Source organism: Marvinbryantia formatexigens DSM 14469 (assembly GCF_025148285.1).
Classification (GTDB): Bacteria; Bacillota; Clostridia; order Lachnospirales; family Lachnospiraceae; genus Marvinbryantia; species Marvinbryantia formatexigens.
Map to the genome: position 1 here is coordinate 3,408,610 of NZ_CP102268.1, position 115,343 is coordinate 3,523,952.

The 115,343-nt window shown below is 50.3% G+C and carries 101 protein-coding genes (2 of these 101 only partly in view); 91 read left to right on the forward strand and 10 right to left on the reverse strand.

The window, feature by feature from the left end; all coding sequences use genetic code 11:
* The 15 genes from rplE to NQ534_RS15920 all read left to right on the forward strand — a co-directional run.
* On the forward strand, positions 1-326 hold the 3' portion of the coding sequence (gene rplE, locus NQ534_RS15850) for a 50S ribosomal protein L5 (protein ID WP_040783892.1). Its footprint begins 217 nt before the window's first position; 326 of the gene's 543 nt are visible here — the last part of the coding sequence; its start codon lies off the left edge, out of view; it ends in the stop codon at positions 324-326.
* A 46-nt stretch (positions 327-372) separates the two neighbouring features.
* A complete protein-coding gene (locus tag NQ534_RS15855) occupies positions 373-558 on the forward strand; it encodes a type Z 30S ribosomal protein S14 (RefSeq protein WP_006862754.1) in 186 nt (61 codons plus the stop codon).
* A gap of 195 nt (positions 559-753) precedes the next feature.
* Positions 754-1,155, forward strand: a complete 402-nt coding sequence (gene rpsH, locus NQ534_RS15860; RefSeq protein WP_006862755.1) for a 30S ribosomal protein S8 — start codon at positions 754-756, stop codon at positions 1,153-1,155.
* A gap of 269 nt (positions 1,156-1,424) precedes the next feature.
* Positions 1,425-1,964: a 50S ribosomal protein L6 gene (gene rplF / locus NQ534_RS15865; protein ID WP_040783897.1), complete on the forward strand. Its 540-nt coding sequence runs from the start codon at positions 1,425-1,427 to the stop codon at positions 1,962-1,964.
* 17 nt (positions 1,965-1,981) lie between these two features.
* Positions 1,982-2,350: a 50S ribosomal protein L18 gene (gene rplR, locus NQ534_RS15870; RefSeq protein ID WP_040783899.1), complete on the forward strand. Its 369-nt coding sequence runs from the start codon at positions 1,982-1,984 to the stop codon at positions 2,348-2,350.
* A gap of 11 nt (positions 2,351-2,361) precedes the next feature.
* The gene (gene rpsE, locus NQ534_RS15875; RefSeq protein WP_006862758.1) at positions 2,362-2,871 is read left to right on the forward strand and encodes a 30S ribosomal protein S5; all 510 of its coding nucleotides are present in this window, start codon (positions 2,362-2,364) and stop codon (positions 2,869-2,871) included.
* A gap of 12 nt (positions 2,872-2,883) precedes the next feature.
* A complete protein-coding gene (rpmD, locus tag NQ534_RS15880; protein WP_006862759.1) occupies positions 2,884-3,066 on the forward strand; it encodes a 50S ribosomal protein L30 in 183 nt (60 codons plus the stop codon).
* A 20-nt stretch (positions 3,067-3,086) separates the two neighbouring features.
* A complete protein-coding gene (gene rplO / locus NQ534_RS15885) occupies positions 3,087-3,527 on the forward strand; it encodes a 50S ribosomal protein L15 (protein WP_040783904.1) in 441 nt (146 codons plus the stop codon).
* Complete coding sequence (secY, locus tag NQ534_RS15890; protein WP_006862761.1) at positions 3,527-4,840, forward strand: preprotein translocase subunit SecY; 1,314 nt, start codon at positions 3,527-3,529, stop codon at positions 4,838-4,840. The genes rplO and secY overlap by 1 nt, the downstream gene beginning before the upstream one ends.
* Before the next feature lie 66 nt (positions 4,841-4,906).
* Complete coding sequence (locus NQ534_RS15895; RefSeq protein WP_006862762.1) at positions 4,907-5,551, forward strand: adenylate kinase; 645 nt, start codon at positions 4,907-4,909, stop codon at positions 5,549-5,551.
* Positions 5,552-5,553: 2 nt separating this feature from the next.
* Positions 5,554-6,312, forward strand: coding sequence for a type I methionyl aminopeptidase (gene map / locus NQ534_RS15900; protein ID WP_006862763.1), 759 nt, complete (start codon positions 5,554-5,556; stop codon positions 6,310-6,312).
* A gap of 106 nt (positions 6,313-6,418) precedes the next feature.
* Positions 6,419-6,694 (forward strand): KOW domain-containing RNA-binding protein, encoded by a 276-nt coding sequence (locus tag NQ534_RS15905; protein ID WP_040783906.1) that lies wholly within the window; start codon positions 6,419-6,421, stop codon positions 6,692-6,694.
* Positions 6,672-6,890: a translation initiation factor IF-1 gene (gene infA / locus NQ534_RS15910; protein WP_005428560.1), complete on the forward strand. Its 219-nt coding sequence runs from the start codon at positions 6,672-6,674 to the stop codon at positions 6,888-6,890. The genes NQ534_RS15905 and infA overlap by 23 nt, the downstream gene beginning before the upstream one ends.
* Positions 6,891-7,284: 394 nt before the next feature.
* Positions 7,285-8,577, forward strand: coding sequence for an AAA family ATPase (locus NQ534_RS15915; RefSeq protein ID WP_242655377.1), 1,293 nt, complete (start codon positions 7,285-7,287; stop codon positions 8,575-8,577).
* Positions 8,570-9,157, forward strand: a complete 588-nt coding sequence (locus tag NQ534_RS15920; RefSeq protein WP_006862766.1) for a hypothetical protein — start codon at positions 8,570-8,572, stop codon at positions 9,155-9,157. The genes NQ534_RS15915 and NQ534_RS15920 overlap by 8 nt, the downstream gene beginning before the upstream one ends.
* A 43-nt stretch (positions 9,158-9,200) precedes the next feature.
* Here the strand turns inward: NQ534_RS15920 and NQ534_RS21765 are convergent, their stop codons facing one another.
* Positions 9,201-9,809: a sugar O-acetyltransferase gene (locus NQ534_RS21765; protein WP_040783911.1), complete on the reverse strand. Its 609-nt coding sequence runs from the start codon at positions 9,807-9,809 to the stop codon at positions 9,201-9,203.
* 109 nt (positions 9,810-9,918) lie between these two features.
* On the opposite strand from NQ534_RS21765, the gene NQ534_RS15930 reads away from it, so the two are divergent.
* The 12 genes from NQ534_RS15930 to NQ534_RS15985 all read left to right on the forward strand — a co-directional run bounded on the left by NQ534_RS15930 (position 9,919) and on the right by NQ534_RS15985 (position 30,947).
* Positions 9,919-10,803 carry an AraC family transcriptional regulator gene (locus tag NQ534_RS15930; RefSeq protein ID WP_006862768.1) on the forward strand — a complete coding sequence of 295 codons (885 nt, stop codon included), beginning with the start codon at positions 9,919-9,921 and terminating at the stop codon, positions 10,801-10,803.
* A gap of 775 nt (positions 10,804-11,578) precedes the next feature.
* On the forward strand, positions 11,579-14,230 hold the full coding sequence (locus NQ534_RS15935) for a valine--tRNA ligase (RefSeq protein ID WP_040783917.1): 2,652 nt from the start codon (positions 11,579-11,581) through the stop codon (positions 14,228-14,230).
* A gap of 127 nt (positions 14,231-14,357) precedes the next feature.
* Positions 14,358-17,846 carry a PD-(D/E)XK nuclease family protein gene (locus NQ534_RS15940; protein ID WP_006862772.1) on the forward strand — a complete coding sequence of 1,163 codons (3,489 nt, stop codon included), beginning with the start codon at positions 14,358-14,360 and terminating at the stop codon, positions 17,844-17,846.
* A 295-nt stretch (positions 17,847-18,141) separates the two neighbouring features.
* Positions 18,142-21,855, forward strand: a complete 3,714-nt coding sequence (gene addA, locus NQ534_RS15945) for a helicase-exonuclease AddAB subunit AddA (RefSeq protein ID WP_006862773.1) — start codon at positions 18,142-18,144, stop codon at positions 21,853-21,855.
* Entirely contained in the window at positions 21,824-22,045 is a 222-nt protein-coding gene (locus NQ534_RS15950) for a hypothetical protein (protein ID WP_006862774.1), read from the forward strand. Before addA ends, NQ534_RS15950 begins: the two co-directional genes overlap by 32 nt.
* A 2-nt stretch (positions 22,046-22,047) precedes the next feature.
* Positions 22,048-25,023 (forward strand): GtrA family protein, encoded by a 2,976-nt coding sequence (locus NQ534_RS15955; protein ID WP_006862775.1) that lies wholly within the window; start codon positions 22,048-22,050, stop codon positions 25,021-25,023.
* 14 nt (positions 25,024-25,037) lie between these two features.
* Positions 25,038-25,940, forward strand: a complete 903-nt coding sequence (gene murB / locus NQ534_RS15960) for a UDP-N-acetylmuramate dehydrogenase (RefSeq protein WP_006862776.1) — start codon at positions 25,038-25,040, stop codon at positions 25,938-25,940.
* Between the two features lie 151 nt (positions 25,941-26,091).
* Complete coding sequence (rapZ, locus tag NQ534_RS15965; protein ID WP_006862777.1) at positions 26,092-26,949, forward strand: RNase adapter RapZ; 858 nt, start codon at positions 26,092-26,094, stop codon at positions 26,947-26,949.
* 23 nt (positions 26,950-26,972) lie between these two features.
* Positions 26,973-27,953, forward strand: a complete 981-nt coding sequence (gene whiA / locus NQ534_RS15970) for a DNA-binding protein WhiA (protein WP_006862778.1) — start codon at positions 26,973-26,975, stop codon at positions 27,951-27,953.
* On the forward strand, positions 27,946-28,200 hold the full coding sequence (locus tag NQ534_RS15975; protein WP_006862779.1) for an HPr family phosphocarrier protein: 255 nt from the start codon (positions 27,946-27,948) through the stop codon (positions 28,198-28,200). Before whiA ends, NQ534_RS15975 begins: the two co-directional genes overlap by 8 nt.
* A 561-nt stretch (positions 28,201-28,761) precedes the next feature.
* Positions 28,762-30,045, forward strand: coding sequence for a group II intron reverse transcriptase/maturase (ltrA, locus tag NQ534_RS15980; protein WP_157200741.1), 1,284 nt, complete (start codon positions 28,762-28,764; stop codon positions 30,043-30,045).
* 221 nt (positions 30,046-30,266) lie between these two features.
* Positions 30,267-30,947 carry a class I SAM-dependent methyltransferase gene (locus tag NQ534_RS15985; RefSeq protein WP_040785712.1) on the forward strand — a complete coding sequence of 227 codons (681 nt, stop codon included), beginning with the start codon at positions 30,267-30,269 and terminating at the stop codon, positions 30,945-30,947.
* A 141-nt stretch (positions 30,948-31,088) separates the two neighbouring features.
* Here the strand turns inward: NQ534_RS15985 and NQ534_RS15990 are convergent, their stop codons facing one another.
* From NQ534_RS15990 to NQ534_RS16000, 3 genes are all read right to left on the reverse strand, one after another.
* Positions 31,089-32,462 (reverse strand): aminomethyltransferase family protein, encoded by a 1,374-nt coding sequence (locus NQ534_RS15990; protein WP_006864655.1) that lies wholly within the window; start codon positions 32,460-32,462, stop codon positions 31,089-31,091.
* Positions 32,463-32,496: 34 nt separating this feature from the next.
* Positions 32,497-32,967, reverse strand: a complete 471-nt coding sequence (locus NQ534_RS15995; protein ID WP_006864656.1) for a hypothetical protein — start codon at positions 32,965-32,967, stop codon at positions 32,497-32,499.
* A gap of 214 nt (positions 32,968-33,181) precedes the next feature.
* Positions 33,182-34,417, reverse strand: a complete 1,236-nt coding sequence (locus NQ534_RS16000; protein ID WP_006864657.1) for an AraC family transcriptional regulator — start codon at positions 34,415-34,417, stop codon at positions 33,182-33,184.
* 142 nt (positions 34,418-34,559) lie between these two features.
* On the opposite strand from NQ534_RS16000, the gene NQ534_RS16005 reads away from it, so the two are divergent.
* The 17 genes from NQ534_RS16005 (at position 34,560) to NQ534_RS16080 (ending at position 54,113) form a co-directional block, all read left to right on the forward strand.
* Positions 34,560-35,885, forward strand: a complete 1,326-nt coding sequence (locus NQ534_RS16005; RefSeq protein WP_006864658.1) for a glycoside hydrolase family 30 protein — start codon at positions 34,560-34,562, stop codon at positions 35,883-35,885.
* A gap of 143 nt (positions 35,886-36,028) precedes the next feature.
* Complete coding sequence (locus NQ534_RS16010) at positions 36,029-37,105, forward strand: DnaJ C-terminal domain-containing protein (protein ID WP_006864660.1); 1,077 nt, start codon at positions 36,029-36,031, stop codon at positions 37,103-37,105.
* Between the two features lie 134 nt (positions 37,106-37,239).
* Complete coding sequence (locus tag NQ534_RS21770; RefSeq protein ID WP_334303839.1) at positions 37,240-37,350, forward strand: hypothetical protein; 111 nt, start codon at positions 37,240-37,242, stop codon at positions 37,348-37,350.
* Positions 37,351-37,352: 2 nt separating this feature from the next.
* Positions 37,353-37,580, forward strand: a complete 228-nt coding sequence (locus NQ534_RS16015) for a type II toxin-antitoxin system MqsA family antitoxin (protein ID WP_040785708.1) — start codon at positions 37,353-37,355, stop codon at positions 37,578-37,580.
* Positions 37,581-38,696: 1,116 nt separating this feature from the next.
* Positions 38,697-39,482 carry a winged helix-turn-helix domain-containing protein gene (locus NQ534_RS16020; RefSeq protein WP_260042778.1) on the forward strand — a complete coding sequence of 262 codons (786 nt, stop codon included), beginning with the start codon at positions 38,697-38,699 and terminating at the stop codon, positions 39,480-39,482.
* Positions 39,483-39,509: 27 nt separating this feature from the next.
* A complete protein-coding gene (locus NQ534_RS16025) occupies positions 39,510-41,072 on the forward strand; it encodes a helix-turn-helix transcriptional regulator (RefSeq protein ID WP_006863032.1) in 1,563 nt (520 codons plus the stop codon).
* Positions 41,073-41,165: 93 nt separating this feature from the next.
* Positions 41,166-46,415 (forward strand): ribonuclease E domain-containing protein, encoded by a 5,250-nt coding sequence (locus tag NQ534_RS16030; RefSeq protein WP_006863031.1) that lies wholly within the window; start codon positions 41,166-41,168, stop codon positions 46,413-46,415.
* Positions 46,412-46,936 (forward strand): hypothetical protein, encoded by a 525-nt coding sequence (locus tag NQ534_RS16035; RefSeq protein WP_006863030.1) that lies wholly within the window; start codon positions 46,412-46,414, stop codon positions 46,934-46,936. Before NQ534_RS16030 ends, NQ534_RS16035 begins: the two co-directional genes overlap by 4 nt.
* A 12-nt stretch (positions 46,937-46,948) precedes the next feature.
* Positions 46,949-47,458 (forward strand): hypothetical protein, encoded by a 510-nt coding sequence (locus tag NQ534_RS16040; protein WP_006863029.1) that lies wholly within the window; start codon positions 46,949-46,951, stop codon positions 47,456-47,458.
* Positions 47,459-47,479: 21 nt separating this feature from the next.
* Complete coding sequence (locus NQ534_RS16045) at positions 47,480-47,971, forward strand: hypothetical protein (RefSeq protein ID WP_006863028.1); 492 nt, start codon at positions 47,480-47,482, stop codon at positions 47,969-47,971.
* A gap of 30 nt (positions 47,972-48,001) precedes the next feature.
* Positions 48,002-48,730 (forward strand): hypothetical protein, encoded by a 729-nt coding sequence (locus tag NQ534_RS16050; protein ID WP_006863027.1) that lies wholly within the window; start codon positions 48,002-48,004, stop codon positions 48,728-48,730.
* A gap of 110 nt (positions 48,731-48,840) precedes the next feature.
* On the forward strand, positions 48,841-49,470 hold the full coding sequence (locus NQ534_RS16055; protein WP_040784185.1) for a hypothetical protein: 630 nt from the start codon (positions 48,841-48,843) through the stop codon (positions 49,468-49,470).
* Positions 49,471-49,649: 179 nt separating this feature from the next.
* Entirely contained in the window at positions 49,650-50,912 is a 1,263-nt protein-coding gene (locus NQ534_RS16060; protein WP_006863025.1) for an AAA family ATPase, read from the forward strand.
* 6 nt (positions 50,913-50,918) lie between these two features.
* Positions 50,919-51,572 carry an RloB family protein gene (locus NQ534_RS16065; protein ID WP_006863024.1) on the forward strand — a complete coding sequence of 218 codons (654 nt, stop codon included), beginning with the start codon at positions 50,919-50,921 and terminating at the stop codon, positions 51,570-51,572.
* Positions 51,573-51,780: 208 nt separating this feature from the next.
* Entirely contained in the window at positions 51,781-52,098 is a 318-nt protein-coding gene (locus tag NQ534_RS16070) for a helix-turn-helix domain-containing protein (protein WP_006863022.1), read from the forward strand.
* Positions 52,099-52,456: 358 nt separating this feature from the next.
* Complete coding sequence (locus tag NQ534_RS16075) at positions 52,457-53,410, forward strand: hypothetical protein (RefSeq protein WP_006863020.1); 954 nt, start codon at positions 52,457-52,459, stop codon at positions 53,408-53,410.
* 37 nt (positions 53,411-53,447) lie between these two features.
* Positions 53,448-54,113: a hypothetical protein gene (locus tag NQ534_RS16080; protein WP_006863019.1), complete on the forward strand. Its 666-nt coding sequence runs from the start codon at positions 53,448-53,450 to the stop codon at positions 54,111-54,113.
* Between the two features lie 240 nt (positions 54,114-54,353).
* Here the strand turns inward: NQ534_RS16080 and NQ534_RS16085 are convergent, their stop codons facing one another.
* Positions 54,354-55,553, reverse strand: coding sequence for a helix-turn-helix domain-containing protein (locus tag NQ534_RS16085; RefSeq protein WP_006863018.1), 1,200 nt, complete (start codon positions 55,551-55,553; stop codon positions 54,354-54,356).
* A 227-nt stretch (positions 55,554-55,780) separates the two neighbouring features.
* On the opposite strand from NQ534_RS16085, the gene NQ534_RS16090 reads away from it, so the two are divergent.
* The 6 genes from NQ534_RS16090 (at position 55,781) to NQ534_RS16115 (ending at position 67,673) form a co-directional block, all read left to right on the forward strand.
* Positions 55,781-57,466, forward strand: coding sequence for an MFS transporter (locus NQ534_RS16090; RefSeq protein ID WP_050778341.1), 1,686 nt, complete (start codon positions 55,781-55,783; stop codon positions 57,464-57,466).
* A 74-nt stretch (positions 57,467-57,540) separates the two neighbouring features.
* The gene (locus tag NQ534_RS16095; RefSeq protein ID WP_040784222.1) at positions 57,541-59,880 is read left to right on the forward strand and encodes a glycoside hydrolase family 3 C-terminal domain-containing protein; all 2,340 of its coding nucleotides are present in this window, start codon (positions 57,541-57,543) and stop codon (positions 59,878-59,880) included.
* Positions 59,881-59,900: 20 nt separating this feature from the next.
* A complete protein-coding gene (locus NQ534_RS16100; protein WP_006863015.1) occupies positions 59,901-61,451 on the forward strand; it encodes a GH39 family glycosyl hydrolase in 1,551 nt (516 codons plus the stop codon).
* Positions 61,452-61,471: 20 nt separating this feature from the next.
* A complete protein-coding gene (locus NQ534_RS16105; RefSeq protein WP_006863014.1) occupies positions 61,472-63,844 on the forward strand; it encodes a glycoside hydrolase family 2 TIM barrel-domain containing protein in 2,373 nt (790 codons plus the stop codon).
* Positions 63,845-63,889: 45 nt separating this feature from the next.
* Positions 63,890-66,613 (forward strand): family 78 glycoside hydrolase catalytic domain, encoded by a 2,724-nt coding sequence (locus tag NQ534_RS16110; RefSeq protein WP_006863013.1) that lies wholly within the window; start codon positions 63,890-63,892, stop codon positions 66,611-66,613.
* The gene (locus tag NQ534_RS16115; protein WP_006863012.1) at positions 66,600-67,673 is read left to right on the forward strand and encodes a family 43 glycosylhydrolase; all 1,074 of its coding nucleotides are present in this window, start codon (positions 66,600-66,602) and stop codon (positions 67,671-67,673) included. Before NQ534_RS16110 ends, NQ534_RS16115 begins: the two co-directional genes overlap by 14 nt.
* Before the next feature lie 26 nt (positions 67,674-67,699).
* Here NQ534_RS16115 and NQ534_RS16120 read toward each other — a convergent pair whose 3' ends face one another.
* Both NQ534_RS16120 and NQ534_RS21915 read right to left on the reverse strand, forming a co-directional pair.
* Positions 67,700-69,376, reverse strand: coding sequence for an AAA family ATPase (locus tag NQ534_RS16120; protein WP_006863010.1), 1,677 nt, complete (start codon positions 69,374-69,376; stop codon positions 67,700-67,702).
* Positions 69,377-69,674: 298 nt separating this feature from the next.
* Positions 69,675-70,169, reverse strand: a complete 495-nt coding sequence (locus NQ534_RS21915) for a pentapeptide repeat-containing protein (protein ID WP_416389153.1) — start codon at positions 70,167-70,169, stop codon at positions 69,675-69,677.
* A gap of 1,149 nt (positions 70,170-71,318) precedes the next feature.
* Between NQ534_RS21915 and NQ534_RS21920 the strand changes: the two genes are divergently transcribed.
* The 5 genes from NQ534_RS21920 (at position 71,319) to NQ534_RS16145 (ending at position 75,970) form a co-directional block, all read left to right on the forward strand.
* Positions 71,319-71,651 (forward strand): C40 family peptidase, encoded by a 333-nt coding sequence (locus NQ534_RS21920; protein WP_416389154.1) that lies wholly within the window; start codon positions 71,319-71,321, stop codon positions 71,649-71,651.
* 172 nt (positions 71,652-71,823) lie between these two features.
* The gene (glnA, locus tag NQ534_RS16130) at positions 71,824-73,152 is read left to right on the forward strand and encodes a type I glutamate--ammonia ligase (protein WP_040784146.1); all 1,329 of its coding nucleotides are present in this window, start codon (positions 71,824-71,826) and stop codon (positions 73,150-73,152) included.
* Between the two features lie 41 nt (positions 73,153-73,193).
* Entirely contained in the window at positions 73,194-73,742 is a 549-nt protein-coding gene (locus tag NQ534_RS16135; protein ID WP_040784142.1) for an ANTAR domain-containing response regulator, read from the forward strand.
* 77 nt (positions 73,743-73,819) lie between these two features.
* On the forward strand, positions 73,820-74,653 hold the full coding sequence (dapF, locus tag NQ534_RS16140) for a diaminopimelate epimerase (RefSeq protein WP_006863006.1): 834 nt from the start codon (positions 73,820-73,822) through the stop codon (positions 74,651-74,653).
* A gap of 102 nt (positions 74,654-74,755) precedes the next feature.
* A complete protein-coding gene (locus NQ534_RS16145; protein WP_006863005.1) occupies positions 74,756-75,970 on the forward strand; it encodes an LL-diaminopimelate aminotransferase in 1,215 nt (404 codons plus the stop codon).
* 99 nt (positions 75,971-76,069) lie between these two features.
* Here NQ534_RS16145 and NQ534_RS16150 read toward each other — a convergent pair whose 3' ends face one another.
* On the reverse strand, positions 76,070-76,432 hold the full coding sequence (locus NQ534_RS16150; protein ID WP_040784139.1) for a DUF4180 domain-containing protein: 363 nt from the start codon (positions 76,430-76,432) through the stop codon (positions 76,070-76,072).
* A 546-nt stretch (positions 76,433-76,978) separates the two neighbouring features.
* Here NQ534_RS16150 and NQ534_RS16155 point away from each other — a divergent pair.
* The 12 genes from NQ534_RS16155 to NQ534_RS21445 all read left to right on the forward strand — a co-directional run bounded on the left by NQ534_RS16155 (position 76,979) and on the right by NQ534_RS21445 (position 88,690).
* The gene (locus tag NQ534_RS16155) at positions 76,979-77,671 is read left to right on the forward strand and encodes a DUF3990 domain-containing protein (RefSeq protein WP_050778340.1); all 693 of its coding nucleotides are present in this window, start codon (positions 76,979-76,981) and stop codon (positions 77,669-77,671) included.
* Positions 77,637-78,275, forward strand: coding sequence for a helix-turn-helix domain-containing protein (locus NQ534_RS16160; protein WP_006863002.1), 639 nt, complete (start codon positions 77,637-77,639; stop codon positions 78,273-78,275). The genes NQ534_RS16155 and NQ534_RS16160 overlap by 35 nt, the downstream gene beginning before the upstream one ends.
* Positions 78,265-78,522: a hypothetical protein gene (locus NQ534_RS16165; RefSeq protein ID WP_006863001.1), complete on the forward strand. Its 258-nt coding sequence runs from the start codon at positions 78,265-78,267 to the stop codon at positions 78,520-78,522. Before NQ534_RS16160 ends, NQ534_RS16165 begins: the two co-directional genes overlap by 11 nt.
* A 217-nt stretch (positions 78,523-78,739) precedes the next feature.
* Positions 78,740-79,633 (forward strand): Fic family protein, encoded by an 894-nt coding sequence (locus NQ534_RS16170; protein ID WP_006863000.1) that lies wholly within the window; start codon positions 78,740-78,742, stop codon positions 79,631-79,633.
* 21 nt (positions 79,634-79,654) lie between these two features.
* Positions 79,655-81,049 (forward strand): DUF8370 family protein, encoded by a 1,395-nt coding sequence (locus NQ534_RS16175; protein WP_006862999.1) that lies wholly within the window; start codon positions 79,655-79,657, stop codon positions 81,047-81,049.
* A gap of 525 nt (positions 81,050-81,574) precedes the next feature.
* A complete protein-coding gene (locus NQ534_RS16180) occupies positions 81,575-81,829 on the forward strand; it encodes a hypothetical protein (protein ID WP_040784137.1) in 255 nt (84 codons plus the stop codon).
* Positions 81,830-81,886: 57 nt separating this feature from the next.
* On the forward strand, positions 81,887-82,600 hold the full coding sequence (locus NQ534_RS16185; protein ID WP_040784135.1) for an ABC transporter permease: 714 nt from the start codon (positions 81,887-81,889) through the stop codon (positions 82,598-82,600).
* A 140-nt stretch (positions 82,601-82,740) separates the two neighbouring features.
* A complete protein-coding gene (locus NQ534_RS16190) occupies positions 82,741-83,160 on the forward strand; it encodes a MarR family winged helix-turn-helix transcriptional regulator (RefSeq protein ID WP_006862996.1) in 420 nt (139 codons plus the stop codon).
* A 118-nt stretch (positions 83,161-83,278) separates the two neighbouring features.
* Complete coding sequence (locus tag NQ534_RS16195) at positions 83,279-85,036, forward strand: ABC transporter ATP-binding protein (protein ID WP_260042784.1); 1,758 nt, start codon at positions 83,279-83,281, stop codon at positions 85,034-85,036.
* The gene (locus NQ534_RS16200; RefSeq protein WP_260042785.1) at positions 85,029-86,849 is read left to right on the forward strand and encodes an ABC transporter ATP-binding protein; all 1,821 of its coding nucleotides are present in this window, start codon (positions 85,029-85,031) and stop codon (positions 86,847-86,849) included. The genes NQ534_RS16195 and NQ534_RS16200 overlap by 8 nt, the downstream gene beginning before the upstream one ends.
* A gap of 38 nt (positions 86,850-86,887) precedes the next feature.
* Positions 86,888-87,784, forward strand: coding sequence for an aldo/keto reductase (locus tag NQ534_RS16205; protein ID WP_006864561.1), 897 nt, complete (start codon positions 86,888-86,890; stop codon positions 87,782-87,784).
* Positions 87,785-87,862: 78 nt separating this feature from the next.
* Entirely contained in the window at positions 87,863-88,690 is an 828-nt protein-coding gene (locus tag NQ534_RS21445; RefSeq protein WP_006864560.1) for an ATP-dependent metallopeptidase FtsH/Yme1/Tma family protein, read from the forward strand.
* On the opposite strand, the gene NQ534_RS16220 is transcribed toward NQ534_RS21445, so the two are convergent.
* A complete protein-coding gene (locus NQ534_RS16220) occupies positions 88,627-88,911 on the reverse strand; it encodes a hypothetical protein (RefSeq protein WP_040785588.1) in 285 nt (94 codons plus the stop codon). The genes NQ534_RS21445 and NQ534_RS16220 overlap by 64 nt on opposite strands.
* A 124-nt stretch (positions 88,912-89,035) precedes the next feature.
* Here NQ534_RS16220 and NQ534_RS16225 point away from each other — a divergent pair, with 124 nt between their 5' ends.
* From NQ534_RS16225 to NQ534_RS16330, 22 genes are all read left to right on the forward strand, one after another.
* A complete protein-coding gene (locus NQ534_RS16225) occupies positions 89,036-89,263 on the forward strand; it encodes an excisionase (protein ID WP_006864559.1) in 228 nt (75 codons plus the stop codon).
* A gap of 100 nt (positions 89,264-89,363) precedes the next feature.
* Positions 89,364-89,609 (forward strand): excisionase, encoded by a 246-nt coding sequence (locus NQ534_RS16230; protein ID WP_006864558.1) that lies wholly within the window; start codon positions 89,364-89,366, stop codon positions 89,607-89,609.
* On the forward strand, positions 89,606-89,815 hold the full coding sequence (locus tag NQ534_RS16235; protein WP_006864557.1) for a helix-turn-helix domain-containing protein: 210 nt from the start codon (positions 89,606-89,608) through the stop codon (positions 89,813-89,815). The genes NQ534_RS16230 and NQ534_RS16235 overlap by 4 nt, the downstream gene beginning before the upstream one ends.
* Positions 89,816-91,090: a site-specific integrase gene (locus NQ534_RS16240; RefSeq protein ID WP_006864556.1), complete on the forward strand. Its 1,275-nt coding sequence runs from the start codon at positions 89,816-89,818 to the stop codon at positions 91,088-91,090. It abuts the gene before it with no gap.
* A gap of 147 nt (positions 91,091-91,237) precedes the next feature.
* A complete protein-coding gene (locus NQ534_RS16245) occupies positions 91,238-91,606 on the forward strand; it encodes a DUF4145 domain-containing protein (RefSeq protein ID WP_050778394.1) in 369 nt (122 codons plus the stop codon).
* A 24-nt stretch (positions 91,607-91,630) separates the two neighbouring features.
* A complete protein-coding gene (locus NQ534_RS16250) occupies positions 91,631-92,170 on the forward strand; it encodes a hypothetical protein (RefSeq protein WP_006864554.1) in 540 nt (179 codons plus the stop codon).
* A 559-nt stretch (positions 92,171-92,729) separates the two neighbouring features.
* A complete protein-coding gene (locus NQ534_RS16255; protein ID WP_006864551.1) occupies positions 92,730-93,509 on the forward strand; it encodes an EFR1 family ferrodoxin in 780 nt (259 codons plus the stop codon).
* Positions 93,510-93,626: 117 nt separating this feature from the next.
* Positions 93,627-94,682: a flavodoxin-dependent (E)-4-hydroxy-3-methylbut-2-enyl-diphosphate synthase gene (ispG, locus tag NQ534_RS16260; protein ID WP_006864550.1), complete on the forward strand. Its 1,056-nt coding sequence runs from the start codon at positions 93,627-93,629 to the stop codon at positions 94,680-94,682.
* 2 nt (positions 94,683-94,684) lie between these two features.
* On the forward strand, positions 94,685-99,277 hold the full coding sequence (locus tag NQ534_RS16265; RefSeq protein WP_006864549.1) for a PolC-type DNA polymerase III: 4,593 nt from the start codon (positions 94,685-94,687) through the stop codon (positions 99,275-99,277).
* Between the two features lie 115 nt (positions 99,278-99,392).
* Positions 99,393-99,899, forward strand: a complete 507-nt coding sequence (locus tag NQ534_RS16270) for a YqeG family HAD IIIA-type phosphatase (protein ID WP_006864548.1) — start codon at positions 99,393-99,395, stop codon at positions 99,897-99,899.
* Positions 99,896-100,402 carry a shikimate kinase gene (locus tag NQ534_RS16275; protein WP_006864547.1) on the forward strand — a complete coding sequence of 169 codons (507 nt, stop codon included), beginning with the start codon at positions 99,896-99,898 and terminating at the stop codon, positions 100,400-100,402. The genes NQ534_RS16270 and NQ534_RS16275 overlap by 4 nt, the downstream gene beginning before the upstream one ends.
* A complete protein-coding gene (locus tag NQ534_RS16280; protein WP_006864546.1) occupies positions 100,392-101,459 on the forward strand; it encodes a M24 family metallopeptidase in 1,068 nt (355 codons plus the stop codon). Before NQ534_RS16275 ends, NQ534_RS16280 begins: the two co-directional genes overlap by 11 nt.
* Before the next feature lie 95 nt (positions 101,460-101,554).
* Positions 101,555-102,112: an elongation factor P gene (efp, locus tag NQ534_RS16285; RefSeq protein ID WP_006864545.1), complete on the forward strand. Its 558-nt coding sequence runs from the start codon at positions 101,555-101,557 to the stop codon at positions 102,110-102,112.
* A gap of 130 nt (positions 102,113-102,242) precedes the next feature.
* Positions 102,243-103,589: a phosphoglucosamine mutase gene (gene glmM, locus NQ534_RS16290; RefSeq protein WP_074680266.1), complete on the forward strand. Its 1,347-nt coding sequence runs from the start codon at positions 102,243-102,245 to the stop codon at positions 103,587-103,589.
* 6 nt (positions 103,590-103,595) lie between these two features.
* A complete protein-coding gene (locus tag NQ534_RS16295) occupies positions 103,596-105,338 on the forward strand; it encodes an ABC transporter ATP-binding protein (RefSeq protein ID WP_006864543.1) in 1,743 nt (580 codons plus the stop codon).
* A gap of 78 nt (positions 105,339-105,416) precedes the next feature.
* Entirely contained in the window at positions 105,417-106,316 is a 900-nt protein-coding gene (locus tag NQ534_RS16300; RefSeq protein WP_006864542.1) for a DUF2156 domain-containing protein, read from the forward strand.
* Positions 106,317-106,320: 4 nt separating this feature from the next.
* Positions 106,321-107,508: a pyridoxal phosphate-dependent aminotransferase gene (locus NQ534_RS16305; RefSeq protein ID WP_006864541.1), complete on the forward strand. Its 1,188-nt coding sequence runs from the start codon at positions 106,321-106,323 to the stop codon at positions 107,506-107,508.
* Positions 107,509-107,754: 246 nt separating this feature from the next.
* A complete protein-coding gene (gene hisC / locus NQ534_RS16310; RefSeq protein WP_006864540.1) occupies positions 107,755-108,810 on the forward strand; it encodes a histidinol-phosphate transaminase in 1,056 nt (351 codons plus the stop codon).
* 74 nt (positions 108,811-108,884) lie between these two features.
* Positions 108,885-109,382, forward strand: a complete 498-nt coding sequence (locus tag NQ534_RS16315) for a COG2426 family protein (protein WP_050778393.1) — start codon at positions 108,885-108,887, stop codon at positions 109,380-109,382.
* 210 nt (positions 109,383-109,592) lie between these two features.
* A complete protein-coding gene (locus NQ534_RS16320) occupies positions 109,593-110,345 on the forward strand; it encodes a class I SAM-dependent DNA methyltransferase (protein ID WP_040785579.1) in 753 nt (250 codons plus the stop codon).
* Positions 110,342-111,226 (forward strand): Hsp33 family molecular chaperone HslO, encoded by an 885-nt coding sequence (hslO, locus tag NQ534_RS16325; protein WP_006864536.1) that lies wholly within the window; start codon positions 110,342-110,344, stop codon positions 111,224-111,226. Before NQ534_RS16320 ends, hslO begins: the two co-directional genes overlap by 4 nt.
* A gap of 97 nt (positions 111,227-111,323) precedes the next feature.
* The gene (locus NQ534_RS16330; RefSeq protein ID WP_006864535.1) at positions 111,324-113,249 is read left to right on the forward strand and encodes an NAD(+) synthase; all 1,926 of its coding nucleotides are present in this window, start codon (positions 111,324-111,326) and stop codon (positions 113,247-113,249) included.
* A gap of 88 nt (positions 113,250-113,337) precedes the next feature.
* Here NQ534_RS16330 and NQ534_RS16335 read toward each other — a convergent pair whose 3' ends face one another.
* The gene (locus tag NQ534_RS16335; RefSeq protein WP_006864534.1) at positions 113,338-113,772 is read right to left on the reverse strand and encodes a hypothetical protein; all 435 of its coding nucleotides are present in this window, start codon (positions 113,770-113,772) and stop codon (positions 113,338-113,340) included.
* 95 nt (positions 113,773-113,867) lie between these two features.
* Between NQ534_RS16335 and NQ534_RS16340 the strand changes: the two genes are divergently transcribed.
* Together NQ534_RS16340 and NQ534_RS16345 are read left to right on the forward strand one after the other, a co-directional pair.
* Positions 113,868-114,740 (forward strand): DegV family protein, encoded by an 873-nt coding sequence (locus NQ534_RS16340; protein ID WP_006864533.1) that lies wholly within the window; start codon positions 113,868-113,870, stop codon positions 114,738-114,740.
* A gap of 129 nt (positions 114,741-114,869) precedes the next feature.
* On the forward strand, positions 114,870-115,343 hold the beginning of the coding sequence (locus NQ534_RS16345; protein WP_040785576.1) for a spore germination protein. The gene runs 930 nt beyond the window's last position; 474 of the gene's 1,404 nt are visible here — the first part of the coding sequence; the start codon lies at positions 114,870-114,872; its stop codon lies beyond the right edge, outside the window.

Genomic DNA, 115,343 nt, shown 5'->3' on the forward strand with positions numbered 1-115,343 from the left:
CCGTGGCAAACTTTAAAATCAGAGAAGGTATGGCAATCGGATGCAAGGTTACTCTCCGCGGCGAGAGAATGTATGAGTTCGTAGACCGTCTCATCAACCTGGCGCTTCCGCGAGTGCGTGACTTCCGTGGTGTAAACCCGAACGCATTCGACGGCAGAGGAAACTATGCTCTTGGTATTAAAGAACAGTTGATTTTCCCGGAAATCGAGTATGACAAAATCGACAAAGTCAGAGGTATGGACGTTATTTTTGTAACGACAGCACAGACTGATGAAGAAGCCCGCGAGCTGCTTACACAGTTCAACATGCCATTTGCAAAGGCTTAATCCGTTAACAGGTCAATTTGTTTGAAGAAGTATAGGAGGAAAATTCATGGCTAAAACAGCAATGAAGGTAAAACAGCAGCGCAAACAGAAATTCTCTACAAGAGAGTACAACCGCTGCAGAATCTGTGGCCGCCCGCATGCATATCTGAGAAAATACGGAATCTGCAGAATCTGCTTCCGTGAGCTGGCATACAAAGGTCAGATTCCTGGCGTGAAAAAAGCCAGCTGGTAGGCCCTGAAGCACTTAGTGAAAGCAAGCCGAAGGCGCAGCTTGAAGTTAGTGCGGGGCCGTTCCCGAACCTTAGCGACGCCGAAAGCAACTTAGTGAAAACGAGCTGAAAGCGAAGTTTGAACTTAGTGCGGGGCGGAGGTTAGTTGAGGGAACATCCCGAAAGCATAACAATGTTTATATAAGGAGGACATATCGATGACTATGAGCGATCCGATTGCAGATATGCTTACAAGAATCCGTAATGCGAACACTGCAAAGCATGATACAGTAGACGTACCGTCATCCAAGATGAAGCTTGCAATCGCAAACATTCTCTTAGATGAAGGATATATCAGCAAATATGATATCGTAGAAGAGGGTGGTTTCCCAATCATCCGCATCACGCTGAAATACGGCGCAGACAAGAACGAAAAAATTATTACAGGACTTAAGAGAATTTCCAAACCGGGTCTTCGCGTTTACGCAGGCAAGAACGAAATCCCGCGTGTACTTGGCGGACTTGGCGTGGCGATTCTTTCCACAAACCAGGGTGTAATCACAGACAAAGAAGCGCGCAAACTCCAGGTGGGTGGCGAAGTGCTTGCATTTGTTTGGTGACCCTGAAGCACTTAATGAAAGCAAGCCGCAGGCGCAGCTTGAATTTAGTGCAGGGGTCGTTCCCGAACCTTAGCGAGTGCAAGCGTAAGCGCAGCACGAGGTTAGTTGAGGGAACATACCCGTTTCTTCACGTTAATTGAGGGAACATACCCGTTTTCTCATGTTAATTGAGAATTAGTTGAGAAAACAAACCCACATTTATACAGAAGTTACTGAAAACAGAAAGAGCACAGGCTCTTTCCGAAAATCTAAGTAAGGAGGACATAGTAATGTCACGTATCGGTAGAATGCCGGTTGCGATTCCGGCAGGCGTTACGGTAGAGGTTGCAGAGGGCAACAAGGTTACCGTAAAGGGCAGCAAGGGTACTCTGGTAAGAGTGCTCCCGACAGAAATGGATATTAAAGTAGAAGACGGTCATGTACTCGTTTCAAGACCGAATGACTTAAAGAAAATGAAATCCCTTCATGGTCTTACAAGAACCTTGATCCACAACATGGTGGTTGGCGTAAGCGAGGGCTACACCAAGGTTCTGGAAGTAAACGGTGTAGGTTACAAGGCAGCAAAGCAGGGCAAGAAACTGACATTGAGTCTGGGTTACTCTCATCCGGTTGAGATGATAGACCCGGAGGGGCTGGAAACTGTAGTGGAAGGAAACAAAATTACAGTAAAAGGCATTGACAAAGAAAAAGTTGGCCAGTACGCAGCGGAAATCAGAGAAAAGAGAGCTCCGGAACCTTACAAGGGCAAGGGTATTAAGTATGCTGATGAAGTTATCAGACGTAAAGTTGGTAAGACTGGTAAGAAATAAGTAAGGAGAGTGTAAAAATGGTTAGAAAAGAATCCAGAACTAAAGTTCGTGTAAAAAAACACAGAAGACTTCGTAATCGTTTTGCAGGAACTGCAGAAAGACCGCGTCTGGCAGTGTTTAGAAGTAATAATCATATGTATGCTCAAATTATTGACGATTCAGTCGGAAACACTCTTGTATCTGCGAGCACGCTTCAGAAAGAAGTAAAGGCAGAGCTGGAGAAGACCAACAACGTTGATGCAGCAGCATACCTGGGAAAAGTAATTGCCGAGAGAGCTCTTGAAAAAGGTATTAAGACCGTTGTCTTTGACAGAGGCGGCTTCATATATCAGGGCAAAATTCAGGCATTAGCAGATGCAGCAAGAGAAGCTGGTCTGGAATTTTAGGAGGTAGACACATGAAACGTGAAATTATTGATGCTAATTCGTTAGAATTAAATGAAAAAGTAGTGTCTATTAAGCGTGTTACCAAGGTTGTTAAGGGCGGTAAGAACATGAAGTTCACAGCTCTTGTAGTTGTAGGCGATGGAAATGGCCATGTTGGTGCAGGTTTAGGAAAGGCAAAAGAAATTCCGGAAGCAATCCGCAAGGGAAAAGAAGACGCTGCTAAAAATCTGATTAATGTTGCGCTGGATGACAATGCAAGTATCCCGCATGATTTTGAAGGAAAATTCGGCGGCTCCCACGTAGTTCTTAAGAGAGCTCCGGAAGGTACCGGTGTTATCGCAGGCGGTCCGGCACGTAACGTACTGGAAATGGCAGGCATCCGCAATATCCGTACAAAATCCCTCGGCTCCAGAAACAAGCAGAACGTTGTTCTTGCTACACTGGAAGGCTTAAAACAGCTCAAATCCCCGGAGGAAGTTGCGAGACTGCGCGGAAAAGCGGTAGAAGAAGTACGCGCATAGGAGGATTAGAAAATGGCAGATAAAGTAAGAGTAACCTTAGTAAAATCTACAATCGGTGCAATCCCGAAACATCGTGCAACAGTAGCAGCGCTGGGTCTCAGGAAACTGAACAAATCTGTTGAGCTTCCGAACAACGCGGCTACACAGGGTATGGTAAAGCAGGTACAGCATCTGGTAAAAGTAGAAGAAATCTAATCAAATAAGGAGGTGCCATGATGGATTTATCAAACTTAAAACCGGCAGAGGGTTCCAGACAGAGCGGTAACTTCAGAAGAGGCCGTGGACACGGTTCAGGAAACGGAAAAACAGCCGGCAAAGGACATAAAGGTCAGAAGGCCCGTTCCGGCGCTCCGAGACCGGGATTTGAAGGCGGTCAGATGCCGTTATACAGACGTATTCCGAAGAGAGGCTTCACAAACAGAAATACAAAGGACATCGAAGCAATCAACGTGAGTGCGCTGGAGAGATTTGATAACGATACCGAAGTAACGATCGAAACTCTGATTGAAGCAGGCGTTATCAAGAGTGCAAAAGACGGCGTAAAGGTACTTGGAAACGGGGAACTTACTAAGAAGCTTAACGTTAAGGTAAATGCTTTCAGTGAAAGCGCAAAGGCGAAGATAGAAGCACTTGGTGGAAAAGCAGAGGTGATCTGATGTTAGAAACACTTCGTAACATGTTTCGGGTGAAGGACATCCGTAAACGTCTGTTATATACGTTTGGTATGCTGGTAGTCATCCGGCTCGGTTCACAGCTTCCGGTGCCGGGTGTAAACCGTGAGTATATCTCACAGTTTTTCGCACAGCAGACTGATGGTGCCTTTAATTTCTTCAGTGCTTTCACGGGCGGCTCCTTTGAGCGTATGTCTATTTTTGCGCTGAATATCACACCGTACATTACATCGTCAATTATCATGCAGCTTTTGACGATAGCAATTCCCCAGCTTGAGGAAATGCATAAGGACGGAGAAGAAGGAAGAAAGAAAATCACGGCGATTACCCGCTATGTTACGGTAGCCCTGGCATTAATCGAAGCTACTGCAATGACGGTTGCTTTCGGCAGAAACGGCATGATTCCCGATATGAATATTCTGAAGGGAATCACCGTAGTCGCTGCCTGGACAGCCGGTTCCGCATTCCTGATGTGGGTTGGTGAGCGGATTACGGAAAAAGGTGTTGGAAATGGTATTTCCATCGTCCTCGTGATTAACATTCTTTCACGTATACCGAGCGATATCGGTACACTTTACGAAACCTTCATACAGGGTAAATCACTTGCGCGCGGCGCGCTGGCTGCAGTGATTATTCTGGCGGTTATCGCAATTACCATCGTCTTTGTTATCATACTGAGCGATGCGGTGAGACGTATCCCGGTACAGTACGCAAAGAAGATGCAGGGAAGAAAGATGATGGGCGGACAGTCCACCTACATTCCTCTGAAAGTAAATACAGCCGGCGTTATCCCGGTTATCTTTGCACAGTCACTGTTCAGTATGCCGAGCATGATTGCATCCGTACTGGGCGTGTCCACAGACGGTGTCGGCGGTCAGATTATCGCGGCTCTGAACCAGAACAACTGGTTTAATCCGGACCAGCCGGTGTATTCCCTCGGACTGATTCTTTACATTGCGTTGATTATCGCTTTTGCTTATTTCTACACCTCCATCACCTTCAATCCGATTGAGGTGGCGGACAATATGAAAAAGCAGGGTGGTTTCATTCCGGGCATCCGTCCGGGTAAGCCGACCAGCGATTATCTGAATAAGATTCTGAATTACATCGTATTCATCGGTGCAGTTGGTTTGACGATCGTCGTACTGATTCCGATTTTCTTCAACGGTGTGTTCAAGGCTTATGTATCCTTCGGCGGAACATCTATCATCATTATCGTAGGTGTTATCCTTGAAACGATTAAACAGATTGAATCGCAGATGGTGGTCCGCAATTACAAAGGCTTTTTAAGCGAATAGAGAAGTGTACCGTTTGTTTTCGGACAGGCGGTACACTAACTGTGTTTATGCCAGAAAGGAAAGACTATGAAAATTGTGATGTTGGGCGCACCGGGCGCAGGAAAGGGTACGCAGGCGAAGCGGATCGCAGAGAAATATGAGATACCGCACGTTTCCACCGGCGATATCCTGCGCGCAAACGTAAAAGGTGCAACAGAATTAGGAAAAAAGGCAAAGGAATTTATGGACCAGGGGCTGCTGGTGCCGGATGAGCTGGTAATCGACATGCTGATGGACCGCATCGCACAGCCGGATTGCACAAAGGGCTACATCCTCGATGGTTTCCCGCGCACGATTCCGCAGGCGGAGAGCCTTGACGCGGCGCTGGAAAAACAGGGAGATAAGCTGGACTATGCTATCGATGTGGATGTGCCGGACGAAAATATTGTAAAGCGCATGGGCGGAAGAAGAGCGTGCCTTGGCTGCGGCGCTACTTACCATGTGGTATTCAACCCGACGAAGGAAGAGGGCGTCTGCGACGTCTGCGGCGAAAAACTGATTCTGAGGGATGATGATAAGCCGGAGACCGTGCAGAAGCGTCTGGATGTATATCACGACCAGACACAGCCGCTGATTGATTTTTATAAGAACGCCGGTATTTTGAAAACAGTGGACGGTACTATGGAAATGGACCGTGTATTTGAAGAAATTGTGCAGATATTAGGAGCGTAAATATGGCAGTAACAATTAAATCTCCAAAAGAAATAGACCTCATGAGAGAAGCAGGAAGACGTCTGGAGATTGTTCATAACAAGCTTGGTGAGTTTGTGAAACCGGGAATTTCCACAAAGGACATCGACCGCTATGGAGAAGAACTGATCAGAGGTCTTGACTGCATTCCAAACTTTCTGAATTATAACGGGTATCCGGCATCTATCTGTGTGTCCGTAAATGACGAGGTGGTACACGGAATCCCGAACAAAAAACATATTATAAAAGAAGGGGATATCGTAAGTCTGGACGCCGGTCTGATTTACAAGGGCTTTCATTCCGATGCCGCGCGCACACATGCCGTCGGCGAGGTCAGCCCGGAGGCGGCGAAGCTGATAAAGGTTACGGAAGAGTGCTTCTTCAAAGGCATTGAGTTTGCCAGAGCCGGCAATCATCTGTATGAGATTTCCGGGGCAATCGGTGCTTATGCGGAGAGCTTCGGCTACGGCGTTGTGCGTGACCTGGTCGGACATGGCATCGGCAGGGCGCTCCACGAGGACCCGCAGATTCCGAACTTTGCCCAGAAGCGGCGGGGACTGAAGCTTATGGCGGGTATGACGCTTGCCATCGAGCCGATGATCAATGCCGGACGCTACGATGTATGCTGGCTGGATGACGACTGGACCGTTGTCACCGAGGATGGCTCCCTGTCTGCCCATTATGAGAATACGATTCTGATTACAGACGGTGCGCCGGAGATTCTCACCCTGCATGCGGATTAACGCGTGCAGGAGGAGCTGCGCTTCTGGCGGATTTGTCTGCCGGCGCAGATGTGTCACTCGGAAAGCCCGGAACTGAGCCGCAAAAGAGCGCGGCATGGAGGTAAGAATGGACCGATTTGAGGCAGGAATGCTGGCATGGTCGCGCGCCGGGCATGACAGCGGCACGCTTTATGTCATAATGAGGACAGACGAAGAATATGTTTATCTGACGGACGGACGGCTGAAGCCGGTGGATAAGCCGAAAAAGAAGAAAAAAAAGCATGTCCAGGTAATGCGGACAATCCCGCAGGAGCTTGCGGATATGCCGGAAAAAGAGATAAAAAACGAAGATATCAGACGAGTAATCAGGAGGTTTGCAAATGTCGAAAGCAGATGTAATTGAAGTAGAAGGAACTGTATTGGAGAAGCTGCCGAACGCAATGTTTAAGGTAGAACTGGAAAATAAGCACGTTGTGCTTGCACATATCAGCGGAAAGCTGCGCATGAACTTCATCCGCATCCTTCCGGGAGATAAAGTAACGATTGAGCTCTCCCCGTACGATCTGTCCAAGGGACGCATCATCTGGAGAGACAAATAATGTTACAATCAAATATCCCGCTGCAGAGCAGCGGGGTATTTGATCCTCGCGGCAGTCGCCAAATATCCGCACAAGTGCGGCTACTTGGCTCGTTGCTCGCGGGAATAAAACACGGATAACAGACAGGGAGCCGGAGAGCCCGCTAACAGCGGATTCTCCGGCTCCTGGCATATGCATCCCTCATCCCTTTCATCGCGCAGAAGACGGGCATATATATTCCCTCCGTCGTGCCGGGTTAGGAGAACATCCGCTTTTTGCTTAATAAAAGCAATGAATAATTGCGTTTCTAGAATAGAATAAATATTTTTTAATAAAAATATAAATAAAATGAAATTAAATATTGCGATTTATGCGAAGCGGTGCTATGATAAGAATACAGAGAAAGAAGGGATGCATGGATATGAAAATACAGGCAGTTTTAATTGATGGGTTTAAGAACCTGTCAAATGTTAAAATTAGTTTTGATAAGATTACGGCGCTGGTGGCACTGAATAATTTTGGAAAATCGAATGTACTTGCAGCCATTGATTTTGGTCTGGCTTTTATGAAAGCCGCGATAGAGGACAAAGCGGACATGATGGCGAATGCGAATCTGATACCAATTAACTGCTGCATGTTTGGCAGAAATTATAAATTTGAAATGGAAATTCTGACAGAACTGGATAATATGGAATATCGTGTTTTGTACGGATATGAATTTGCATGGAAGTGCCGGGAAAGCGCGGAGCCTCATATTGTGTCTGAATATTTAAGAATAAGACCGGAAAACAGAGGATTAAAATATACGCAGCTTATCAACAGGGAAGGTCAGAGAGCATTATACAAAAGTTCGGAAACCGGCAGATGCTCTTCCAGAATCAATGTTGAATTAACAGAGCTTGTTATAAATAAACTGCGGGCTTACGACGAAATATTTTATGCTGAAATTATAAAGAAATTGAACAGCATGAGATTTTATATGGAGAATAATCTGGACGCAAGAAGCTTTTATCAGCCGGATCCGATTATCCGGAAAGGCCTGGAGGATATGGCGGTAGATGCAGAAAGTCTTCCGCGTGTAATATATCAGTTGCAGGAGAAAAATCCGGATAAATTTATGCTGCTAAAAGAAGTATATAAGGAGTTGTTCCCGGATGTTGAGGATATTATTGTAAAGCAGTATAAATTCGAACGCGAAGGCGATGATAAATTACCGGCGGATGTTCCATTTATGATAGCAAATGCGATATATGTTTTATTTGTCAAAGATAAAAATTTAACACATCCGATAAACTTTGCAATGATGTCAGATGGAGCAAAAAGAGTATTTATGATTCTGGCGAGGGTTATTCTGGCAAACGAAAGAAATGTTTCTCTGATTGCTATTGAAGAACCGGAAAATTCAGTGCATCCCAGTCTGTTTCAGTCTTATATGCAGATAATCAGCCAGCTGCTGGATGACTGCAAGGTAATCATTACCAGTCACTCCCCTTATGTTGTGAGCTATTTAGAACCTTCGTGGATACATGTAGGCGTAAACAGAAAACCGGGGATTGCCGGATTTTATTCATTTAAAAAATCCGGACAGCGGTTATTGCAGCAGGATGCCGCTGCATTTAAGATGAGCACAGGAGACTATCTGTTTTCAATGTTAGCTGATGAGGACAGCAACTGGGAAGAGTATCTGGAGTGTGATATACATGAGTAAATGCCTTGTATTATTTGTCGAGGGCGATACGGAGGTCGAGTTTTATAAACGTGTAATATCGAATGCCAGACAGAAAAGAGCAGATGGAAGATTTGATATTTATATTGAATGCAAAAATGTTCGGGGTGTCGGAGGATTTAAAAATATTGCACTTCGTAAGTTTATAAAAGAAATAAAGCCTAAATATGGGAAAAAATGTGAATTTAGTGTCGCATTATGCAGAGACACTGATGTTTTTGAGCTATCCTCCAAGCCACCGGTAGAATGGGATGAAGTAGAGGCTGTTTTTAAGGAGAATGGAGCTCAGCAGGTTATCCATATAAAGGCAAAGCATTCCATTGAAGACTGGTTTCTGATTGATTTGGATGGAATAATATCATTTCTCCATTTACCTAAGAAAACGAAGGTATCCGGAGGAAATGGATATGATAAACTGAAAAAACTTTTTAAACAGGCAAACAGAATATATTATAAAGGAATGAAAAGCAATGGTATGATTGAACGACTGGACATTGATAAAATCGCACAGAATGTTCAGACCGAACTGGAGCCGCTGTATAAGGTGCTGGGAATATATTGATATTCCCGGTACCTTATATAAAAGCCGGGGCAGCCGCCGCTATCTATTCCCATACATCCAGCTTTCTGTCCTTATAGTAATATGTTTCATCCTTTTTGCCGATGCTGCGTATGACGCGGCAGGGCACTCCGTAGGCGACGGTATTTGCAGGAATATCGCCAGTCACCACACTTCCGGCTCCGATTACGGAATTATCCCCGATTGTAATTCCGGGCATAATCTGGGCGCCGGAACCGATCCAGACATTCCTTCCTACATGAATCGGAAGGTTATAAACATAGTGATGCTCGCGAAGAACCGGCAGAACAGGATGACCTGAAGTACAAAATACAACATTGGGGGCAATAAGGCAGTTATCGCCGATGTAAATATGTTCATCATCCACAAATGTAACATTGGAGTTGAGATAAACGCCGTTTCCCAGATGAACATGCCTGCAGCCCCAATTTGCGTTTAAAGGGGTTTCCACTGTGCAGTCCTGCCCGATTTCCGCAAAAATCAGCGGCAGAAGCTGCCGTCTCTTTTCTGTCTCTGTCGGCAAAGTCCGGTTGTATTCCACCATTTTGTCCTGATAAATATGCTGGTCGCCTAGTAATGACGGGTCATCATAACAGTATACAAGTCCCTTTTCTTTCCGTTCCCTGTTTGTCATAGCCGTATTCCTCCCTGGATTTATATTAATATTGTACATCAGCTCTCTTGAAAAATCTTGTAAAATCCACTAGAATAATATAAAAATCGTATTTTTACAGGAGCATTGTATGAATTCACCTTTAGAGGTATCCGCCGATTTTTCAGAGCGTTTACATTACAATTTAGCCGGTTTTCCACTTTATATAAAGAAAGATAAGCTTTCCCGTTATGGCTACGAGGCGCTGTGCCACTGGCACCCGGATTTGGAATTTATCTACATCATTGATGGCGCAATGGACTATTTCATTAACGGGAACAGGATTCCTATCCGGCAGGGGCAGGTAATTTTTGTGAACAGCCGCAGACTGCATTATGGTTTTTCCAGGCAGAAAGAGGAATGTACATTTATTGCGCTTGTTGTGCATCCTTCCCTGTTTACGAATTCCTTTGATAAAGCGTGGATTTTCGCGGAACAGAAATTTGGTTTTGCAAATGTGGATTACATATTGCTGGATTCCCATATTTCCTGGCAAAAGAAGATGATAGAGGGGATTGACCGGATATACCGGGAGATAAACGCGGCTTCCTTCAATCCGCTCAGACTGCTGGCGGAAGCGATTTCTATATGTGCAGATGCAGGAGAGCATATTGAAACAATGGAAAGCAGTGGGAAACATAATGTTACACAAATGGCTTTTCTGAATATGACAGAATATATTCAGAACAATTACAGAGAAAAGCTTACCCTTGATAAAATAGCCGGTGCCGGCGCCGTCTGCCGGAGCAAAAGCTGCCAGTTATTCCGGCAGTATGTCCGGATGTCGCCGGTTGCGTATCTGACAAAATACCGGCTGTCGAAAAGCGCGGAACTGTTGCGGGATACGGAGCTTTCTGTTTCAGAGATTGCGTCGCTGTGCGGATTTCAGAGCCCAAGCTATTACATTAATCTTTTTAAGAAGGAAACGGGGCAGACACCGCTGAACTACCGGAAAGCGTCCGAGATAAAAGTATGATATTGTTATCAATAAAAGACTTTAGAAAAGATGCAAAAATTGCAAAAATCTAAAATGTGACCGGATGTGTTTTCTTCTTGACAAAATTTCAACTGTCCGCTATGATAAAGGCATTGGAAAAGGTTTTGAGAAAGAGGAGTACATCCGCGGCGCCATCAGAGAGGATATTCCACCGGCTGAAAGAATATCCGGGAGAGTGCGGATGGAAGGTAGCTTTTGAACTGGAATCCGGAAGCCGCAGAGTGGAGATTCTGTGTGCGGTGGCGAAAACGGGTGCAGCCCAGGCTTCGCATACTGTATGACAGAAGCAGTGCAGAGACGCTGTGTGGTGCGTAAGGATTCACGTCTGCTCCGCGTTAAGGAGAATGAGTAATAAATGAAGGTGGTACCGCGTATATACGCCCTTCGCACGAAAGCCGTGCGGAGGGCTTTCGTTGTCTCCTGGAAGTTATTATTTTCAGAACGGATTTGGGGACAAAGCATTTCCATTAGAAGGATTTGCGGGAAAACGCAGCGAAGAATCCGGCGTTACAGTTCCGTAAGCAGACGATAGGCAGATTTTGCAGGCTTTGCGAGCATAGCGGCAGAAATTTTGTCCGACCGGTTTTTATGGAGGCAAAATTTCTGCCAATAGGCGGCGCAGCAAAGGCAAAAAATCAACGTGTCTGCTTACGGAACTGTGACAGACGGATTCGGGCTGGGATTTTCATACAATCTTTCCCCAAATGCTGTGAGACAAAATGCTCCGCCAAACCGTATGAAAAGGAGAATCATCATGAGCAAAGAGCTTGCAAAAACCTACGACCCGAAGGGGCTGGAGGAGAGACTGTATCAGAAGTGGATGGACAACGGCTACTTCCACGCAAAGGTAAACCCGGACAAGAAACCGTTCACCATCGTAATGCCGCCGCCCAACGTTACCGGGCAGCTTCACATGGGGCATGCCCTGGACAACACCATGCAGGATATCATCATCCGCTTTAAGCGGATGCAGGGCTATGAGGCGCTGTGGCAGCCGGGAACCGACCACGCGGCGATCGCAACCGAGGTAAAGGTAATCGAAAAGCTTAAAGAGCAGGGCATCGACAAGGACGAGATCGGGCGCGAAGAATTTTTAAAGCATGCCTGGGCGTGGAAGGAAGAGTACGGCTCCCGTATCATCAACCAGCTCAAAAAGCTTGGTTCCTCCGCAGACTGGGAGCGCGAGCGCTTTACGATGGACGAGGGCTGCTCGAAAGCCGTAGAAGAAGTTTTTGTCAAGCTGTACGAGAAGGGTTACATCTACAAGGGTTCCCGCATCATCAACTGGTGTCCGGTATGCCAGACCTCGATTTCCGATGCCGAAGTGCTGCATGAGGACCAGGAGGGACACTTCTGGCACATCAACTATCCGGTAGTGGGCGAGGAAGGAAAATATGTGGAAATCGCGACCACCCGTCCGGAAACGCTGCTGGGCGATACGGCGGTTGCTGTAAACCCGGAGGATGAGCGCTACACGGATCTGATAGGGAAAATGCTGGAGCTGCCGCTGACCGGCAGGCAGATTCCGGTGATTGCCGATGCCTATGTAGACAAGGAATTTGGAACCGGCTGCGTGAAGATTACGCCGGCGCATGACCCGAACGACTTTGAGGTGGGCAAACGCCACAATCTGGAAGAAATCTGCATCATGAACGACGACGCCACCATCAATGAGCTGGGCGGAAAGTATGCCGGCATGGACCGCTACGAGGCGCGCAAAGCCATTGTAAAAGACCTCGACGACCTGGGGCTTTTGGTGAAGGTAGTTCCGCATATGCACGCAGTCGGCACGCATGACCGCTGCAAGACGACGGTGGAGCCGATGGTAAAGCAGCAGTGGTTCGTGCGCATGGACGAAATGGCGAAAGAGGCAATCAGGGCGCTGGAGGACGGCGAGCTGACCTTTGTGCCGGAGCGTTTTGACAAGACGTACCTGCACTGGCTGGAAAATATCCGCGACTGGTGCATTTCCCGCCAGCTCTGGTGGGGACACCGCATCCCGGCGTACTACTGCGACGAGTGCGGGGAGGTTGTGGTGCGCAGAGGCGGCGCGCCGGAAAAATGCCCGAAATGCGGCTGCACACACTTTACGCAGGATGAGGATACGCTGGATACCTGGTTCTCCTCAGCGCTCTGGCCGTTTTCCACGCTGGGCTGGCCGGATAAAACGCCGGAGCTGGAATATTTCTATCCGACCGACGTGCTGGTGACCGGTTATGATATCATCTTCTTCTGGGTAATCCGCATGGTATTCTCCGGGCTTGAGCAGACCGGGAAAGCGCCGTTCCATCATGTGCTGATCCACGGTCTGGTGCGCGATTCCCAGGGGCGCAAGATGAGCAAATCCCTCGGAAACGGCATCGACCCGCTGGAGGTAATCGACAAATACGGCGCGGACGCACTCCGTCTGACGCTGATGACCGGCAATGCGCCCGGCAACGATATGCGCTTCTACTGGGAGCGCGTGGAGGCGAGCAGAAACTTCGCAAACAAAATCTGGAACGCTTCCCGTTTCATCATGATGAATCTGGAAAAAGCGGAAATTCCGGAGCAGATGCCCAAAGAGAGCCTGACGCAGGCGGATAAGTGGATTCTTTCCAAAGTAAACGCGCTGGCGAAGGACGTCACGGACAACATGGAAAAATTCGAGCTGGGCATCGCGGTGCAGAAGGTATACGACTTCATCTGGGAGGAATTCTGCGACTGGTATATCGAAATGGTGAAGCCGCGTCTGTACAGCGACACGGATACCACGAAGGCGGCGGCGCTGTGGACCCTGAAGGCGGTTCTCGGAAACGCGCTGAAGCTGCTGCATCCGTACATGCCGTTTATCACGGAGGAAATCTACTGCACCCTGAATCCGCAGGAGGAATCCATCATGATTGCTTCCTGGCCGGAGTGGACGGCAGAATGGGATTTTGCGGCGGAAGAGACGGCGGTAGAGGTAATCAAGGAGGCGGTGCGCGCCATCCGCAACGTGCGCAGCTCCATGAACGTTCCGCCCAGCAGAAAGGCAAAGGTATTCGTGGTTTCGGAAAAAGAAGAAGTGCGCAGCATTTTTGAAGACGGAAAAGTATTCTTTGCGACCCTCGGCTATGCGAGCGAGGTCGTTATCCAGGCGGATAAGGCGGGCATCGGCGAGGACGCCGTATCGGCAGTGATTCATGAGGCGGTGCTTTACATGCCGTTTGCCGAGCTGGTGGATATTGAGAAGGAAATAGAGCGTTTGAAAAAAGAAGAAGAGCGCCTGACGAAGGAGCTTGCGCGTGTAAACGGTATGCTCGGCAACGAGAAATTTGTAAGCCGGGCTCCGGAGGCAAAAATTGCCGAGGAAAAGGCGAAGCTTGCAAAATACACCGATATGATGAACCAGGTGCAGGAGCGCCTGGCACATCTGACAAAGTAAAGGTATTGCGGCGCAGGAACGAAACAGCCTGCGCAGAGGGGAAGGAAAGGTATCGCGGTGCGCGCCCCGGCAGAATCGGGACAGCCGGCAAAAAAGTGCGGCGCATCACGGCAGGAAAGGAGAAGCTATGTCACTGCGTCTGATACTGGGAAGCTCCGGGAGCGGGAAATCCCATTACATTTACAGCAGCATTATTGAGGCTGCGGTGCAGTCGCCGGAAAAGAAATTTCTGGTAATCGTGCCGGAGCAGTTTACCATGCAGACGCAGCGCGAGCTGGTGCGCCTGCATCCGGACGGGGGCTTGCTGAATATTGATATTTTAAGCTTCCAGCGTCTTGCCCACCGCATTTTCGAGGAGGTGGGGGCGGATAAACGCACCGTGCTGGAGGAGCTGGGAAAAACGCTGCTTCTGCGGCGTGCCGCCTCCAGGGTGCAGGATGAACTAAAGGTTTTAAAGGGCAATCTGAAAAAAATGGGATATCTGCAGCAGATGAAATCCATGATTTCAGAGTTGACGCAGTATGATATCGATTCGGAAAAGATGGAGCGGCTTTTGCAGCAGGCGGAGCAAAAGCCGTCCCTCTTTTATAAGCTGAAAGATATCCGGCTTCTCTATGAAAGCTTCCAGGAGGAGCTGGAGGGAAAATATATTACGGCGGAGGAAACATTGGAGGCGCTCTGCCAGGTGGCGCGCCAGTCCGCCATTTTAAAGGGCTGCGTGGTGGCAATCGACGGGTTTACCGGTTTCACGCCTGTGCAGAATAAGCTGCTGCGCGAGCTTTTTTCCCTGGCGGAGCAGGTGTATGTGACCGTGACTATCCGCGCGCAGGAGGAATTCTACCGTATCCGCGGGGAGCACGAGCTGTTTTATCTGAGCAAAAAGACCATCCGTTCTCTGGCGCACACCGCGCAGGAGGCGGGCTGTGAGATTCTGCCGCCGGTGGTGATGGAGTGGAAAACGCTGCCGCGCTTTACAAAAAGCCCGGAGCTTGGCTTTCTGGAAGCGTACCTGTTCGGCGGCGGAAAAGCGCAGTGGACAGAACCGGCAGAAGAACCGGTCCGGAGCGCAAATCCGCATACGGCAGAGGAAACGGCCCGGAGCGGGGAGGCAGAACCGGAGTGCGCTTCTTCCGGCTGTGCAATTTCCCTGCACACGGCGGCGAACCCGGTGCAGGAGGCGCATTTTGCCGCCCGCACCATCCGCGCGCTTCTGCGGCAGGGCTACCGCTATCAGGATATCGCGGTCATCGTGGGAGATTTGCCCTCCTACAGCAGCTACATCCCGCAGGTGTTCGGAGAATACAAAATCGCATACTTTATGGACAGCACGCGGACAGTCTTTTCCAATCCGCTGGTCGAATTTCTGCGCGCTGTGCTGGACATGATACAGCAGGACTTTACCTGCGCGTCAGTATTCCGCTACCTGCGGACAGGGCTCTGCCGGATAGACGCACAGAAGCTCGATATGCTGGAAAATTACGTGCTGGCGGCGGGCGTGCGCGGATTTTCCCGGTGGCGGGAGCCGTTTACCAGAGCTGTGGATTTTCTGGACGAAGAGCAGCTTGCGCTCTGTGAGGAGCTGCGCAGCCTTATCATGGAGCCGCTGCTGCCGCTGGTGTCCTGTATGCGGCAGGCGCGGACAACGGCGCGGGAAAAAACAGAAGGCCTGCACACGCTTCTCTGTCATTACAATATCCAGCAGCAGCTCGCCGATATGGAAAAACAGTTCCGCGCAGACGGACAGGCGGAGCTGGAAAAGGAATTTGCCGGAATTTACGCGATGGTAATTGGCATTTTTGATAAGCTGGCAGAGCTTCTGAGGGAGGAGGCGCTGACGCTGCAGGAATACACAGAGCTTCTGGAGGCGGGCTTTGAGGAGGCGCGTGTGCGTCTCATCCCGCCGTCCGCCGACCGGGTGCAGGTGGGCGATCTGGAGCGTTCGCGTCTGACGGACATCAAGGTGCTGATTTTCCTTGGCTTAAACGACGGCTGGGTTCCGGCGACGGGCGCAGGCGGCGGACTGCTCTCCGATATGGAGCGGGAGACACTGATGGAGAGCCGGGTCGAGCTTGCCCCGACAACGCGTCAGAACAGCTATATCCAGCGGTTTTACCTGTATCTGAATCTGACAAAGCCCAGAGAGAGGCTGTACCTCTCCTGCAGCAAGGCGACGGCGGACGGCAGTCTTTTGCGCCCCTCCTATGTGATGCGCACCATCGGCAGGCTGTTTCCGGGGCTGTCCGTGCACGACGAGGACGTCTGCGAATCCTTCAGCAGCCGGGTGGAGACGCCGCAGAATGCGCTCGCTTATCTGCTGGAGGGCTTCTGGAGCATCCGGGAGCGGCAGCCCTCCGGCGAGTGGCTGGAGCTGTATAACTGGTACCGGCGCAAAGAGGATACAAAAAAGCAGGTGCAGCGGCTGGTGGAAGCAGCGTTCCTTACCTTCGACGAGAGCGGAATCGGACGGAAGGCGGCGCGCGAGCTGTACGGCGAGGTGCTGGTAAACAGCGTCAGCCGTCTGGAAAAATTCGCGTCCTGCGCGTTTGCACATTTCCTGCAGTATGGGCTTCGTCTGCAGGAGCGCGAGGAATATGTATTCCGCCCGGTGGACATGGGCAGAGTGTTTCACAGCGCCATCGAGCTGTACTCCCGCAAGGTGGAGGAGAGCGGCTACGACTGGTTCCGGATACCGGAGGAGGTGCGTGACCGCTTTATAGAAGAAGCCGTCAATGAGGTGTCCGCGGCATACGGACAGCAGATCCTGCACGACAGCGCCCGCAACGAGGCAATGATCGGGCGCATGAAGCGGATTATGCGCCGGACCGTGTGGGCGCTGCACCGCCAGATTCAGTCCGGACATTTTTATCCGGCAAACTTTGAAGTCTCTTTCTCACAGGCGGAGGAGCTGGAGGCGGTGAACATTGCGTTGTCTCCGGAGGAAAAGATGCGGCTGCAGGGGCGCATCGACCGCATAGACGTCTGCGAAAAAGAGGAGCAGGTCTATGTCAAGGTGATTGATTACAAATCGGGAAACACCTCCTTTGACCTGGTGGCGCTGTATTATGGGCTCCAGCTTCAGCTTGTGGTATACCTTAACGCCGCTATGGAGCTGGAGAAAAAAGTACATCCGGAAAAAGAGATTGTTCCCGCGGGTATTTTTTATTATCATATGCAGGACCCGCTGGTGGAGACGGACGAAGAGCTGACGCCGGAGGAAATCAATAAGAAGCTTTTGCGCCAGCTCCGCCCGGACGGTCTGGTAAATGAAGACCCGGCGGTATTCGGGGAAATGGATGTGCGGCTGGAAAAATCCTCCGACGTCATTCCGGTGAGCATCAATAAAGACGGGCGGCCGTCGAAGCTTTCTAAAACGGCGACAGGCGAACAGTTTGCGGCGCTCTCCGGCTTTGTCCACAAAAAGCTGCAGGAGCTCGGCAGCGCCATGATGGAGGGCGAGATTTCCCCGGTGCCGTACCAGCGGAAGCAGCAGACAGCGTGCGATTACTGTATTTATCGTCCGGTGTGCTGCCTGGATGGAAAAATTCCCGGCACGCATACAAAGCGGCTGAAAGAATACAGTGCGGAGGATATCTGGAAAAAATTGGCGGAAACATAAGCGGCATCTGCAGTTTGTGCAGAATTTTTTGCCGGGAATCTGCCCGCCATCTGTCCGGTCGCAGACACGTTGATTTTTTGATTTTGCTGCGCCGCTTATTGGCAGCAATTTTGCCTCCATAAAAGCGGGTCGGACAAAATTGCTGCCGCTATGCTCGCAAAATCTGCAAAATCTGCCTATCGTCTGCGCCCCGGACAGATGGCGGCAGATTCCATGCACATTTTCCGCATAAAATACAGATGCGTGCATAGTTTCAGAAAATGAATTTGGGGAACAGATAGCAGGAGGTGGAAGAATGGGTGTAAAGTGGACTGAGGACCAGCGGCAGGTGATTGATGCGCGCGGCTGCGACCTGCTGGTGTCGGCGGCGGCGGGCTCCGGAAAGACGGCGGTCCTGGTGGAGCGCATTTTGTCAATGCTGACAGATAAAGAGCATCCGCGGGATATCGACCGTCTTCTGATTGTAACCTTTACCAACGCGGCGGCGGGTGAGATGAAGGACCGCATCCGCGTGGCGATTGAGCAGAAGATAGAAGACTGCCGGGCGGACGGCGGGGAGGAGGAGCGGCTGCTGGAGCATCTGCAGCGGCAGGTCTCCCTGCTTTCCAACGCGCAGATCACCACCATCCACAGCTTCTGCCAGTATGTGATCCGCAACCATTTCCATACGATTGACCTGGACCCCGGACTGCATGTGGCGGACGAGGGAGAGCAGAAGCTGCTGCAGAGCGACGTGATGGATAAGCTGGTGGAGGAAGCCTACGCGGAGAATACGGAGGAATTCCGCTACATGGCGGAGTGTCTGGCGCCGGGGAGGGACGACGCGGCGCTTGCGGAGACGGCGCTCTCGCTCTATCATTTTTCCAGAAGCTTTCCGTTTCCGGAGGAATGGCTGCAGGAATGCAGAGACGCTTACGACCTGTCGGCAGAGGAGTTTGACGAAACAGCGTGGGTGCGGCAGCTTCAGCAGCTCTCCACACAGATTCTGGAGGAGGTGCGGGCGCAGATAGAGGAGGCGCTTGCCATAGCGGAGAGCCCGGACGGTCCTTATCCTTACTGCGATGCACTGGAGGCGGATCTGCAGCTTGCAGACGCGCTTCTGGCAGAAAAAACCTATACGGGACGGTGCGCCGCCATGCAGCAGATAAGCTGGACGCGCCTGTCCGCCAAAAAGGACGCTTCTGTTTCGGAGGAAAAAAAGCAGCAGGTGAAGAATCTGCGGGAGAGCTACAAAAAAGCGGTCGAGGATTTGCGGACGGAATTTTACAGCTCCCCGGCAGAGACGGCGGCAGCCGCAATGCGGGACTGCGCGCCGGTCGTCGCCGGCATCACGGAATTTGTATCCCGGTTTGCCGCGCGTTACGCTGCGGAAAAAGTAAAGAAAAATATGATGGATTTTGATGACCTGGAGCATTTTGCGCTGCAGATTCTGGTGACGCGCAGGGACGGGAAGCTCTGCCCGACGCCGGTGGCGGAGGAATTTGCCGCGCATTACGAGGAAATCCTGATTGATGAATACCAGGACAGCAACCTGGTGCAGGAACTGATTCTGACCAGCATTTCCAAAAAACACAGCGGCGGCCACAACCTGTTTATGGTGGGCGATGTCAAGCAGAGCATCTACCGCTTCCGTCTGGCGCGCCCGGAGCTTTTCACGGAAAAATACGACAGCTACCGCACCGGGGAGCCGCAGGCGGCGCAGAGACGCATTGACCTGCACCGGAATTTCCGCAGCCGCAGCCAGGTGCTGACCTTTGTCAATTTCCTGTTTGAACAGATTATGGAAAAGCATCTGGGAAATGTGGAATACGACGATGCGGCGGCGCTCTATCCGGGGGCGGAGTTTGCGCCCGGCGACGATGACGCCTTCCGCGACACCGAGGTGCTGCTGATTGACGCGGAGGCGGAGGAGGAAAAAGAAAAGCCGGAGGAATCTGCGCGGGAGCTGGAGGCATATGCAGTCGCGCAGAGGATTGCCGGAATTGTCGGAAAGGAGCTGGTGTGGGATAATGCACTGGGCGCTTACCGGAGGGCAGAGTACCGGGATATCGTGATTCTGCTGCGCACCATCCAGGGCTGGGCGGAGCCGTTTGCAAAGGTGCTGACGGAGCAGGATATCCCGGCGCACACCGGCTCGCGCACCGGCTATTTTTCCACCACGGAGGTGCAGACGGTGCTGTCGCTTCTGCGCGTCATTGATAATCCCAGGCAGGACATTCCGCTGACGGCGGTGCTGCACTCCCCGATTGTGTGGCTTTCCGCCGGGGAGCTTGCCGCCATCCGCAGCGCTCACCCGCAGATGCCCTTTTACGAGGCGTGTATGCAGGAACCGTCGCTGGCGGATTTCTTTGCGATGCTGGCAGAATTCCGCCGCATGGCGGCTTACACGCCGATACACGAGCTGCTCTGGTATATTTTTGAGCGCACAGGCTATGCGGCATATGCGGCGGCAATGCCGGGCGGCAGCCAGAGGAAGGCGAATCTGGACATGCTGGTGGAAAAGGCAATCGCCTATGAGCAGGGAAGCTACCGGGGATTGTATAATTTTGTCCGCTATATAGAGAATCTCCATAAATACGATGTGGATTTCGGGGAGGCGGCGTCCGGGGAGCAGGAAAATGCCGTGCGGATTTTAAGTATCCACAAGAGCAAGGGACTGGAATTTCCCATCGTGTTCGTCTGCGGCATGGGTAAGCAGATGAACCAGTCGGACGCCCGCAAAAGCGTGGTGCTGCACGCGGACCTCGGCATTGGCTGCGACCGGACGGACCCTAAGCTTCGCATACGCAGCGCCACGCTGCTGAAGCGCTTTATGAAACGATATACGGTGCAGGAAAATCTTGGCGAGGAGCTGCGCGTCCTCTACGTGGCGCTGACGCGCGCGAAGGAAAAGCTGATTCTGACGGGAACAGTCACAAAGCTGGCGGATAAGCTGCAGAAATGGGGGCAGGTATGCCGCAGAGAGGGGACGGTGCTTCCCTTTACGCTGCGCGCGCACGCCTCCACATACTGGGACTGGCTGATTCCGTCCCTGCTGCGCAACCGGTGCTTTGCGCCCCTGGCGGAGGAATACGGCGTGTACCAGGACCACAGCCACCCGCTGTTTTCGCGGGAAATTTTCTGCCGGGTAACGTATCTGCCGGTGCGGGAGCTGACCGGCGCGGAAAAACAGCGTCAGAAGAAGCTTTATATGACCAGGGAAAAGCTGCTGTCGCTCTCGCCGGAGGCGGTATTTGACGCAAAAGCGGCGCAGCAGCTTGCAGAAAACCTTTCTTTCTGTTATGCTTACGGGGGAGAGGAGAAGATTCCGGCAAAGGTGAGCGTGTCCGAGCTGAAAAAGTATGCGCAGTTTGATGAGCTGGAGGACGGGGAGCTTCTGTTTGAGGAGCCTGCCCCGGTGCCGCTGATTCCGGAATTTCTGCAGGAGAAGAGCGAGGTGTCCGGCGCGGCGCGCGGTACCATTTATCATAAGCTGATGGAATGCCTTGATTTTACGTTGTTTGCGGATACCTCCGTGCAGAAGGATACAGCAGAAATGCGGCGGTTTCTGGAGGCGGAGACCGGGCGGCTGCAGCGGGCGGGTCATCTGAAGGCGGAGGAGGCGGAGCTGATTTCGGAGAAGAAATTGCTGGCGTTTCTGAAGCATCCGCTGGCGCAGCGGATGGCGCAGGCGGCGGTGCGCGGGCAGCTTTTCCGCGAGCAGCAGTTTGTGCTCTCCGTTCCGGCGGGCGATATCCGCCGGGAGTGGCAGGCAGGCGGTCCGGTGCTTATCCAGGGAATCATCGATGCATATTTTATCGAGGACGGACAGATCGTTCTGGTCGATTACAAGACGGATTTTGTGAAATTTGAAGAAGCATCTTCCCTCTATCGCAAATATGCGGTACAATTAGACTATTATGAAATTGCGCTTACGCGCCTTGCGCATCTTCCGGTCAGCGAGAAGCTGATTTATTCTTTCTGTCTGGACTGCACGCTTGACGGGCGGAGCGACGGCGCCGGACGATGAATTACTGCGGGGCGGGACGGCGCCGGACGATGAGTTACTGCGGGGCGGAGCGACGGCGCCGGACGATGAGTTACTGCGGGGCGGGACGGCGGCACCGGACGATGAGTTACTGCGGGGCAGAATGACGGCACCGGACGGTGAGTTACTGCGGGGCAGTAACGGCGTTGAGGAGATAAAGTTGAGGAGATAAAAATGTCAGAATTTATCAGAAAGCTATATCATAACAGAATCGTGCGCTACATCTTTTTTGGCGGCTGTACCACGATGGTAAACTTTGTCAGCTACTTTATTCTGCGGACAGTTCTGTCCGTGGACGTCACAAGGGCGAACTTTTTTTCCATCCTGCTTTCGATTTTCTTTGCCTATGTGGTAAATAAGATTTTTGTATTCGAGAGCAAAACACAGGGTCTGCGCGAGCTGCTGTCAGAAATGGCGGGCTTTGTCGGGATGCGCGGCATCACCATGTTTATCGAGATTTTCGGCACGGTGCTGCTCAGCAGCGTCTGGGGCATGAACGATATGCTGGCGAAGCTGCTCATCCAGTTTGTTGTGCTGGTGCTGAACTTTGTGTTCAGCAAGATATTTGTGTTCAGCGGAAAAAAGAAGGAGTACACCATGCATGAGAAGCGCGCCGCCATCCGCAAGAAGCGCTGCATCTGGATTTCGTTCGCCATTCCGGCGGTGACGATGCTGGTCGCCTATATTGTCAATGGGGTGTATCCGTTTGGCGACCACGGCGTGCTGATTATCGATTCCCTGCACCAGTATCTGCCGTTTTTCACAGATTTCCAGCAGAAGCTCTCCGGCAGCGAGTCGCTTCTGTATTCCTTCGGCGGCGGTCTGGGCTACAATATGTGGGCGACGCTTGCCTATTATCTGGCGAGCCCCTTCAATTTCCTGCTGACGGCGGTCTCGATGGAGCACGTCATGGACTTTATGGCGTATCTGATTCTGCTGAAGATCGCGCTGTCCGGGGCGGCGTTCGCCTGGTATCTGTCTGAGCGGGGAGAAGGAAAGGACTATCTGCCGGTGCCGTTTGCCTGTATGTACGCGCTCAGCGCCTTTATGATTGGCTACTATTTCAATATCATGTGGCTGGACAGCGTGATGGTGCTTCCGCTCGTGATGATGGGAATTGAGCGCATCTGTGAGGGCAAAAGCGGAAAACTGTTTACCGGCGCCCTGTTTTACGGGATATACTGCAACTACTATATCGGATTTATGCTGTGCCTGTTCTCCTGCCTGTATTTTCTGGCAAACTGGGTGGCGGCGCGGAAATTTACATTTAAAAAATTCGTCACCTCCGGGCTGCGCTTTGCCTGGCATGCGCTCCTTGGCGGCGGTATGGCGGCGCTGGTGCTGGTTCCGGCGTACCTGGCGCTGGGAATGACGGAATCGGCGGGCAGCAGCTTTCCGTCGAAAATCAAATTTTATACGGACGGCATCACGCAGCTCACCGGGCATTTTGCGCTGGTCGAGCCGATTAACATCTACGACGACCAGTCCGGCGTAAATATTTACTGCGGCGTCATCATTTTAATTCTGGTCATCTTATATATTTTAGATAAGGAGCTCAGCTTTAAGGAACGTCTGTCAAAGGTCGTGCTGATGGGCATTCTGCTGCTCAGTATGAATTTCAACATGCTGAATTATATCTGGCACGGCTTCCATACACAGAACGGTCTGCCGAACCGCTTCGCGTTTATTTATATCGGCGTGATTCTGGTGATGGGATTCGACGCCCTGCGGCATATCCGCAGGCTGGACGTCTGGCGGCTGGCAATCTCCTGGATTCTTCCGGTGGCCTTTGCCGCATACTGCATGTACGCCAATGTCGGAGAGCGGGAGTGGTACGTCTATGTGGTTACGCTGTCCCTGCTGGCGGTGTACGGCATTCTGCTATTGTTTTTGCAGGGAATGGCAAAGGGCTTTGCCGTGGTAAAGACCATCCTCATTTCCCTGATGTCGGTGGAAATGGTGGCGACCGGTATTTACGGCGTCTGCATGAACGGCACGGTCGGCAGAAGTACCTATGTTAATGAGCAGAAGGCGTACCAGACCCTGATGGCGCGGCAGGAGGACGGAAGCGGATTTTACCGCAGCGAGATTGACAGCCAGCGGATGCGCAACGAAAATATGTTTATGGGCGCAAACGGTGTGGTGCTGTTTTCCTCGACTATGCCGGAGGCGACGGTCAATCTCTGCCGCAGCATCGGCATGGAGGCGCGCACGAACAAGACCGGCTACAACGGTATGTCGAAGCTGTTTAACGATGTCTTCGGCGTCCGCTATGTGGTTTCCAAATCGGGCGGCGATACGCTGTACCAGATGCAGAAGGTGGATTACGAGGAGCCGCTCACGCTGTATAAGAATGAGGATGCGCTGTCGGTCGGCTTTATGGTATCATCGGATATCAAAAACTGGGATATCAACGATAAGCTGCCGATGAAGGTGCAGGATGATTTTGCCACGCTTGCGACCGGGGTGGATTTCTTCTACACGCTGCGCGAAGCGTACTCCCTGGAGGAGGGACCGACGTACATCATCCGCCTGCATCCGGGCGAGCAGACCTACATCGAGTTTACCGAGAATGTGGAGAGCATTACCATTAAAACGCCGCAGTACGAAAAGACTATCAATAATTATACGAAAAATGTCTTTAATCTGGGCACCGTCACGGAAGAGGGCGAGGCCAGCAAGGCGAATATTACGATTAAATATAAGGAAGGAAAGGATACGCCGGTTCCGGTGCGCGTTTACACCTGCACGGACGAGGAGTATCAGGCGGTTTATGATAAGCTTGCCGCCAACCAGATGGAGAATGTACAGGAATCGGGCAATAAGCTGTCCGGCACCATTCATGTGGACGAGGCGGGCACGCTGCTGCTGACGATTCCCTACGACGAGGGCTGGAAGGTGCTCGTGGACGGTGTGGAAACAGAAACTTACCGCGTGGGCGAGGCGCTGACGGGACTGGATCTGGAACCGGGCGACCACGAAATTTCCATGACCTTCACTCCGGAGGGACTGTGGCTGGGCAGCTTTCTGTCACTGCTCTGCGTGGTGCTGTTTCTTGCGACCTGCTATGCGGAGCGCAGGCTGCAGGGACGCACTGTCCGGCCAGGACGCGGCAGAAGGACGGAGCAGATGGCGGAAGCGGAAGCATAAAAAGGGAGGTTTTCATGATTTATCAGAGACTATGTGAGATAGCGGGAGCGGAAAATGTGTGCAGGCAGGAGCCGATGAGCAGACATACGACGTTCCGCATCGGCGGACCGGCGGATTATTTTGTGCTGCCGCACAGCAGCGGCGAGCTTGCCGCTGTGATTGCCCTCTGCCGGGAGAGCGCTGTGCCGTGGTACGTTATCGGCAACGGCAGCAATCTCCTGGTGGGCGATAAGGGCGTGCGCGGCGTTGTCATACAGCTTTTTAAGAATTTCCAGAAAATCGTTATTGAAGAGGAAACGGCGGTGCTGCAGGCGGGCGTGATCAATTCTCTGGCGGCAAAGCGTCTTCTCGATGCGGAGCTTACCGGATTTGAATTTGCCGCCGGGATTCCGGGAACCATCGGCGGAGCCGTCGTGATGAACGCCGGCGCCTACGGCGGGGAAATGAAGGACATCGTTTCCAGTGTGACGGTACTGGACGAAAACGGAGCGCTGCAGACGCTTCCGGCAGATGAGCTGGAATTTGGCTACCGCACGAGCATCGTTGCCCGCAGGGGCTATGTGGTGACGGAGGTAACGCTTGCCCTTCAGCGGGGGTGCCGGGAGGAAATCGCGGCGCGCATGGAGGAGCTGAAGGAGCGGCGCATCACGAAGCAGCCTCTGGAATACCCCAGTGCCGGCAGCACCTTCAAGCGCCCGGAAGGGTACTTTGCGGGCAAGCTGATTATGGATGCCGGTCTGCGCGGATTTTCCGTCGGCGGGGCGCAGGTTTCCGAAAAGCACTGCGGCTTTGTCATTAATACCGGCGGGGCGACGGCGGCGGACGTTGTGGCGCTGATGGAGGCGGTGCAGGATACCGTGGAGAAAAAATTCGGCGTGCGTCTGGAGCCGGAGGTAAAGCGGCTGGGAGAATTCTGATGAGAAGAATTGCGCAGGCGTATGAGGACTGCGGACAGCAGGTGTGAGCAAATCTCATTCGCGAAGCGAATTTTAAATGGATTTGCGAAGGTTGCTGTGAACGGATGGAACAGTAACCGGATAAAGAGCTGCGAAGAGAGGGAGACAGAAGATGAGACTTGTGATTGTGACCGGCATGTCGGGTGCCGGGAAGGTAAGCGCACTGAAAATATTGGAGGACATGGGCTATTATTGTGTGGATAATCTTCCGATTCCGCTGCTGCCGACGTTTGTGGACCTGGTGTACACGCAGAGTGCAGAGATTACGAAGGCGGCGATCGGCATCGATATCCGCAATGGAAACGGGCTGCAGGATATCGGCGGCTATCTGGAGCAGATAGAGAAATCCGGCTGCGCCTACGAGATCCTGTTTATGGACGCCTCGGACGCCACGCTGATAAGGCGCTACAAGGAGACGCGGCGCGTCCATCCGATGACGGGCGACCGCAGGATAGACCACGGAATCGAGGAGGAGCGGCGGCAGCTTGCGTTTCTGAAAAAGAAAGCGGATTATATTATCGATACCAGCAATCTGCTGATCCGCGAGCTGGTGCGCAGCTTAAACCAGATTTTTGTGGAGAATCAGGAATTTAAAAATATGGTGGTGACGATTGTGTCGTTCGGCTTTAAATACGGCATACCGACGGACGCGGATCTGGTGTTTGATGTTCGCTTCCTGCCGAATCCGTATTATGTGGAGGAGCTGAAGACGCAGACGGGCAACGACCTGCCGGTGCAGGAATATGTGATGAACTGCAGCCAGGCGGGAACGTTTCTCGCAAAGCTCACCGACATGGTAAATTTTCTGATTCCCAATTATGTGCTGGAGGGAAAAAACAGCCTGGTAATCGGAATCGGCTGCACGGGCGGAAAGCATCGCTCGGTGACGATTGCAAATAAGCTTTTTGAACAGCTTGCGGGCGAGACAGAATACAGCGTGAGGATAGAACACAGGGATATCAACCGGTGACAGCTCCGGGAGGAGGAGAGCGGATGTCTTTTTCCGGGAATATAAAAGAGGAGCTTTCCAGGCAGATACCGGCGGCCAGACACTGCCGGATCGCCGAGATCGCGGCGATCATCAGTCTGTGCGGCGGCGTGTCGGTGTCGGCAAATGAGCGCTTCTGCTTAAAGGTGCAGACGGAAAATCTTTCTGTCGCAAGAAAATACTTTACATTATTGAAAAAAACATTTAATATAGTAGTTGAGCTTTCTATAAAACAAAGCAGAGGGCGCAGCAGGAACCGTGTGTACATGGTATATGTGAAAAGGCACGGGGATACAGTGCGTATTCTGCAGGCAGTGAAGCTGCTGAAGGGAGACGGACTGGATTATATGGGCGCAGAGGATGCGCAGGATATCACAGACAGTCTGATTATACAGCAGACCTGCTGCAAGCGGGCGTTTTTGCGCGGCGCGTTTCTGGTGGCGGGTTCCGTCAGCGACCCCCGTAAATTTTACCACCTGGAGTTTACGTGCACGAGCGAGTACCGTGCCCGGCAGATACAGTCGGTGCTGAAGTCATTTGAACTGGAGGCGAGAGTCATCCCCCGCAAGAAATACTTTGTGGTATATCTGAAGGAGGGGGACCAGATTGTGGATGCGCTGAATGTAATGGAGGCTCACCAGGCACTCATGGAACTGGAAAATATCCGTATTTTAAAGGATATGCGAAACACGGTGAACCGCAAGGTGAACTGTGAGACTGCCAATATTCACAAGACAGTGAATGCGGCGGTAAAGCAGATTGAGGACATCAGGTATATCCGGGACACCAAAGGATTCGGCGATTTATCGGAAGGTCTGGCGCAGATGGCAGAAATCCGGTTGGCCCATCCGGACGCGACATTAAAGGAATTAGGTATGCTTTTGACTCCTCAGGTAGGAAAATCCGGCGTGAATCACCGGCTGAGAAAGCTCAGTGAGATAGCCAGTGAACTGAGAGATAATAAGGAGGAGAAACATTATGATTAAAAAACCTATTACAATTCAGATTGCCAACGGCCTGGAAGCAAGACCGGTTGCACTTCTGGTACAGGTGGCGAGTCAGTATGACAGCCAGATTCATGTAGAAGTAGAAGGCAAACGTGTAAATGCGAAGAGCATTATGGGCATGATGACGCTTGGACTTGAGACCGGAGAGAAAATTGTTGTCGAGGCAGAAGGCTCCGACGAAGAAGAAGCAATGAACAACATCGAAAAATACCTCAGTACACATTGACATACATAGAGCACAAAAGGCGAAATTGGAAGAGCAAAAGGAGACACCGGGACTGCCGGCGTCTCTTTTTTGTTTGCGCGTCATGGGCGCGCTCTAACGGGTGCAAGTCCCGAACATGCCCGGATAGTGGAAAATGTATAGCTGAACAGCAAGGGTGTCCATCGTGAGGTGGAATCTGAAGGAAGCTGTAGGCAAATCTCTGGTCCGACGGACAGAAATCGCATATAAGGCTAGGCTACGAGAGATAAGCTGGCAGAAAGCAACGAAGTCTAATAACTATCACGTTAGTAGTAGCAGAGTAAATGCGGCGGATATATGGAGAGAAAGAGCGTGCACCTTAAGCGTGGAGGTCTCACAGAGGTTCCATCAGCCTAGTAACAACGAACTGTGAGAAGTCAGCAGAGTCCATAGTAGTGAGGAAGTCTCAGTAATGGAGATGGAGCGAAGGGGCGAACAATCAATCAGTTTGAGTAGGTCTCGTGTTGCAGAAGAGACAGACATCCGCCGTAACCAATCGGGGAAAAGATGGTCAAATCAAGCGAGACGGAAAGGAAAGAACGCATGGACACAAGTAGTCTAATGGAGCAGATATTATCCAGAGATAATCTCAACAGAGCGTACCTGCAAGTCGTACGAAACAAAGGTGCAGAGGGAGTGGACGGAATGAAGTACACGGAACTTAAGGAGCACCTTGCAAAGAACGGCGAAATCATCAAGGAACAGCTGAGGACAAGGAAATATAAGCCTCAGCCAGTACGAAGAGTGGAGATACCAAAGACGGATGGCGGTGTCAGAAATCTGGGAGTACCAACAGTAACAGACAGATTTGTACAACAAGCCATAGCACAAGTGTTAACACCAATCTATGAAGAACAGTTTCATGACCACAGTTATGGATTTAGACCAAACAGATGTGCACAGCAGGCAATCCTTGCGGCACTCGACATGATGAATGACGGAAATGACTGGATTGTAGATATTGACCTGGAAAAGTTCTTTGACACAGTAAACCATGACAAGTTAATGACTTTAATTGGCAGAACAATCAAAGATGGAGATGTTATCTCTATTGTAAGGAAATATCTTGTAAGCGGAATCATGATAGATGATGAGTACAGGGAATCAGTTGTGGGAACACCACAAGGAGGAAATCTTTCTCCGCTGTTAGCAAACATCATGCTCAATGAACTCGATAAGGAAATGGAAAAGCGAGGGTTGAACTTTGTAAGATATGCGGATGACTGCATTATCATGGTAGGAAGCGAAATGTCTGCAAAGCGGGTGATGAGAAATATATCACGTTTCATCGAAGAGAAACTGGGACTCAAGGTCAACATGACCAAGAGCAAAGCAGACAGACCACAAGGGTTAAAATACCTTGGATTCGGATTCTACTATGACCCAATGGCACACCAATACAAGGCTAAACCACATGCAAAATCAGCTGAGAAATTTAAGAAGAAGATGAAAGAACTCACCTGCCGTAGCTGGGGCGTTAGCAACAGCTATAAGGTGGAGAAACTCAACCAACTCATCAGAGGATGGATAAACTACTTCAGGATAGGAAGCATGAAAACGCTCTGTAGAGAACTGGACGGAAACATCAGATATAGATTGCGCATGTGTATATGGAAACACTGGAAAACTCCCCAGAACAGAGCAAAGAATCTGATGAAACTTGATGTACCAAGATGGGCGGCATACAATATCGCTTATTGTGGCGATAAATACGCTCGTCTCGCACACAATGGCTGGATACAGAAAGCTATAAGTACAAAGAGACTAACCTCATTTGGATTAGTCTCAATGCTGGATTACTACACCGAGAGGTGTGTCACTTGTTAAGTTGATTGAACCGCCGTGTACCGAACGGTACGCACGGTGGTGTGAGAGGTCGGAATTTCTCATTTAAGAGAAATTCCTCCTACTCGATTGCTATGACAATTATTGCGCTTTCGTCATTGATGATGCCGTTTTTTCACTTCACTTTCCGGGAAATGGGGATTAATATAAATCTGAGGGAATGCACAGGCAGTGTATTCCCGGAAAACACGGGAGAGAAAAAAATGAAGAACGACCAGCGCGGAAAAGATATGTGGAATACCATTTACGCGGAAAGCCAGCCGGTGGATTTGCGGGAGAAGACGCTGAGTGTGGAACCGCTTTTTGACACCTGCCTGATGATGTTTGCAGGAAAAACAAACCAGGTACTGGATTTTGGCTGCGGGACAGGCGATATCCTGTTCCAGTACGCACAGTACAAAAGACACCCCAAAGGCGCGGGAATCGATTCTGCGAAGACGGGCGTTTCCTTTGCCAGGGAAACCGCCAGAATGAGCGGATACAGCAACCTCCATTTCTTTGAGGGGGATGAATCCTTTCTGGACGTCTTTGAAGCGGGAAGGTTTGACGGCATTATCCTGTCCAATGTGCTGGATGTGATGCCGGAGAGCATCGGATATCAGACTGCGGTAAAGCTGAACCGTGTTCTGAAGGAGGGAGGATACTGGTTTATCAAGCTGAATCCCTTCTATACCACACAGGAATTAAAGGATATGGAGTATGAGGAAATGGGACCTCATATGTACGGAGAGGGCGGTATTCTGCGGCTGAAGCAGGAGCCTACGCCGTACTGGATGGAGATTTTTCAGAAAATCGGAAGCCTGGAGCGGTATGTGGAGTTTCCCTATGAATGGCAGCCGGGAATGAACAGGCTCTTCTTAATCAGAAAAACCTCCGCCTCTTAAAAATTGCCTTACAGCACCTCTTTTTTCATATATAGTATAACACGCAGCTTCCCCCTCCTCTGTATCTGCAGAGGAGGGGGAAGCTGCGTATCAATGATTATTTATAAAATAAAGAGAAAGGCGATAATTGTATATGCAGGATTATTTGTTATATCTCGGAATCGTTTCTACATCCAGTTTGTTGTTGGGGTTCTCGTTATAGTACGGGAAGCGGGCAACTGTTGCACGGATTTTAATCTGGTTGGTTCCCGGCTCGCCCCACAGTACATAAACCTCTGTACCCTCTTCGCAGAATGCCAGGTCAAGCTGACACTGGGATATCATTTCATGATAGTAAAGGCTCATCATACGGCCGCTGTTGACGCCAATCATATTTCCGTCTGCATCCAGAACCTTGTCCTGATGAATCGCCACACGGTAATCCTTCGCCAGGTCGTTCGGCTCATCGATAGGAGCATACGGGTTGTCGGTAAACTGGGAGGCATAAACCTTCAGAATATCGTCGTGGTTCCATACAAGGGAAACCATTTTGCGCTTGCGGTTGGCTTTCATCTTTTCCAGCGCTTCTCTGCCGACAAAATCATGGTCGAATTTTACGCAGAAGCCCCATCCCAGAGAATACGGGTCTGTATATCCGGCAGTTTCCCTGCCGACGCTGCCGCTGACATTTCCGGTGTTGTCCGGAAATCCCGGAATATCGCAGGCAAAATGATAGGAGGTCTGGGGATAACCGCAGATAGTATGCTCCATCATATAAGAATGCCATCCGAGACGGCGGATACCAAATTCTTCGCCCGCACGGTAAATCAGGTCATACAGCTCATAGGAGTCTTCCGTATCGCCGTGAAGCTCATACGCAAGCGTGCCCGCCATACCCATTCTGGCGATACGCACCGTCTTTCCGTTGATGGAGGTATTGCGGAAGGTCATGAATTTGACGTCATGCAGATCCTCCTTCGTCACTTTTTCCAGAAGCTCCAGACTTCTCGGTCCGCCTATCTGGAACAGGAATTTCTTTCCGGTCAGGTCGGTCATTTCCATATCATAGTCGGCAGCCTCTTCCTTATAGTAAGCGGCAAGAGAAAGCATAAAGTAGGTATCATACGTATTTTCATCCAGACGGAACAGCATACCGTGGCTGGTGATGATGCCCTCCTCATTGCAGGTGATAGCGTGCTTTCCGGTGCCGACCGGGAAATTCTCGAAGGTGCAGGTGCAGTGCTTCATCATGAATTTTGTTGCGTCCGGCCCCTGGAAGCGGTAATACGGAGAGCAGCTCAGTCCTGCATGGAGATAGACGGTCTTTTCCCAGGAAAGCTGCTCGTCGCGCCATCCGGTGTATTCATACGGCTGTACATACGGTATGAAGAAATTGTAAAAAAGGTGCTTTACATCAGAGTAAGGCGGCTCAAACGGTGAGTAGAAGGTTTTTGCCTCCTTGGGGGCGGGAGCGATTACACATTTGTTTTTGTACTCCTCGTCATTGATTTCTTTAAAAACATAATTTGCTGCCATAATTATCCTCCTTGCAATTTTTGTTTTATGGCTGTCAGATGTGGACGGATTCACTCCAGTCATCATCGTCATAAGAAATATCGTATTTCATGGAGCCTGGTTCCATACTGCCGCTGAGCATTTCGTGATACTGCTCTGTCAGCGACAGCTCTTCCTCTTTGTCCTCCGGCATGGGACTTTCTGTCAGGATACTGCCAAGCTTTTTGACCGGCGCCCACCAGTCGGTTGTGGTGCGTTCCTCTTCCGGGACATCCTTTCTGCGCTTCTTTACCAGAAGGGAATCGATTTCGGGATATGCAGCGATAGCGTTCATATCCTCCCGGAAATTGCCGCCCACATATTCAAACGTCATCATGATAAATTCATTCAGCTTGAAATAGTATTGATTCCGGATACCGTGAACCCAGAGGATCTGCTGCATCTCTGTATCGGGATTCAGCCATTTCTGAAGATATTCTTCACGTTTTTCCGGAACAATGTAGATGATTTCCGCTACCCGTTTCATGTTGCCTCCTTTCCATGAGCTTTCGGAATGGTGTTTTCTATTCTGAAAGTGTATGTGTTCTTGATTTGATGATACAAGTATAGCAGGACTGCGGGGCGGTTTCATCGGACAGACGTCAAAAAAACGCCGCCCCGTTTTGGGAAATTTTCCAAAACGGGACGGATGCGGGCAGGAGAGGAGATTTCCGCCGGAGGCAAAACATTCCGGATTAAGATTACCGGGCTTCGCCGGATTTTTCCGTAAATTCCTTTACGCCGTATTTTTCACGGTACTGGTGCAGCGTCAGCCCGGTCGCCTGCTTAAATCTTTTGCCGAGATAGCTCTGGGAGGTAAAGCCCAGATAATTTGCAATCGCGCTGTAGGAATACCGGGAGTAGGTCAGCATATTTTTAACCAGCCGGATTTTTTCCTGCAGAATGTATTCGCTGATGGTGATGCCCTCCTCCTTTTTAAATAAATCGGACAGATAGCTTGCATTCATATATAATTCCTTTGCGACGTCCGAGGTGGACAGCTTTCCGTGTAGATGGGAGCAGATATAATCCTTGCATCTGCTGATTCTGGAATCCGGCGGATGCTCTGAGCTGCGCGCTTCCCGCTGTTCCTTCAGCTCCTTTACCAGGACCGTGTACTGGTATTCCGCCTTTCTGCCGAGAGAGAAAGCGGCCTCCGGGTTTTTCGCCTCCTCGATCTGATTGATATAGCTGTCGCTGAGCGAAAAGGCAATATCCGGGATGACGCCTCCGCGGATAGCGGCTCTGGCGCCCAGGGTGACAAGAACGATTCCAAGATTCTGGCAGTGGCGCAGAGGATCTTTGGCAAGCGTTCCCACACGTCCGATATAATCCTCCTCCCAGCTTTTGGTAAGCTGTGCCACGTCGCCGTTTTCGATGCTGGAGAGCTCCCGGATTTCCTGGTCGTAAGGATTGTGCCGGGAGGAGGCTTCCTGGTTCCGGAACACAATGTCCGTAAAATTTTTCTGCACCTCGCTGGCTTCCGCCTGCTCCAGACAGTTCAGTTCAGACGCCTGGTTCAGTGAGAGGATGCTGTTATGGAAGAGATTGTGCACCAACAGGCTTTCCTTTAAAAGGACATAGGGCGTGCAATGATAAAGCAAGAGCCGCTGCTCCTCCGGGACAGATAATGTCTCTGGCAGCCGGTGCTTATACCGGGTGCCGCCAGGGAGCAGGACGGGACCCATCAGGAAGATCTCTGCTCCGGCAACGGCTGTGGCGTAGGCGATGGAATGGTCGTCCGCCGAAAGCACAGGACAGGCGTCCTCCGCCGTCTGAAGCAGAAATGGAAGGAGCTCTGCGGATTCGCTCTCAGGCTGCGCCGTCAGATCCACACGCTCACATACCGTTTCCAGAAGCTCGCCCTGCCGGGTATACCGCCGCACAATGGTGTGCAGTTGCCTGGAAAGGTATTGCATCAGATAAGTAATATTCATCGTTGTTTATCTCCGTTTTCATGATAAAGATAAGTATATCATATTTTCCAAAGAAAGTGATAAACAACTAAAAAAAGTGATATAGATTGAACCGCCCATTGCGTAAAATAAAACCAGCAAAGCAAAAAACGGAGGAAAAATAATGAACGCGAAATTATTTATTACCGATAGAAAAGGAACGCTGACGGAAAAGAACGTGTCCGCCTTTGCGGATGACGGTGTGGAAAATGAAGTGCTGAACATTTATGAGAATGTGCAGTATCAGACGATGGAGGGCTTTGGCGGAGCCCTCACCGATTCGGCGGGATATGTATTTTCCCGCATGAACGGAAAACAGCAGGAAGAGCTGCTTACGATGTACTTTGACGAATCGCATATGGGCTATAACCAGGTGCGGATTCCTGTGGACAGCTGTGATTTTTCGACGCATCTTTACGAGGCGGCGCCCGACCGGGAGGATGAGAATCTGGAAGGATTTTCCTTTGCGGATACGGAAAAATATATTCTCCCTCTGTTGGAGAGGGCACAGAAAAAGGCGGGAAAGAAGCTGAAGATCATGCTTTCCGCCTGGTCTCCGCCGGCATACATGAAAACGAACGGAAGCCGGACGGGAGGCGGCTCCTTAAAAAAGGAATACCGGAGGCGGTGGGCCGCATATCTTTGCAGATATGTGGAAGAATACCGGAAGCGGGGCTATGAGGTCGTCCGCATGACCATACAGAACGAGCCGAACGCCGTGCAGAAGTGGGATTCCTGCCTGTTTACCGCGCAGGAGGAAAAAGAATTTCTCAGGGATTATCTGGTTCCGGCGCTTCGTGAGCGCGGGATGGAGGATATAGAGCTTTTTATCTGGGACCATAATAAGGAGAGGGTCTATGAGCGGGCAAGGGATACGATAGACGACACCACGGAGGATATGATTTCCGGGATCGCTTTTCACTGGTACAGCGGAGACCATTTTGAGGCGCTGGATATGGTGCGTCAGAGATTCCCGGAGAAAAAGCTGATTCTTTCGGAAAGCTGTCTGGAGTTTGGCAGGCATGACCGGGAGGCGCAGCTGGAAAATGCCGGAAAGCTGGCGCATGACATGATTGGGAATCTGAATCATGGCATGTCGGGGTTCTACGACTGGAATATCCTGCTGGACGAAAACGGCGGTCCCAACCATGTGGATAATTTCTGTGATGCGCCGTTTTTATATCATCTGGAGGAGGGCAGGCTGGAAGAGCGCATGTGCCTGAAATATTACTGGCATTTTGCACATTTTATCAGACCCGGCGCCGTCCGTCTGGCAGTTACCAGATACACGGACGCTCTGGATTTTACGGCATGGAGAAATGCGGACGGCAGGCTTGTGTTTGTGATTTTAAACAGGTCGGAGAATGCGCGCCCCTGTTATCTCAGAGTACGCGGACAGGTTCTGGAAATAGAGGCGGAGGCACAGAGCATTATCAGCGGAGAAATCTGAAAAAAATTTTCCTCCATCGCTTGACAATACAAAATATATGTGTTATATTACAAATAGAACAAAAGAAGATGGCTTCTGGGGCTGCATGCATCTGACATGCAGCCCCTTTTCAGAAACAGGCGAACAGACAGGAGGCGTATACTATGGCAGCAAAAAGAGATTATTATGAGGTTCTCGGCGTCAGTAAAAATGCAGATGCGGCTTCCATAAAAAAAGCGTACCGGAAGCTGGCGAAAAAATATCATCCGGATACGAATAAAGGAGACCCGGCGGCAGATGAAAAATTTAAAGAGGCGGCCGAGGCATATGATGTATTGAGCGATCCGGAAAAACGGAAATTATATGACCAGTTTGGCATGGCGGCGTTCGACGGAAGTATGGGAGCGGGCGCCGGAGCAGAAACAGGAAACGGTGCCGGAGGCGGAGCGGGAAGCTACCGGTCATATGGGAATAACGGCTCCGCTTACAGAGAGTTTCATTTCCAGGGGGATAATATGGATGACCTGTTCCGGAACTTTTTCGGAGGAGGTTTTGGAGCAGGGCGCGGCGCAGGCCCCGGATTTGGTTTTGGACAGCAGTTTTACGGAGAAGACGACTATGACGGAAGCAGCTACGGCAGCGGAAGCGGTTACAGTGGCGGAAGCAGCTATGGCGGCAGAAGCAGTTACGGCGGCAGAAACAGCTATGGCGGAGGAATGCGGGGGTCCGATATCACGGCGCAGCTTAAGGTGGAATTTGAGGAAGCGGCGTTCGGATGCGATAAGGTAATCTCGTATCAGGATGAAAGCGGCAGGGTGCAGAACCTGAAGGTACACATCCCGGCAGGAATTGACACCGGAAAGAAGATACGTGTTCCCGGAAAAGGAGGCGCCGGAATGCAGGGCGGACCGGACGGAGACCTTTATCTTGAAATAGTTGTGGGAAACAAAAACGGCTTTGAGCGGAAAGGTCAGGACGTCTACACCACGATTCAGATTCCGTACACCACCGCTGTGTTTGGCGGAGATGTCATCGTTCCCACCCTTTACGGCAACGTAAGCTGTCATATTAAGGAAGGAACACAGTCGGGCACAAAAATACGGCTGCGGGAAAAAGGCATCGCGGACATGAATCATCCGTCCGCAAAAGGCAGTCAGTATACAAAAGTGGAGATACAGGTTCCCCGTAACCTTAACTCAGCAGCAAAACAGAAGCTGAGAGAGTACCAGCGGGCAGTATGACGGGTACAGCAGTATATTTATAGAAAAATGAAGGACCCCTCTGGAAGCGGATTTGCTGACAGAGGGGGTTTTTACGAATAGGATTCCCCAATCCAAGCGGCCTGATTTTTGGGTATACTGTTAATAATCGAATTTTGCATATCGTTGCAGGATGTGATAATATAAATATATATATCATAACGGCTTATTACCCAGATACAAAGAAGTTTGAAAATGATTTGAAAACCAGAAGAAAGGGGAAATAAATATGTGTATGTTTTGTAAAAATACGACTACTATCCAGAGCACCACAACCCACGTTGTGAACTACAAAGACTGCATCATCGTAATCAAGAATGTTCCATGCCTTGAATGTGATCAGTGTGGCGAGAAATATTACACTGATGAAGTCGCTGAAAAGCTGGAAATCATTGTGAATATGGCAAAGAAGCTGATGCAGGAGATTGCTGTGATTGATTACAAACAGGCAGCGTAAAAATTTGTGCTTCAAAAATGAACTGCTGATATTCAGCATGTAGATGTCCGGCATCTGAAAGAAGAAATGATGCAGACCGTATAATTACGGGACAAAATGTATTCCCCGGCTATAAGGAAAATCAGCCGGGGAATATTTGTGATTAAAAGATTGATTATGGCTATTACTGTACTGCGGGCAAGCTGTGAACAGAGAATGGTCTATATAAATGGCGATATATTTAAAGGGAGCTTTCGGAGAAACTGGGAAAGAGATTATCATTGTACTCCAGGCGAAGTTAGGGCTATGCTCCAGGATTAGACGGAATAAACTATGGACATGAAAATTCTGGGGAGTGGCGTCCTTGATATTTTTAAAATATAGAGAACATTGCATTCGGGAATTGGGATAATGTTTTGCCTTAGGCAACCATATGAAATGTAAAGTGATGCGAAATCGTGGAAAAATGCATTTCTGCCGGTCGGACGGAGAAATGCGGATATTCCCTCTGGCTTCCAGACAGGTCATGTAAGATATTAACAATGCATGAAGATATGAGGCTGTTAAAAATAAACAAATTCAAGGGGAATAAAAAGAATAAAATTGTGCATAACAATGAAATTTTTGGAAAAGTGCCCAAAAACACCACTAACTACACTTTCGGATAGTGGATTTTTGCCATTTTCCGTGATATAATGCTCAAAGAGAAAACATTTTTTACCAGAACAGGAGTTGACACCATGAGCAAAAGAAGCGATAATCTGAGAGCAGAGCAGAGCAGAGCAGAGCAGAGCAGAGCAGAGCAGAGCAGAGCAGAGCAGAGCAGAGCAGAGCAGAGCAGAGCAGAGCAGAGATAACGTTCTGTCTTTTTGTGGTGTCTTCCATACAGGATACAGGGAAACCGTCAGAAACCGGGTGGCAGAAATGCCGCCCGGCTTCTGGCGGTTTTTTGCGTCATCCAGATGACGCAAAAAACTCTGGCAGGATGTGCACCCGCGTGAATGGAAGATGTCAGCAGAAGCTGACCACGCGTGGCACGGCAGAAGTGTGCAGGCACACTTCTGTTCCTGCCGGAAATCCGGCAGGAGCTTACAGGAATGTTAAGGGACACATATACGGATACGGGAGGTGACGGCGGTGCAGGATGAAAGCAGGAAAAGAGGAAAAAACACAGCAGACAATGATGTATACATAAGACCGAAAACAGCAGAAAGGAAACTGAAAGCAGCACTGGAGCTGGGGATGGTGGCGTACCTGTACGGCGTCACCGGCACCGGCAAGACCAGGCTGGTGCGGGAAGTGTTTGCACGGAAACAGTACGAGTATTATTCCGCACGGGAAACACAGCCGGAAGAGGTGGGCGTGAAGCCGGACGGCCAGGAGCGCATTGTGGTGGTTGACGACCTTTACACCGTCACCCTGCAGGAAATAAAGGAATGCTGGGCAGCCCTTTTCCGGAAGCTTGCCGGACAGGAGGGCGTCCGCCTGGTACTCGTCTCCCGCGCACCCGTCCCCGGATGGCTGATCCCCCTCCGGGTGGAATACCGGTTCGTGGAGATCGGGGAGAAGGACTTATGTCTTACCCGGAGGGGACAGGACGCGTACCTGGAGCTGTCCGGCATCCGGCTGGAACCGGAGACGGCGGACCGGGCATGGGAGCTGGGAAAAGGGCACCCGGTATCGCTGAAGCTGCTGGTGCTGGAAAACGGGGACGTGGATCTGGCGGTAAAGAACATGTGGCTCTGGCTTGAAAACCATATCTTTGACCAGTGGGAAAAGGAGCTTTCCGAGTTCCTGATGGAAACGTCCATCGTGGAGAATTACACAAAGGAGCTGGCGGCGATGATCACCGGCAGGGATGATGTGGACGCGCTGGTGTCCCGCGCGGAGGAACTGGGGAACTTCATGACCAGCACCGGGTAGGACGGGATATGGGAATACCGCTGGGCGATGCGCCAGGCGATGCGCGGCAGGCTGGCAAGGAAATACAGCCGGGAGCAGATCCGGCAGCTCTATTCCCACGCCGGGCTTTATTACGAGATGTACGGGAGGTACCCGGAGGCACTGGAAATGTACGGGGAATACGGGGATGCGGAGGACATCCGGCGGGTGCTTTCCGCCAATGCCCGGAGGAACCCGGCGGCAGGCTCCTACTTCGAGCTGCGTGACTATTACCTGTCGCTTCCGGAAGAGATGATACTGGACGACCCGGTGCTGATGTGCTACATGAGCATGCTGCATTCCATTTTAATGGACACGGAGGAGAGCGAGCGCTGGTACCGGGAACTGGAGGAATATGCGAGGAAACACAGCGGCGGCGAACGCCGGGAGGCGAGGAGAAGGCTGTTCTACCTGGACATCGCCCTGCCCCACAGGGGGAGCGCGGACATTGCCTCCCTCATAAAGAACGCGGGGAGCCTGCTTCCGGGACAGAAGACAGCGCTGCCGGAGTTTTCCGTGACCACGAACCTCCCCTCCCTGATGAACGGCGGGAAGGACTTCTGTGAATGGAGCAGGCACGACCGGGAGCTGGCGGCTTCCATCGGGAAGGCGGCGTCCATCGTCCTTGGGAAGTACGGGAAAGGGCTTGTGCCCCTTGCCCTCGCGGAGAGCGGGCTTGAGAAAGGAATGGACAGCTTCGAGGTCATGCGGCTGGCGGAAAAAGGAAGGATCGCCGCGGAAGGCGGCGGGAAGACGGAGCTGTGCTTCGTGGCGGCGGCGCTGCTTGCGTGGGTGGCAGTCCTGAACGGGAACGCGGAGTTTGCAGAGGATATCATGACAGCCTACCGGGAGCGCGCGGAAAAGGAAGCGCCCCGGACGCTGCCCAACGCGGACGCTTTCCTGTGCAGGATATACCTGTACCGGAGGCAGCCCGCCAGGGCAGCGGAGTGGATGGAGAAGGCACCGGACGAAAACGGGACGTTCTGCACGCTGGAGAGGTTCCGGTACCTGACGAAAGCGCGCGTCTACCTGATGGCAGGGAAGACCGGGGAAGCCCTGGCGCTCCTGGAGCAGCTCCTGTATTATGCGGAAAAGATGAAGCGCACCTATATCCACATGGAAGCATCCCTGCTCCTTGCCATCGCGCTGTACCGTGCGGGGCGGGAGGAATGGAGGGAGACCCTGCAGGGCTGCGTCACACAGGCGGAAAGCTACCATTTCGTGAGGCTGTTCTCCCGTGAGTGCGGCGCCGCGCTGGACCTCCTGGAAACGGCGGACCTCACCTGGCAGGATGAGGACTTCCGGACAGAGGTGCTGGAGGAGTGCCGCAGGATGGAAAAATCCTATCCCCGCTATATGGAGCAGGGGACGGACGCCGAGGTGCGGCTGCCAGAGCAGGCAGTGAAGGTGCTTAAGATGCAGGCGGAAGGCCTTTCCACGCGGGCGATCGCGGAGCACATGGGGATAAAGGAAGCCACGGTGAAATACCATAATAAAGAAACATACCGGAAGCTGGGCGTGAGCACCCGGACCGCCGCAGTCAATGAGGCGAGGAAACGGAAGCTGATATAGGATGTACGGAATGGAAAACACGGATACCCGAAACAGCAGGTACCGGTTACAGATACAGAAATTTTTTGCAGCAGGAACAGGAGTGATACAGGCATGAAAAACAGGAACAGGGGGCTGCGCCGGGCGGCGGCATTCATACTGGCGGCGGTACTGGCGGGAAGCTCCGTGGAGATCCCAGCCGCAGCGGGCGGGGATACGGGCACAGGAACCACCGGCATGGGGACGGCGGTAGTCACAAGGTTTTCTGACCTTGATGACGGGATACGTACACAGACACTGGATACAGGTGCGGAAGAGATGGCTATTAACTTTCCGGGAGAACTGACTGTCACACTGGAACTCCAGCCGGCAGAATCCGGCGTGGAAGCAACAGCGGCGGTTCAGGAGACGGAAACGCAGACAGAACCGGTGACACAGGAACCCGTGCCGGATAATATGCAGACAGAAGAAAACACGGGAACACAGGAGAACCCGGACGTGACGCAGGAGCAGACAGACGGACCGGAAGCAGACACCGGGACAGAAGAGAAAACCGAATCGGTGACGCCTCCTGCGACGGAGAATACAGAGCAGACAGAAACATCGGGGACAGAAGAACCGGGGACGGAAGCACCTGTACAGCAGCAGGCAGAGCCGGCGGAACCGTCCGGACAGGAAGGACAGAGCGCAGGCACGGAAGCACCGGCAGCGGAAACCGGGGCAACAGAAACTGCAGCAGTCCTGCAGGCAGAGCCTCCCGCAGAAACGGAAGCCCCGGTGACGGAAGAGCAGAAAGCCCCGGAAACGGAACAGACGGTGACGGATACATCATCAGACGGCGGTATCCTGACCTCCCTGCTGGATGCGGTATTCCCGTCCATGACTGTCCATGCGGCGGAAGCCACAAATGTGCAGACAGTTGAAAATTTTACGCTGACGGGAGTTAAATGGAAGCTTGACGCGGAAAAGAGCAGTGCGGCGGAATTTTCCTCCGATGAAACGGCGGTCGGGAAGACCTATACATACGTCCCGGTGCTTCCAGAGACAGTAACCATAAATGATGTGACGTACACCCTGAAATCTGAGGAAAGCGTGAGACTGCCGAAGATTATGGTTACGATAAAAGAAAAGGAAACCGGCAATCCGGTAGCCAGGGTAGAGAAAAACGGGAAAACAGAGGAATTTGATGATATCACAGAAGCCTTTGCATCTGTAGGCGCAGGGGAAACGGCGACCATCACGCTGCTGGATAATGCAGAGACGGATATTACCGTTTCCGGTAATGTTACGCTGACCAGCACGGAAGCAGTTGTGCTCGCCGGTACCGTTACGGTTCCCTCCGGTGCGAGCCTGACCCTCGCAGGGGATGCCCTTACCATCAGAAAAACGACAGATGATAGTATTGCGAGAGGCATATACGTTACAGGCGGGACGCTTGTTGTGGAAAAGGGAACGGTTGAGGCGGTGTCGGAAGATTCTTGGGGGGCTTACGGTATTTATGTCAGCGGTGGAACGGCTGAAATGAAAGGGGGAACAATCAAGGCAGGAGATCCGGAAGACAGCAATTGGTCGGGTTATGGCATACTTATTTCGGGCAGTGGGTCACTGTCGGTTATTGCCGGAACGGTCAGCGGTTCTGGAGTTGGTCTTGATATTGCAAGCACGGATGTGTCGCTTAGCGGGGGAACCTTTACCGGCGGCTATGACGGCACAGGATATGCTATAGTAACTATTGGATACAACACGCTCGGCGGAGTATTGGAGAAAGGCTTCGTGTATTATGACGCAGACGGCGCTTATGCGGCGGGGGCAAACAACACAGACACCATTCTCCCTGCCGGAACTTACACCATAGGCGCGTGCAGCGGCCATTCCTATGGAGCATGGTCGTCTGCGGACAGCAAGGTGCATACCCGTACATGCGAATACTGCGGAACAGAGGAGACAACGGAGAACCATCAGTTTGGCGAAGACGGTAAATGTACCGTGGAGGGCTGCACTGCCCAGGCGTCGGCGGGCGTTACTGTGAACGGCCAGACGGAATACTATACGGATATTTCAGCAGCCTTCTCAGCCGCGTCCACGGCGGGGACTAAGGCAGAGGTAAAGCTGCTGGCGGATATTGACTATGGCAGTCAGGGTTATATCTCAATACTAAGCGGAGATATAACGCTTGATCTGAACGGATATACGCTGACAGGTAAGAATCAAAACCAGGTCCTGTTTCTGGAATACTGCCAGATGACCATTAAAGACAGCAGCAACGGGAAAACAGGGACTATCAGAAATATGAACGGGAAAGGAGTCTTTGTAAGGAGCGGAGCATCCCTGACGGTGGAAAGCGGCAGGATAGAGACAAACCCGGATAGTACAGGCTGGGTTTCCGGGACGGCCATCAATGTGGCCTGGGGAGGAAACCTTACCATTTATGATGGTGAACTGGACGGCTATGTTGGTGTCCATTTGAATGAGGGGAGTGTGACGATTCATGGAGGATCGATCAGCGGTTCCTGGTATGCAGTCCGTGAAATTAACAAACAGGACAATGTGACGTTGTACGGCGGAACTTATACAGGGGGCCTCAATACCAAGAATAAGACCTTTGCCCAAATTTTGGGTGAGGGAAGAGCGTATTATGATACAGAAACCGGCAGCTTCTTGACAGAGGGGCTGAACCAGACCGGGGAACTGGCGGTCGGGAAGACAGTTTCCATTCAGGCGGCTCCGGTACAGATCACAGACGGTCCATCTGACCTGAAGCTGTCCTACGGATTTGCGAGCGGTACGGCGAAGCTGCAGGTGACTGCGGAAAAAGGGGAAACTGTGACAGGGGAAATCTCTTACCAGTGGTACCGGGTAAACGAAGAGGAAGGTGGAACGGATGAGGCTCTTACCGACAGTGAGGGCGGATATGCCGGAAGCCGGACGGACACCCTGGTTCTGCCGGACAGCTGGGTAAGCGGCGGGAGCGGAAACTTCTATTGTGTGGTTTCCTGCGGCGGCTATTCCGTGTCCAGCCGGACGGTCCATGCTGAGATCGAAGTGTGCCCTCACAGCCAGATCACAGGCGGAGTCTGCCAGGGCTGCGGCAAGACATTTGAGGCCAGCGTTTCAGACGGCGCAGGCGGTGATGGGGTCTATTATGAGGTCTTTGAGGATGCCTGGACAGCGGCGCAGGGAAAGACGGCTGAGGTAACACTGCTGGCAGATGTGGAAGTCAGCGCAACCCTTACGGTAACGTCCGGCAGTAATATCACCTTAAAGAGCGAAAAGGACAGCAACTATACCATCTCCGGAAATGTTTTTAATTCGGCGAGCGGACTGATTAATGTTGCTTCCGGGGGAACCCTTACGCTGAAGAGCGGAACCGTTAAAAATGGAGCGGGCGGAAACAATGCCATTGCAGTAAATGGCGGGCATTTTGTCCTGAACGGCGGAACTGCTGCGGCAACGGCGGACGGACATTCCGGCGTCTGCGTGTACAACAGGGGAACGGCAGAAATCCAGACGGGGAACGTCAGCGGGGATATTGGCGTGGCGGCGGCTTCCGATGGAAGTATCATCACTATTCTGGACGGAAACATCAGCGGCAGGGCAAGCGGCGTGTATGTCAGCGGTTCCGGGGCAAAGATCACGATCACAGGAGGCAGCATCAGCGCTTCCAATACAAAAGGGGAAAACGGTGCAGACGGCGCGGCACTCAGAATCCAGAGTTCTGGTAGTGCGCTCCTTTCCGGAGGAAGTTACAGCGGTGCATATGGCATCTTGATTGATAGCGGAAACTCTATTACGCTGAAAGAGCTTTTAAATGTAGGCGGGGACCTGAAGTATGCTTATTATTCTTCCAATGGGGTGCTGGTTACGGAAGGTCTGGACGGTAAAACGCTGACGGGTCCGCTGACTGTAGAAAAATGCGGACACAGTTACAAAACCTGGACAGATAAAGAAGATGGAGAGAACCACATCGGAACATGTGTGGTATGTGGGCATGAAGAAACAAAACCCCATGACTGGGATACAGACGGAAGCTGTAAGGCAGAAGGCTGTACTGCACAGGCGGCAGCCAGTGTGGAAATCGGTGATGCTTCAAAGTATTTCAGCACTATAGAAGAAGCGTGGACCTATGCGCAGGAGAACAGCTCTGACAGTTCCACAGCGGTAGTAACTCTGCTTACGGATGTGGTGGTAACAAGCCCGCTGACTGTGACCAGTGGGAATATTACACTGGCCGGCGTAGGGGGCGATGGAAACATTCATTCTATTTCCGGCAATATTCCTTATGATAGTGCTACCAGTATACCGGCGATTATTCATGTTACCGGCGGTGTACTGACATTCCAAAGTGGAACAATCAACAGCACAAATGCTCAGGGTGAGGGAATCCGCGTAACTGCAGGCATTCTAAACATGAAGGGCGGTACAATTTATGCCGGCGGTGAGGGTATACTTGTTGCCAGTAGTGGCGCAGTGGTCAACATTGAGTCCGGAAGTATTTCCGGTGAAAGCCGCGGTCTTTCTGTTAGTGCAGCAGGTAAAGTTACTCTTTCTGGAGGCACTTTTTCCAGCACCAGTTACGGCAATGCAGTATTTTGTTATACGGGCAAGTCGGTTGGCAGTATTCTCGAAGAAAACTATGCTTATAAACAGAATGATAGTTGGGTGAGCGACACCTCTGTTGGAACTCTGAAAGGCACGGTCATAGTGGAAGAGGCACCCATTAAGAACCTGATAGTCAAAGCTGATAAATCTGATGTAACGGTCAGTCTTGATGAGGTGGTGACGATTACTGCTGAAGTGGAATTGTCCAAAGATTATACAGATTCGGATGTGACTTATAAATGGTATTGTGGAGGACATCTTCTTTATGAGACAAAGGAAATGGTATATATCCCAGAGTGGAGCGGCATGCAGACCTTTATCTGTGAAGTAAGTTGTGATGGCTATACCGTAACTGGCAGTGCTGTTATTAATGTGAGAGAACCAGATGCAATAGCCTACACCATTACCATTCCGGCAACTGCCGTTGCGGGCGGAGATGCCGTCAGCGTTGGAATCAATACAAAAGAACCATTCAACTTAAATGGCGGAACGGTCAGTGTTTCTGTCAGCGGTGGAATTGATAAAAACGGGAAACTGACCTTAACCAATACAGATAATTCTGGAAGCAGTGTGACGTCAGAGATGCTTGTAGAAGGAAAAAAATATACAGGCGGGGCAGTTGCAGAGTTTAAGGCAGAGAGCGACCCGGCAGTTTCCCTTTCCTTTAAGGAGCCGACAGAAACAAATATCCTGGCAGGAACCTATGAGGGAACCGTCACATTTTCGATTGATTATACAGCAGCGGAAGGAGGGACGACAGAATGAGCAGTAACAACCCGAAAGGGAAGACAGGAAAAATCCTTCTTCTGATCGTGCTGGTAATCCTGCTTGTGGGAGCCGGGGTATTTGTGGGGCTGAACTGGAATAACTGGTTCGGGGAGGATGCCCCGCAGGGCGGCGGTCTGGCCACGGATGAAAATGCCCAGGACTGGACCGGCGAGCAGGACGTGTACGAAGGGGAGAAAAACACGGACACCATTGATATCCCCGGATACGGGAGCATTACCCTGAAGGCGGATGCCGCAGAGCAGTCCGTGAATCTGTACAACCCGGAGCAGAATACCTGCTACTTCCGCATGACGCTGCTGCTGTCAGACGGCACGCAGTTATGGCAGTCCGGCCTCATAGAGCCGGGGAAGGGAATCTATGATATCACGCTGGAGCAGACGCTTGCCGCAGGAACATATGAGGATGCGGTGCTGAAATACGAATGCTTCGCGATGGATGACGCACAGACGCCGTTAAACGGCTCTGAAATAAAATTAACATTAAATGTAATTAATTAAAGGAGGATCACCATGATGAAAAACAGAAAGTATCTTACAAAAGGACTTGCAGGAGTGCTTGCAGCAGGAATGATCGCAGGAGGAGCGCTGACTGCTTTTGCAGCAGAAAACGATACGCTGACAGTGACGTATGCAAAAGATTCCAGGTATGTACTGAGCATCCCGAAAACTGTGACGCTGAGTGAAACAGTAAGTGTTGCTGCAGAGCCGATCACTCTTACAGAAAGTAATGTGGCAACAGGCAAGAAAGTGGCGGTTACTGTTGCAAGCGGAATATCAGGCGGCAAGGTAACGCTTACAGATTCTGCAGATGCAGCAAATAAGATAACATCCACCGTCAGCCTGATCGCAGGAGGGGAAGCAATCGAAGATAACGCGGTGGTGGCAGAATTTACAGCAAACGCACTGACAGCAGATGAAGGAACAGGTACATTACATTTCGCTGCACTTGGAACGGTAGGAGCAGGTAATTACACCGGACAGATTGTATTCACTTCATCAGTTGTAGACAGCACGAACTAAACACCGGGAGGCGGCATAGGCATGGAAACAGGGAAAAAACGGAAAAAAAGAGCTGCGGGAATAGTCCTTGCAGCGGCTGTCCTGGCAATGTCCGTCTGCACAGCGTATGCCGCTGACGGCAGCCAGTCGCAGTCCATGCAGCTCACCATCAAAAAGGATGCGTCCTACACAATGTCCATCCCGAAGAGCCAGGATATCGTTTTCGGTACGGTGGACACAGAAATCGGCAAATTGTCTGTGACAGGGGAGATCGGTACAAAGCAGGAGGTCCGTGTCAGCGTGGATACCACGGAATTTACGGATACTGCGGATGCCGGGAACCATTTCCTGTTTGCACTCTGGCAGGGAAGCGGGGTATTTACCGGGAAGACCTGGAGCAGTAAGGAACTGGAAGGCAGTGGGACACCTGTCCTGCTGACCGTCCACATCCCCAGCGAAACATGGGGGAAAACCAGTCCGGGCACCTACCGGGCAGTGGTCACCTTTGCGGCAGAGCTTGCTGATACACAGTAAGACCGGAAATTTCAGAGAGGAGGCGGGAAAGTGGGATTTTTAAAGAAAGGGATCCGGACACTGGCGGAAGCGGCGGCGCTGTGCCTCCTGCTCACTGTGCTCCCGGCGCCTGTGCAGGCGCAGGAGGCGCAGACCGGGCAGGACAGCCAGACCGTGCTGACCACAAAGGTGGACGGACATCCGGATACTGTGGATAAAGGCAGTGGGGAAGTGACGCTTGACGACGGGACGGCTGTGACTGTGGAAGGGGACAGCCTGCCGGACGGGCTGCTCTTCGTGGTGGAACACATACTGGAGGAAGAAAACGGGGAAACCCATGACTGGATCGAGAAATGTATGGAAGGGCTTGGGACGAACCTGCATGTCTACGATATTTATTTTGTGGACAGCAACGGACAGCGTTATGAGGTGGACGGGCAGATCAACATCAGCATCAGCATCAGCCTGGACAGTGCATACAGAAACCCGTCCGTCTATTATGTGTCCGGACAGGGCAGCGTGACCCGGATGGAGAGCAGTGTATCCGGCGGAAAGATTTCCTTTGCCACCACACACAACAGCTATTATGTGCTGGCAGAGCAGCCGGAGGGCGGAAACGAAACGGAAACACCGGGCAGCTCCTCCGGAAGCGATGCGAAAGGAGCCGCGGCAAAGACCGGGGATGAAACAGACCCGATGCTGTGGATACTGCTCTGCGGAGGCTCGGTAATGGTTCTGCTGGTCTGCGCGGCAGGAAGAAACAGAAGCAAAGCAGATTAAAAATGAAAAAGCGGGAACGGATACGAATCTCTGTTAAGCCGCTTATGTAAAAAAAGCGGGCAGCATGATAAAACGTGCTGCCCTGCAGTCTATAGCGGGGAGGGACAGTTTTGGAAAAGAGATGCTGTATCTGCGAAACCGGGGGCGAGAGCCTTCTGCGTCTGTCTGACGGTTATATATGTGCGCCGTGTGCCATGAAAGGGAATGACTATGGCATGGTGAGGCGCAGGCGGTTTGGAAAAGAAGGAAGATATCTGCAGCTGGATATGGAAAAAGCATGGCGGACACACAGCGAACTGGACACGCAGATGTTTTTCAACAGAATGAGGCATATAGAGATTGTACGCAGGGCGCTAAAGCCTTCCCGGATTTCACCGGACGGGCATATCCTGGTGGATGGAAATGCACGTTATTTGTATCTGAACGAGGGAGAACTGTTTGGAAACACGTATTATTCCCTCTGCTATGAAATAAAAGCTGTCAGGGCGTTTTATCTGGACCGTTTCTATGAAGTGTCCGGAACAACGAAAGAAAAAAAGAATTTCTTCCTCCGCCTTGTAATCGAACTGAAGGACGAATATGTCCCGTATCTCAGCTACAGGCTGTGTGCGACCTCCCTGATGTACCCGCAGCCTTATGAGCGGATGGCGCGGTTTGAGGGCGAGCAGGCGCTGAAGTTTCTGGAAGGTGTGACGGGGAAAAACGCTTCGGAGGAAACAGAAACCTGGATGATTTCTTAGTTGCGGCGGATTATTAAGACATGAAGAGTTTATGGCGGTGCATATTTTGCACCGCTTTTATAGTGGAAATTTCATAATAAAGATAAAAAATACATTTAACTGAGAAAAAATCTGATTTATATGTTGAAAAGTAAGGAAAGTGAGATATAATAGTGTATAAAGAGAAGTGAGGTGCAAATATGCTTATTCAGTTTAGTTTTAAAAATTTTAAATCATTTCGGGACGAAGCAACACTGGATCTGTCAGCAGCTAAAATGACAGAATTTGCGGAGAGGGTAGTTACAGTAGGCAATGAAAGAATTTTACCCATAGCGGCTATCTATGGCGCGAATGCCAGCGGGAAGTCCAATATATATAATGCGTTTGAGTATATGGCGGATTATGTGATTGAGTCTTTCAAGTATGGGGATGAAGAGGAAAGGTTTGAAGAATTCAAGCCAACACCGTTTCTGTTTGACAGTGTTTCAGAGGAAGCGGAATCCAGTTTCGAGGTGTATTTTACGATTCCGGGAGATAAATCAGAGAGAACATATAATTATGGCTTTTGTGTGGATGCTCATGGAGTAACAGAAGAATGGCTGAATACAAAGGCCAGAACAGCGCGTAAATATACGAGTGTTTTTTATCGTTCTGTTGAGGAGGATGTTTTGGATTTATCCGGACTTCCTAAGAACAGCAGGGAAAATATTCGGGTGGCTTTGGAGCAGCAGGTTTTGATTGTTTCGCTGGGAGCAAAACTGAGGGTAAATAAGTGCAAAGATATACGGGATTGGTTTCTTGCGAATGAGTTTGCGGATTTTGGTGATTTATTTACAAATTTCTTCTTATCGCGGCGCTTGCCAAAAGGATTTGTAGAAGATACAAGTGTTCAGAAACAGGTTATTGAGTATTTTTCCTCTTTCGATGAGCATATAAAAGATTTTGAGATAGAAAAACTTCCGAATGATGGGGAAAGCAAAGAAGAAGTATACAAAATCAACGCATTGCACAAAAAAATAGATTCGGATACATTTGCCGCAATCCCATTAGGGATGGAATCCGCAGGAACTCTGAAAATGTTTGCACTTTATCCGGAACTGCAGGATGTGCTGGAAAAAGGAAGTGTATTTTTTATTGATGAGCTGAATGCCCGGTTACATCCGCTGTTAGTTCGTAATTTTTTGCTTACTTTCCTTAATCCGGAAATTAATACGAATCATGCACAGTTGATTTTTACGACACACGATACATGGCAGCTGTCGAACCAGCTTCTGCGCAGGGACGAGGTATGGTTTACGGAAAAAGATGAGCAGGGAATATCAAAGCTGTATTCACTGGCAGATTTTATAGATGAGTCGGGTTCCAGAATCCGAAAAGATGAGAGCTATGAAAAAAATTATCTGATTGGAAAATATGGCGCTATTCCGACTTTGAAAAGCATTGATATCTTTAAGGAGGCATAGCGGTATATGGCGAGAAAAGACAGGAACGGCAACCGGAAATCCAGAGAGCAGAGAACACCTTTAAAACTTCCTGATCTTGGATATTATTTGATTGTTACAGACACAGAGGCAACAGAACGCTGTTACTTTGAGGGATTGCATAAGTCTTTACCGGAAAATATAAAGAATAAACTGGTAATTAAAGTGGTGGAAACCAGGACAAGAACAATGATTAATAAATGTCTTGAAATGACTGCATATGATGCGCAGTATCGGATGCCCTGGATTGTGTTTGATCGGGATGAAGTAAAGGATTTTGATGAGATTATAAAAGAAGCGGAAGCGTATGGCATAGGAGTTGGCTGGTCAAATCCTTGTTTTGAAATATGGATGTATGCTTACTATGGAGCCATGCCGGCTATTACGGAATCCTGGACATGCTGCAGTGAATTTGGTAAAGTATATCAGAGAAAAACGGAACAGAAATATTCGAAAGCAGATATGGGATTATATGAAAAAATTTCCCGAACAGGAAATGAAGAAAAGGCGATTCATATTGCACAGCAGAAATATGAACAATGTGTACGTGAGGGTAAAAAAATACCATCTCAGATGTGTCCATGTACAACAGTGTTTCAGCTTGTGGGAGAGATAAGGAAGAAAGTTAAAAATTGCCTGTAAGCTGGTAAGTGATTCCGGAACAGAATCAGATGGGATATAAATCACAGGATACACACTACGGAACAAGGTGCTTCGCAAAAAGCTGTGTGAAAATCTTTTATACCAGAAGTACAATGACAGCAGCCTTTATATCGGATAAGATAATAAGGGGATGTATATCTCTGAAAATTGCAGAAATGGAATTTAGTAAAGAAGGGGTGAGATTTTTGTGAAAAAGAAATATCCTGTCATTGATATAAAGAAAACAGGCCAGAATATAAAACACATTATGCAGATGCGGAGGATGACTGTGAAAGATGTGCAGGAGTTTCTGGAATTAAGCACGCCCCAAAGCATTTATCATTGGTTTGACGGACGAAATTTACCAACAGTGGACAATCTGTATGCTTTAAGTGAGCTTTTCCGCGTTCCAGTAGATGCCTTGATAATAGGAAATAGAGAATTTGAATATGGGTATCTGGAGGGAGCGGCTTATCAACGGGTAATTATATATTATCAAAAGATTATGCAGCTTAAAGCAGGCTGAAATGGAAACTGGAAGTGATTCATATGTTTAGGCATATATTCTGGAAAATGATATTTGTCATGCGGAATAGGACAGGATTCTGGACCGCATGATATTTTTATGGAAAGAAACGGATGAACTGCCGGAATATAAAGAAATATTTATGGGGCATTATACTACAGGTACAATGACAGGATGTATGCTTTGCATTATAATATATTTACTGTATATGGAACTGGGCGGGAGGACATCAGTATGAGCGATAATATATATCAGCTGTGCGAGAATAAAATCCATTTTTCGTGATTTGTGAACAAAGTCGGTTCCGCTTGTCAAAGAAATATATTTCAAGTATAATGTAGGAGAGGAGATAAGGAAAATGGGAATGAATGAAGAAGCTTTGCAGTCCGCCAAGGCTCAGCTGGATGATGCGGTAAAAAAGCTGCTTGCCCAGAAAGTGATTTTGGCGTGGATATTGCGCAGAAATGTAGAGGAAGTTTTTAGTATGGAAATTCCGGATATTATCTCCTGCATAGAAGGGGAGCCTGAGATTGGGACAAGACCGGTAAATCCAGGGGAGACAAATACGGAAATAGCGGGGATGGCAAATGAAGACAACGTACCGGGAGAAGGAAAGCTGTATTATGACATTATCTTTTGCGTGAAAATTCCGAAAGGGAATAATATCATAAAAATGATTATTAATGTCGAAGCACAAAAGAGCTTTTACCCAGGATATAATATAGAGACGAGGGCTGTATTTTATGGCGCGAGGGAAATATCCGCACAGAAGCACCGGGAATTTGAGCATTCGGATTTTGATTCCATTAAGAAAGTATACAGTATATGGCTTTGTTTGAATGCACCGAAAAAGATTGGAAATGCGATTTCAGAATATTCTTTCCGGAAAAGGGATTTGATTCCGGGGATTCCGGACCGCAGGGAAGCATATGATAAAATATCAATTGTGATTGTGGCTCTGAATCGGGAAGAAGAAGCTGCAGACCCGTTCATTGAACTTATGAATACGCTTGTATCCAGTAATCTGAGTGTGACAGATAAGCGGGGACGTTTGGAGAATGGTTTTGGAATTCATGTAAGCCGCGACATGGAAGAAAGGATGAATATTATGTGCAATTACAGTGATTTGATTGAAGAAGAAGCTATGGAAAAGGGCATGGAAAAGGGCATGGAAAAGGGCATGGAAAGAGGCAAAATTGTAGCCCGGTATGAAGATGGCATGTCGCCAGAGGAAATCGCCCGGAAAATGGGACTGACTTTGAAACAGGTAGAGGATGTGCTTGTGGAGAGCAATGTTCTGGCAATGGTGTAAGTTATAGCTTAAAGCAGGCTGAAGTGGAGTGATTCATATGTTTAAGCATAAAAAGATAGAACTGACAGGCAAAACCAATAATATCTGGAACAGTTATGATTTTGCAATGAGTGGTTTAGGGGAGAAGAGCAAAATATGGGCAAAAATCAAACATGTTAAAAGGTGTTTGAAATGGAGCAAACAGCGCATTGCACGGGGATATTCTGATTCGGATGTCCGGAATATGTATGGATATTTGCAGATTCTTCTTCCAGATATGCTTCAAAATTTAAAAGATTATCGACATGGATCGCCGGGATTCCTCGGAGAGAATTATACAAATAAGGATGGCATTCTGGTAAATGATACTTGTCATGCGGAATGGGACAGGATTCTGGACCGCATGATATTTTTATGGAAAGAGACAGATGAGAATACATGTTCCAAAAAGAATCTGTATGACGAGGAGCATTCCAGTGCATCGCATGAATTTTCGGAGAGATACGGATTCTTAGGAGAGAAACTGCAGACTAAAGAAGAAATGGAAGAAAATAAAAAACGCGGAGGTGGCTGTACCGTTCATTTTATGGATGAGCTGCCGGAATATAAGGAGATAGCCGAAAAATACCGTGAAGAAGAACGTCGGCTGGAGCAGTATAGGATTGCTTGTAAAGATGAAGCGATGGATATGCTTAAGCAATATTTTTTTGCGCTGTGGGATTAAGCTGCAATACATTATACTATCGCTACAATGACATGATAGTTACCTTGCATTATAATAGTTTATAAGGAGTCTGATTACAGGGTTCGCGAAGCGATTCCTGTTATTTTTCGTATAAGAAACTGGATTAGGAGAAGAAGGGAAAATCATCGAATATGTGAGCGGAAGCTGGTATATGGTCAGCAAAAGATATAAATCACAGGTCACACACTGCGGAACAAGGTACTTCGCAGTGTGTATTTTTTACATTTTCTGCTTCCGGTATTCCGTCGGGGTGACGCCGAAGTATCTGCGGAAATGATCTGCAAAATAACTTTGAGAGCAAAATTGCAGCCGTTCACTGATATTCTGCACATCATCCTGAGTTGTGCGGAGCAAAAAGGCTGCCTGCTCCAGCCGCTGTCTGCGGATATATTCGTTGGGAGTCAGCGAGGTTTCCCGCTTGAATTTTTTGCTCAGATAGTTTTCCGTGTAGCCAGTCTGGCGGGCTAACATGGACAGGGAGAGCCTGTCTTCCAGGTGCAGGCTGATATATTCGCAGCAGGCGCGTACCGGCTGCGAAAGGCTGCTGGTGCGGCAGCGGTGTACACGCTGGATAAAATCGTCCTGCATGGTGTGGGCGATTTCCACCAGGTCCGTGATGGCGGTGCAGGCTTCCACACTCTGGAAATAGTGGTCTGTCAGGGTATAGGAGACCTCCGGCGTCAGTCCGCCCTCAATGGCGGCACGGGAAAACAATGTGATGCAGACCAATACCGCATTTTTCATCTGGCGGAGCGGGTCGCCATTGCTCAGCTTGCCAAGATGTCCGGTTATGGACATTTTGTTCATATGAGACTGATAATTCAGATCACCCTCCCGCACCATCCTCAGCATTTCCTGTTCGCCCTTGTAAGTGCCGTGGGCGTCCATCGATTCCCTCTGGATAAATTCCCCGTTGATCTTCCGGGTGTTTTCATGATAGCGCAGAGTGCTGACGGTAATTTTCTTTTCAGTAATACAGAAGTACAGCATGATCGCGTACTCGAAAATGCGGCTCAGGCTGATGACCGGCAGCTTGTGCAGGAAAAGCATAAATTCCTGACGCAGGGGGACGCTCAGATTGTGCTTATTTAACTGTGCTTCCAGACTTTTTGGAGGAATATCGTCCACGAAAAACGGTCCCAGAATATAGAAGCGCAGCAGCTCATTATCCAGAAAATAAGGCGTCATAACCCACATCAGCCCCATCTCATTTGTATAAATAACAGGCGTGTCCTGCTCGGCTATTTGCCGGATGAAATCGTCCCTGCTGCGGTTCATCACAAACAGATTATCGATAATCGCCTGTTCGGGGCAGTTGCTGGTAATCAGATGGAACGCGCTGTCATAGGTCCACAGGTAAAGATTATGACAGCAGCTAATCATATCACGGAACAGAGATAATCTGGTTTCGGTTTCCATAAGGATACCCTCCTCTTATGTCAATTCATTTCATTGCTCTGAAATACAGCAATCATCGTCTTTGTATTTTATCATAAAAACGCTATTTTAGCAATAAATCAGTCTTATTTTCAAATGAAAGCGGAATTATTATAACAAAAGCTGATTTATTATAACGGTTTCTCCTGTCTTTTTGTTATCATTTAGCCACGATGTACATTTTGATAGAAAAACGGGAGGGAAACACGATGAAAGCAAAGAAAAAGACAGGATTATTTTCGAAAAGGTTTATGAATTCCAGAATTACGTCGGCGAATACGCAGAAAAGTGAAATGTGGCTTGGCTATTTTGCCGGACCATGTCTGCTCTATATGGTCTATTATTCGGTGGCGGGTACTTATCTCACGCAGTTTTATACGGACGTGCTTGGCATCGCGGGAACCTTCCTGGCGCTTATGCCGGTCTTTTCCAAGATTCTTGATGCGATTACCAATATCATTATGGGACGCATCATTGATAAGACACGCACCAGTCAGGGAAAGGCAAGACCCTGGATATTTCTGTCCGGATTTCTGATCGCGATTACCGGATGTCTGCTGTTTATGGTGCCGAAGGCGTCTTATCAGGTGCAGCTTGTCTGGATCATTATCAGCTATAATCTGTTTTTTGCGCTGGCATTTACCATCTATAATATGAGCCATAGTCTGATGGTCCCGCTTTCCACCCGGAATACAAAACAGCGTGACGGTCTGGCAATGATGCAGAGCTTTGGCATGAATATGATACCGGGATTTCTGGTGACGATTATTCTTCCAATCATGATTCAGAAGTTTGGCGTTGGAACCGGCGCGCAGGATACCTGGATCAGGATGATGAGCACGATCTCGATCCTGGCGATTCCGGCGACACTGCTTGAATATTATTTTACAAAGGAGCGTGTGACGGAGGAAGCGATTAATGACTCCGGCGAGAACCGGACAGAGGTCGTGCCCATGAGCAAACAGATTAAGGCGTGTTTTACAGACAGATACTGGCTGCTTATCATGGGCTTTATCGTAATTTATAATATCTATAATATTCTGCAGACAAACAGTATGCTTTACTTCTGCAACTGGGTACTCAGCAACTCTGTGGACGGAGGTACCGGTCTGCAGGTGCTTGTAAATGCCATCGGCCAGGCTCCGCTTGGACTGGGGATCGTGATTCTCTGGCCGCTGGTACATAAATTCGGAAAACGCCGCGTGGCGCAGGTCGGTTTTCTGGCAAGCGCGGCAGGCAGCCTGCTGATCCTTACCAATACGGGGAGTTTTACGCTTGTCATGGTGGGGCTTGTTATTAAATCCTTCGGCGCGCTTCCGACATACTGTATGATGGCGCAGCTCGCGGAGGCTCTTGATCATATTGAATGGGTGAATAAATTCCGCGCAGACGGCTTTTCTGCCTCCGTATATGCCATTATTATTACCGTGACAGCCGGAATCGGGCAGAGCATTATCCTGAGCGGGATCCATGCCTTTGGCTATATCGCACCGGCGTCCACGGCGGACGTCATCAATCAGCCGCCGGCAATGCAGACCTTTTTTGCATGGTGCTTTGCGGGAATACCGATGATCGGATTTCTGCTGGGTTCGCTGATTATGAAGTTTTATGATGTGGAAGATAAGGTGCCGCAGATGACGGCGGACATCAATGCACGGCGCAAGGCGGAAGCGGAAGCGCGGGGAGAGGTGTATTATACGCCGGAAGAAAAGGCGGCTATGGAGCAGGAGCAGCTTGACCGGCAGGCGGAGGAAAAACGCATTGAGGAATTAAAGGCCAAATGTGCGAAAAAGGGCCTGGATTTTAAGACGGAAGAAGCAAAATACCAGGCAAAGCTTGCCGCCCGGAGGGCAAAGGAAGAAGCAAAGGCGGCGAAGAAAAACCGGAAAAAATAAATCCGGCATTGTTTGATCAGAGCGGCGGTCTGAAACGCCGCTCAAACGGGATTGCAGAAAGGAAGCAGATGGTTATGACAGAAAAGAAAATCGGGGAACTGGTCTCTATGCTGACGCTGGAGGAGAAGGCAGGTCTTACTTCGGGAAAAGATAACTGGTTTACAAAGGCAGTAGAGCGTCTGGGAGTGCCGCAGGTGCGCACCAGCGATGGGCCTCACGGGCTGCGGACCCAGGCGGGAAAGATAAATTCTCTGGAAGAAAATGCAAGTATTCCTGCGGTATGCTTTCCGGCGGCCTGCGCTACAGCAGCGAGCTTTGACCGGGATCTGCTTTACCGTATGGGGGAAGCGCTCGGAAGGGAGTGCCAGAGCACCGGCGTTCATGTACTTCTTGGCCCTGGAGTAAACATCAAGCGGAGCCCTTTGTGCGGGCGGAATTTTGAATACTTTTCGGAAGACCCGTATCTTGCGGGCGAGCTGGGGGCAGCTTTTGTGAAAGGCGTGCAGAGCCAGGGCGTGGGAACGAGCCTGAAACACTTTTTCGCCAACAGTCAGGAGCACCGCCGCATGGATGCCAGCTCGGAAATGGACGAGAGAACCATGCGCGAGATTTATCTGCCGGCTTTTGAGACGGTGGTAAAGCAGGCACAGCCGTGGACGGTTATGGCATCCTACAACAAAATCGGCGGCGTGTATTCCACCGCCAACCGGAAATATCTCACAGACCTTCTGCGGAAGGAATGGGGCTTTGAAGGAGTGGTGACAAGCGACTGGGGTGCGACGCATGACCGTCCGGCGGCGGTGGCGGCGGGCTGTGATCTGACGATGCCGGCGGAGGATACGGATCATCTGATCGTGGAGGCTGTCAGAAATGGAACACTGAGTGAGGAAGCTTTGGATGCGTGCTGTATCCGTCTGCTGAAGCTGGCGTTCCGGGCTGCAGAGCAGCACAGAGAGAATATTGCATTTGATTACGAAGGGGACCATGCTCTTGCCAGGGAGATCGCCGGGCAGTCTGTGGTGCTGCTGAAAAACGAAGACAATATTCTGCCGCTGGCAGAGGAAGCGGACGTAGCGTTTATCGGTCCCTTTGCAAAGGAGCCGCGTTATCAGGGCGGAGGCTCCAGTCATATCAACAGCTTTAAGGTAGTCGGCGCCCTGGAAGCGGCAGAGCATCGCGGCGTCCGGGCACAATATGCCGCGGGATGCCGTCCCGACGGAGAGACAGACGAGCTTTTGCTTGCACAGGCAATCGAAAAAGCAAAGCAGGCAAAAATAGCGGTGGTGTTTGCCGGTCTCACGGATGGGATGGAATCGGAAGGAGTGGACCGCCGCCATATGCGCCTTCCGGAGGGGCATAATATGCTGATTGAAGCCGTATGCGCGGCGAATCCGAATACCGTAGTGGTGCTGCACAACGGTTCTCCGGTGGAGATGCCGTGGGTGGACAGACCGAAGGCGATTCTGGAATGCTATCTGGCAGGGCAGGCCGCCGGGGAGGCTGTGACAGATGTGCTTTATGGAGACGTGAACCCTTCGGGGCATTTGCCGGAGACATTTCCGAAGCGCCTGGAGGACAATCCATCTTATCTGTATTACTTTGGCGAGGGCGGTGTGGTGAATTATAATGAAGGGCTGTTTGTCGGCTATCGTTATTATGAAAGTAAAAAACAGGAGGTGCTGTTTCCGTTCGGACACGGGTTAAGCTATACGACTTTCCGCTGCAGCGATCTGCAGTTAAATAAAAAGAAACTGACGGAAGGGGAAGACTTAACGGCAGCGGTAACGGTAACCAACATAGGAAAAAGAGCGGGAAAAGCGGTCGTTCAAGTGTATGTCGCTCCGGAAAAGGTGGAGATGATCCGGCCGGTGCGGGAGCTGAAGGATTTTGTCAAGGTAAAGCTGGCTCCGGGTGAGAGCAAAACGGTTACCTTTACTCTGCAGAAACGTGCCTTTGCCCACTGGAATCCGACGGTTCATCAGTGGCGCACAGAAAGCGGGAAATATACCATTCAAATTGGAGAAAACGCGCATGATATTTGTCTGGAAGCAGAGGTGCAGATGGAGGCGGAGCCGGTTCCGCCGGCAGGCGGCTATCACATTGGTATCCCGATGGGCGAGTTTGCGAAGAGTCCGAAGGGACGCCGGTTTCTGGTTGAGAATATCATTTATATGATAAAGGGCATGGCGGCGGCAGGCTTCATTCCAAAAGAAATGGCGGCGATGCTGGAGCAGCTTCCCGGCGGCGTCAATCTGGCTGCGATCGATATGCTTGCGCAGCGTGCAGGAAATGCTGCCGGAGGAACCGGCGGCGTGCAGGTGCTGCTGGGGCAGCCGCTTGGTATGCTGGATGGCTTTCTTCCGCAGGAGAAGCAGGAGGAGCTGCACAAGCTGCTGGCGGAACTGAATCAATAGCAGGAGAGAGGGGGATCCCTATGACATATGTAATCACAGGAAAAGAAAAACGTCATATTTTTGACCGGCATTATCAGTTTTGTGTTGGAAGCGGTCATGCGCCGCTGGCGCTGCGCACAGATTATGTGGCGCAGTTAAAACGGGTGCATGAGGAGCTGGGGATAGAGCGGGTGCGTTTTCATGGCATTTTCGATGAGGATATGAAGGTGGTTCTCCACCTGAAGAGTTATCTTCCGATGCCGGGGATGGAAAAATTCAGAGACGTCTCGTTTAATCAGATTGGTCTGGCTTATGATAATGTCCTGTCCGCCGGGATGCGGCCTCTGGTGGAGCTGTCTTTTATGCCGGCGCTCTTTGCCCGCAATAAAAAGCAGCTTGGCTTCAGCTATAAAGCCAGTATTTCGCCGCCGAAGGATTATGGGGAGTGGGAGGGCTTTGTCAAAAAATTTATCCGCTTTCTCCTTGACCGTTACGGAAAAGAAGAGGTAGAACAGTGGTACTTTGAGGTATGGAATGAGCCAAATATCGGAACATTTTTCAGTGGCACCCAGGAGGATTATTTTAAGCTTTACGCACACACTGCCAGAGCAATCAAATCAGTGGACCGGACGCTTCGGGTGGGAGGACCTGCCACGGCGACTAATTCCTGGGTAAAGGAACTGGTGGATTACTGCCGGGCGCACAGGGTTCCTATAGATTTTTGTTCCACGCATCAGTATATGGGCGAGCCGCTGGGACATGACGCCGGCATGATGAAGGGGCTGGTGAAAGCGGTATGCGGAGGCATGAAGAAGATAAGAAAGCATCCCGGCGGCAGCATCAACGAGGGAATCCGGCTGATGTTTGAGGATTCCTCTGAAACGAGAGATTTTCCGGAAACCTTATTTTCCGATAATGTGAAAGCGGTCAAAGAGCAGGCGGGAGGGCTGCCGCTGTTTTATACGGAATGGAATGCCGCCTCCTGCTGCGGGGCGCCCCATAATGATACGAGGAAGCTGGCGGCCAATGCGGTGAAAAATATTCTGGATGTGGAGGGACATCTGCAGGGAAGCTCGATCTGGTGCTTTTCTGATATTTTTGAGGAATCCTTTCTATTTCCGCAGGAATTTTCGGGAAATTTCGGATTGCTGACCATTCACGGCATCCGGAAGCCGGTGTATCATGCCTTTGCGCTTCTGCGCCAGGTGGGAGATACACGCATTGAAGTACAGGCGGAAAAAAATGAGATTGAGCTGGGCGCTTTTGAAAATGAGGAAGGGCTGCAGCTTTTGCTGTACCGTCTCGACCTGAAGTGCCGCAGGCTGCCGGTCAAAACTGCGGAAATAGAAATTCTGTGCGATGCGCCGAAGCGGGTGACGGTACAGAAAATTGATGAAGACCACGGAAATCCCCTGAAGCTTTGGCAGAAAATGGGAAGTCCGATGGACATGAAACCGGCGGATGCCGCCAGAATCGATGAAGCCGCCTCTCTGGCGGAGGAGGAGCAGCCCTATACTTATAAAGACGGCAGACTGCATATGACGGCTGTGCTGGGAGTCAATGATGTACATCTGATCAAAATATATCGCTGAAAAAGGAGTCTGTAATAATTATGAAACGACAAACGTTTAATGATAACTGGATATTCTGGAAAGAAGGAAGCACGAAGAAGCAGACCGTTACGCTGCCCCATGACGCCATGATTCATGAGGAGAGGCGGCCGGATGTGCCGGGAGGCGGCGCTCACGGATACTTTCCGGGAGGAAAATATGTGTATGAGAAGCGTTTCACAGCTCCGGACGAGTGGCGGGAGAAGACAGTTTCCATTGAATTTGAAGGGGTGTACCGCAACAGCAAGGTATTCATTAATGGAAAAGAAGCCGGCGGCAGACCGTATGGATATGTGCCCTTTGTCATCTGCATGGATGCATTTCTCGTATACGGCGGGGAAAACGTCATTACGGTAACGGTGGATAATTCAGAGCTTCCCAACAGCCGCTGGTACACCGGAAGCGGTATCTACCGCCCGGTTTCGCTGCTGATTTCGCCCAAAGAGCATATTGTGTATCAGGGCGTGCGCATCACGACGCTGTCCTTTGCGCCTGCCCGTATCCGGGTGGAGACGGACGCCAGTGTTTCCGATGAAGCAAAAATTCTGGTGGAGATTCTGGAGCAGGGGCGGGTGATTGCATCCGGAAGCGGCCGGAATATGGAGCTTGCTATACCGGATGCAAAGCTCTGGTCGGATGAGACGCCTTACCTCTATGAGTGCAGGGTGTCCCTGAAAAAACAGGACAAAGTATGCGATACGGTAACGGAAAAATTCGGCATCCGTCTGATAACGTGGAGCAGCGGGGGACTGCTGGTAAACGGGAAGCAGACGCTGCTTCGGGGCGGGTGCTTCCATCACGATAACGGTATCCTCGGAGCGGCATGCTGGACGAAAAGTGAGGAGCGCAGAGTCCGGATCATGAAGGAACACGGATTTAATGCGCTCCGCTCTGCCCACAATCCTGCTTCGAAAGCCATGCTGGAGGCATGTGACCGGTACGGGATGTATCTGATGGATGAGACCTTTGACATGTGGTACGTGAGAAAGAGCAAATACGATTACGGCAGGGACTTTAAAGAATGGTGGCAGGCGGATACGAAAGCCATGATCGACCGGGATTATAATCATCCTTCCGTTATCATGTATTCCATTGGAAACGAAGTCTCCGAACCGGGAAAGCCGGAGGGAGTAAAGCTGGGAAAAGAAATGATTTCTTTCGTAAAAAGCCTGGATGCTTCCCGTGCAGTCACCGGCGGAATGAATCTGATGATTATGGGGAATTATGCCAAAGGAAAAGGCCAGTATGATAACGTGGATAAAGAAGAGAAGAAAAAAGCCGCAAATGACAGCAAAGAGCCGAAAAACGCCAGCCTGATTTTTAACATGATGGCGACCGTGGTAGGACCGGGGATGAATAAAGCGGGAAATTCGAAAAAGGTGGATATGGTCACCACGCCGATACTGGATGCGCTGGATATTGCCGGATATAATTACGCTTCCGGCCGCTATCCGCTGGAGGGAAAGCTGCATCCTGGGCGGGTGATCGTTGGCAGCGAGACCTTCCCGTATGAAATCTATAAAAACTGGGAGCAGGTGAAAAAATATCCCTATCTGGTGGGAGATTTTATGTGGACAGCCTGGGATTATCTGGGAGAGGCCGGGCTGGGAGCGTGGAGCTATACGGGAGGAATGCCCTTTAACCGGCCGTATCCGTGGCTCCTGGGCGGCACGGGCGTGATCGATATTCTGGGAAATCCGGATGCCTCCTGCAGGTATGCGGAAACGGTCTGGGAGCGCGCGGATAAGCCGGTCATCGCGGTCCGGCCGGTGAACCATCCGGGCGTGCGCGTTTCAAAATCCGTATGGCGCGGTACCAATGCGATTGAAAGCTGGTCATGGAGAGGCTGCGACGGAAATAAGGCGCAGGTGGAGATCTATGCCGGGGCAGCCGGTGTGGAACTGTTTTTGAATGGGAAATCACTGGGAAAGAAGCGGCTGAAGGAATGCAAAGCCGTGTATAAGACAAGATACGCAGAGGGCACCCTGCGGGCGGTCGCTTATGATGCAGACGGGGCGGTCCTTGGGGAGAGCACGCTGTCTTCGGCAAAGGGGAAATTCCGTATCACTCTGAAGCCGGAGGAGACGGTCATACAGGCAGGAGATATTGTATACGTTCCGGTGGAGATTACCGGAGAAAACGGCATCGTGGAATCGAATGCGGATGAAAAGCTCTCTGTCAGTGTGGAAGGCGGCACGCTGCTTGCCTTCGGAAGCGCCGATCCCTGCACACAGGAGCGGTATGATGCCGGCAGCTTTACGGCCTATCAGGGCAGAGCGCTGGCAGTGGTCTATGCACCGCAGCCGGGGAAGATAAAGATATCCGTATCTGGGGAGAAGCTGGGCACAGAAAGCGTTGCCGTCACAGCGGTGTGACGAAGCACTTGTTCCCCAATAATTACAGGAAGGAAGAGAGAGGCTATGAGAGCAATCCGTCTGCAAACAGAATATCTGACAAGGCCCCTGGGGCTTGGCATTACGAAACCGCGGTTTTACTGGAATTGTGAGGGCGGCTCAGTGCAGACTGCCTATCAGATCATTGCCAGGAAAAATGGGGAGACGGTGTGGGACAGCGGGAAGGTGGCATCGGCTTCCATGACGCATATCTGTTATGGGGGAAAACCACTGCAGAGCCGGGACCGCATCGACTGGCAGGTGCGCCTCTGGGATGAAAATGATCATCCCGGCGAATGGTCGGGAAGCTGGTTTGAAGTGGGGCTTTTAAAGAAGGCAGACTGGTCGGCGAAATGGATGACCGGCGATTACCGTCCGGGAAAAAATGTCCGTTATCCGGTGGACTGTTTTCGGAAAACGTTTCCAGTGAAGGGGACGGTTGCCCGTGCACGACTGTATATCACAGCCTGCGGCCTTTATGAGGCAAGGCTGAACGGCAGGCGTGTGGGGAGATACTGTCTGGCTCCCGGATGCACCGATTACCGTAAACGCCTGCAGTACCAGACGTATGATGTGGCGGATTTCCTCGCGGCTTATAACACATTGGAGATACAGCTGGCAGACGGCTGGTACCGGGGAAGCGTCGGATGCTACGGTATGACGAATGTTTTCGGCAGGGAAAGCAAAATTTTCTGTCAGATGGAGATTACTTATGCGGACGGCAGCCGCAATACCATCATCAGCGACGATAGCTGGAGCTGGAGCAACGACGGACCCTGCCGTTTTGCGGACCTGAAGGATGGGGAAATCTATGATGCCAGGCGGAAACCTTCTTACCGCGGGAGAGCGAGACTGACCAAAGCGCCGGAGGACATGATTCTGGCTGCGGCGGATAATGTCTGCCCGACGGAGCAGGAGCATTTTCCGGCGAAACTTATCATAACGCCGGCGGGGAAAAAGGTTCTGGACTTTGGGCAGAATCTTGCGGGCTTTTTATCCTTTACCGTGCATGGAGAAAAAGGGCAGCAGATAAAATTGCGTCTGGGAGAAATGCTCGATGAAAAGGGAGAATTTACGCAGAAAAATATACAGTCTGTAAAACCGGTCCGGGAAGTGGGAAAGCTGGGAGAGGTATTCCTCGCTGTCGGCATGGGCGGAAAGCTTCCGGGGGAAAAACAGATGACACCAAAGCAGGAGATCCTGTTCACCTGTTCCGGCGGCATCGACCATTATAAGACAGCCTTTGCCGTGTCTGGCTTCCGGTATGCGCTGATTGAGACAGAAATAGAGGTTGACCCGCAAGCGTTTGAAGCAATCGCCGTTTATTCAGACATGGAGCAGACAGGCAGCTTCCGGTGCTCCAACGGGAAGGTAAATCAATTATTTCACAATACGCTCTGGAGCATGAAAGGAAACTTTCTGGATGTTCCTACCGACTGTCCGACAAGAGAGCGGCTTGGATGGACAGGGGACGCCCAGATTTTCTTCGAAACAGGCGCTTATCTGATGAATACAGCGCCGTTTTTCCGCAAATGGCTGCGCGATGTGAAGGATGGACAGAAAAAGGACGGAAGCTTAAGTGCGGTCGTTCCTTATAACGGACTTTCTCTCATGTATGATAATACCGGCGCCAGTGTGGGCTGGGCCGATGCAGTCGTACTGGTGCCGTACCGCTACTGGAAACGGTATGGCGACCGGAGAATCCTGCGTGAGAATTATCAGACGATGCGTAAGCTTGCCATGTTTATGATACAAAATACCGGTCACAAAAATAAAAAAGCAGCCAGAGCGAATCCTTACAACAAGTATGTTTATGAAAAGGGATTCCATCTGGGGGAGTGGCTGGAGCCGGAGGAGTTTCAGAAGAAAATTACCGCCGGGCACCGTGCGCTGCATACCGAGGAAGCTACCGCATATCTGCACTATACGATGTCATGTATGGCGGAAATTGCCGGAGAGCTGCAGCAGCAGGAGGATGAAAAGCTGTTTGCGGAATATGCGGATGGGGCAGTAAAAGCGTATGATTATCTGTTCCTGAAAAGCGGCACGATCGATACGGACCGTCAGGCAAAGCTGGTGCGGCCGCTGGCGCTGGGCCTGCTGTCCGGTGAGAAAAAATCCAATGTGGAAAAGCGCCTGAAGCAGGCGGTGGAGAAGGGGGCGTATTGCGTCGGAACGGGATTTCTCTCCACGCCCTTCGTCCTTCCTGTTTTAACCGGGGCCGGTTATACGGAAACGGCATATAAAATGCTGGAAAACGAACGGGCGCCCGGCTGGCTGGCGGAAATTAATGCGGGGGCTACGACGATCTGGGAGGACTGGGAAGGCAGGGTCAGCCGGAATCATTATTCACCCGGCGCAGTGTGTCAGTGGCTCTTTGAAACGGTGGCAGGCATCCGGCCGGATGGTGAGAACCATTTTAAAATAGCGCCTGTGCCGGGAGGCACGCTGACTTACGCGGAGGCAGGCTATCAGAGCATCTATGGAAAGATAGAAAGCAGATGGACAAGGACAGAGGATGGCGTGCGCTATACCATAATAGTACCGGCAAATACCACTGCCGAAGTGATATTTCCGGACGGGGACCGCTGCGTGATAGCGGCAGGCTGCCATGAGTTCGAACGTAAGCAGCCAGGCGGAATGCGAATGTCCTCTTTCCTGCAGGCCGCGCAGCAACCTGCATTCATGAGCATGCAGCAGAGAGGAAAATGTCCATATTTTACAGGAGGTGGAAACGATGAAAACTTATGACTGTATTCGTCCGGGCAGAGTATGGCTGGATACTGCTGGAAAACCGATTCAGGCGCATGGCTTTTCTGTGTTTTATAACGAAGAAAAAAAGCTGTATTATTGGTATGGAGAAAATAAGGAACGGACGAAAAAGGGCGGAACGATCTGGCACTGGGGCGTGCGGCTGTATACTTCTTTGGATCTGTATAACTGGACGGACAGGGGCCTGATTATTCCGCCGGAACCGGAGGATCTGAGCAGTCCTCTGCATCCCACTTACTGTATGGACCGTCCGCATATCCTTTACTGTAAAAGCACGGGGAAGTACATTGCATGGCTGAAGATCATGGCAGGCGGAGAACATGCGGATTGTCAGTTTATGTCTGTATTGCAGGCGGATGAATTTGAGGGACCCTATACGTTCGTGCATAAAATTTATAAACCGCTGCAGATGGACACCGGTGATTTTGCTCTCCATGTGGATAAGGAAACCGGGCGGGGATATATTTTCTTTGAGCGCCCGCATTTCCAGCTGATCTGCGCCAGTCTGACGGAGGATTTTACCGGTGTGACCGGCGAATATTCTGTACACTATGACGGCCTGCTCCCGCCTTATACGCGGGAGGCTCCGGTATTTTTTGAGCGGAATGGGAAAAAGTATTTATTTACCTCCGGTACCAGCGGCTATTTCCCCAATGCGAGCAGGGTGTGTGTATTTGACGATTATCACGGGGAATATAAAGACCTGGGCGATCCATGCATCGGCGATAAGAGCCACACCACCTTCAACAGCCAGATTACCAGTGTGCTGAAGATACCGGGAAAAGAGCTGTATGTGGCGTGCGCGGACAGGTGGAAACCGGGATGGCTGGTTCCGAAAATGTCAAAGCAGATCATATCCGGCATGGAGCGTCATTTTATGGACTACAGGCCGGATGAAAGCCCAAGGACGGCGCAGCCGCTGCCGGAAGTGGAAACACGGCATAAGGATAACACCTGGAAATCAAGGTATGTCTGGCTGCCGGTAGAATGGCAGGGGGAGAAGCCGGTGATCCGCTGGCATGAGAAATGGCGGCTGTAGAACAGCCGCCTCCTTCCCTGCATTTTTCATTTCTTCATAATCTTACATCTTTTTTTATAGAAAGCGGCTCCGTAACAGATAACCTCTGCATAATTCTCTTTAAATTCTTCTGCATACTTCTTTTCATCTATCTGTGAAATTGCTTTTTCACACTCCTTTTCCAGGTCTTCCAGCTTCTTTGCATATTTTACTTCAAATACAGCCACACGGTCTCCCGCGTAGTCCTGTACTACAATATCGCTTCTGCCATCCCCATGTTCCCGGTTGGATTCCACCACATATCCGGCGCCCGCAAAAATCCCGGCAAAAAAAGCATGATAGAAGTCTTCTCTGTAATCATAATAGCTTATGGTTCTGCGGAGCAGCTTCGTGATCTCTGCGGTTGCTTTTTCTGCATCCCCATTCCAGACAGACGCAAACAATGCTTTTCTGTCTATCTGCTGTGTGCTTTCCATAAACCATTTTTTAATAACCGTTTCAAAGATTTCTCTGACCTCTTTATTGGGAATTTTCATGGCATAGCTTCCCTGGGGCAGCTCTTCTTCCCATCTGCCGTCCTTTGTGCGTGTCAGATATCCGGTAAGATACAGGATACTCCACAGATTATCTTCTGTGGAATGCAGATAGTCATAGGTGATTTCTTCCTGAATATTCTCAACAATACATCCGCCCGACAGCAGGGTTTCCAGCTTCTGCGTAATTGCAGGTCCGGAATAGTCAATAAAAGAACGAATGATCTCATTTCCGCTTGAATTTTTCCAATAGCCGACCGGCTTTGCTTCGGAATCAATCAGCAGACTATTCACATGGTTTACCACATCCCACGGACAATATACATCCATGTTTCCAAAACGATAGCCATCGTACCACTCCCGCATTTCATCCGTATGGTCCGTCAATCCGGTATCCTCCAGAAGCTTATCCACCTCATTCTGCGAAAAGCCGAAAAATTCATCATAGCGGTTATCTAAAATGGTATCTATCGTAAAATTGTTTACTCCTGTGAAGATACTTTCTTTTGCAATTCTCAGACAGCCTGTGATTACTGCAAATTTAAGACAACTGTTATCCTTTAGCGCAGTGCTTAAAATTCCCCGGATCATATCAAGCATTTCATTGTAATAACCATTTGTATTTGCTTTTGCAACAGGAACGTCATACTCATCAAGCAAAAGAATCACAGGCTTGCCGTAATAGTCTTTCAGCATACGCATTAAGATGCTTAATGCTCTGCTTATCTGTCCGATACTTGCTTTTTCAGTCTTAATCAGTGAAAAAACTTCTTCATCATCCTTATTCACGAAATCGTTTTTTAACAAATAATCGTATTTTTTAAATAAATCTGCAAACTGTCCCTGAAGTCTTTCATAAGCAACAGGAAAATCAAGTCCGTCAACATCCTTAAATGAAAAGAAAATGGTCGGATACCGATTCATCCATTCTTCACATAATTCTTTATTCTCCGAAATTTTCAATCCATCAAATAGCATCCTGCTGTTTTCACTGATATCAAAAAAATGAGCAAGCATACTCATTCCTAATGTTTTTCCAAAACGACGCGGGCGGGTAAACAAGGTCACCTTTGTCCCTGTGGTATTCAGCAGTTCTTCAATCAAACCTGTCTTATCAATATAGTAACTGCCTTCCTGTCTTATTTCACTGAAGTCTGAAATGCCCACAGGCATCATGATTTTGCGCTTCATTTTCTCACACCCTTTCTATCATGTTTCTATTCTGATTATAACCCAAAATGGCGGCTTTGTACATAGCTGCTATTTTAAAAAAGAAATTGAAATGTTGATGGAAATGTGATACCGTATAAGGATAAGGAATGTGGGAGCAAGTCCCTTTCGTGAGTCGGATTTTATGCAGATTGGCGGATGGGTCTGCGAAACAGCAGCGTGTGGGAGACTAATCTTCGGGAGACAGAACAGATAGATGAGAAGAAAAGGACTTTGGAAGAACATATCGTACATGGCCATTTCCGGGATGCTTGCGGTTTCACTGCCGGCGGCAGCGATACAGACGCCGGTGTCCGCCGAGGAGAAGACGGCGCAGGGGACAGAGAGGAAGGCGTCGGAGGAGAAGGCGGCGCAGGCGAGCGCACCCCAGACAGAGGCACCGCAGGCGAGTGCGGCGCAGGCGAGCGCGTCCCAGACAGAGGCAGTGCAGGCGAGTGTGGCGCAGGCGAGCGCGTCCCAGACAGAGGCAGTGCAGGCGAGTGTGGTGCAGGCGAGCGCGCCTCAGACGGAGGCGGTGCAGGTGAGCGCGCCTCAGACGGAGGCACCGCAGACGAGTGCGCCCCAGACGGAGGCACCGCAGACGAATCCGCCCCAGACGGAGGCACCGCAGACGAGTGCGCCCCAGACGGAGCCGCCGCAGACGAATCCGCCCCAGACGGAACCGCCACAGACGAATCCGCCTCAGACGGAACCGCCGCAGACAAATCCGCCTCAGACAGAGACGCCGGGCGCCGGAACAGAAGGCACAGGGAATCCGTCAGAGACGGAAACGGGCGCGCCTGTCACAGAACCGGAGACAGAAGCGGCTTCCGGTACGGAAAATGGCGGGGCAGCGGAAGGAACGGAAGGACCCGGAGAGGGACAGACCGGAACCGATACCGATACCGGGACAGAAGCCGTATCCGGCACGGAAACGGAATCCGGGTCAGAAACAGAATCCGAGTCTGAGTCGGAGTCCGAATCGGAGAGTGAAAGCGAGGACCATTCGCAGATGAACGCCAACTGGGAGACCAATATCATCGCCAGCAACGCGGCATGGCTTGGTCAGTTGTCCGGTACCTACGGTATCAGCTTTTCCTGTGATTTCGGCAGTCTCTGCAGCCGGGTGGAAGCAGAATTTGCCCAGACGCTCTCGGACCCGGAAAATTTTCATGCATCCAACTGGAAGGATGTTTTTGCGGTATTTGTCTATGAGCTGAAGCAGCGGACCGGCTCCGCCAGTATATCGGAGGATTCGTATGCGCTTCTGCTGGAAATATTCACGGAAATGAACGAGCCGGAGCACAGTGCGGACGGAGAAGCGGGACCGGACATTTCCGAAGTATTTGTGGAGGAATATCCGATTGAGGAAGCGCTTGCGGAAATAGACGCGCAGGAGGAGCTGCTGCTGGCTGGATGGAATACCGGGACGGGCACTCTGGAGGAATTTATGCGCGAATCCATAAAGGAACGGGCAGAACAGAAGAGAGAGGCGCTGCGTGAGGAAAAACAGGCGCAGATGGACCGGGCGCGCTATGAAAAATGGCTGCGTCTGCGGCAGGAGAGCGTTCTGCAGACGGACGACCAGAGCGAGCAGAGCTATTTGGTGTCAGAGCTTGTTCCGGCAGCGGCGGCGGACTATGTGCGCAGAAACGGCATCGGCAGTGCGGGAGCAGCGGAGATAGAATCCTATGCCTCGACGCAGTGTCTGCAGCTCTGTGCAATCGCCAGCGCAGCCCCGCAGATCGTGCGTGCGGCGGTCGGCGATGATGTCTCGGAGGCGCGCGTGCGAATCGTGACGGCGGCGTACAGCCTGGTCGGAAAGGTCGGCTACTTCTGGGGCGGCAAGTCCTTCGTGTTCGGCTGGGACGACCGGTGGGGCACTCCCGCAAAGGTGACGGCGGACGGAAGCACCTCGACCGGCATGACAAGAGGCTATGGATTGGATTGCAGCGGTTTTACGCTGTACTGCTATTACAATGGTCTGGGCGGTTCTGATGCGGGTATTGGCGGTCACACGACCAGCCAGTGGAACGCGTCCGTGATGGTCGACCAGATTAACGCGCAGCCCGGCGACCTGGTATTTTACGGCGGTCCGGAGCGCGGCGATATGAATCATGTCGGGCTGGTGGTTGGAAAATCGGCGGACGGCGGTCTGATTGTCGCACATTGTTCCTCCAGCCAGAACGGCGTGGTCGTGGGCGAGGCGTGGAGCTCCGGTTTCCGGTATGTGCGGACGGTGCCTGGTCTGCAGTAAACTTTTATCGAAATAATACATTATACTGATGCTTTTAAATCATGATTCTGGAGCGGGTTTTTTGTTGACAAACAAAAAGCCCGCTGTTATCATTTTTTCAGAACAAAGGCGTTCTTACAAAAGGGTGAAGAATGCCTTTTTCTGCTTTAAAGAAGAAGGAGTGGATTTAAGGATGGGATATACGAAACAGGATGTAATCAGAATGGTGCAGGAGGAGGACGTGGAGTTTATCCGCCTGCAGTTTACCGATATTTTCGGAACCTTTAAAAATATCGCGATTACGGCGAGCCAGCTTGAGCGGGCGCTGGACAATAAGTGTATGTTTGATGGCTCGTCGATTGAGGGCTTTGTGCGCATAGAGGAGTCGGATATGTACCTTCACCCCGACCTGGATACCTTTGTGATTTTTCCGTGGAGACCGCAGCAGGGAAAGGTGGCGCGGTTAATCTGTGATATTTACCGCCAGGACGGCACGATATTTGAGGGGGACCCGCGCTATGTGCTGAAGCGCGTTGTGAAAGAGGCGGAGGAAATGGGCTACCAGTTTGATGTGGGACCGGAGTGCGAGTTTTTCCTGTATCACACGGACGACAACGGACAGCCGACAACGATTACGCACGAGAAAGCTGGATATTTTGACCTCGGACCGGTTGACCTGGGAGAAAATGCGAGACGTGACATGGTGCTGACGCTGGAGACGATGGGCTTTGAGATTGAATCGTCTCATCACGAAATGGCGCCGGCGCAGCATGAAATAGATTTCCGCTATGACGACGCTCTGAAAACGGCGGACAACATTATGACCTTTAAGCTGACGGTGAAAACGATCGCAAAACGGCACGGTCTGCACGCAACCTTCATGCCGAAGCCGAAAACGGGCATCAACGGGTCTGGGATGCATATTAATATGTCTCTTTCCAGAGACGGAAAAAATATTTTTGCAGATCCGGACGACGAAGTGGGTCTGAGCAGGGAGGCTTATTATTTTATCGGCGGACTGATGAAGCATATCCGCTGTATGACGGCAATCACAAATCCGCTTGTCAATTCCTACAAGCGCCTGGTGCCGGGTTTTGAGGCGCCGGTCTATGTGGCGTGGTCGGCGCATAACCGTTCGCCGCTGATACGGATTCCCAGTATCCGCACAGAGGGAACGCGGATCGAGCTGCGCTGTCCGGATCCGTCCAGCAATCCGTATCTGGTACTGGCGGTCTGCCTTGCCGCCGGACTGGACGGTATCAAAAATCAGATTATGCCGCCTGCCAAGGTGGAACGCAATATTTTTGAAATGACGGATGCGGAGCGGGCGGAGCTTGGAATCGCGACCCTGCCGGAAAATCTGCTGGATGCGATTGAGGCGATGGAGAGCGATGACTTTATATGCCAGGTGCTCGGAAAGCATATTACGGACAATTACTGCCGGGCAAAGCGCAGCGAATGGGCCGAGTACAGCAGAAACGTTACGGAGTGGGAACTGGAACAGTATCTTTACCGGATTTAAGTCCTGTTTTTATACGGAAATAAAAACAGGGGGTGGAGAGATTGGTAAGTATCATTGTGGTGTTCCCGAAGGCGGAGGATGCGAAAAACATCCGCAATATTCTTGTCCGCAGCGGATACCGGGTGGCTGCCGTCTGCACCAGCGGTGCGCAGGTTCTGCAGGTCGCTGACCGTATCGGGGAGGGTATTGTTGTGTGCGGCTACAAATTTTCCGATGTGATGTACAGCGATCTGCTGGCGGACCTTCCGGAGAGCTTTGAGATGCTGCTGATTGCTTCCCGCAGTGTCCTGGAGCTGTGCGATGACCGGGGAATCGTCTGCCTGGAGCTTCCGCTGAAGATTCATGACCTTGCAAATACGCTGGAAATGATGATGGGAAATCTTCTGCGGCGGAAAAAGAGGAAAAAGCTGCAGCCGAAGGTGCGATCGGAGGAGGAAATCAGGCTGATTGCCGATGCAAAGCGGCTTCTGATGGAACGCAACAGCATGACGGAGGAGGAAGCACACCGCTATATGCAGAAATGCAGCATGGACAGCGGGACAAATATTGTGGAAACGGCGCAGATGGTGTTTGCGCTGATGAAGTATTAAGCGGCAGGACTGCAAAAGGCATCTCTGGACAGGCATAACAGGATGCTGCAGCCATTATTTATCAGGAGGAGGAATACATGAAGTTTACGAAAATGCATGGAATCGGAAACGATTATGTTTATGTGAACTGCTTTAAGGAGACGGTGGAGGATCCGGAGAAAACGGCAATCCTGGTCAGTGACCGTCATTTCGGAATCGGCTCCGACGGTCTGATTCTGATTAAGCCGTCGTCGGTTGCGGATGGGAAAATGGAAATGTACAACGCGGACGGCTCCCAGGGAGCAATGTGCGGCAACGGTATCCGCTGCGTGGCGAAATATATGTACGATTACGGGATTACGGATAAAACCAGCATCAGCGTGGAGACGAAGAGCGGTATAAAATACCTTGACCTCACGGTGGAGAATGGAAAGGTCTCTGCTGTCAGGGTGAATATGGGCTCTCCGGTTCTGCAGGCGGCCGCCATACCGGCAGTTTCTGAAAAGGAGACGGTGATTGACGAGCCGGTGACGGTGAACGGCAGAGAGTGGCGGCTTACCTGTGTTTCTATGGGCAATCCGCACGCTGTGACCTATGTGGAGGATGTGAAGCATCTGGATATTGAGAAAATCGGCCCGGAGTTTGAGCATCATCCGATGTTTCCGGACAGGGTGAATACGGAATTTGCGCATGTGATTGACCGCCATACAGTGGAAATGCGCGTGTGGGAGCGCGGCTCCGGCGAGACGCTTGCCTGCGGTACCGGGGCGTGCGCGACGGCGGTTGCCTCTGTCCTGAATGGCTATACGGAGGATGAGGTGACGGTGAAGCTTCTGGGCGGCGACCTGAAAATTTTCTGGGACAGAAAGGAAAATAATGTTTACATGACCGGAAGTGCGACGACGGTATTTGACGGGGAAATTGCACTCTGACGTCATGCATTAAGAAGGCGGGAATGCCGGGAAGCTGTTTAAAAAGGACAGCGGAGACGGCAGAACAGGAATGGATTCATACAGGGAAAAGGAGACGGGAATATGGCAAAGGTAAATGATAATTATTTGAAGCTGCCGGGCAGCTATCTGTTTTCTACAATCGGCAAAAAGGTAGCCGCGTATTCGGCGGCAAATCCGGATAAGAAAATCATCCGCCTGGGGATTGGCGATGTGACGCAGCCGCTGGCGCCGGCAATTATCACGGCGCTGCACGGCGCGGTGGACGAGATGGCGCACGCGGAGACGTTTCATGGCTATGCGCCGGATCTGGGCTATGAGTTTTTAAGAAATGCGATTGCGAAAAACGATTACGTCGACCGCGGCTGTGATATTTCTGCGGACGAGATTTTTGTGTCGGACGGTGCAAAGTGCGATTCGGCAAATATCCAGGAAATTTTCAGCCTGGATAATAAGATTGCGGTCTGCGACCCCGTATATCCGGTATACGTGGATTCTAATGTGATGGCGGGCAGGACCGGGACCTGGAATCCGCAGACGGAAACCTGGAGCGATGTGATTTATATGCCGTGTACGGCGGAAAATAATTTTGCGCCGGAGCTGCCCTCCCGGACGCCGGATCTGATTTATCTGTGCTTCCCGAACAATCCGACCGGCTCCACCATCACGAAGGAGGAGCTGCAGGTCTGGGTGGACTATGCAAATAGCGTAGGTGCGATTATTATTTACGATGCCGCCTACGAGGCATATATTTCGGAAGAGGATGTGCCGCATTCCATCTATGAGTGCGAGGGCGCGCGCACCTGTGCGATCGAGCTGCGCAGCTTCTCGAAAAATGCCGGTTTCACCGGCGTGCGCCTTGGCTTCACGGTCGTTCCGAAGGAGCTGAAGGCGGGCGATACCTTCCTGCATCCGCTGTGGGCGCGGCGCCACGGCACAAAATACAACGGCGCACCCTATATTGTGCAGCGCGCGGGCGAGGCGGTTTACTCCCCGGAGGGAAAGGCGCAGCTCAGGGAGCAGGTAGCGTATTATATGAAAAATGCCGCCGCGATTTATGATGGACTGAGCGAGATGGGCTATACGGTATCCGGCGGCATCAACGCGCCGTATATCTGGCTGAAGACACCGGATGATATGACCTCATGGGAATTTTTCGATTACCTTCTTGAAAAGGCAAACGTTGTCGGAACGCCCGGCTCCGGCTTCGGACCGAGCGGGGAAGGGTACTTCAGGCTCACCGCCTTTGGCAGCTACGAAAACACCGTGGCGGCGCTTGAACGGATCAGAAGGATGTAAAAAACAGGGAATGAAGTTTTTCGCTGGTATTAACTGAAAACGTATCTGCTTGGCTGACAGGGCTTCCCGGAGCTGCAGAAACAGGCTCCGGGGAAATATTTACTGGCAGAGTTTCTCAATGGCTTCTTCTTTGGTCGGCACAAAGAAGAAACTTCTGCCGTGATTGCTCTCGTAGATAAAATCATGGAGCGGTTTGCTGGTGTAGCCGGAGTAATCGCCGACAAAGGCTGCGCGGATACCATAATTTGTGAATTTCTGGAGGATTTCCCCGGCAAGCCCTGTGCTGAGGATGAAGAAATCACCGCATACGGATGCCTTGTCCAGAATTATGGAAGTGCATCCGGTTTCGTATTTTACAGTAGCAGCAAGGTCCAAAGCACTCTGCACGTCTGTAATCAAAAGTTCTTTTTCCGGAATCCATGCAATGTGGGTTCCGTTCTTTTCTAATTGTTGAATTGTCATCTTTATAGTCTCCTTTTTAAAATTTTCGATAAAAAAAGACCACATGAGCAAAGAAAATCTTTACCGATGTGGTCTTAAATATAAATCTATTTGCCAGCCACACGGATACAGCACAAGAAGCGTCCATATCCGTGAATGAGATTCATGGATAGAACGCTAACGATCTGCCGCTTCCTTTAAGTTGGTGAATAGACTCCTGTACATACTGTTTACCTGCCTTTTTCCGTATGTCCATTAACTTATCATAGCTGTCTGGAATTGTCAACAGGATATGGTAAACGAAAAGCAGACTATGAGGTGTGTGATTTTATAGGGAAAATCAATGGAAATCGCGCGAAATTAAAATATAATTCAAAAATATTGTACCAATTGGACAGGGCTATACGATGTGGAAGTGATGTAAGCGCAGTGCTTATGATGAACGTGGTATTTTGTTTATTTAATTGGTTTTCACTATATCACTTTGGTGATATAAATATCTCGAAAACAATTGACTTACTATCACTTTGGTGATATAATTACGGTGAAGGAATGGAGGTTGGGAAAATGGGTAAACTGATTACGATATATCACGGTTCGGAAAAAAATGTGGAGCAGCCGGTTTTTGGCGAAGGCAAGAAGAATAACGATTTTGGACTTGGCTTTTACTGTACGGTAAGTGAGGAACTTGCAAAAGAATGGGCGGTATCTTCTTTACGTGATGGATTTTCCAATCGCTATACGCTGGATACCGAATATTTGAACATTTTAAATTTGAATAGTCCTGATTATACAATTCTTAACTGGATTGCCGTCTTGGTGGAACATCGCCTGTTTTCGATAAAAACCCCTGTGGCAAGACGAGCAAAGCGATATTTGATTGATAATTTCAGTGTTAATGTAAATGCCTATGACTTGATTACAGGTTACCGCGCGGATGATTCTTATTTTGATTATGCAGAGTCGTTTCTTAATAACGGTATTTCTGTAGAACAACTTGCATGTGCCATGCGACTTGGAAAGCTGGGGGAACAAATCGTTATTAAGTCAAAGTTTGCCTTTTCCAGGCTGAAATATGAAGGTTTTGATGTTGCAGAGAAGGACCTGTACTATGTTCTTCGCAAAGCCAGAGATGATGAAGCTAATCAGTTGTATCTGGAGATGCTTGAAGAGGAGAGTGATGGACTGTACATTCAGGATATTATGAGAGGAGGCATTAAGAACGATGACTCGCGCATACCAAGAAATATATCTGAGTAAGGCACAAGCGGTGATGGGAGATGCCTTTGATTATGCAGTCAATACTTGCGCTATTCCTGGAACAGATTTTGTGAAACTGTTTATTGCAAGTTCTGTGAGCAAGCGAATGGAAAATGGGGAACCTGCTTATCTTGCAGGTAAAAGCGGCATTGAAATCGTTCGGGAGATCGTTGCAGAAACCAGAGGACAAGAGCTTCAAATAGAACCGCAAGAGCATTTTGGACGCTCAAAGGAATACTGGATTGGTTGGGCTGTTGCTTATTACCAGTGGTATTCAGGCAGGAAGTATTGCGATATTTTTAAGGTCCTTTCTTTTGAGGATTTGCAAAAAATGTACTACACTCTCCACGAAGCGGATATCACAAAATTTGTTGACATTGTGGATTCAAAAATAAAAGAGTATTTTTCTGAAACTAATTTAAAGCGCATTCGTACAGCATATGGATTTACTCAGGCAGAATTAGCGGAACGTTCCGGTGTTAGCCTTCGTTCGATTCAAATGTATGAACAGCGAAACAAAAACATCAACAAAGCAAGTGCGGATTCAATGTACAGCCTTGCTAGGGCTTTGGGCTGCACAATGGAGGATTTGATTGAGCGATAATCAAAATTTATGGAATAAAATCTATGTTTATAAGCATCTATCAGAAGATTTATGTCCCAGGCTTGCCACATTTTGCTTATTTTGTGACAAATTTAATAATCTCAGAGCAAAATTTATTATCAGCAAATCGCGGCAAAACGGGGCAGAATACAGCATTTTAGAAGGATTTTTGTTTATGATAAAAGTATTATTTGTCTGCCACGGCAGGAAGCAAAGTGTAGGCTGCTTGGCGGCTTTTAGCGGCTAAACTGCGGCAAATCGGTGCAATAGGACTGGTGGGGTACTACGGTTTTACTACGATTGAGGAAACCAAAATCAGAAGTGTGAAATAATGGTCTGGGAAATGGAAAATTGGTATCTTCCGGACTTCTGCACTGTTCCGATAAGTGAAAAATATTATTCCGATACCGTTGATATTGTTCCGATAATAGGATATACTACTGGTTGAAGTGAGGTGTAGATTTATGTACATGACAGTGAAACAAGCAGCAGAGAAATGGGGGATTTCAGATAGAAGAGTTCGTATATTATGTTCAGAGGGGAAGATTCCGGGTGTTACCCGCGAAGGGCGCAGTTGGAAAATTCCTGCAGATGCGAAGAAACCGGAGGACGGTAGGTATAAAACAGCAGAGAGTCTGCTTGCAATGATTGATAGGAAAAAAATCGAGCTGGATTCCCGACGACCTTTGACAGCGGGAGAGGTGGAAAGGCTGACAGAGGAATTTGTAGTTGAATACACTTACAATTCCAATGCGATAGAGGGAAACACGCTGACTTTGCGAGAGACAGATATGGTTCTGCGTGGTTTGACGATTGATCAGAAGCCGTTGAAAGATCATATGGAAGCGGTCGGACATAAGGAAGCTTTTGACTTTATACAGGATTTGGTAAAAGCTCAGGTACCATTATCAGAGAGCATTATCAAGCAGATTCATTATTTGGTGTTGGCTGATAAAAGGGATGACCGAGGCGTTTACAGAAGAGTTCCGGTAAGAATTATGGGTGCAAAGCATGAACCAGTGCAGCCATATCTGATACAGCCTAAGATGGAGCAGTTGCTAGAGTCTTATAGAAACAGTACAGAGCATATCATTCCACGGCTTGCACGGTTTCATATTGAGTTTGAGGGTATCCATCCTTTCATCGACGGAAATGGTCGGACAGGACGGCTGCTTGTGAATCTGGAATTGATGAAAGACGGGTATCCTCCAATAGATATTAAGTTTACAGATCGGGTTGCTTATTATAATGCGTTTGATGAATATCATGTAAATCATAATCTGGATGCGATGGAAAAGTTGTTTGCCGGGTATGTGAATACAAGGTTGGACAGCTATCTGGCAATGTTGGAAGAATGAAAGTATTATGGAGATGTGGGAATGTTTGTTTCAGAATATTTTGGCTTAGACGATGAATTGGACAAAATGGGGGTATTTGATTGTGTTCTAGACAATGACAGTAGGTTTTTTATTAATCTTATGCGTTTGAAAGTATCTGATGTACCCGAGTTCAAAGATGCATATCAGCGAATAAATGATTACTTTAGTGAAATAGCGACACTTCTTAATGCCTCTGATTCAAAAGAGGACAAACTTTACAAAACAGCATTTAAACGATTTAAACCTTTAGAAATAAATGGTATAAATCTTGGGTTCTCTGAAAGTAAACATGGTGCGGCTTTTGGGGAAAAACTGAGAAGGCAGGTTATAAGCGATGCATTCGATATTGTAAAAAAGGGCATACTATATCCAGAAATTTTCCAGTTGGTTAGCCTTTTTGAAGAAAATATTGGTCCAGACAGATTGAGCGATATGATTTCAACCATTATTTATCCTGATATAGTAACATATACAAAAAGAATTCAGCGAGAACTTAAACTGAATAAAGAAAACTATCCTGATTGTATATTCCGAGAAGATGGTCTTATTGTGAATCCATATAAAGGTTGTGAAATTTTGTTTCTGCCTATAGATATTTTACATGAGCTTCCAATAGCGCAGTGTTGGGACGATATTGATCGAGTAGTTTCGGAAAACGAAAATATTCGCAGAGAAATAAATGAAGCGATTGGGCAGGAATGGAGTAGATGGTATGCAAGGGATAAAAAAGCGTATTTGAAGGAATATATATTTAAAGATCCGGAAAGGTGTTCTCGTGTTATTGAGGGGTATAAGAAATCTGAAATAGAAAAATATGATCTTAATCTGGACATTGATTATTTTGTGGAAAAATTGATTAAAGTTATGAAAAAGGCGGGAATACATTTTGTTGTTGAAAATGCCAAGAGAAAAGATAGCTTTGAAGCAGCGATAGATGTATTAAATATTTTTAAAGAATGGATCGAATATAATAAAGGTTGGGATACTATTCAAAGTGCGGAAAGCAAGAAAAGAGAAAAAATTATTCAGAGACTTGTTCATTTGGGGGCTAAGAATTATATATCTGCTAATGATTTAGACATTAGTTTTGAGCCAGATGCAGGTAGAGGGCCAGTAGATTTTAAGGTTAGTAGGGGCGGTGATAAAACAATTGTTGAGATTAAATTGTCTACTAATGATCAATATTTACATGGTTATGAAGAACAGGTTGAAGAGTATAGCAGGGCAGAGTGTACGGATAAGATGATTTATGTTTTTATTGATTTAGGAAATCCAGGAAGGTTAAAAAAGCTTACGAATATTCATGATGCAAATATTAAAAATGACAAAAAAGTACCAGAATTGTTATTGATTGATTCGACGGCAAAAGCGGCGGCAAGTACATATTCAAAATAAGATATTGCGCAGTTTGTGCATAGAAGTCATGTTGAGTGCGTGGTATTGATGTCACGGGTTGAAAAATAACGAACTAAAAAAATGTAGAAAACAAAGGGTTTCCGGGAGTTGGGACTGTTTGGACAACGGTTCCGGCTCCCGGATTTTTTGCGGTTGAGAGGAGTGTGGGAACTGGTCAACGGTAAAATTGGCGGATAGTTGAGTGGACAGAATGGATATTAGGGGTGTTGAGTTGACAGGTTGGATAAATGGTATGCTGAGTTGATAGCATTGTTAAAAGGCAAATGCACGTTGTTCCTTCGGCGGAATCAACGTGCATTTCACATCGTATTCATTAAATCAAGTAGGAGCCGCTTCTGCGCATCCATATCATCATATCATCACCTGCCCATCTGTATCTATTCTGATTCCCAAAACGGTGCTATAATAGTCACAATCGGTAGATACAACATTTCCCGAAAAGGACATATACGCTCATAGTATGGTAGACTAATGGGGAAAGCTATTCAGCAGGAGGGTTTAACTATGGGGAAACATTTATTTGAGCGTCTGGCTCGTGAACGGAATATTACAGTAGAAGAAATGCGGGCGATTATTTCTGCCCGCATTGAGAAAGGATGGAATGACCCTGATCCGGAGAAAAGGGCGCAATGGAGGAAAATACCTTGTGAGGGCGAAATTCCCACGCCAGATGAATGGCTGCGGTATGCTGTTGAGAAACTGCAGGAGGAAGGTCGAGAGGATTTATTACGGTGGTATCTAACTTATAATAAAGTATGATACGATAACATTGATTTTTTAAATTACCGTGTCATGGGAGCCGAAGGAAGCATGGTGATGGATGAAACGGTCATGGCTGCGGCTATGGATACATGGCTGGTTGAAACTCCTGACGATGAGATTCTGCTTTCCATTTATGACGAGTACATTAATGGAACAACTTATGAAAAAAATCTGGAGACCTTCGGAAAAGTGAGCTATGATGCGCCTGCCTCAATCAGCATTTATACAGACAGCTTTGAGGATAAGGAAGCTGTGTCCCAGTGTATTGAAAATTACAATAAAACAGTGGATGAGGACAGTCGGATCAGCTACACCGACTATGTAGAACTTTTGACTTCTTCCCTTACCTCTATAGTAGATGTGATTTCCTATGTGCTGATCGCGTTTGTTGCCGTATCGCTGATCGTGTCCTGCATTATGATCGGTATTATTACTCATATTTCCGTTATGGAGCGCACGAAGGAGATCGGTATTCTGCGGGCAATGGGTGCATCAAAACGTAATATTTCGGAAGTGTTCAATGCGGAAACTTTCTTGATTGGCCTTTGTGCAGGTGTGCTTGGCATAGCGATTTCTGCATTGCTGACTATCCCGATCAATGCAGTTCTCCAGAGTCTGCTTGGAGCAACGAACCTCAGTGTGTCTCTGCCAATTAACTACGCAGTTGTTTTGATTGTGCTCAGCATGATTATTACTGTTATCGGCGGTTTACTTCCGGCGAAAAAGGCAGCGAAGAAAGACCCTGTGATTGCTCTGCGTACAGAATAAATGTGTAATTCAGTTTGGGAGACTTCATTATGAGGCCTCCCAAACTGGAGCTCTTTAATATAGAGATTGAAAATGGTGATGTTATCCTTGACAATTTAAGATTAGCGTGCTAACATTATTGCAGAAAGGAGGTCTGCTAAATGGAAGATAGTGTATGTGGTATGCTAATCAAACAAATTAACAGCGAGCTGGAAAAAAATGCAAATAATATGCTCCGCAAGGATGATCTGACAGTATCGCAAATCGGCGCTTTGATGGAACTTGACGAAAGCATTGAAAAGCAGATGGAATTAAAAGAACTGGAAGAGGTGCTGCATATTGCAAAACCTACAGTGGTAGGAATCGTAAAGCGGCTGGAGGATAAAGGATTTGTCATAAGTACCCGAAGCATACAGGATAAACGGATTCGAATCATACAGCTCACTCCTTTGGGAGAGGAATGTTGCCGCAGGGCGAAAGAACGTATGGAACAAGCCGAAATGGCATTGACTTCCTCTCTGACAGAAACAGAGCGGCGTATTTTAATTACACTTTTGCAGAAGGTTCGCAATTCATTTTAGATTTAAGCGGATGACAGCCAATATAAATAATACCGCCAAATGGCGGTATTATAAAACGCATAACATTAGCTTGCTAATATTAGCAAGCTAACACACAGACCATAAAGGAGGAAGCAAAATGACTAAAATTTTCAGGTATTTCAATCGAAAGCAATGGCTTTATGTCGCCGCCAGTATCCTTTTTATTGTGATTCAGGTATGGCTGGACTTAAAGCTCCCAGATTATATGTCCGGTATCACAACGCTTGTGCAGACAGAGGGAAGTGCTATGTCGGACATCTTGATACAAGGCGGATATATGCTGATGTGTGCTCTCGGCAGTATGGTGGCCTCAATTATTGTAGGTTTCTTTGCTGCCAGAGTTGCGGCGGGACTTGCGCAAACCTTGCGGAATTGTGTTTATGACAAGACGATGGATTTTTCTATGGAGGAGATTGATCGGTTTTCTACTGCCAGCCTCATAAACCGGACGACAAATGATGTAACTCAAATTCAAAATCTGGTAGCTATGGGGTTACAGGCGATCATGAAAGCACCCATTCTGGCAGTATGGGCAGTTGTCAAGATTGCGGGAAAAAGCTGGCAATGGACGGCGGCCACTGTTGTAGCGGTATTTGTGCTGGTGGTTGCCCTTGCTGTCACACTGATTTTTGCGCTGCCTCGCTTCCAGCGTATTCAAGGGTTGACAGATAACCTGAACCGGGTTACCAGAGAGCAGCTTACCGGAATCCGTGTGGTGCGGGCTTATAATGCAGAGGGCTATCAGGAAAAGAAATTTGCAGTTGCCAATGACGAACTGACTTCCACAAATTTGGCTGCAAATCGTGTCATGGCGATGATGTCACCAACCATGACTCTGATCAACTCAGGATTGACACTTGCCGTTTACTGGATCGGCGCTTATTTGATAGAGGCAGCAAGCCTTACCGACAAGTTGGGGATTTTCTCGGATATGGTGGTCTTTTCTAACTATGCCATGCAGGTCATTTTGGCATTTATGATGCTGAATATGATTTTTGTGTTGTTGCCCCGTGCGCAGGTATCCGCAAGGCGTATCTGTGAAGTACTTGATACGGAAAATCACATTTATGATGGTGCAGGAGTAAAGGCTGAAAAATGCGGAACGGTAGAATTTCGTCATGTATCTTTCCGGTATCCGGGCGCTGCGGCTGATACATTGACCGACATCAGCTTTACGGCAAGGGCTGGCGAAACAATCGCATTGATCGGTGCCACAGGCAGTGGAAAAACCACTCTGATTAATTTGATTCCCAGATTTTATGATGTGGCCGAAGGTCAGGTCTTAGTGGATGTCGCAGATGTGCGGGAATACAAACAGGAGGAACTGCACAATCGAATCGGTTATGTTTCGCAAAAGGCGGTGCTGTTCTCTGGTACGGTAGCTTCCAATGTGGCCTATGGGGAAAGAGGACATGGAACTGTCTCAGACGGAGAAATCAAAGAGGCGGTTGCTATCGCGCAGAGCACGGATTTTGTAGAAAAGATGGAAGGAACCTACGATGCCCCGATTGCACAAAGCGGCACAAATGTGTCCGGCGGTCAGAAGCAGAGGCTTTCTATTGCCAGAGCAGTTGCAAGAAAACCGGAAATCCTAATTTTTGATGATTCCTTTTCTGCATTGGATTACAAAACTGACCGGGCATTACGAAAAGCGCTAAACGAAAGCACGGCACAGACAACAAAGCTGATTGTGGCGCAGCGTATTGGAACTATCCGTCATGCAGACCAAATTATTGTGTTGGAGCATGGAAGGATTGTAGGAAAAGGAACCCACGAGGAACTGCTAAAAACCTGTGTGACCTATCAGGAAATTGCAAGCTCACAGCTTTCAAAGGAGGAATTAAACAATGGCTGAGAAAATCGCAAGGAATCACCAAAACAGTCCTGGTATTCCCGGAGGCATGGGAACCGGTGAAAAAAGTAAGAACTTGAAAAAGGCGTATGCTGATTTTATTCATTATCTTGGAAGGTATAAATGGAGCATTCTGGCAGCGGCTATTTTCTCTGTCGCAGGCGCTATCTTGAACCTGATTGGCCCGAATAAACTCAGTGAAGTAACGGATCTGATTACGGAGGGTCTATCCGGTTCCATTCAGCTTTCTGCTGTGGTACAGATTGCCTCCCTATTGGCTGTCCTGTATGCGTTTGGGTTTCTGCTCAATTATGCGCAGGGCTTCATTATGGCGACTGTTTCCCAACGAATCACGCAGAATATGCGCCGTGATATTTCGACAAAAATCAATAAGCTGCCTCTAAGATATTTTGATTCTCATTCAACAGGCGATGTATTGAGCCGTGTTACCAATGATGTGGATACTGTGGGCCAGACCATGAACCAAAGTTTTTCCACATTGGTTTCTTCGCTCTCTCTATTGATTGGTTCTGTCCTGATGATGTTCCTGACAAACTGGATTATGGCAGTTACCGGAATTATTGCAGCGCTGATTGGGTTTTCTGGTATTCTGTTCATTATTTCAAAATCTCAGAAATATTTTACCGAGCAGCAACAGGAACTTGGAAGTTTAAATGGTCAGGTAGAGGAAACTTACAGCGGTTTTACCGTTGTTAAAGCATACAACGGAGGAAGAAAAGCAAAAGAAGAGTTCCATCAGCGCAGCAGCCGTTTGTATGCCTGTGCATGGAAGAGTCAATTTCTCTCTGGTCTGATGATGCCATTTATGATCTTCATCGGTAATTTTGCGTATGTGGTGGTATGTATTGTGGGTGCCGTCCTTGCTGTGCAGGGTTCTATTTCTTTCGGTACAATCGTGGCATTTATGCTGTATATCCGGTTGTTTACGCAGCCGTTGCAGAATATTTCTCAGGCATTGTCCAGCGTACAGAGTATGGCTGCTTCCTGTGAGCGTGTATTTGAGTTTCTGGCTGAAAAAGAAATGGAGGATGAAAGCTACAAAAAAGTAGAACTGTGCAGTGTAAAGGGAGATGTTATCTTTGACCATGTTAAATTCGGGTATGATCCGGGCAAAACCATCATCAACGACTTTTCCAGCCGTGTGAAAGCAGGACAGAAAATTGCCATTGTCGGGCCTACCGGAGCTGGAAAGACAACGATGGTAAACCTGCTGATGCGGTTCTATGAGTTGAATGGCGGTACAATCACCATAGATGGGACGCCGATCAACGAACTGAAAAGAGAGAACATCCATAATTTGTTTGGTATGGTGCTTCAAGACACATGGATGTTTAAAGGAACACTTCGTGAAAACCTTGTTTACAGCAAAACCGGTGTAACGGATAAAAAACTGGACGAGGTCTGTGCGGCTACGGGACTGACGGGCCTTGTAAAGCGTCTGCCGGATGGTTATGATACAGTACTTGGTGATAATGCCAGTCTTTCTGCCGGACAGAAGCAGTTGATCACGATTGCCCGCGCCATGATAGAGGATGCTCCCCTGCTGATTCTGGACGAAGCAACCAGTTCCGTGGATACCCGTACTGAGCAGAAAGTGCAAAAAGCGATGGACTCGCTGACGGAGGGACGTACCAGCTTTGTGATCGCTCACAGGCTGTCTACGATAAAAAATGCTGACTGTATCCTTGTTATGAAGGATGGAGATATTATCGAGAGTGGCAGTCATGAGGAGCTTCTTGAAAAAAGCGGATTTTACGCAGATTTGTATAACAGCCAGTTTGAGCAGGCGTCGTAATGATAGATTATTGCGGGTAATAAAGACGGGAGGCATATATGGATATTAAGAAACCAAAAGCGGTAATCGGAACAAATTCTTGGGGCGGTGCGGTAGCGGCAAAAGTGTTCCGTGGCAGTAGTGTCGATGACCAGACTTTGAAGGATACCATAGCCGCAGCAAAAGAAAAGGGGCTGCTGATTTTTGACCTTGCTCAGGTTTACGGACTTGGAAAGGCACAAAAGAAAATAGGGGCATTTGGCACAGAAGGTATTATCATTTCTGCAAAGTTTACCCCGCAATCTAAATATACACCAGAGCAGGTTCGCAAATCTCTGGAACGGGATCTGGCAGAGTTTAAGCGGGGTTATGTGGACATTTATTGGTTGCACCGTCCGGTTGACACAGAGAGAAACCTTGCCGAGATGATAGAATTGTACCACGAGGAAAAGATTCATTATATTGGCGTATCCAATTTCTCATTGGAAGAATGTAAACAGGCAAAGGCGTTTTTAGACAGTGCCGGGGTTCCTCTGTACGGCGTGCAGAACCATTATTCCCTGCTTGACCGAAAATGGGAAGAGGAAGGGGTACTCGGTTGGTGCCATGAGAACGACATTTTATACTGGGGTTGGGCCGTTCTGGAGGAAGGACTGCTGACAGATCCACGCATCAAAAAACAGGCTTCTATTACAAAGCTAATGATGAATGGAAAAAAAGAAAAGCTCACGTTGCTCTACGAACAGATGGAAAAGGTTGCGAAGAATCACCACATTGCGATTCCACAGGTTGCGATTGCATTTTGCGCTGCAAAGGGCGTTGTGCCAATCTGTGGTTGCAGAAAACCTTATCAGGTTGAGCAGCTACATGAAGCGGTAAATACAATGCTTACGAATCAGGAAATGCAGCTCCTTGAGGAAGAAGCTGACAGGGCCAACGTGAAAATATTCAAGTGATCTTTCGCAGAGGATATATATGCGCTGATCTGTATAACAGTCAGCTTGAGCAAATGACATGACGAGGAGGCAAATATTATGGATGAAAACAGAAATTCACTGCCGGGGCAAAAACGAGGTTCCACATGGATTATTGTAATCATTGTCTTTTTTCTGATTACTTTTATCCTGAATATGTTTTCTCTGAGCCGCACCTCCGTGGGCCAGATCCAAATCAGCTATGACCAGTTTCTGGATTTGGTGGAGGGAGACGTTGTGGAACAAGTTTACATGGATGATGACCAGATTCAAATTTACCTAAAAGACGGAGTGGAAGAAACGGATGTAGTCATGATCCTTGGAGGCGGAGATGACTGGGAGAATATCCCGGAGAATATCCCGGAAACTCAATCCATGTCCTTCCGAACCGTGGTCTTCTATACTGGACGGGTAGAGGATTCTAATCTGTCCAACTTCCTCCGGGAAAACGGCGTACATTATTCCAAAGAAATTCCTGAGCAGACTTCTGTCTTTTCTGCGATAGCAAGCTGGATTTTGCCGATTGCTATCATGTATCTGCTGTACTTCCTCGTGATGAAAGCAATGATGAAGCGCATGGGCGGCGGTATTGGTGGTTTCATGGGCGGGATGGGCGGCAACATTGGCAAGTCCAAAGCTAAGGTCTATACGGTGGAGAAAAGCACAGGAGTAACTTTCCGTGATGTGGCCGGACAGGACGAGGCTAAGGAGAGTCTGGAGGAAATGGTGGACTATCTGAAAAATCCGGAGAAATATCGTGCCATTGGTGCACAGCAGCCCAAAGGCGCATTGCTGGTAGGTTTTTGTTTGTTGTGCTGCGATGCCTACGAGCGGAAATGTGATGCCACACAGATCAGGCCAATGCAGTCTGAAAATCCAAGCAGATAGGCAAGTGCGCCATAGCGTGCGCCGAGGGCGTTCTGTTCGCTGGCGTGCCGGTCAATTAACAGCCGGGCTTCCCGCGGCAGATCCATTGCATCCAGATTTTCCAAATACTCATCGGACTTTTTACTGATCTGTTGGGATTCCTCATCATTTTTCACAATTTCGTCCAGTGCATCATTTATCCGAATACTCATCAATTGATACAGCGCGGATTTCGTATCCATATGAATTCCTCCTTTCCCCAGTGACGCATATTACCTCTGAAACGGAAGGATATCAACTTAGGAAATAGATTTTATACCCCCTCAAAATGCCCTCCGAATCTCCGTATGTTGAGGAGGTGGTCACATGGCAAATAAACATTCTGTTGCAGAAAGCGGCAAAACGACAGTGCCGGTTAATGAAAAATATATGCTGACCATAAAAGAGGCATCGGAATATTTCAGCATCGGTGTGAAAAAGATGCGGCGTCTGGCGGAGGACAACCTCGGTCGGTTTGCGGTTTACAGCGGAAACCGCTATCTCATAATACGCACAAAATTTGAGAAATTTATCGAAGAATCTTCTGCGGTCTGATTTCCCTTTATTTGCCGTGGGTAGTTGACTTTCCGGGGTTTTAGAGTGATATATGTCATGACCGAAAAAGGTCGGAAAACCGGGAAAAGGAGGCCATGACATGAAGGAAACAAACCGGATGGCAGACAGCGGAAAAACCGAAATTCCGATTAACGAAAAGTATATGCTGACGATAAAAGAGGCGTCGGAATATTTCAATATTGGAATCAAAAATATGAGAAGGATGGCGGAAGAGAATACTGGCTTCTATGCTGTTTTTTTAGGGAACCGTTATCTGATTGTCCGTAAGAAATTTGAAAAATACATGGATGCATTGACGATGGGAAAGGAGGAAGACGCAGAATGAAGAAACCATCAGCCGGGCAGAAGGATGTTCTGAATCAGGAGGAGGCGATTGTATATTTCAGACTCAGCAGGAGGAAATTCTACAAACTTCTGCAAGAGGGAAAGGATAAGCCTTTCATGGCGATGTACGGCAGCCGCAGGCTGATCATCCGTACTGAATTTGCAAAATATCTGGAGAAACATCCGGAGTTGAGGAGGCGGACATAAATGGCAAAGAGACCAGGCAACCGGCGGGATTCCAAGCATAGGGTTCTCCGCTGTGGAGAATCCATCCGTGCAGACGGAAAATACCAGTTTAAATATCACATCAACGGAAAGCCTCATTTTGTGTACAGTTGGCGGTTGGAACCTACGGATAAACTTCCGTCCGGAAAGAAGCCGTGCCTTTCCCTGCGTGAATTGGAAAAGCAGATCGGCTATGATCTCGATTCGCAGTTAGACCCTGTTGGAAAGAACATAACAGTGACAGAATTGGTGGAGCGATATATCCGAACCAAAACAGGAGTAAGGGATAGTACCCGCGCAGGCTACAGAACCGTGCAGCGCACTTTGGAAAAGGAGTCTTTCGGTGAAAAGAAAATATCCCAGGTAAAGGTATCGGACGCAAAACTGTTCTTGATAAAGCTGCAGAGTGAAGGCAAAGGCTATAGTTCCATTCATTCCATCAGAGGCGTGCTGCGGCCGGCTTTCCAGATGGCTGTAGATGATGATGTGCTGCACAAGAATCCGTTCGGTTTTGAACTGGCTACAGTAATTGTCAACGACAGTGTGACAAGAGAGGCCATTACCAAAGAGCAAATGAGGAAGTTCCTGAAATTCATCCATGATGATAATGTTTACTGTAAGTATTATGAGGTGGTCTACATTCTGTTCCATACCGGGATGCGAATTTCGGAATTTTGCGGTCTGACGCTTAAGGACATTGATCTGGAGAACCGAATTATCAATATCGACCACCAGTTGCTCAGAACATCTGAAATGAAGTATGTGATTGAAGCGACAAAGACAAACGCCGGAACGAGGAAGCTGCCCATGACGGATGATGTGTTCCGCTGCTTTCAGGCGATCATTGAGGACAGGGAGGCACCGAGGCTTGAGAAAATCGTGGACGGGCATACAGGATTCCTTTTCACGGATAAGGACGGAATGCCGCTGGTGGCGATGCATTGGGAACATCGATTCAACCACATGGTCAAGCGGTATAATGATATTTGCCGGGTGCAGATGCCGAACATTACTCCCCATGTCTGCCGCCATACCTATTGCAGCAACATGGCGAAGTCCGGCATGAATCCAAAGACGCTCCAATACCTAATGGGGCATTCTGACATTGGCGTGACGCTGAATACCTACACGCATCTTGGCCTGGAGGATGCTGCGGACGAATTGAAGCGGATGGAAGAACTGGCGGATGCCAGAAAAGAACTGGAGAAGGTTAAGGGAGAGAATCCGGTTTCGCAGAAAATGTTCCGGGCAATTTAATATAGAAAGAACACAGTGGCGCTCTGCTAAGGTACAGATACAATGTGCTTTAGTGGAGCTTTTAATTTGAGGATAAAAAGCAGGTAGCGATAAAGCCGAAATCCTGCTATAATAAGCGATGTGAAGAAAGCAAGTTCTGAAGGAGAGATGATTGAAGTGTCAATGGGAAATTTTGTGGATGAATTTAATATGTGGATGCAGGCTGTGCAACGCGAGTTGCAGGAAAAAAGTATGCGTTCTACGATTATAATATGCGCTGCCACGTTGGATACACAGCTTGAAAAGCTAATAAAAAATATATTGTTACAAGAAAAGAATACGGATGATGATATTTTTGAGGGAGGAAATGCAACACTCTCAACATTCAGCGCAAAAATTACCCTTGCATACTATATGGGATTAATATCTGAGCATGAACGAAAGACTTTGGATTGTATTCGGAAAATTAGAAATAAAGCGGCACATGAAATTGACATTTTGTCCGGGAAAGTATCGGATTCCATAAATAATATGTGACTTAATTTAGAGGTTCCGCAGGGGATGTATATTCCAATTGAACTTTTTTGTGGCAATCCGGGTGAGTGTGACAAAACGTATAACCCAAACGATGAAAAAAATCCGCAAAAAAGATTTGTTAATGCATTTTATTATATGACCCAATATCTTTTCCTCCATAATTTGGAGTATATTGATTTTAAAGTAGAAAAGTATCAGGCACCTAAACCGTTTGAGTTTTTAGAGATGTTCAAAAATATTCTTGTGAATGATAATGAGCAAATATTATTACATCTGAAAAAATGTAAAGAAAAAGCCCAAAAGGATCTTTGCGAATTACAAACTATAATTAAGGATTATGTAAGTGGTGATGTTATTGTTTATAGACAAGAAAATCTCGATTCTAAAGAGAAAATACAGGAGGCAATTGGTATTGTAGGGGATGAACTAAAGGCATTTGAAACAGAAATATCATTGCGGGAAAGTGAAGATGTACCAAAAGATTCTGATTCAGATTATTCACAAACGTGTTATGCAATTCAATCATTAGAGAGATTGATAGAGGCAATGAAAGAGTATCAATAGTATAAACATGCGTTGAACATTTCACATTTGACAAAATGATTGCTAATAACTTCAGTAGTAAAACACCCCGATTCTTACTACGTTTCATGTCCTCAACTTGCCCCGATTTGCCGCATTTTGCTTATTCTGTGACAAATTTAACAGTCTCGGAGCAAAATTTATAATCAGCAAATCGCGGCAAAACGGGGCAGAATACAGCATTTTAGAAGGATTTTTGTTTATGATAAAAGTATTATTTGTCTGCCACGGCAAAAATGAAAGATATGTCTGGGATTACAGGCGGAAAAAGGAATTTCCCAGATCGTCAGCGTGCTGCCGTTTCCGTAGTCAGGTATCGCAGACGGCTCCCCGGAGGAAAGCGCTTTTTGAATGCGGCCCTCACCTGCATTTGTGACGAGCTGATAGATCTGGCAAGCCTGATCCAAAGGGTTAAATTTCCTTTGCTGCGCACACCGCGCGGTATTTTTTTAAATGTAGTGGCGTGCCGGCGTATTTTGCGTTACAATGAAAATAATTATTAAAATTCGGCTGATTAACATTCAAAAGGAGAGACAAAGGTATGATTTTATATTTTTCCGGAACAGGAAACAGTGAATACGTCGCAAAGAGAATCGCTGCGGCGACCGGTGACGGCGTATTAAATCTTTTTCAGAAAATTCGCAGCGGAGATTACGCATCGCTGGATTCAAAACAGCCGTGGGTGGTTGTCACGCCGACCTATGCGTGGCGCATTCCGCGTCTGGTGGCAGACTGGATCGCAAAGACAGAGCTTCGCGGGAGCAGGGAAATCTATTTTGTGATGACCTGCGGCGGAAATATCGGCAATGCCGGACAGTACCTCAAAAAGCTTTGTGCAGAGAAGCGTTTGCAGTATCGGGGCTGCATGGAGGTTGTTATGCCGGAAAATTATATTGCGCTGTTTTCTACGCCGACGCGGGACGAGGCGGAAAAAACAATCCGGGCGGCGCAGGGCGCGATCGCTGCGGCTGCCGCGGCAATCTGTGAATGCAGGTCGTTTCCAGAGCCGAAGATAACCCCGATGGACCGCATAAGCAGCGGCATTGTGAACGATGTTTTTTATCCGATGTTTGTTCATGCGAAGAAATTTTGCGCGACAGACGCCTGTATTTCCTGCGGGCAATGCGTGAAGCTGTGCCCGACGAAAAACATCCGTCTGAGGGACGGCAGACCGGTATGGAAAAACCGGTGCACACATTGCATGGCCTGTATCTGCCGCTGCCCGGCAGAGGCAATCGAGTACGGAAAGCATTCCAGGGGACTGCCGCGCTATGTGTTCCCAAAGAATTTCATGGAACAGGAAGAGAAAAACAATATATGATGGTTTTCCTTGTTGCAGCGGCGGAATTATGATATTCTAATAGAAAACGGTAGGGTTTTGTGAAACGTTAGGTGCGGATAAGCGCCGCAGTGGATGTGAAGGAAAGGACGGAGACAAATGTACAGAGACCATACAAAAGTAGTGAAGATTGGGGATTGTGCCATTGGCGGCGGCAATCCGATACGGATACAGTCCATGACGAATACGAAAACGGAGGATGTGCAGGCGACGGTGGCGCAGATCAGGCGCCTGGAGGCGGCGGGCTGCGAGATTATCCGCTGCACGGTGCCGACGCCGGAGGCGGCGAAGGCGGTGGCGGAGATCAAAAAGCAGATATCCATTCCGCTGGTTGCCGACATCCATTTTGATTACCGGATGGCGATTGCGGCGATCGAGAACGGGGCGGATAAAATCCGCATCAATCCGGGCAATATCGGCGGAGCGGACCGCGTGCGCGCAGTTGTGGACGCCGCGCGGGAGCGTCAGGTACCGATCCGGGTGGGCGTGAACAGCGGCTCGCTGGAAAAAGAGCTGGTGGCAAAATACCACGGCGTGACGGCGGAGGGGCTTGTGGAGAGCGCCCTGGATAAGGTGCATATGATTGAGGAACAGGGGTACGATAACCTGGTCATCAGCATCAAATCCTCGGACGTCATGATGTGCGTGCGTGCGCATGAACTGATTGCCGAAAAAACAAACTATCCGCTGCATGTGGGCATCACGGAGGCGGGCACGCTGCTGTCCGGCAACATCAAATCCGCCATCGGTCTGGGGCTGATTTTGTCGCAGGGCATCGGCGATACCATCCGCGTTTCCCTGACGGGCGACCCGGCAGAGGAAATCAAATCCGCAAAGCTGATCCTGCGCACCCTGGGGCTGAGAAAGGGCGGCATCGAGGTGGTTTCCTGCCCGACCTGCGGGCGCACCAGCATCGACCTTATCGGGCTGGCGAACCAGGTGGAAAACATGGTGGCGGACATCCCGCTGGACATCAAGGTAGCGGTGATGGGCTGCGTGGTGAACGGACCGGGAGAGGCAAGAGAGGCGGACATCGGCATTGCCGGCGGCAAGGGCGAAGGTCTGCTGATCAAAAAGGGCGAAGTGGTGAAGAAGCTGCCGGAGAGTGAGCTTCTGGGCGCGCTTCGCGAAGAGCTTTTGAATTGGGAGAAATAAGAATGGAGAGAGCTTTCACGGAAGTTTTTCCGGGATTGAAGGTAAAAGATGAGGTAAATGATCTGCTGACAAAGGTAACGGTTGCGAAAGTGACCGTTACTTCTGCGAAGGACTTTCTGCGCGTATTTATTGTCAGCGAGGTCTGGATACATAAAAAATTTATTTACGAGATTGAGCAGGCAATCTGCGACCAGTGCTTTGACGGCAGTCCGATTACGGTGAAGATTATTGAAAAATTTCACCTTTCGGGGCAGTATACGGCGCAGAATCTGTTCCCGCTGTACAAAGACAGCATTCTGCTGGAGCTGCGCAACTACAGCATGTTCGAGTACAACCTGCTGCGCCATGCCGAGTGCGATTTCCCAGCGCCTGACAGTATGCATATGACGATTGAAAAATCGGTCATCGCGCATGGAAAGGCGGAGGAGCTGATCCGCATTCTGGAAAAGGTGTTCTGCGAGCGCTGCGGGCTTTCCCTGAAGATTACGCTGGAGGAAAAGGAGCCGAAGGAGAGCCGCGCGCGCCAGAACAGCGACCTTATGATCGAGCAGGAGGTGCAGGCGATTGCCGACCGCGTGCGCAAAAATAAGCAGGCGGCGGAGGCGGACGAGCTGATGATCGGCGACGAACCGGCGGCGCAGCCGCGCGCACAGGCGCAGACGGCAGGCGCACCGCAGGCAAAGAAGCCGGCAGAAGGGCAATTTGCAAAAGGCGCACAGGGCGGCGCGCCGCAGAAGGGCAATGGCGGCAGAGAGTACGGCAGGGACGGCGGTCGCGGCGGCTTTACACGCAGGAGCGAATACCGCCGACCGCTGCGCCAGTCGGACAATCCCGATGTTATATACGGACGGGACTTTGAGGACGAGCCGATTCCCATCAGCAGCATTGAGCATGAAATGGGCGAGGTAGTCATCCGCGGACAGATCCGTGCGCAGGAAATGCGCGAGCTGCGCAACGAAAAATTCCTCATGATTCTGGAGGTGACGGATTTTACTGACACGATCGTGGTAAAACTGTTTTTGCAGGCGGAGCAGGCGAAGGCGCTCGGCGATACGCTGAAGAAGGGCGCGTTCGTCAAGGTGAAGGGCGTCACCAATATTGACCGGTTCGACAGCCAGCTTGGTATCGGCTCGGTGACGGGCATCAAAAAGGCGGCGGATTTCCGCGTGGGTCGCACAGATACGTATCCGCAGAAACGGGTGGAGCTGCACTGCCACACAAAGATGAGTGATATGGATGGTGTTTCCGAGGTGAAGGATATCGTGAAACAGGCGTATAAATGGGGACATCCGGCGATTGCCATCACGGACCACGGGGCAGTGCAGGCGTTCCCGGACGCCAATCACGTCATCGAGGACATTGACCGCGCTTACCGGGATGCCTACAAGGAGGACCATCCGGAGGTGACGAAGGACGAATTAAAGAAAATCTCCCATCCCTTCAAGGTGTTATATGGGGTGGAGGGTTATCTGGTCGATGACCTGCAAAAGCTTGTCACAAATTCCAAAAATCAGGCGATTGAGAGCACCTGCGTGGTGTTCGACCTGGAGACGACCGGCTTTAGTCCGACGCAGAACCGCATTATCGAGATCGGCGCGGTGAAGGTGGAAAACGGTGAGATTACCGACCGTTTTTCAACCTTTGTAAACCCGCAGGTGCCGATTCCGTTCCGCATCGAGCAGCTCACCAGCATCAATGACAACATGGTGATGGATGCGCCGACCATCGAGCAGGTGCTGCCGGAGTTTCTGGATTTTGTCGGCGACGCGGTGCTGGCGGCGCACAACGCCTCCTTTGACGTCAGCTTTATCGAGGAAAACATGAGGCGGCTTGGTCTGTGGCGCGATTTTACCTACGTGGATACAGTGGCGCTTGCCCGCGTGCTGCTGCCTCAGCTTAACCGCTTTAAGCTGGACACGGTGGCGAAGGCGCTGCATGTGCAGCTTCAGCACCATCACCGGGCGGTGGACGACGCCGAGTGTACGGCAGGTATTTATCTGAAATTTATGGAAATGCTGAAACTGCAGGGGGCGGATACCTTCGATCAGGTCAACGAGCTGGGAAGCGCGTCGCTGGACCAGATCAAGAAGCTGCCCACCTACCATGTGATTATTCTGGCGAAGAACGACGTCGGGCGGGTAAATCTTTACCGGCTGGTTTCGTTTTCGCATCTGCAGTATTACAACCGGCGGCCGCGCATCCCGAAGAGTGCCTTAAACCAGTACCGGGAGGGGCTGATCGTCGGCTCCGCCTGCGAGGCGGGCGAGCTGTTCCGGGCGGTGCTGGAGGGGAAGAGCGAGCCGGAGATTGCCCGGATCGTTGACTTTTACGATTATCTGGAAATCCAGCCCATCGGAAATAACGCCTTCCTGCTGAAGGAGGATAACGATATCAATTCCGAGGAGGATTTAAGAGAACTGAACCGGAAAATCGTCCGGCTGGGCGAGCAGTTTAACAAGCCGGTGGTGGCGACCTGCGACGTGCATTTCTTAAATCCGGAGGATGAGATTTACCGCCGCATCATCATGGCGGGCAAGGGCTTTAAGGACGCCGACGAGCAGGCGCCCCTGTTTCTGCGCACGACGGAGGAAATGCTCAAAGAGTTTGCTTATCTGGGCAGCGAGAAGGCGGAGGAGGTCGTCATTACAAACACCAACAAAATCGCCGATATGTGCGAGAAGATTTCGCCTGTGCGCCCGGATAAATGTCCGCCGGTCATTCCGGATTCGGACAAGACGCTGCGCACCATCTGCTACAACCGCGCGCATCAGATTTACGGCGAGAAGCTGCCTCCGATCGTTACCGAGCGGCTGGAGCGCGAGCTGAACTCCATTATTTCCAACGGATTTGCCGTTATGTATATCATCGCCCAGAAGCTGGTGTGGAAGTCGAACGCGGACGGCTATCTGGTCGGCTCCCGCGGCTCCGTCGGTTCCTCCTTTGTGGCGACGATGGCGGGAATCACCGAGGTAAATCCGCTGAGCCCGCACTATTACTGCGAGGACTGCCACTATTACGATTTTGATTCTGACGAGGTGAAGGCGTACTCCGGACGCGCCGGGTGCGATATGCCGGATAAAAACTGTCCGGTGTGCGGCGCGCCGCTGCGCAAGGAGGGCTTTGATATTCCCTTTGAGACCTTCCTGGGCTTTAAGGGAAACAAGGAGCCTGATATTGACCTTAATTTCTCCGGCGATTATCAGGGTAACGCCCACCGCTACACCGAGGTTATTTTCGGCGAGGGACACACCTTCCGCGCCGGGACGGTCGGCACGCTGGCGGATAAGACGGCGTTCGGCTATGTGAAAAAATATTACGAGGAGCACGGGCAGCGCAAGCGCACCTGCGAGATTAACCGCATTGTGGAGGGCTGCGTGGGCGTGCGCCGCACCACCGGACAGCATCCGGGAGGTATCATCGTGCTGCCGCACGGAGAGGAGATTTATTCCTTCACGCCCATCCAGCACCCGGCGAACGATACGGAGACGGATATCATCACAACGCATTTTGATTATCACTCCATCGACCACAACCTTTTAAAGCTGGATATTCTCGGACACGATGATCCGACGATGATCCGTATGCTGGAGGATCTGACCGGACTGCACGCGCAGGATATTCCGCTGGATGATAAGAGCGTCATGTCGCTTTTCCAGAGCACGGAGGCGCTCGGCGTCACGCCGGAGGAGATTCTCGGCTGCCCGCTCGGTTCTCTGGGTATTCCGGAGTTTGGAACCGAATTTGTTATCCAGATGCTTCAGGATACAAAGCCGCAGAGCTTTTCCGACCTTGTCCGTATTTCCGGGCTTTCGCACGGGACGGACGTGTGGCTGGGCAACGCGCAGACACTTATCCAGGAGGGCAAGGCGACGATTTCTACCGCCATCTGTACGCGCGACGATATCATGACGTACCTTATCCGGATGGGGCTGGACAGCGAGCTGTCGTTTACGATTATGGAAAGCGTGCGTAAGGGCAAGGGCTTAAAGCCGGAGTGGGAGAAAGAAATGAAGGAGCACGATGTGCCGGACTGGTACATCTGGTCGTGTAAAAAGATTAAGTACATGTTCCCGAAGGCGCACGCGGCGGCGTATGTCATGATGGCGTACCGCATCGCCTACTGCAAGGTGTACTATCCGCTTGCTTACTACGCGGCGTACTTCAGCATCCGCGCCTCGGCATTCAACTACGAGCTGATGTGTCTCGGACATGAGCGGCTGCTGGCGCACATGAAGGAATACAAGAAAAATTACGACTCATTGACGAAAAAAGAACAGGATACCTACAAGGATATGAAGAGCGTACAGGAAATGTACGCACGCGGCTTCGAATTTGTCCCCATCGATATCAATAAGGCGGATGCCAGCCGCTTCCAGATTGTCGACGGAAAGCTGATGCCGTCGCTGTGCAGCATCGACGGTCTGGGCGACAAGGCGGCGGAGGCGGTCGTGGAGGCGGTCAAGGACGGCCCCTTCCTGTCGAAGGATGACTTCTGGCAGCGCACAAAGGTGCCGAAGAGCGTCATCGACGTCATGTCCGATCTGGGACTGCTCGGCGATTTGCCGGAGACAAACCAGTTATCATTATTTGACTGACGCCAGGGTCGAAAGGTCATGTGTTTCACGCTTGCGCGAAAAAATCCGAAGGCGTCATGGATCGTATATTTCATCTTAACCATATTTGACATTAAAGAGGAACAGGTGGTAGAATATGTTAGAAAAATTTTACCCGGATGCGTATGTGGATTCCGCATACACCATCGATTTTGAAGAATGGTATGCGCGCGGCTACCGCGGAGTGCTGTTTGATATCGACAATACGCTGGTGCCGCACGGGGCGCCGGCGGATGCGCGCGCGATAGCGTTTTTTGAAAAGCTGCGTGCAATCGGGCTGAAATACTGCCTGATCTCCAACAACCAGCTTCCGCGCGTGCAGCCGTTTGCGGAGGCGGTGCAGGCATATTATATTGAAAATGCGCACAAGCCCTCCGTAAAGGGCTATCAGAAGGCGATGGAGCGCATGGGAACAACGGCGCAGAACACGCTGTTTGTGGGCGACCAGCTTTTTACGGACGTTTACGGTGCGCGGCGCGCCGGTATGAAAAGCATTCTGGTAAAGCCAATCCATCCGAAGGAGGAGATACAGATTGTACTCAAACGCTATCTGGAGCGGATTGTGCTGTATTTTTACGCAAGGAAAAAGAGGAACGGGGAATGAACCACATTATTCTGATTGGCTTTATGGGAGCGGGAAAGACCAGCGTCGGACAGGCGCTTGCCAGAGATATGCAGCTTACCTTTGCCGACACCGACGAGCGCATTGAAGCGCAGCAGAAGAAGAAAATCAACGATATTTTCGCGCAGTACGGGGAAGCTTATTTCCGCGACCTGGAAACGGATATGCTGCATCAGCTTCAGACGGAGGAGCAGCGCCTGGTGATCTCCGTGGGCGGCGGACTGCCGGTGCGCCGGGAAAACCGGGAGCTTCTGCGAAAGCTTGGCACCGTCGTCTATCTGCAGGCGCAGGTGGAGACGCTTGTGGGACGGCTGCGGGGAGATACCACCCGGCCGAAGCTGGCAGGCGGCGATCTGCGGGAAAAAATCGAGACGCTCATGCAGCAGCGGGAGGCGTTCTACCTGGAGGCGGCGCAGCTTCTGGTCGCAACCGATAAGAAAAGCGTCAAAAATATCATAAAGGAGATAGAGGATTATGTTTTATGAAAAAGTGTATGATGTAATGAAAGAAAAAAATATCGACGCCGTTGTCGTATCGGACGGCGCCAATATGCGTTACCTGAGCGGCTTCCGCGGAGCGACAGGCTATCTGTATATTTCCGCAAAGCGCCGCGTGCTGGCGACCGATTCCCGCTACACAACGATGGCGAAGGAGGAAGCACCGGACTTTGAAGTGGTGGACCCCGGAGCGGAGCGCAACTACGGGGAGCTTTTAAACGGTCTGATGGAGCAGGACGGAGCGGAAAAGGTCGGCTTTGAGGACCAGTATCTGCTTTACAGCTCCTACAGCAGGCTGCAGGAAGCGTGCAAAGGAAAGCTGACCACGCCGCTCGGCGACAGTCTCGATCTGCTGCGCAGCGTCAAGACGGAGCAGGAGCTTGTTTATCTGGCAAAGGCGGAGGAAATCGGCGATATGGCGTTCTCCCACATGCTGGAGGTGTTAAAGCCGGGCATGACGGAGCTGGAGGCGGCAGCAGAGCTGGAATATTTCATGAAAACACACGGGGCGGAGAATTTAAGCTTTGAGACAATCGTCGCTTCTGGCGTAAATTCTGCGATGCCGCATGCAATGCCGTCCAACAAAAAGATTGAGCCGGGCGACTTTGTGACAATGGATTTCGGCTGCCTGTACAACGGTTACTGCTCGGATATGACAAGAACCGTTGTGGTGGGGAAGGCAAATGAGAAGCAGAAGGAGATCTACGGCATCGTGCTGGAGGCACAGCTTGCCGGGCTGGAGGCGTGCAGAAGCGGCGTGCGCGGCTGTGACGTTGATAAGGTATCCAGAGACATTATCACAAAAGCGGGCTACGGCGACTGCTTCGGACACGGTCTCGGACACAGCGTCGGGCTTTATATCCACGAGGAGCCGCGCCTGTCCAGAACCTGCGAGGTCGTGCTTCAGCCTAATATGATCGAGACGGTGGAGCCGGGAATCTACGTGCCGGGCTTCGGCGGCGTGCGCATTGAGGATATGGTCGTGGTGACGGAAGGAAAGTGCCGCAATCTGGCGCATTCTCCGAAAGAATTGATTGAATTATAAAAAACTGTTGAAATGCAGACAGTTTTATTATACAATACTTTTAATTATGGGAATGTATATGTTCCATACCTGTTAATCGAAGGAGGAAAATTTGCATGATATCAGCAGGAGATTTTAGAAATGGCGTAACACTGGAAATTGAGGGAAATGTATACCAGATTGTAGAATTCCAGCATGTAAAACCGGGAAAGGGCGCTGCATTTGTCAGAACAAAGCTGAAAAATATTATCAACGGCGGCGTTGTAGAAAAAACCTTCCGCCCGACAGAAAAATTCCCGCAGGCACGTATTGAGCGTGTAGATATGCAGTATCTGTATTCAGACGGAGATCTGTTCCACTTTATGAACGTGGAGACTTACGACCAGATCGCGCTCAGCCAGGAGGATATCGGCGACGCGCTGAAGTTTGTAAAAGAAAATGAAATGGTTAAGGTATGCTCCTACAACGGCAACGTATTTGCGGTAGAGCCGCCTCTGTTTGTAGAACTGGAGATCACGGATACAGAGCCGGGCTTCAAGGGCGACACCGCGCAGGGCGCGACCAAGCCGGCAGTGGTGGAGACAGGCGCTACGGTTTATGTGCCGCTGTTTGTAAACCAGGGGGACAAGATCAAGATCGATACCCGCACGGGAGAATATCTGTCCAGAGTATGATGCTTCCGGGATTCCGGAAGTGCGCAGCGCGCAGAAAACGGTGCATCATATTGTGACGATGTCAGTATAAAAAGGGCGATAGGTTGCACAAAAGCGAATCTATCGCCATATTCATTAAAAGGAGATTATTATGGGAAAATATTTTGGAACCGACGGCTTCCGCGGGGAAGCAAATGTGAATCTGACGGTGGAGCACGCCTATAAGGTGGGTCGTTTCCTGGGATGGTACTTCGGAAGAGACCACAAGGCGAATATCGTTATCGGAAAGGACACCAGAAGAAGCAGCTATATGTTTGAGTATTCCCTGGTGGCGGGGCTCACCGCTTCCGGCGCGGACGCTTACCTGCTTCACGTTACCACCACACCCAGCGTGTCCTACGTGGTGCGCACAGAGGAGTTTGATTGCGGCATCATGATTTCCGCCAGCCACAATCCTTTCTACGACAACGGTATCAAGCTGATCAACCGCAGCGGTCACAAGATGGACGCCGGGGTTGAGGATATGATCGAGCAGTATATCGACGGGGAACTGGAGGAAATCCCCTTTGCGACCAGAGAACACATTGGCCGCACCATCGATTATGTGGCGGGCAGAAACCGTTACATCGGTTATCTGATTTCCCTGGCGACGCGCTCCTTCAAAAAATACCGCATTGGACTGGACTGCGCGAACGGCAGCTCCTCCGCAATCGCCAAGAGCGTGTTTGATGCCCTCGGCGCAAAGACCTATGTCATCCACAACGAGCCGGACGGCGTTAATATCAATACAAATTGCGGTTCCACCCACATTGAGGCGCTGCAGGCGCTGGTGCGCGAGAAAAAGCTGGATGTCGGTTTTGCCTACGACGGCGACGCGGACCGCTGCATCGCGGTCGATGAGGACGGCAATGTGGTGGACGGCGACCTTATCATGTATGTCTGCGGAAAATATCTGAAGGAGAACGGCAGACTGAAAAACAATACCATTGTGACCACAGTCATGTCCAATTTCGGGCTTTACAAGGCGCTGGACCGCGAGGGTATTTCGTATGAAAAGACGAAGGTCGGCGATAAATATGTTTACGAAAATATGATGAAGAACGGACACTGTCTGGGCGGCGAGCAGTCGGGACACATCATCTTCAGCAAGCACGCCACCACCGGCGACGGCATCCTCACCTCTCTGATGGTGATGGAGGCGATGACGGAAAAGAAGATGAGCCTCGGCAAAATGGCTGGGGAGGTAACGATTTATCCGCAGCTTCTGAAAAATGTGCGCGTGTTCGACAAGCAGGAGGCGCGCGAAAACGAGGCGGTGGTTGCGGCGATCGCTTCCGTGGAGAAGGCGCTCGGCGACGAGGGACGCATCCTGGTGCGCGAGAGCGGAACGGAACCGGTGCTGCGCGTCATGGTAGAGGCGCCGGAGCAGAAAACCTGCGAAAAATACGTGAACCAGGTAATCGATGTGCTGACAAGGCAGGGTCTGGTAGTGGAGTAATCCGGTATGGAACAACATAAATGGAAAAAATTAGTGCGGTACTACAGACCGTATCTTGGACTGTTTCTGTCTGATATGTTTTTTGCAATTCTGGGGGCTGGCGTGACACTCGTCATCCCCCTGATTGTACGCTATATTACCGGCACCGTTGTTTTTCTCCCGGCGCAGGAGGTGCTTCCCGCCATCTTAAAGCTGGCGGCGCTGATGCTGGCGCTGGTGCTTCTGGAGTGCTTCTGCAATTTTTACATCGGTTATTACGGACACATCATGGGCGCTTCCATCGAGCGCGATATGCGCAACGAAATTTTCGGGCATTATCAGAAGCTCTCCTTTGCTTTCTACGACAATCAGAAGGTCGGACAGCTTCTGTCGCGTATTACCAGCGACCTGTTTGATATCAGCGAGCTGCTGCACCACGGTCCGGAGGACATCGTAATTTCTCTGATGAAATTTGTCGGCTCGTTCGCCATATTGATGTCCATCAATTCGACGCTGGCGCTGGTGATGTTTGCCTTCGTGCCGCTGATGGCGCTTTACGCCTTTTATCTGAACAGGAAAATGAAGCGCGCGTTCAAGGAGAACCGCGCCCGCATCGCCGATATCAACAGCCAGATTGAGGACAGCCTCTCCGGCATCCGCGTTGTAAAATCGTTCGCGAACGAGGATGTGGAAATGGAGAAATTCGGAAAGGGCAATCAGCGCTTCGTGGACAGCAAGCGCATCAGCTACCGCTATATGGGAGCCTACAATTCCGGGCTGGGCGCGCTGACGACGCTGGTTACGGTCGGCGTGATTGTGGCGGGCGCTGTTCTGATTTCGGACGGCTCGATTGACAGCACCGATTTGATTACCTTCCTTCTGTATGTGAACAACTGCACGGAGCCGATAAAGAAGCTGATTAACTTTACCGAGCAGTTCCAGAACGGCTACAGCGGCTACGAGCGTTTCCTGGAGATTCTGGCGGTGGAGCCGGATATCGCGGACGCGCCGGATGCTGTCGAGCTTACTGATGTGAAGGGCGAGATCGTGTTTGAGGATGTCACCTTCCGTTACGAGGAAAATCTGGAGACGGTGCTCAACCATATTAATCTGAAGGTGGATGCCGGGGAATACATCGCGATTGCCGGAAGCTCCGGCGGCGGAAAGACGACGCTCTGCAGTCTGATTCCGCGTTTCTACGATGTGGATAGCGGGCGCATCCTGCTGGACGGCACCGACATCCGACAAATTAAGCTGAAAAGCCTGCGCGACCACATCGGCATCGTGCAGCAGGACGTTTATCTGTTTGCGGAAAATGTGATGGAGAACATCCGCTACGGCAGACCGGACGCCTCCGACGAGGAGGTTATCGCGGCGGCGAAAATGGCGAACGCCCACGAGTTTATCATGGAGCTGCCGGACGGCTACGAGACGGACATCGGACAGCGGGGTGTGAAGCTCTCCGGCGGGCAGAAGCAGCGCCTTTCGATTGCACGAGTATTTTTGAAAAATCCGCCCATACTTATTTTTGACGAGGCGACCTCCGCGCTCGATAATGAGAGCGAGAAGATCATCCAGGAATCGCTGGAAAAGCTGGCGAAGGGGCGCACCACGTTTGTGATCGCGCACCGGCTGACGACCATCCGCAACGCCGGAAAAATTCTGGTGATGACGGAAAAAGGCATCGAGGAGCAGGGAACCCATGAGGAGCTGCTGGCAAAGGGCGGAATCTACAGCCGGCTGTACCGGATGTCGGAGGCGGAAGCCTGAATGGATCAGCGAAGGTTACTGTGAACGGAGTGAACAGTAGCGGAGCCTATCTGAAGGAGCAAAGGAAAAGGATATAGAATGGACATTGTATTTAAAAAAGTGGAAATGAAGGACCGGGAGCTGATCAACCGTTATCTTGCGCAGCAGAAAACAAGAAGCTGCGAAATGACGTTTGCAAATATTTATCTCTGGTCCGTATATTACAAAGTAGATTATGCCATCGTGGAGGATATGCTGATTTTCCGCGGCTCGGAGGACCGTGTGTTTTTCGATTATCCGGTGGGAAAAGAGGAGGGCGTAAAGCCTGCGATAGACGCGCTGCTGGAATACTGCCGTGAGCGCGGACAAAGATTTATCCTCGGACTGGTGACACCGGAAAAATTTGCGCGCCTGGAGGAGCTTTATCCGGGCATGTTTGAGATTTCCTACGACCGCGACGCGGCGGATTACGTTTACGAGACGGAAAAGCTTGCAAATCTTTCCGGAAAAAAGTATCATGGAAAGAAGAACCATATTAATAAATTTGAGCGGCTGTACCCGGAGTGGAAATATGAGCCGATCAGCGACGCTAATGTGGAGGACTGCTTCCAGATGGCGCTCACCTGGCGGCGCATGAATGGCTGCGAGGAGGACCCGGAAAAGTCGGCAGAGATGTGTGTGACCTTAAATTCCCTGCGGCTGTTCAAGGAGCTGGAGCTGCGCGGCGGTCTGCTGCGCGTAAACGGCGAGGTGGTGGCGTTTTCCATCGGGGAACCGGTGTGCGACGATACGATGGTTGTGCATATTGAAAAGGCATTTTCTGAGGTGGAGGGCGCATATCCTATGATAAACCGCGAATTTGTCCGCCACGAGGCAGCGGGATATACTTACGTAAACCGGGAGGAGGACCTGGGCGAGGAGGGACTGCGGCAGGCGAAGCTGTCCTATCACCCGGCATTCCTGGTGGAGAAAGGAACCGTAACCATAAAGGAGAGGTAAAAACATGATTTCAGAAAAAATGATACAAATGACAAAAAACAGCTCGGCAATCCGGGCGATGTTTGAGGAAGGAAAGCAGATGGCGGCGCAGGTCGGGGCGGAGAATGTTTACGACTTCAGCCTCGGCAATCCGAACGTTCCGGCGCCGGCGGAGGTGAAGGCGGCGATTGAAGAGATTATCAATGAGGAAGATTCACTGATGGTGCACGGCTACATGAGCAATTCCGGCTACGAGGATGTGCGCGCGGCAATCGCTGCTTCTCTGAACAAACGATTCGCGACCAGCTTCTCGGAGAACAATATTCTCATGACAGTAGGCGCGGCGGGCGGACTGAATGTAATTTTTAAGACGCTTTTAAATCCGGGCGACGAGGTACTCACCTTCGCACCGTATTTTGGAGAATATCGTTCGTATGTTTCCAACTACGACGGCATTCTGAAAGCGGTGGAGCCGGATACCGCCACCTTCCAGCCGAATCTGGAAAAATTTGCGCAGATGATTACGCCGAAGACAAAAGCGGTGATTGTCAATACGCCGAACAACCCGACCGGCGTTGTGTACTCGGAAGAGACGATTGTGCGCATGGCAGAAATTCTCTGCGCGAAGGAAAAGGAATTCGGCATCAGCATTTATCTGATTTCCGACGAGCCGTACCGCGAGCTGGCATATGACGGCGTATTTGTGCCTTACCTTACGAAATATTACCACAATACCATCGTCGGCTATTCCTTCAGCAAATCGCTCTCCCTGCCGGGTGAGCGCATCGGCTACCTGGTGATTCCGGACGAAGCCGATGAAAGCGGGCAGATTATCGGGGCGGCGAATGTGGCGAACCGCATTCTCGGCTACGTCAATGCACCGTCACTGTTCCAGCGCGTGATCGCAAAATGCCTGGATGCGCAGGTGGATGTCGCTTATTATAACCGCAACCGCGAAACGCTCTACAGGGGTCTTACTGAGGCGGGCTTCTCCTGCATCAAGCCGGAGGGCGCATTCTACCTGTTTGTAAAATCCCCTGTGGAGGACGAAAAAGCCTTCTGTGAGGCGGCAAAGAAATACCATCTGCTGCTGGTGCCGGGTTCCTCCTTCGAGTGTCCGGGGTACGTCCGGCTGGCGTACTGCGTCTCCTACGAGACCATCGTAAACGCGCTGCCGAAATTTGACATGCTAGCCAAAGAATACGGCTTATAAGCTTAAGATGGGCAAATGATTCTGCACAGGAAGCCTGCCGTCTATGTCTGCCGCAGACGATAGGAAGATTTTGCAGATTTTGCGAGCATAGCGGCAGCAATTTTAGCCGACCAGCTTCTATGGAGGCAAAATTGCTGCCAATAGGCGGCGCAGCAAAATCAAAAAATCGACGTGTCTGCGGCAGACATAGACGGTTGGATTTCGTCGCAAAAACATCTGAGTCATCAGAAAACAGAGGAGTAAATTATGAAAAAATGGGAAGAGAACGTCCGCAGGGTAATCCCTTACACGCCGGGGGAGCAGCCGGATTTTGCGGATATGATAAAACTGAACACAAATGAAAATCCGTATCCGCCCGCGCCGGGCGTACAGGCGAAAATAAAAGAGCTGTGCGCAGAAGAGCTGCGTCTGTATCCGGCTCCGGCGGCGGATGCGCTGGTGGAGGGGCTTGCCGCCTGCTACGGGCTGGCAAAAGAGCAGGTGTTTGTGGGCGTCGGCTCGGACGATGTGCTGGCGATGGCGTTCCTTACATTTTTCAACAGCAAAAAACCGGTGCTGTTTCCGGATATCACATATTCCTTTTACGATGTCTGGGCGGGGCTGTTTCATATTCCGTATGAGTGCCAGCCATTAAACGACAGGTTTGAGATTGTAAAAGAGGACTACTACAAAGAAAACGGCGGCGTCGTGTTCCCGAATCCCAATGCGCCGACCGGTGTGGAGCTGCCGCTTGCAGATATTGAAGATATTCTGCAGCATAATGAGGATGTTGTGGTAATCGTTGATGAAGCATACATAGATTTCGGGGCAAAGTCCGCGCTGGAGCTGATTGAGAAATACGACAATCTGCTGGTGGTGCAGACATTCTCGAAGGCGCGCTCGCTTGCCGGGCTGCGCATCGGCTATGCTTTCGGCAGCCCTGCGCTGATAAAATATCTGAACGATGCAAAATATTCCTTCAATTCCTACACGATGAATCGTCCCAGTCTTGCGCTTGGCGCGGAGGTGCTGAAGGATGACGCATATTTCCGGGAGACCACGGCAAAAATTATCGCGACACGGGAGCGCACGAAAAAAGAGCTGGCGGCGCTGGGCTTTCAGTTCGGGGATTCAAAGGCGAATTTCCTGTTTGTGACGCACCCGGACTATCCGGCGAAGGCTCTGTTTGAGGCGCTGCGGGAAAAGCATATATTTGTGCGCTACTTTGCAAAGCCGCGCATCGACAATTATCTGCGCATCACCATCGGAACCGATGAGCAGATGGATGCGCTGATTACGTTTCTGAGAGCGTATATGAAATAATCCGGCGGGAGTGTGCGGCGGTCCGCCTGCGCGGAGTGGCGCTGCCCGGACAAAATAATAGTAAGGAGAGATTTATGAACAGTTTATTATCCTGGATGACAGCCACCTTTGGCGGTATTCTTACCAAAGAGGCGCTGGCGTTTGTGATTTCAATGGTACCGATTCTGGAGCTGCGCGGCGGACTGATTTTTTCCTCGGCGGCGGGCATTGATATGTGGAAGGCAATTCCAATCTGCATAGTCGGCAATCTGATTCCGGTGCCGTTTATCCTGCTTCTGATTACGCCGATTTTCAACTGGCTGAAAAAGACGAAAACCTTCCGCCCGATGGTGGAAAAACTGGAAAATAAAGCAATGAGTAAAAAGGGGCAGATTGAGAAATACAAGTTCTGGGGGCTGGTGCTGTTTGTCGGCATCCCGCTTCCGGGTACCGGCGCCTGGACAGGGTCTCTTATCGCGGCGCTGCTGGATATGGATTTCAAAAAAGCATTCCCGGCGGTGGTGATCGGCATCTGCATGGCGACCGTCATTATGACGACACTGTCCTACGTGATTCCGGGTCTGTTCTTCTGATGCGCATCGCCACAGCTAATTATAAAAGGTTCATCGGATCTTTTCACGTATGCAATGCGGGGCAGAAGCTGCGAAGCAGGCGGGCTGTGGCGAGCATGGCGTAGTGACTGAACGCTTACTTTCATGGAAAAAGCCGGGAATGATGCCCGGCGGCGGGAGCGGAGACGCCCGCGATACGGAAGGATTTGGGAGAAAAGAATGGATAATGAAGTGACAGCTTACAGCAGCTTTGCAGAGGTTTATGACCTTTTTATGAGTGAGATTCCATATGAAGCGTGGTATGAATGCGTGACGGCGGTGCTGGAGGAGGCGGGCATCTGCGACGGACTGGTGCTGGAGCTTGGCTGCGGGACCGGTACCTTTACGGAGCTGCTTGCAGCCGGCGGCTACGACATGATTGGCGTGGACAATTCTCCGGAAATGCTGGAGGCGGCAGCGCAGAAAAAGGAGCTCTCCGGTGCGGATATTCTGTATCTGTGCCAGGATATGCGCGCGTTTGAGCTGTACGGCACGGTGCGGGCGGTGGTAAGCGTCTGCGATTCCATGAATTATATCACGACAGAGGAAGACCTGCGGACGGTGTTTGCACTGGTGAATAATTATCTGGACCCCGGCGGGATTTTTCTGTTTGATTTAAAGACAGCTTATTATTTCCGCGAAGTGATGGGCGACTGCGTTCTGGCGGACAACCGGGAAGAGGCGAGCTACATCTGGGAAAACTATTATTATGAAGAAGAGCAGATGAACGAGTACGATCTGACGCTTTTTCTGCGGGAGAAAAACGGGCTGTACCGGAAACAGGAGGAGACGCATCTGCAGCGCGCCTATGAGCCGGACGAAATCCGGCGCCTGCTTGCGGAAGCGGGACTGGAATTTGTGCGGGCGTTTGACGCTGATACGCAGGGAGAAGTGCGCGCGGACAGCGAGCGGATTTACATTGTGGCAAGGGAGTGTACAAAGTGAAGGATTATATTGTAAGAGCAATGGCGGCAGAGGGGCAGATACGGGCGTTTGCCGCGACGACAAGGGAGCTTGTGGAGGCGGCGCGCAGCGCCCACAATACAAGTCCGGTGGCGACGGCGGCTCTGGGACGTCTCCTGACGGCGGGCGTGATGATGGGCAGTATGATGAAGGGCGATGAAGATCTGCTGACGCTGCAGATCAGAGCGGACGGTCCGCTGGAGGGACTGCTGGTGACAGCGGATTCCCACGGAAACGTGAAGGGCTATGCCGGAAATCCGGACGTTGTCATTCCGGCGAACAGCAGGGGCAAGCTGGACGTGGCGGGAGCGGTCGGTTCCGGCTTTCTGACCGTCATCAAGGATATGGGACTGAAGGAACCGTATTCCGGGCAGACGATGCTGCAGACCGGAGAGATCGCCGAGGATTTAACGTATTATTTTGCAACCTCCGAACAGGTGCCCTCCGCGGTCGGACTCGGCGTGCTGATGAACCGGGAAAACACCGTGCGCCAGGCGGGCGGATTTATTCTGCAGCTTATGCCGTTTGCGTCGGAGGAAGTGATTGCCTCCCTGGAGAAGAAAATTGCGGAGGTGACAAGTGTCACGGACATGCTGGAGGCGGGCTGCAGCCCGGAGAACATCCTGGAGCAGCTTCTCGGCGACCTGGGACTGGAGCTTACCGATACGATGCCGGCGCAGTTTCATTGCAACTGCTCGAAGGAGCGGGTGGCAAAGGCGGTGGTCAGCGTCGGAAAGAAGGAGCTGCAGTCGATGATCGACGAGGGAAAACCGATTGAGGTGAACTGCCACTTCTGCAATAAAAACTACAGCTTTTCCGTGGAAGAGCTGAAGGATTTGTATAAGCGCGCCAGCCGTGCGTAGCGCGGCAGAGCGTGACGGATTGCCGGCGGAGGATGACCGGTGCGGCGAGGCGGCGGAAACGACGTCTGCATAGAACGAAGAAAATGGGGGTACTTCCATGAGGCATGGATTTGTGAAGGTGGCGGCGGTGACGCCGGAGCTGAAAGTGGCGGACTGCATATATAATACGGCGCAGATCTGCGAGGCGGCAAAAGAGGCGGCGGACGCCGGAGCAAAAATTATCGTGTTCCCGGAGCTTGGCATCACGGGCTATACCTGCTGCGACCTGTTCTGGCAGGAGAGGCTGCTGGTTTCGGCAAAGGAAGGGCTGCGCAAAATTGTGGATGCCTCGCGAATGTGGGACGCTCTGGTGTTTGTGGGGCTTCCGTGGGAGAAAGAGCAGAAGCTTTACAATGTGGCGGCAGCCGTCAGCCGGGGACGGCTGCTCGGTCTGGTTCCGAAGCGTTTTCTGCCAAACTACGCGGAATTTTATGAGGCGCGCCATTTCACGCCGGGAGATGCAAATATTTCCTGGACGGAATTTGAGGGCAGCCCGGTGCCGTTTGGGCAAAATCTTTTGTTTGTCTGCCGGGAAATGGAAGGGCTGACAGTGGCAGCCGAGATCTGCGAGGATCTGTGGGCGCCCGACCCGCCGAGCACGCGGCATGCTCTGGCAGGCGCGACGGTGCTTGTAAATCTGTCGGCGAGCGACGAGAATACCGGAAAGAGCATTTACCGCGAGGCGCTGGTCGCTAACCAGTCGGCGCGCCTGATCTGCGGCTATCTTTACGCAAGCGCAGGCGAAGGGGAGTCGACGACCGACCTTGTCTTTGGCGGACATAATCTTATCGCTGAGAACGGAACTGTGCTGGCGCAGTCGCCCCGGTTCACAAACGGCATTATTTACAGTGAGCTTGATATCCACCGGCTGCGCAGCGAGCGCAGGCGCATGACCACCTTTCAATGTGCGGAAAACACAGAATACGAAAAAATCCCCTTCCATCTGGAAACGGAGGAAACGGTGCTGACGCGCGATTTCACGCCGATGCCCTTCGTGCCTGCAGACCGCGGGGACCGCGACCGCCGCTGCGAGGAAATCCTTATCATCCAGGCGCTCGGTCTGAAAAAAAGGCTGCTGCATACCGGGTGCAAATCAATGGTAATCGGCATTTCCGGCGGGCTGGATTCCACGCTGGCACTTCTGGTGGCGGCAAAGGCGGCGGATATGATCGGATTGGAAAGAAGCGCTATCCTCTCCGTCACAATGCCCTGCTTTGGCACCACGGACCGCACCTACCGCAATGCCTGTGAACTGACGGAAAAGCTTGGCGCTACACTGAGAGAGGTGAATATCCGTAATGCCGTGCAGGTTCATTTCCGGGATATCGGTCACGATCCGGATGAGCATGATGTCACATATGAAAACAGCCAGGCGCGCGAGCGCACGCAGATACTCATGGATCTTGCCAATAAGAGCGGCGGTCTGGTGATCGGAACCGGCGATCTGTCCGAGCTGGCGCTTGGCTGGGCGACCTACAACGGCGACCACATGTCCATGTATGCGGTCAACGCATCCGTCCCCAAGACACTTGTGCGCCACCTTGTGCGCTACTATGCGGATACCTGCGGCGATGAGGCGCTTGCAGGCGTGCTGCAGGACGTGCTGGATACGCCTGTCAGCCCGGAGCTTCTGCCGCCGAAGGACGGCGTGATCTCCCAGCGGACAGAAGATCTCGTCGGTCCTTACGAGCTGCACGATTTCTTCCTGTATCATATGCTGCGCTGCGGGGAAGAACCCTCCAAGGTTTACCGCCTTGCTGAAAGGGCGTTCGCGGGCACTTATGACAGAGAAACGATCCTGAAATGGCTGAAAACCTTTTACCGCAGGTTTTTCGCGCAGCAGTTCAAGCGCTCCTGCCTGCCGGACGGACCGAAGGTGGGAAGCGTGGCGGTATCCCCGCGCGGCGATCTGCGGATGCCGAGCGATGCCTGCGTGCGCATCTGGATGCAGGAGCTGGAGTGCCTGCAGGCGGAGAAAATGTGATGAGAAGTCATATAATGCCTGTGTGCCATCGGGAACGATACGTGTCCGGACAGAGAAAAGTGCCGGAAAAAAATCGTTGATCTGCCGGTCAGCGCGCGGCAATTTCCAGCGCCGCGTCGATCGCCTGCAGCAGCATCTGCGAGGTGTACTGGCTGGACGCCTCGTAATAAATGTCTTTGGTGGACTGTGTTTCGCAGACCTGCACGGCGATTTTATCCAGCGCCGGCTGCATCAGCGGAAACATGGCGGCGGAGGTCTCGCTTAAATTCACAAGCTGGATGCCGTTGATATGGTCTGCGTCGACGACCACCTGCAGATCCATCACGTTGTTGTTCAACGTGACGGGAGTGGAGTACACACCCGCTATATAGGCGGAAGTCTGGGCGGTCCGGGAGGCGGTGTTTCCGTGCGGGCGGAACATCAGAAACAGCAGCACCAGCAGGGTGATGCCGAGCGCGGCAAAGATAGCGGTGTAGATTAATTCACGTTTTTTCATAATAATGATTTTGGTTTTAGAGCTCATACGTAGTCCTCTGGATATGTATTTGGTACATTCTATGCAGGAGTGCGTGCGGACTGAACAGGGAATCAGAAATTTTTCAAACAGGAGGGTTTTTCATGAGTTATGTAATTTCAACCGATACAACATGTGATTTTCCGGAGGAATATTATCAGCAGCATGAGCTGAATGTGCTGTCGCTTTCCTATATTCTGGACGGAGAGACGTATTTCCGCGGAGGAAAGGAATTGTCATCGTCGGATTTTTATGCGAGAATGCGCGCCGGCTCCATGCCGACCACCTCGCAGGTGAATCCGGAGAGCGCCCGCGCCTCCTTCGAGCCGGTATTAAAGGAGGGCAAAGATATTCTTCACATCGCCTTCTCCAGCGGACTGAGCGGAAGTGCGAACAGCGCGCGGATTGCGGCGCAGGAGCTGATGGAGGAATACCCGGAACGGAAAATTATCGTAGTAGATTCCCTCTGCGCATCCCTCGGCGAGGGGCTGCTGGTGCATAAGGCGCTGGAAAAAAAGGAAGCCGGAATGGGAATGGAGGAGCTGGCGGCATGGTGCGAGGAAAATAAGCTGCACATTATCCACAGCTTTACCGTGGACGATCTGTTCCACCTTTACCGCGGCGGACGCGTGTCGAAGGCGGCGGCGGTCGTCGGAACCATGATCAGCCTGAAGCCGGTGATGCACGTCAACAATGAAGGGAAGCTGATTCCGCTTTACAATGTGCGCAAAAGAAAACGCTCGCTGCAGGCGCTGGTGGATGCGATGGAGCAGAAGCAGGGCAGCTTTGCCGGCAAAAACGACATCGTATTTATCAGCCACGGGGACTGCCTGGAGGAAGCTGAGTACGTGAAAAAGCTGGTGCAGGAGCGCTTCGGCATCACGAAATTCCTCATCAATCCGGTCGGTCCGGTCATCGGTGCGCACTCCGGTCCGGGAACGATGGCGCTGTTCTTTATGGGAGATTCCAGAGAGTAAAGCAAGAACCTGCACCCGCCATAGAGCTGGCTCATGCTGGTCATACCTTTTGAACCTGACATCATATGTATAAAGAAAAACTCCTTTGGGGAAGCTATTACAGATAATCCCACAAAGGAGTTTTTTATTATGAAAGAAATGATTTCGGAGGACCTTTATGAAAATATGGAATATTTTCATGAAAAACTCCAGGTAACGAAAAATTTTGACATGATATACCGGATGCTTTCGGTGGGCGGCAGGGATGCCTGCCTTTATTTTATCGAGGGTTACATTAAGGATGATATCATGGAAAAGCTGCTGGAGTTTTTTCACTCGCTCACACCGGAGGATCTGCCGCAGACCAGCCACGAGCTGACGCACAGCTATATCCCCTATGTGGAGGTGGATATGGTGCAGGAGAAGGAGCAGATCATCACAAACATCCTCTCCGGCGTGGTCTGCCTGCTGATTGACGGCTATGACAAATGCTTTGCGATTGACTGCCGCTCCTACCCAATGCGCAGCGTGGAGGAGCCGGACAAGGATAAAACGCTGCGCGGCTCGAAGGATGGCTTCGTGGAGACGGTGGTGTTTAATACGGCGCTGATACGCCGACGGATA

Excerpts from the sequence above, each read along its gene's own strand:
- NQ534_RS15855 (WP_006862754.1), top strand. The coding sequence starts at position 373 with ATGGCTAAAACAGCAATGAAGGTAAAACAGCAGCGCAAACAGAAATTC.
- rpsH (WP_006862755.1), top strand. The coding sequence starts at position 754 with ATGACTATGAGCGATCCGATTGCAGATATGCTTACAAGAATCCGTAAT.
- rplF (WP_040783897.1), top strand. The coding sequence starts at position 1,425 with ATGTCACGTATCGGTAGAATGCCGGTTGCGATTCCGGCAGGCGTTACG.
- rplR (WP_040783899.1), top strand. The coding sequence starts at position 1,982 with ATGGTTAGAAAAGAATCCAGAACTAAAGTTCGTGTAAAAAAACACAGA.
- rpsE (WP_006862758.1), top strand. The coding sequence starts at position 2,362 with ATGAAACGTGAAATTATTGATGCTAATTCGTTAGAATTAAATGAAAAA.
- rpmD (WP_006862759.1), top strand. The coding sequence starts at position 2,884 with ATGGCAGATAAAGTAAGAGTAACCTTAGTAAAATCTACAATCGGTGCA.
- rplO (WP_040783904.1), top strand. The coding sequence starts at position 3,087 with ATGGATTTATCAAACTTAAAACCGGCAGAGGGTTCCAGACAGAGCGGT.
- secY (WP_006862761.1), top strand. The coding sequence starts at position 3,527 with ATGTTAGAAACACTTCGTAACATGTTTCGGGTGAAGGACATCCGTAAA.
- NQ534_RS15895 (WP_006862762.1), top strand. The coding sequence starts at position 4,907 with ATGAAAATTGTGATGTTGGGCGCACCGGGCGCAGGAAAGGGTACGCAG.
- map (WP_006862763.1), top strand. The coding sequence starts at position 5,554 with ATGGCAGTAACAATTAAATCTCCAAAAGAAATAGACCTCATGAGAGAA.
- NQ534_RS15905 (WP_040783906.1), top strand. The coding sequence starts at position 6,419 with ATGGACCGATTTGAGGCAGGAATGCTGGCATGGTCGCGCGCCGGGCAT.
- infA (WP_005428560.1), top strand. The coding sequence starts at position 6,672 with ATGTCGAAAGCAGATGTAATTGAAGTAGAAGGAACTGTATTGGAGAAG.
- NQ534_RS15915 (WP_242655377.1), top strand. The coding sequence starts at position 7,285 with ATGGATATGAAAATACAGGCAGTTTTAATTGATGGGTTTAAGAACCTG.
- NQ534_RS15920 (WP_006862766.1), top strand. The coding sequence starts at position 8,570 with ATGAGTAAATGCCTTGTATTATTTGTCGAGGGCGATACGGAGGTCGAG.
- NQ534_RS21765 (WP_040783911.1), bottom strand. The coding sequence starts at position 9,809 with ATGACAAACAGGGAACGGAAAGAAAAGGGACTTGTATACTGTTATGAT.
- NQ534_RS15930 (WP_006862768.1), top strand. The coding sequence starts at position 9,919 with ATGAATTCACCTTTAGAGGTATCCGCCGATTTTTCAGAGCGTTTACAT.
- NQ534_RS15935 (WP_040783917.1), top strand. The coding sequence starts at position 11,579 with ATGAGCAAAGAGCTTGCAAAAACCTACGACCCGAAGGGGCTGGAGGAG.
- NQ534_RS15940 (WP_006862772.1), top strand. The coding sequence starts at position 14,358 with ATGTCACTGCGTCTGATACTGGGAAGCTCCGGGAGCGGGAAATCCCAT.
- addA (WP_006862773.1), top strand. The coding sequence starts at position 18,142 with ATGGGTGTAAAGTGGACTGAGGACCAGCGGCAGGTGATTGATGCGCGC.
- NQ534_RS15955 (WP_006862775.1), top strand. The coding sequence starts at position 22,048 with ATGTCAGAATTTATCAGAAAGCTATATCATAACAGAATCGTGCGCTAC.
- murB (WP_006862776.1), top strand. The coding sequence starts at position 25,038 with ATGATTTATCAGAGACTATGTGAGATAGCGGGAGCGGAAAATGTGTGC.
- rapZ (WP_006862777.1), top strand. The coding sequence starts at position 26,092 with ATGAGACTTGTGATTGTGACCGGCATGTCGGGTGCCGGGAAGGTAAGC.
- whiA (WP_006862778.1), top strand. The coding sequence starts at position 26,973 with ATGTCTTTTTCCGGGAATATAAAAGAGGAGCTTTCCAGGCAGATACCG.
- NQ534_RS15975 (WP_006862779.1), top strand. The coding sequence starts at position 27,946 with ATGATTAAAAAACCTATTACAATTCAGATTGCCAACGGCCTGGAAGCA.
- ltrA (WP_157200741.1), top strand. The coding sequence starts at position 28,762 with ATGGACACAAGTAGTCTAATGGAGCAGATATTATCCAGAGATAATCTC.
- NQ534_RS15985 (WP_040785712.1), top strand. The coding sequence starts at position 30,267 with ATGAAGAACGACCAGCGCGGAAAAGATATGTGGAATACCATTTACGCG.
- NQ534_RS15990 (WP_006864655.1), bottom strand. The coding sequence starts at position 32,462 with ATGGCAGCAAATTATGTTTTTAAAGAAATCAATGACGAGGAGTACAAA.
- NQ534_RS15995 (WP_006864656.1), bottom strand. The coding sequence starts at position 32,967 with ATGAAACGGGTAGCGGAAATCATCTACATTGTTCCGGAAAAACGTGAA.
- NQ534_RS16000 (WP_006864657.1), bottom strand. The coding sequence starts at position 34,417 with ATGAATATTACTTATCTGATGCAATACCTTTCCAGGCAACTGCACACC.
- NQ534_RS16005 (WP_006864658.1), top strand. The coding sequence starts at position 34,560 with ATGAACGCGAAATTATTTATTACCGATAGAAAAGGAACGCTGACGGAA.
- NQ534_RS16010 (WP_006864660.1), top strand. The coding sequence starts at position 36,029 with ATGGCAGCAAAAAGAGATTATTATGAGGTTCTCGGCGTCAGTAAAAAT.
- NQ534_RS16015 (WP_040785708.1), top strand. The coding sequence starts at position 37,353 with ATGTGTATGTTTTGTAAAAATACGACTACTATCCAGAGCACCACAACC.
- NQ534_RS16025 (WP_006863032.1), top strand. The coding sequence starts at position 39,510 with ATGCGCCAGGCGATGCGCGGCAGGCTGGCAAGGAAATACAGCCGGGAG.
- NQ534_RS16030 (WP_006863031.1), top strand. The coding sequence starts at position 41,166 with ATGAAAAACAGGAACAGGGGGCTGCGCCGGGCGGCGGCATTCATACTG.
- NQ534_RS16035 (WP_006863030.1), top strand. The coding sequence starts at position 46,412 with ATGAGCAGTAACAACCCGAAAGGGAAGACAGGAAAAATCCTTCTTCTG.
- NQ534_RS16040 (WP_006863029.1), top strand. The coding sequence starts at position 46,949 with ATGATGAAAAACAGAAAGTATCTTACAAAAGGACTTGCAGGAGTGCTT.
- NQ534_RS16045 (WP_006863028.1), top strand. The coding sequence starts at position 47,480 with ATGGAAACAGGGAAAAAACGGAAAAAAAGAGCTGCGGGAATAGTCCTT.
- NQ534_RS16060 (WP_006863025.1), top strand. The coding sequence starts at position 49,650 with ATGCTTATTCAGTTTAGTTTTAAAAATTTTAAATCATTTCGGGACGAA.
- NQ534_RS16065 (WP_006863024.1), top strand. The coding sequence starts at position 50,919 with ATGGCGAGAAAAGACAGGAACGGCAACCGGAAATCCAGAGAGCAGAGA.
- NQ534_RS16075 (WP_006863020.1), top strand. The coding sequence starts at position 52,457 with ATGGGAATGAATGAAGAAGCTTTGCAGTCCGCCAAGGCTCAGCTGGAT.
- NQ534_RS16080 (WP_006863019.1), top strand. The coding sequence starts at position 53,448 with ATGTTTAAGCATAAAAAGATAGAACTGACAGGCAAAACCAATAATATC.
- NQ534_RS16085 (WP_006863018.1), bottom strand. The coding sequence starts at position 55,553 with ATGGAAACCGAAACCAGATTATCTCTGTTCCGTGATATGATTAGCTGC.
- NQ534_RS16090 (WP_050778341.1), top strand. The coding sequence starts at position 55,781 with ATGAAAGCAAAGAAAAAGACAGGATTATTTTCGAAAAGGTTTATGAAT.
- NQ534_RS16095 (WP_040784222.1), top strand. The coding sequence starts at position 57,541 with ATGACAGAAAAGAAAATCGGGGAACTGGTCTCTATGCTGACGCTGGAG.
- NQ534_RS16100 (WP_006863015.1), top strand. The coding sequence starts at position 59,901 with ATGACATATGTAATCACAGGAAAAGAAAAACGTCATATTTTTGACCGG.
- NQ534_RS16105 (WP_006863014.1), top strand. The coding sequence starts at position 61,472 with ATGAAACGACAAACGTTTAATGATAACTGGATATTCTGGAAAGAAGGA.
- NQ534_RS16110 (WP_006863013.1), top strand. The coding sequence starts at position 63,890 with ATGAGAGCAATCCGTCTGCAAACAGAATATCTGACAAGGCCCCTGGGG.
- NQ534_RS16115 (WP_006863012.1), top strand. The coding sequence starts at position 66,600 with ATGAAAACTTATGACTGTATTCGTCCGGGCAGAGTATGGCTGGATACT.
- NQ534_RS16120 (WP_006863010.1), bottom strand. The coding sequence starts at position 69,376 with ATGAAGCGCAAAATCATGATGCCTGTGGGCATTTCAGACTTCAGTGAA.
- NQ534_RS21920 (WP_416389154.1), top strand. The coding sequence starts at position 71,319 with ATGACAAGAGGCTATGGATTGGATTGCAGCGGTTTTACGCTGTACTGC.
- glnA (WP_040784146.1), top strand. The coding sequence starts at position 71,824 with ATGGGATATACGAAACAGGATGTAATCAGAATGGTGCAGGAGGAGGAC.
- dapF (WP_006863006.1), top strand. The coding sequence starts at position 73,820 with ATGAAGTTTACGAAAATGCATGGAATCGGAAACGATTATGTTTATGTG.
- NQ534_RS16145 (WP_006863005.1), top strand. The coding sequence starts at position 74,756 with ATGGCAAAGGTAAATGATAATTATTTGAAGCTGCCGGGCAGCTATCTG.
- NQ534_RS16150 (WP_040784139.1), bottom strand. The coding sequence starts at position 76,432 with ATGACAATTCAACAATTAGAAAAGAACGGAACCCACATTGCATGGATT.
- NQ534_RS16155 (WP_050778340.1), top strand. The coding sequence starts at position 76,979 with ATGGGTAAACTGATTACGATATATCACGGTTCGGAAAAAAATGTGGAG.
- NQ534_RS16160 (WP_006863002.1), top strand. The coding sequence starts at position 77,637 with ATGACTCGCGCATACCAAGAAATATATCTGAGTAAGGCACAAGCGGTG.
- NQ534_RS16170 (WP_006863000.1), top strand. The coding sequence starts at position 78,740 with ATGTACATGACAGTGAAACAAGCAGCAGAGAAATGGGGGATTTCAGAT.
- NQ534_RS16175 (WP_006862999.1), top strand. The coding sequence starts at position 79,655 with ATGTTTGTTTCAGAATATTTTGGCTTAGACGATGAATTGGACAAAATG.
- NQ534_RS16180 (WP_040784137.1), top strand. The coding sequence starts at position 81,575 with ATGGGGAAACATTTATTTGAGCGTCTGGCTCGTGAACGGAATATTACA.
- NQ534_RS16185 (WP_040784135.1), top strand. The coding sequence starts at position 81,887 with ATGGATGAAACGGTCATGGCTGCGGCTATGGATACATGGCTGGTTGAA.
- NQ534_RS16190 (WP_006862996.1), top strand. The coding sequence starts at position 82,741 with ATGGAAGATAGTGTATGTGGTATGCTAATCAAACAAATTAACAGCGAG.
- NQ534_RS16195 (WP_260042784.1), top strand. The coding sequence starts at position 83,279 with ATGACTAAAATTTTCAGGTATTTCAATCGAAAGCAATGGCTTTATGTC.
- NQ534_RS16200 (WP_260042785.1), top strand. The coding sequence starts at position 85,029 with ATGGCTGAGAAAATCGCAAGGAATCACCAAAACAGTCCTGGTATTCCC.
- NQ534_RS16205 (WP_006864561.1), top strand. The coding sequence starts at position 86,888 with ATGGATATTAAGAAACCAAAAGCGGTAATCGGAACAAATTCTTGGGGC.
- NQ534_RS21445 (WP_006864560.1), top strand. The coding sequence starts at position 87,863 with ATGGATGAAAACAGAAATTCACTGCCGGGGCAAAAACGAGGTTCCACA.
- NQ534_RS16220 (WP_040785588.1), bottom strand. The coding sequence starts at position 88,911 with ATGGATACGAAATCCGCGCTGTATCAATTGATGAGTATTCGGATAAAT.
- NQ534_RS16225 (WP_006864559.1), top strand. The coding sequence starts at position 89,036 with ATGGCAAATAAACATTCTGTTGCAGAAAGCGGCAAAACGACAGTGCCG.
- NQ534_RS16230 (WP_006864558.1), top strand. The coding sequence starts at position 89,364 with ATGAAGGAAACAAACCGGATGGCAGACAGCGGAAAAACCGAAATTCCG.
- NQ534_RS16235 (WP_006864557.1), top strand. The coding sequence starts at position 89,606 with ATGAAGAAACCATCAGCCGGGCAGAAGGATGTTCTGAATCAGGAGGAG.
- NQ534_RS16240 (WP_006864556.1), top strand. The coding sequence starts at position 89,816 with ATGGCAAAGAGACCAGGCAACCGGCGGGATTCCAAGCATAGGGTTCTC.
- NQ534_RS16245 (WP_050778394.1), top strand. The coding sequence starts at position 91,238 with ATGATTGAAGTGTCAATGGGAAATTTTGTGGATGAATTTAATATGTGG.
- NQ534_RS16250 (WP_006864554.1), top strand. The coding sequence starts at position 91,631 with ATGTATATTCCAATTGAACTTTTTTGTGGCAATCCGGGTGAGTGTGAC.
- NQ534_RS16255 (WP_006864551.1), top strand. The coding sequence starts at position 92,730 with ATGATTTTATATTTTTCCGGAACAGGAAACAGTGAATACGTCGCAAAG.
- ispG (WP_006864550.1), top strand. The coding sequence starts at position 93,627 with ATGTACAGAGACCATACAAAAGTAGTGAAGATTGGGGATTGTGCCATT.
- NQ534_RS16265 (WP_006864549.1), top strand. The coding sequence starts at position 94,685 with ATGGAGAGAGCTTTCACGGAAGTTTTTCCGGGATTGAAGGTAAAAGAT.
- NQ534_RS16270 (WP_006864548.1), top strand. The coding sequence starts at position 99,393 with ATGTTAGAAAAATTTTACCCGGATGCGTATGTGGATTCCGCATACACC.
- NQ534_RS16275 (WP_006864547.1), top strand. The coding sequence starts at position 99,896 with ATGAACCACATTATTCTGATTGGCTTTATGGGAGCGGGAAAGACCAGC.
- NQ534_RS16280 (WP_006864546.1), top strand. The coding sequence starts at position 100,392 with ATGTTTTATGAAAAAGTGTATGATGTAATGAAAGAAAAAAATATCGAC.
- efp (WP_006864545.1), top strand. The coding sequence starts at position 101,555 with ATGATATCAGCAGGAGATTTTAGAAATGGCGTAACACTGGAAATTGAG.
- glmM (WP_074680266.1), top strand. The coding sequence starts at position 102,243 with ATGGGAAAATATTTTGGAACCGACGGCTTCCGCGGGGAAGCAAATGTG.
- NQ534_RS16295 (WP_006864543.1), top strand. The coding sequence starts at position 103,596 with ATGGAACAACATAAATGGAAAAAATTAGTGCGGTACTACAGACCGTAT.
- NQ534_RS16300 (WP_006864542.1), top strand. The coding sequence starts at position 105,417 with ATGGACATTGTATTTAAAAAAGTGGAAATGAAGGACCGGGAGCTGATC.
- NQ534_RS16305 (WP_006864541.1), top strand. The coding sequence starts at position 106,321 with ATGATTTCAGAAAAAATGATACAAATGACAAAAAACAGCTCGGCAATC.
- hisC (WP_006864540.1), top strand. The coding sequence starts at position 107,755 with ATGAAAAAATGGGAAGAGAACGTCCGCAGGGTAATCCCTTACACGCCG.
- NQ534_RS16315 (WP_050778393.1), top strand. The coding sequence starts at position 108,885 with ATGAACAGTTTATTATCCTGGATGACAGCCACCTTTGGCGGTATTCTT.
- NQ534_RS16330 (WP_006864535.1), top strand. The coding sequence starts at position 111,324 with ATGAGGCATGGATTTGTGAAGGTGGCGGCGGTGACGCCGGAGCTGAAA.
- NQ534_RS16335 (WP_006864534.1), bottom strand. The coding sequence starts at position 113,772 with ATGAGCTCTAAAACCAAAATCATTATTATGAAAAAACGTGAATTAATC.
- NQ534_RS16340 (WP_006864533.1), top strand. The coding sequence starts at position 113,868 with ATGAGTTATGTAATTTCAACCGATACAACATGTGATTTTCCGGAGGAA.